The 114,399-nt window shown below is 72.7% G+C and carries 107 protein-coding genes and 1 pseudogene (2 of these 108 only partly in view); 71 read left to right on the top strand and 37 right to left on the bottom strand.

Annotated features, from left to right (window positions below):
- Both K415_RS0103915 and K415_RS0103910 read left to right on the top strand, forming a co-directional pair.
- A protein-coding gene (locus K415_RS0103915; RefSeq protein ID WP_231494815.1) for a SigE family RNA polymerase sigma factor crosses the window boundary here: on the top strand, positions 1-115 show its end. It extends 593 nt beyond the left edge of the window; the window shows 115 of its 708 coding nt (coding positions 594-708); its start codon lies off the left edge, out of view; its stop codon occupies positions 113-115.
- The gene (locus K415_RS0103910; RefSeq protein ID WP_024285800.1) at positions 112-1,554 is read left to right on the top strand and encodes a PQQ-binding-like beta-propeller repeat protein; all 1,443 of its coding nucleotides are present in this window, start codon (positions 112-114) and stop codon (positions 1,552-1,554) included. The genes K415_RS0103915 and K415_RS0103910 overlap by 4 nt, the downstream gene beginning before the upstream one ends.
- A 144-nt stretch (positions 1,555-1,698) precedes the next feature.
- Here the strand turns inward: K415_RS0103910 and K415_RS0103905 are convergent, their stop codons facing one another.
- The 3 genes from K415_RS0103905 to K415_RS23805 all read right to left on the bottom strand — a co-directional run bounded on the left by K415_RS0103905 (position 1,699) and on the right by K415_RS23805 (position 4,567).
- On the bottom strand, positions 1,699-2,862 hold the full coding sequence (locus tag K415_RS0103905; protein ID WP_231494966.1) for an IS30 family transposase: 1,164 nt from the start codon (positions 2,860-2,862) through the stop codon (positions 1,699-1,701).
- A 260-nt stretch (positions 2,863-3,122) separates the two neighbouring features.
- Positions 3,123-4,415, bottom strand: coding sequence for a hypothetical protein (locus tag K415_RS21365; protein ID WP_155859352.1), 1,293 nt, complete (start codon positions 4,413-4,415; stop codon positions 3,123-3,125).
- The gene (locus tag K415_RS23805; protein WP_155859351.1) at positions 4,415-4,567 is read right to left on the bottom strand and encodes a hypothetical protein; all 153 of its coding nucleotides are present in this window, start codon (positions 4,565-4,567) and stop codon (positions 4,415-4,417) included. The genes K415_RS21365 and K415_RS23805 overlap by 1 nt, the downstream gene beginning before the upstream one ends.
- Positions 4,568-4,958: 391 nt before the next feature.
- On the opposite strand from K415_RS23805, the gene K415_RS0103890 reads away from it, so the two are divergent.
- The 4 genes from K415_RS0103890 to K415_RS0103875 all read left to right on the top strand — a co-directional run bounded on the left by K415_RS0103890 (position 4,959) and on the right by K415_RS0103875 (position 8,479).
- The gene (locus tag K415_RS0103890) at positions 4,959-6,611 is read left to right on the top strand and encodes a DUF4153 domain-containing protein (RefSeq protein WP_081785172.1); all 1,653 of its coding nucleotides are present in this window, start codon (positions 4,959-4,961) and stop codon (positions 6,609-6,611) included.
- 172 nt (positions 6,612-6,783) lie between these two features.
- Positions 6,784-6,996 (top strand): hypothetical protein, encoded by a 213-nt coding sequence (locus K415_RS0103885; RefSeq protein ID WP_024285796.1) that lies wholly within the window; start codon positions 6,784-6,786, stop codon positions 6,994-6,996.
- Positions 6,997-7,090: 94 nt separating this feature from the next.
- Entirely contained in the window at positions 7,091-8,161 is a 1,071-nt protein-coding gene (locus K415_RS0103880) for a LacI family DNA-binding transcriptional regulator (protein WP_024285795.1), read from the top strand.
- A gap of 9 nt (positions 8,162-8,170) precedes the next feature.
- Positions 8,171-8,479: a hypothetical protein gene (locus K415_RS0103875; protein ID WP_024285794.1), complete on the top strand. Its 309-nt coding sequence runs from the start codon at positions 8,171-8,173 to the stop codon at positions 8,477-8,479.
- A 39-nt stretch (positions 8,480-8,518) separates the two neighbouring features.
- Here K415_RS0103875 and K415_RS0103870 read toward each other — a convergent pair whose 3' ends face one another.
- Positions 8,519-9,949, bottom strand: a complete 1,431-nt coding sequence (locus K415_RS0103870; RefSeq protein ID WP_081784856.1) for a CotH kinase family protein — start codon at positions 9,947-9,949, stop codon at positions 8,519-8,521.
- A 191-nt stretch (positions 9,950-10,140) separates the two neighbouring features.
- Between K415_RS0103870 and K415_RS0103865 the strand changes: the two genes are divergently transcribed.
- Positions 10,141-10,770: a DUF4956 domain-containing protein gene (locus K415_RS0103865; RefSeq protein WP_024285792.1), complete on the top strand. Its 630-nt coding sequence runs from the start codon at positions 10,141-10,143 to the stop codon at positions 10,768-10,770.
- Entirely contained in the window at positions 10,767-11,576 is an 810-nt protein-coding gene (locus K415_RS0103860) for a polyphosphate polymerase domain-containing protein (protein WP_051480765.1), read from the top strand. Before K415_RS0103865 ends, K415_RS0103860 begins: the two co-directional genes overlap by 4 nt.
- Before the next feature lie 57 nt (positions 11,577-11,633).
- Here the strand turns inward: K415_RS0103860 and ligD are convergent, their stop codons facing one another.
- The 5 genes from ligD to K415_RS0103835 form a co-directional block, all read right to left on the bottom strand.
- The gene (gene ligD / locus K415_RS0103855) at positions 11,634-12,713 is read right to left on the bottom strand and encodes a non-homologous end-joining DNA ligase (protein WP_024285790.1); all 1,080 of its coding nucleotides are present in this window, start codon (positions 12,711-12,713) and stop codon (positions 11,634-11,636) included.
- 146 nt (positions 12,714-12,859) lie between these two features.
- Positions 12,860-15,805, bottom strand: a complete 2,946-nt coding sequence (locus tag K415_RS24985) for a helix-turn-helix transcriptional regulator (RefSeq protein WP_029663098.1) — start codon at positions 15,803-15,805, stop codon at positions 12,860-12,862.
- Positions 15,806-15,896: 91 nt separating this feature from the next.
- Positions 15,897-16,079: a hypothetical protein gene (locus tag K415_RS23800; RefSeq protein ID WP_155859350.1), complete on the bottom strand. Its 183-nt coding sequence runs from the start codon at positions 16,077-16,079 to the stop codon at positions 15,897-15,899.
- Between the two features lie 313 nt (positions 16,080-16,392).
- Positions 16,393-16,629: a hypothetical protein gene (locus tag K415_RS0103840; RefSeq protein WP_024285788.1), complete on the bottom strand. Its 237-nt coding sequence runs from the start codon at positions 16,627-16,629 to the stop codon at positions 16,393-16,395.
- A 79-nt stretch (positions 16,630-16,708) separates the two neighbouring features.
- Positions 16,709-16,981: a DUF2277 domain-containing protein gene (locus K415_RS0103835; protein ID WP_024285787.1), complete on the bottom strand. Its 273-nt coding sequence runs from the start codon at positions 16,979-16,981 to the stop codon at positions 16,709-16,711.
- Between the two features lie 20 nt (positions 16,982-17,001).
- Between K415_RS0103835 and K415_RS0103830 the strand changes: the two genes are divergently transcribed.
- From K415_RS0103830 to K415_RS23790, 4 genes are all read left to right on the top strand, one after another.
- Positions 17,002-17,331: a hypothetical protein gene (locus K415_RS0103830; protein WP_024285786.1), complete on the top strand. Its 330-nt coding sequence runs from the start codon at positions 17,002-17,004 to the stop codon at positions 17,329-17,331.
- An 81-nt stretch (positions 17,332-17,412) separates the two neighbouring features.
- Positions 17,413-18,033, top strand: a complete 621-nt coding sequence (locus K415_RS0103825) for a pentapeptide repeat-containing protein (RefSeq protein ID WP_024285785.1) — start codon at positions 17,413-17,415, stop codon at positions 18,031-18,033.
- An 87-nt stretch (positions 18,034-18,120) separates the two neighbouring features.
- A complete protein-coding gene (locus K415_RS23795) occupies positions 18,121-19,059 on the top strand; it encodes a hypothetical protein (protein WP_024285784.1) in 939 nt (312 codons plus the stop codon).
- Complete coding sequence (locus tag K415_RS23790) at positions 19,056-20,093, top strand: Gfo/Idh/MocA family protein (RefSeq protein ID WP_024285783.1); 1,038 nt, start codon at positions 19,056-19,058, stop codon at positions 20,091-20,093. The genes K415_RS23795 and K415_RS23790 overlap by 4 nt, the downstream gene beginning before the upstream one ends.
- A 43-nt stretch (positions 20,094-20,136) precedes the next feature.
- Here K415_RS23790 and K415_RS0103810 read toward each other — a convergent pair whose 3' ends face one another.
- Positions 20,137-20,847, bottom strand: coding sequence for a GIN domain-containing protein (locus tag K415_RS0103810; protein ID WP_024285782.1), 711 nt, complete (start codon positions 20,845-20,847; stop codon positions 20,137-20,139).
- A 257-nt stretch (positions 20,848-21,104) separates the two neighbouring features.
- On the opposite strand from K415_RS0103810, the gene K415_RS0103805 reads away from it, so the two are divergent.
- From K415_RS0103805 to K415_RS0103790, 4 genes are all read left to right on the top strand, one after another.
- Positions 21,105-21,365 carry a hypothetical protein gene (locus tag K415_RS0103805; RefSeq protein WP_029663095.1) on the top strand — a complete coding sequence of 87 codons (261 nt, stop codon included), beginning with the start codon at positions 21,105-21,107 and terminating at the stop codon, positions 21,363-21,365.
- 109 nt (positions 21,366-21,474) lie between these two features.
- Positions 21,475-22,152, top strand: coding sequence for an HAD-IA family hydrolase (locus K415_RS0103800; protein WP_197024654.1), 678 nt, complete (start codon positions 21,475-21,477; stop codon positions 22,150-22,152).
- 205 nt (positions 22,153-22,357) lie between these two features.
- Entirely contained in the window at positions 22,358-22,897 is a 540-nt protein-coding gene (locus K415_RS0103795) for an ATP-binding protein (protein WP_024285779.1), read from the top strand.
- 92 nt (positions 22,898-22,989) lie between these two features.
- Complete coding sequence (locus K415_RS0103790) at positions 22,990-24,429, top strand: hypothetical protein (RefSeq protein WP_024285778.1); 1,440 nt, start codon at positions 22,990-22,992, stop codon at positions 24,427-24,429.
- Between the two features lie 117 nt (positions 24,430-24,546).
- Here K415_RS0103790 and K415_RS0103785 read toward each other — a convergent pair whose 3' ends face one another.
- The gene (locus K415_RS0103785) at positions 24,547-28,524 is read right to left on the bottom strand and encodes a S8 family serine peptidase (protein WP_024285777.1); all 3,978 of its coding nucleotides are present in this window, start codon (positions 28,522-28,524) and stop codon (positions 24,547-24,549) included.
- Between the two features lie 439 nt (positions 28,525-28,963).
- On the opposite strand from K415_RS0103785, the gene K415_RS0103780 reads away from it, so the two are divergent.
- A complete protein-coding gene (locus K415_RS0103780; protein WP_051480379.1) occupies positions 28,964-29,215 on the top strand; it encodes a PspC domain-containing protein in 252 nt (83 codons plus the stop codon).
- A gap of 49 nt (positions 29,216-29,264) precedes the next feature.
- Here the strand turns inward: K415_RS0103780 and K415_RS0103775 are convergent, their stop codons facing one another.
- Together K415_RS0103775 and K415_RS0103770 are read right to left on the bottom strand one after the other, a co-directional pair.
- A complete protein-coding gene (locus K415_RS0103775) occupies positions 29,265-29,498 on the bottom strand; it encodes a hypothetical protein (RefSeq protein ID WP_024285775.1) in 234 nt (77 codons plus the stop codon).
- Positions 29,499-29,604: 106 nt separating this feature from the next.
- Positions 29,605-31,041 carry an MFS transporter gene (locus K415_RS0103770; RefSeq protein ID WP_029663089.1) on the bottom strand — a complete coding sequence of 479 codons (1,437 nt, stop codon included), beginning with the start codon at positions 31,039-31,041 and terminating at the stop codon, positions 29,605-29,607.
- Positions 31,042-31,216: 175 nt separating this feature from the next.
- Here K415_RS0103770 and K415_RS0103765 point away from each other — a divergent pair, with 175 nt between their 5' ends.
- From K415_RS0103765 to K415_RS0103755, 3 genes are all read left to right on the top strand, one after another.
- Positions 31,217-31,792: a GNAT family N-acetyltransferase gene (locus tag K415_RS0103765; protein WP_029663088.1), complete on the top strand. Its 576-nt coding sequence runs from the start codon at positions 31,217-31,219 to the stop codon at positions 31,790-31,792.
- A gap of 138 nt (positions 31,793-31,930) precedes the next feature.
- Positions 31,931-32,884 carry a hypothetical protein gene (locus K415_RS0103760; RefSeq protein ID WP_024285772.1) on the top strand — a complete coding sequence of 318 codons (954 nt, stop codon included), beginning with the start codon at positions 31,931-31,933 and terminating at the stop codon, positions 32,882-32,884.
- Positions 32,884-33,237 carry a GntR family transcriptional regulator gene (locus K415_RS0103755; RefSeq protein ID WP_155859561.1) on the top strand — a complete coding sequence of 118 codons (354 nt, stop codon included), beginning with the start codon at positions 32,884-32,886 and terminating at the stop codon, positions 33,235-33,237. The genes K415_RS0103760 and K415_RS0103755 overlap by 1 nt, the downstream gene beginning before the upstream one ends.
- Positions 33,238-33,301: 64 nt before the next feature.
- Here K415_RS0103755 and K415_RS0103750 read toward each other — a convergent pair whose 3' ends face one another.
- A complete protein-coding gene (locus K415_RS0103750; protein WP_024285770.1) occupies positions 33,302-34,033 on the bottom strand; it encodes a glutamine amidotransferase in 732 nt (243 codons plus the stop codon).
- A 315-nt stretch (positions 34,034-34,348) separates the two neighbouring features.
- Here K415_RS0103750 and K415_RS0103745 point away from each other — a divergent pair, with 315 nt between their 5' ends.
- The 6 genes from K415_RS0103745 to K415_RS0103715 all read left to right on the top strand — a co-directional run bounded on the left by K415_RS0103745 (position 34,349) and on the right by K415_RS0103715 (position 40,592).
- Positions 34,349-34,552, top strand: coding sequence for a cold-shock protein (locus tag K415_RS0103745; protein WP_024285769.1), 204 nt, complete (start codon positions 34,349-34,351; stop codon positions 34,550-34,552).
- A gap of 210 nt (positions 34,553-34,762) precedes the next feature.
- On the top strand, positions 34,763-35,293 hold the full coding sequence (locus K415_RS0103740; protein WP_024285768.1) for an RNA polymerase sigma factor: 531 nt from the start codon (positions 34,763-34,765) through the stop codon (positions 35,291-35,293).
- Between the two features lie 35 nt (positions 35,294-35,328).
- Positions 35,329-36,813: a hypothetical protein gene (locus K415_RS0103735; protein WP_155859349.1), complete on the top strand. Its 1,485-nt coding sequence runs from the start codon at positions 35,329-35,331 to the stop codon at positions 36,811-36,813.
- A 423-nt stretch (positions 36,814-37,236) separates the two neighbouring features.
- Entirely contained in the window at positions 37,237-38,910 is a 1,674-nt protein-coding gene (locus K415_RS24170) for a chromosome partitioning protein (protein WP_197024652.1), read from the top strand.
- 65 nt (positions 38,911-38,975) lie between these two features.
- Positions 38,976-39,614 carry an N-acetyltransferase gene (locus tag K415_RS0103720; protein ID WP_024285765.1) on the top strand — a complete coding sequence of 213 codons (639 nt, stop codon included), beginning with the start codon at positions 38,976-38,978 and terminating at the stop codon, positions 39,612-39,614.
- 75 nt (positions 39,615-39,689) lie between these two features.
- Positions 39,690-40,592, top strand: coding sequence for an SDR family oxidoreductase (locus K415_RS0103715; RefSeq protein WP_024285764.1), 903 nt, complete (start codon positions 39,690-39,692; stop codon positions 40,590-40,592).
- A gap of 90 nt (positions 40,593-40,682) precedes the next feature.
- Here the strand turns inward: K415_RS0103715 and K415_RS0103710 are convergent, their stop codons facing one another.
- Together K415_RS0103710 and K415_RS0103705 are read right to left on the bottom strand one after the other, a co-directional pair.
- Positions 40,683-41,732 (bottom strand): glycosyltransferase, encoded by a 1,050-nt coding sequence (locus K415_RS0103710; protein WP_024285763.1) that lies wholly within the window; start codon positions 41,730-41,732, stop codon positions 40,683-40,685.
- Positions 41,729-44,353, bottom strand: a complete 2,625-nt coding sequence (locus K415_RS0103705) for a sodium-translocating pyrophosphatase (protein WP_024285762.1) — start codon at positions 44,351-44,353, stop codon at positions 41,729-41,731. Before K415_RS0103705 ends, K415_RS0103710 begins: the two co-directional genes overlap by 4 nt.
- 353 nt (positions 44,354-44,706) lie before the next feature.
- On the opposite strand from K415_RS0103705, the gene ppdK reads away from it, so the two are divergent.
- Positions 44,707-47,424 carry a pyruvate, phosphate dikinase gene (gene ppdK / locus K415_RS0103700; protein WP_024285761.1) on the top strand — a complete coding sequence of 906 codons (2,718 nt, stop codon included), beginning with the start codon at positions 44,707-44,709 and terminating at the stop codon, positions 47,422-47,424.
- Positions 47,425-47,454: 30 nt separating this feature from the next.
- Here the strand turns inward: ppdK and K415_RS0103695 are convergent, their stop codons facing one another.
- On the bottom strand, positions 47,455-48,033 hold the full coding sequence (locus K415_RS0103695) for a protein-L-isoaspartate O-methyltransferase (RefSeq protein ID WP_024285760.1): 579 nt from the start codon (positions 48,031-48,033) through the stop codon (positions 47,455-47,457).
- A 144-nt stretch (positions 48,034-48,177) separates the two neighbouring features.
- Between K415_RS0103695 and K415_RS0103690 the strand changes: the two genes are divergently transcribed.
- The 3 genes from K415_RS0103690 (at position 48,178) to K415_RS0103680 (ending at position 53,244) form a co-directional block, all read left to right on the top strand.
- On the top strand, positions 48,178-48,615 hold the full coding sequence (locus K415_RS0103690) for an OsmC family peroxiredoxin (protein WP_024285759.1): 438 nt from the start codon (positions 48,178-48,180) through the stop codon (positions 48,613-48,615).
- A gap of 195 nt (positions 48,616-48,810) precedes the next feature.
- Complete coding sequence (locus K415_RS0103685; protein WP_024285758.1) at positions 48,811-51,777, top strand: FAD-binding and (Fe-S)-binding domain-containing protein; 2,967 nt, start codon at positions 48,811-48,813, stop codon at positions 51,775-51,777.
- Between the two features lie 150 nt (positions 51,778-51,927).
- Positions 51,928-53,244 (top strand): hypothetical protein, encoded by a 1,317-nt coding sequence (locus K415_RS0103680; RefSeq protein ID WP_155859348.1) that lies wholly within the window; start codon positions 51,928-51,930, stop codon positions 53,242-53,244.
- Positions 53,245-53,275: 31 nt separating this feature from the next.
- Here K415_RS0103680 and K415_RS0103675 read toward each other — a convergent pair whose 3' ends face one another.
- The 5 genes from K415_RS0103675 to K415_RS0103655 all read right to left on the bottom strand — a co-directional run bounded on the left by K415_RS0103675 (position 53,276) and on the right by K415_RS0103655 (position 58,644).
- Entirely contained in the window at positions 53,276-54,250 is a 975-nt protein-coding gene (locus K415_RS0103675; protein WP_024285756.1) for an alpha/beta hydrolase, read from the bottom strand.
- A gap of 17 nt (positions 54,251-54,267) precedes the next feature.
- Entirely contained in the window at positions 54,268-55,236 is a 969-nt protein-coding gene (locus K415_RS0103670) for a quinone oxidoreductase (RefSeq protein ID WP_024285755.1), read from the bottom strand.
- A gap of 27 nt (positions 55,237-55,263) precedes the next feature.
- Positions 55,264-55,989, bottom strand: coding sequence for a maleylpyruvate isomerase N-terminal domain-containing protein (locus tag K415_RS0103665; protein ID WP_024285754.1), 726 nt, complete (start codon positions 55,987-55,989; stop codon positions 55,264-55,266).
- A 37-nt stretch (positions 55,990-56,026) separates the two neighbouring features.
- Positions 56,027-57,253 carry a homoserine O-acetyltransferase gene (locus K415_RS0103660; protein ID WP_369795174.1) on the bottom strand — a complete coding sequence of 409 codons (1,227 nt, stop codon included), beginning with the start codon at positions 57,251-57,253 and terminating at the stop codon, positions 56,027-56,029.
- Between the two features lie 71 nt (positions 57,254-57,324).
- On the bottom strand, positions 57,325-58,644 hold the full coding sequence (locus tag K415_RS0103655) for a bifunctional o-acetylhomoserine/o-acetylserine sulfhydrylase (RefSeq protein WP_024285752.1): 1,320 nt from the start codon (positions 58,642-58,644) through the stop codon (positions 57,325-57,327).
- A 513-nt stretch (positions 58,645-59,157) separates the two neighbouring features.
- Here K415_RS0103655 and K415_RS0103650 point away from each other — a divergent pair.
- Positions 59,158-60,537 (top strand): NlpC/P60 family protein, encoded by a 1,380-nt coding sequence (locus K415_RS0103650; RefSeq protein ID WP_155859347.1) that lies wholly within the window; start codon positions 59,158-59,160, stop codon positions 60,535-60,537.
- Between the two features lie 30 nt (positions 60,538-60,567).
- Here K415_RS0103650 and K415_RS0103645 read toward each other — a convergent pair whose 3' ends face one another.
- Positions 60,568-61,068, bottom strand: coding sequence for an inorganic diphosphatase (locus K415_RS0103645; RefSeq protein WP_024285750.1), 501 nt, complete (start codon positions 61,066-61,068; stop codon positions 60,568-60,570).
- 132 nt (positions 61,069-61,200) lie between these two features.
- On the opposite strand from K415_RS0103645, the gene dacB reads away from it, so the two are divergent.
- The 15 genes from dacB to K415_RS0103570 all read left to right on the top strand — a co-directional run bounded on the left by dacB (position 61,201) and on the right by K415_RS0103570 (position 76,944).
- On the top strand, positions 61,201-62,628 hold the full coding sequence (gene dacB / locus K415_RS0103640; RefSeq protein ID WP_024285749.1) for a D-alanyl-D-alanine carboxypeptidase/D-alanyl-D-alanine-endopeptidase: 1,428 nt from the start codon (positions 61,201-61,203) through the stop codon (positions 62,626-62,628).
- A gap of 4 nt (positions 62,629-62,632) precedes the next feature.
- Positions 62,633-63,760 (top strand): zinc-dependent metalloprotease, encoded by a 1,128-nt coding sequence (locus K415_RS0103635; protein ID WP_024285748.1) that lies wholly within the window; start codon positions 62,633-62,635, stop codon positions 63,758-63,760.
- Positions 63,761-63,800: 40 nt separating this feature from the next.
- Positions 63,801-64,865, top strand: coding sequence for a tRNA lysidine(34) synthetase TilS (tilS, locus tag K415_RS0103630; RefSeq protein WP_024285747.1), 1,065 nt, complete (start codon positions 63,801-63,803; stop codon positions 64,863-64,865).
- Entirely contained in the window at positions 64,843-65,397 is a 555-nt protein-coding gene (hpt, locus tag K415_RS0103625) for a hypoxanthine phosphoribosyltransferase (protein WP_024285746.1), read from the top strand. Before tilS ends, hpt begins: the two co-directional genes overlap by 23 nt.
- A gap of 113 nt (positions 65,398-65,510) precedes the next feature.
- A complete protein-coding gene (gene ftsH / locus K415_RS0103620) occupies positions 65,511-67,541 on the top strand; it encodes an ATP-dependent zinc metalloprotease FtsH (protein WP_024285745.1) in 2,031 nt (676 codons plus the stop codon).
- A gap of 10 nt (positions 67,542-67,551) precedes the next feature.
- The gene (gene folE / locus K415_RS0103615; protein WP_024285744.1) at positions 67,552-68,166 is read left to right on the top strand and encodes a GTP cyclohydrolase I FolE; all 615 of its coding nucleotides are present in this window, start codon (positions 67,552-67,554) and stop codon (positions 68,164-68,166) included.
- A gap of 30 nt (positions 68,167-68,196) precedes the next feature.
- The gene (folP, locus tag K415_RS0103610; protein WP_024285743.1) at positions 68,197-69,150 is read left to right on the top strand and encodes a dihydropteroate synthase; all 954 of its coding nucleotides are present in this window, start codon (positions 68,197-68,199) and stop codon (positions 69,148-69,150) included.
- Entirely contained in the window at positions 69,143-70,363 is a 1,221-nt protein-coding gene (gene folK / locus K415_RS0103605) for a 2-amino-4-hydroxy-6-hydroxymethyldihydropteridine diphosphokinase (RefSeq protein WP_024285742.1), read from the top strand. Before folP ends, folK begins: the two co-directional genes overlap by 8 nt.
- Positions 70,363-70,857 carry a DUF3180 domain-containing protein gene (locus K415_RS0103600; RefSeq protein WP_024285741.1) on the top strand — a complete coding sequence of 165 codons (495 nt, stop codon included), beginning with the start codon at positions 70,363-70,365 and terminating at the stop codon, positions 70,855-70,857. The genes folK and K415_RS0103600 overlap by 1 nt, the downstream gene beginning before the upstream one ends.
- 17 nt (positions 70,858-70,874) lie before the next feature.
- Positions 70,875-71,468, top strand: a complete 594-nt coding sequence (locus K415_RS0103595; RefSeq protein WP_024285740.1) for a PH domain-containing protein — start codon at positions 70,875-70,877, stop codon at positions 71,466-71,468.
- Positions 71,465-72,916, top strand: coding sequence for a PH domain-containing protein (locus K415_RS0103590; RefSeq protein WP_024285739.1), 1,452 nt, complete (start codon positions 71,465-71,467; stop codon positions 72,914-72,916). Before K415_RS0103595 ends, K415_RS0103590 begins: the two co-directional genes overlap by 4 nt.
- On the top strand, positions 72,913-73,911 hold the full coding sequence (locus tag K415_RS0103585; protein ID WP_024285738.1) for a Rossmann-like and DUF2520 domain-containing protein: 999 nt from the start codon (positions 72,913-72,915) through the stop codon (positions 73,909-73,911). The genes K415_RS0103590 and K415_RS0103585 overlap by 4 nt, the downstream gene beginning before the upstream one ends.
- Complete coding sequence (gene panC, locus K415_RS0103580; protein WP_024285737.1) at positions 73,908-74,795, top strand: pantoate--beta-alanine ligase; 888 nt, start codon at positions 73,908-73,910, stop codon at positions 74,793-74,795. Before K415_RS0103585 ends, panC begins: the two co-directional genes overlap by 4 nt.
- On the top strand, positions 74,792-75,226 hold the full coding sequence (gene panD / locus K415_RS0103575; protein ID WP_024285736.1) for an aspartate 1-decarboxylase: 435 nt from the start codon (positions 74,792-74,794) through the stop codon (positions 75,224-75,226). Before panC ends, panD begins: the two co-directional genes overlap by 4 nt.
- Entirely contained in the window at positions 75,223-76,944 is a 1,722-nt protein-coding gene (locus K415_RS0103570; protein WP_024285735.1) for an L-aspartate oxidase, read from the top strand. Before panD ends, K415_RS0103570 begins: the two co-directional genes overlap by 4 nt.
- Positions 76,945-76,961: 17 nt before the next feature.
- Here K415_RS0103570 and K415_RS0103565 read toward each other — a convergent pair whose 3' ends face one another.
- From K415_RS0103565 to K415_RS0103550, 4 genes are all read right to left on the bottom strand, one after another.
- The gene (locus K415_RS0103565; protein ID WP_024285734.1) at positions 76,962-78,650 is read right to left on the bottom strand and encodes an FAD-dependent oxidoreductase; all 1,689 of its coding nucleotides are present in this window, start codon (positions 78,648-78,650) and stop codon (positions 76,962-76,964) included.
- Between the two features lie 105 nt (positions 78,651-78,755).
- Positions 78,756-79,382: a bifunctional 2-polyprenyl-6-hydroxyphenol methylase/3-demethylubiquinol 3-O-methyltransferase UbiG gene (locus tag K415_RS0103560; protein ID WP_024285733.1), complete on the bottom strand. Its 627-nt coding sequence runs from the start codon at positions 79,380-79,382 to the stop codon at positions 78,756-78,758.
- Between the two features lies 1 nt (position 79,383).
- A complete protein-coding gene (locus K415_RS0103555) occupies positions 79,384-79,647 on the bottom strand; it encodes a metal-sensitive transcriptional regulator (RefSeq protein WP_024285732.1) in 264 nt (87 codons plus the stop codon).
- 29 nt (positions 79,648-79,676) lie between these two features.
- Entirely contained in the window at positions 79,677-80,042 is a 366-nt protein-coding gene (locus tag K415_RS0103550; RefSeq protein ID WP_029663072.1) for a rhodanese-like domain-containing protein, read from the bottom strand.
- A 63-nt stretch (positions 80,043-80,105) separates the two neighbouring features.
- Here K415_RS0103550 and nadC point away from each other — a divergent pair, with 63 nt between their 5' ends.
- The 5 genes from nadC (at position 80,106) to K415_RS0103525 (ending at position 84,767) form a co-directional block, all read left to right on the top strand.
- The gene (gene nadC, locus K415_RS0103545) at positions 80,106-81,026 is read left to right on the top strand and encodes a carboxylating nicotinate-nucleotide diphosphorylase (RefSeq protein WP_024285730.1); all 921 of its coding nucleotides are present in this window, start codon (positions 80,106-80,108) and stop codon (positions 81,024-81,026) included.
- A 27-nt stretch (positions 81,027-81,053) separates the two neighbouring features.
- Positions 81,054-82,577 carry a lysine--tRNA ligase gene (gene lysS / locus K415_RS0103540; protein ID WP_024285729.1) on the top strand — a complete coding sequence of 508 codons (1,524 nt, stop codon included), beginning with the start codon at positions 81,054-81,056 and terminating at the stop codon, positions 82,575-82,577.
- Positions 82,578-82,639: 62 nt separating this feature from the next.
- On the top strand, positions 82,640-82,819 hold the full coding sequence (locus K415_RS0103535) for a hypothetical protein (protein ID WP_024285728.1): 180 nt from the start codon (positions 82,640-82,642) through the stop codon (positions 82,817-82,819).
- A 95-nt stretch (positions 82,820-82,914) separates the two neighbouring features.
- A complete protein-coding gene (locus K415_RS0103530; protein WP_024285727.1) occupies positions 82,915-83,244 on the top strand; it encodes an Lsr2 family protein in 330 nt (109 codons plus the stop codon).
- A 344-nt stretch (positions 83,245-83,588) separates the two neighbouring features.
- Positions 83,589-84,767, top strand: a complete 1,179-nt coding sequence (locus tag K415_RS0103525; protein ID WP_155859346.1) for an IS30 family transposase — start codon at positions 83,589-83,591, stop codon at positions 84,765-84,767.
- Between the two features lie 113 nt (positions 84,768-84,880).
- Here the strand turns inward: K415_RS0103525 and xylB are convergent, their stop codons facing one another.
- Positions 84,881-86,338, bottom strand: coding sequence for a xylulokinase (gene xylB / locus K415_RS0103520; RefSeq protein ID WP_024285725.1), 1,458 nt, complete (start codon positions 86,336-86,338; stop codon positions 84,881-84,883).
- Between the two features lie 119 nt (positions 86,339-86,457).
- Positions 86,458-87,645: a xylose isomerase gene (gene xylA, locus K415_RS0103515; protein ID WP_024285724.1), complete on the bottom strand. Its 1,188-nt coding sequence runs from the start codon at positions 87,643-87,645 to the stop codon at positions 86,458-86,460.
- Positions 87,646-87,768: 123 nt separating this feature from the next.
- Between xylA and K415_RS0103510 the strand changes: the two genes are divergently transcribed.
- The 7 genes from K415_RS0103510 to K415_RS0103480 all read left to right on the top strand — a co-directional run bounded on the left by K415_RS0103510 (position 87,769) and on the right by K415_RS0103480 (position 96,906).
- Complete coding sequence (locus tag K415_RS0103510) at positions 87,769-89,070, top strand: ROK family transcriptional regulator (protein ID WP_024285723.1); 1,302 nt, start codon at positions 87,769-87,771, stop codon at positions 89,068-89,070.
- Between the two features lie 254 nt (positions 89,071-89,324).
- Positions 89,325-90,485, top strand: a complete 1,161-nt coding sequence (gene chvE, locus K415_RS0103505) for a multiple monosaccharide ABC transporter substrate-binding protein (protein WP_024285722.1) — start codon at positions 89,325-89,327, stop codon at positions 90,483-90,485.
- Between the two features lie 128 nt (positions 90,486-90,613).
- On the top strand, positions 90,614-92,161 hold the full coding sequence (gene mmsA, locus K415_RS0103500; protein ID WP_024285721.1) for a multiple monosaccharide ABC transporter ATP-binding protein: 1,548 nt from the start codon (positions 90,614-90,616) through the stop codon (positions 92,159-92,161).
- Positions 92,158-93,330 carry a multiple monosaccharide ABC transporter permease gene (gene mmsB, locus K415_RS0103495; protein WP_024285720.1) on the top strand — a complete coding sequence of 391 codons (1,173 nt, stop codon included), beginning with the start codon at positions 92,158-92,160 and terminating at the stop codon, positions 93,328-93,330. Before mmsA ends, mmsB begins: the two co-directional genes overlap by 4 nt.
- A gap of 193 nt (positions 93,331-93,523) precedes the next feature.
- A complete protein-coding gene (locus K415_RS0103490; RefSeq protein ID WP_024285719.1) occupies positions 93,524-94,654 on the top strand; it encodes a lactonase family protein in 1,131 nt (376 codons plus the stop codon).
- Positions 94,655-94,796: 142 nt separating this feature from the next.
- Positions 94,797-96,050, top strand: a complete 1,254-nt coding sequence (gene mshA, locus K415_RS0103485) for a D-inositol-3-phosphate glycosyltransferase (protein WP_024285718.1) — start codon at positions 94,797-94,799, stop codon at positions 96,048-96,050.
- Positions 96,051-96,165: 115 nt separating this feature from the next.
- Positions 96,166-96,906 carry a phosphoglyceromutase gene (locus tag K415_RS0103480; RefSeq protein ID WP_024285717.1) on the top strand — a complete coding sequence of 247 codons (741 nt, stop codon included), beginning with the start codon at positions 96,166-96,168 and terminating at the stop codon, positions 96,904-96,906.
- Positions 96,907-97,008: 102 nt separating this feature from the next.
- On the opposite strand, the gene K415_RS0103475 is transcribed toward K415_RS0103480, so the two are convergent.
- Positions 97,009-97,422, bottom strand: coding sequence for a VOC family protein (locus tag K415_RS0103475; protein ID WP_024285716.1), 414 nt, complete (start codon positions 97,420-97,422; stop codon positions 97,009-97,011).
- Between the two features lie 64 nt (positions 97,423-97,486).
- Positions 97,487-98,149: a phosphate signaling complex protein PhoU gene (phoU, locus tag K415_RS0103470; RefSeq protein WP_024285715.1), complete on the bottom strand. Its 663-nt coding sequence runs from the start codon at positions 98,147-98,149 to the stop codon at positions 97,487-97,489.
- Positions 98,150-98,296: 147 nt separating this feature from the next.
- Between phoU and K415_RS0103465 the strand changes: the two genes are divergently transcribed.
- The 6 genes from K415_RS0103465 (at position 98,297) to pstB (ending at position 104,150) form a co-directional block, all read left to right on the top strand.
- Positions 98,297-99,478: an ATP-binding protein gene (locus tag K415_RS0103465; protein WP_024285714.1), complete on the top strand. Its 1,182-nt coding sequence runs from the start codon at positions 98,297-98,299 to the stop codon at positions 99,476-99,478.
- Positions 99,475-100,161 carry a response regulator transcription factor gene (locus K415_RS0103460; protein WP_024285713.1) on the top strand — a complete coding sequence of 229 codons (687 nt, stop codon included), beginning with the start codon at positions 99,475-99,477 and terminating at the stop codon, positions 100,159-100,161. The genes K415_RS0103465 and K415_RS0103460 overlap by 4 nt, the downstream gene beginning before the upstream one ends.
- A 163-nt stretch (positions 100,162-100,324) precedes the next feature.
- Complete coding sequence (locus K415_RS0103455; protein WP_024285712.1) at positions 100,325-101,302, top strand: PstS family phosphate ABC transporter substrate-binding protein; 978 nt, start codon at positions 100,325-100,327, stop codon at positions 101,300-101,302.
- 58 nt (positions 101,303-101,360) lie between these two features.
- Positions 101,361-102,335, top strand: a complete 975-nt coding sequence (pstC, locus tag K415_RS0103450) for a phosphate ABC transporter permease subunit PstC (protein WP_024285711.1) — start codon at positions 101,361-101,363, stop codon at positions 102,333-102,335.
- Positions 102,335-103,240 carry a phosphate ABC transporter permease PstA gene (pstA, locus tag K415_RS0103445; RefSeq protein WP_024285710.1) on the top strand — a complete coding sequence of 302 codons (906 nt, stop codon included), beginning with the start codon at positions 102,335-102,337 and terminating at the stop codon, positions 103,238-103,240. Before pstC ends, pstA begins: the two co-directional genes overlap by 1 nt.
- 145 nt (positions 103,241-103,385) lie before the next feature.
- The gene (gene pstB / locus K415_RS0103440) at positions 103,386-104,150 is read left to right on the top strand and encodes a phosphate ABC transporter ATP-binding protein PstB (RefSeq protein WP_197024772.1); all 765 of its coding nucleotides are present in this window, start codon (positions 103,386-103,388) and stop codon (positions 104,148-104,150) included.
- 72 nt (positions 104,151-104,222) lie between these two features.
- Here the strand turns inward: pstB and K415_RS0103435 are convergent, their stop codons facing one another.
- Positions 104,223-104,729: a hypothetical protein gene (locus K415_RS0103435; RefSeq protein ID WP_024285708.1), complete on the bottom strand. Its 507-nt coding sequence runs from the start codon at positions 104,727-104,729 to the stop codon at positions 104,223-104,225.
- A 171-nt stretch (positions 104,730-104,900) separates the two neighbouring features.
- Between K415_RS0103435 and K415_RS0103430 the strand changes: the two genes are divergently transcribed.
- The 3 genes from K415_RS0103430 to ispF are packed head-to-tail and all read left to right on the top strand — an operon-like array spanning position 104,901 to position 106,588.
- On the top strand, positions 104,901-105,383 hold the full coding sequence (locus K415_RS0103430) for a CarD family transcriptional regulator (protein ID WP_024285707.1): 483 nt from the start codon (positions 104,901-104,903) through the stop codon (positions 105,381-105,383).
- A 24-nt stretch (positions 105,384-105,407) separates the two neighbouring features.
- Positions 105,408-106,109 (top strand): 2-C-methyl-D-erythritol 4-phosphate cytidylyltransferase, encoded by a 702-nt coding sequence (ispD, locus tag K415_RS0103425; RefSeq protein WP_024285706.1) that lies wholly within the window; start codon positions 105,408-105,410, stop codon positions 106,107-106,109.
- Positions 106,106-106,588 (top strand): 2-C-methyl-D-erythritol 2,4-cyclodiphosphate synthase, encoded by a 483-nt coding sequence (ispF, locus tag K415_RS0103420; protein WP_024285705.1) that lies wholly within the window; start codon positions 106,106-106,108, stop codon positions 106,586-106,588. Before ispD ends, ispF begins: the two co-directional genes overlap by 4 nt.
- Here ispF and K415_RS24510 read toward each other — a convergent pair.
- From K415_RS24510 to K415_RS0103410, 3 genes are all read right to left on the bottom strand, one after another.
- A complete protein-coding gene (locus tag K415_RS24510; RefSeq protein WP_231494813.1) occupies positions 106,526-107,089 on the bottom strand; it encodes an EamA family transporter in 564 nt (187 codons plus the stop codon). The two genes, ispF and K415_RS24510, sit on opposite strands and share 63 nt — an antisense overlap.
- Positions 107,080-107,523 (bottom strand): EamA family transporter, encoded by a 444-nt coding sequence (locus K415_RS24505; RefSeq protein WP_231494812.1) that lies wholly within the window; start codon positions 107,521-107,523, stop codon positions 107,080-107,082. The genes K415_RS24510 and K415_RS24505 overlap by 10 nt, the downstream gene beginning before the upstream one ends.
- Positions 107,524-107,609: 86 nt before the next feature.
- A complete protein-coding gene (locus tag K415_RS0103410) occupies positions 107,610-108,581 on the bottom strand; it encodes an IS481 family transposase (RefSeq protein WP_024285704.1) in 972 nt (323 codons plus the stop codon).
- A gap of 114 nt (positions 108,582-108,695) precedes the next feature.
- Here K415_RS0103410 and K415_RS24880 point away from each other — a divergent pair.
- Positions 108,696-108,842 (top strand): annotated as a pseudogene (locus tag K415_RS24880) (LysR family transcriptional regulator); the annotation flags it as partial.
- Between the two features lie 51 nt (positions 108,843-108,893).
- Complete coding sequence (locus tag K415_RS0103405; protein WP_255347174.1) at positions 108,894-109,586, top strand: LysR substrate-binding domain-containing protein; 693 nt, start codon at positions 108,894-108,896, stop codon at positions 109,584-109,586.
- Between the two features lie 64 nt (positions 109,587-109,650).
- On the opposite strand, the gene K415_RS0103400 is transcribed toward K415_RS0103405, so the two are convergent.
- Positions 109,651-110,700, bottom strand: coding sequence for an NADP-dependent oxidoreductase (locus K415_RS0103400; protein ID WP_024285702.1), 1,050 nt, complete (start codon positions 110,698-110,700; stop codon positions 109,651-109,653).
- Positions 110,701-110,801: 101 nt separating this feature from the next.
- Here K415_RS0103400 and cysS point away from each other — a divergent pair, with 101 nt between their 5' ends.
- A complete protein-coding gene (gene cysS, locus K415_RS0103395) occupies positions 110,802-112,256 on the top strand; it encodes a cysteine--tRNA ligase (protein WP_024285701.1) in 1,455 nt (484 codons plus the stop codon).
- Positions 112,256-113,374 carry a 23S rRNA (guanosine(2251)-2'-O)-methyltransferase RlmB gene (rlmB, locus tag K415_RS0103390; RefSeq protein ID WP_024285700.1) on the top strand — a complete coding sequence of 373 codons (1,119 nt, stop codon included), beginning with the start codon at positions 112,256-112,258 and terminating at the stop codon, positions 113,372-113,374. The genes cysS and rlmB overlap by 1 nt, the downstream gene beginning before the upstream one ends.
- Positions 113,375-113,389: 15 nt before the next feature.
- Here the strand turns inward: rlmB and K415_RS0103385 are convergent, their stop codons facing one another.
- Positions 113,390-114,399 carry the 3' portion of a DUF4032 domain-containing protein gene (locus tag K415_RS0103385; protein WP_024285699.1) on the bottom strand. 235 nt of this gene lie beyond the right edge of the window, so the window shows 1,010 of its 1,245 coding nt (coding positions 236-1,245); the start codon falls outside the window, past its right edge — the gene reads right to left on this strand; it ends in the stop codon at positions 113,390-113,392.

The following is a 114,399-nucleotide window of genomic DNA, read 5'->3' as shown; positions in this document are numbered from 1 at the left end:
AGCAGACGTTGCGGCCGAGCTGGGCCTGCCGGTCGGCACCGTGAAGTCGACCGCCTCGCGGGCACTGGCTCGGCTGAGAGAAACCATGGACACGGCGGGAGGGGAGACACGGTGAGTACTGACACCGATCGGTTCGTCGGAGAACTCCGGCAGCGCCTGAGCCTTGACGACCTGCACTCCGGTCTGAACCCGGAGGTCGTGCTGACCGGCAGCCGGCGCGCACGGCGCCGTCGTACGACCGTCTCCTCGCTCGTGGCTGCGGCGTCTCTCGCGGCAGTGGTGCTCGCGGGTCCGCCCCTGCTGGACCTGGGGCACCGGATGGCCGCGGCCGCGCGTGAGGCCCGCATGGCGCAGGTCGACGGGGTCGTCCACGACCTCGGAGCGCCGTTGCACGTGGCCTGGCAGGCTGACGGGCAACTCGCGGGTGTGTCCACGCCGAGCGGGACGATCCTGCTCGAGGGCGCTGACGGGTACACAGCCCTGGATCCGAAGACCGGCGATGCGCGTTGGACGGTCAGTGTCGATACCGCTCGTTGGTGGTGCAGGCTGTCGGCTCCCGATTCGCGGGTCATGCTCGGCGCCTCGCGGGTCATGCCCGGCGCCGCCAGCGGCGACGGGCCGGAACGGGCCCTGTGCGCTGACACGGCGGCGGGTACGCTGCAGGTGCGCGATATCGCCTCCGGCGACGTGCTGACAACCGTCACCGTGGACTGGCCACAATGGCAGGCTCACATGATCGACGCGGACGTCATCGCGGGCGGGGTCGACGACCAGGGCCGTGTCGTCGCGCGCCGGTGGGACGCCGAGACGGGTGCCGTGGTCTGGAGCTACCGCGGTCACGTGCCGATGCCCGGCGCCGACCAGGGCGTCGGGATGGTGGTCCAGCTCGCGGCAGTGCAGCTCGTCTCGGACTCCGCCTCGGTACGCCTGGACATCGCCAGCGGTGCCGAGGTCTCGCCGGGCACCTCGATGGACCTCTGGTCGGCCGCGCTCGCCGGCGGGGTGACCGTCATCCAGGAGGGCTCCGAACCGCCCGGCACCTACGTCGTGCGAGTCGTGGCAGCTGACGGCACAGCGTTGCTGACGACCCCGGGGATCCTCCGCACGCCCCAGGTCGACGACGGGAGCGTGCCGGGCCTGCTCCTGGTGGAGAACGCCCCGCAAGACAGCACCGTGCGGGCCATCGACGTCCAGACCGGGAACGAACTATGGTCCCGGACCGGAACTCCCGTCGCGATCATCGATGGACGGCTGGTCACATGGAACAACAGCGGCGACCTCAACGTCCTCGACGCGCGTACCGGCGACGTCATCTGGCGCCAGCAGGTTCACGTGCCGGACGGCGGGGCGGTGACACCCCTCACCGACGGCGAGAACATCATCACCATCGAGAGCAACTCCGGACAGACGAACCTGGTCGCGCGCACCCTCACGACCGGGGCGCTTTCCTGGGCCGAACCCTGGGACCCCGCCGACGGGACCAGCCAGTACGCGTTGCCGACCGGGACCGCGCTCGCGGTCGGGTCGAGTCGCCTCACGGGGCTAGCACCGTAGACCTGGCTCCACTCAGAGCGGCAAGCCGGGTCCGTGTCGGGTCCGCGCAGACCCCGGAACCTTCGCATCGGCGGCACTCCTGGCGGGTATTGCCGCAGGGGCCAAAAGCGAAGCGGCGGATTCCAGCGGTCGACGCAACACGGCCTATGTCGAGATGAGCGTAGCGAGGCGGGCGGTGGGGGTGTCCCAGCCGAGTGTCTTGCGTGGTCGGGTGTTGAGCTCGGCGGCCACGAGTTCCAGATGCGAGGCGGGGTGCACGGACAGGTCGGAGCCCTTGGGGAACCAGTCGCGCAGCAGCCCGTTGGTGTTCTCGTTCGTTGGTCTCTGCCACGGGGAGTGCGGGTCAGCGAAGTAGACCGGCAGGTCCAGGACCGTGGTGATCTTCTCGTGCAACGCCATCTCGCTGCCCTGGTCCCACGTCAGGGTCCGGCGCAGGTGCGCCGGCAGCTGGGCGAGTGCCGCGACGACGGCCTCACGCACCGGTTCGGCGCCGTGGAACCGGCCCGGCAGGTGACCCAGGAGCGTGAACCGGGTGGTGCGCTCGACGAGCGTGACGATCGCTGACTTGTTGGCGGACCCGACGATCAGGTCACCTTCCCAATGGCCGGGCTCGACCCGCTCGAGCACCGTCGCGGGCCGATGACTGATCGAGACCATCTGCCCCATCGACCGCGGTCGGCGGGCCTGAGCATGGCGGCGTGCGACACGCTGACGGCGTCGGCGGCGCAGCACCCGCCCGGGCAGCTCACGCGGCAGGCCGCCGAGGTCGGGGCGGTAGACGGCCTGGTAGATCGTCTCGGTGCACACCCACCGCGACGGGTCGTCGGGGAAGACCACGCGCAGCTCGTGCGCGATCTGCTCCGGGCTCCAGTGCGCCTTGAGCTTGCAGGTCACGTACTCGCACAGCTGCTCATCGCCGGCCAGACGCGAGCGGCGCGGGCGAGCCAGTGCCTTGAGCGCCTGCCGGTGCGCCTCGAACGGCCGGTAGGACCCGTCCTCTCGGGCGTGGCGGCGCAGCTCGCGGCTGACCGTCGAAGGCGCCCGACCCAGCCGTGCCGCGACCTGCCGGACCGAGAGCCCCTCGCGGCGCAGGTCGGCGATCCTGATCCGTTCGTCCTGGGACAAGCAGCGGACCGAGGGCTCAGGCCGGGAGCGTGTTGCGATCACCGGCGCATACTCCAGCACCCGCCCGCTGGAAGAGACGACCTTGCGTCCGTTGCGCCACCGCTTGCCCGTGCGCGGGTTGATCCCCACGATCCTCGACGCCTGCGCCGAGGACTCACCCCTGGCAATCAGCGCCGCGAACATCTCCCGCTTCGCCCCGTCCGGCTCCCGACCAGGCTTGCCTCGACCAGCCACTTCGACACCTCAATCACCTCAAGGTGTTGCGTCGTTCGCTGGAATCCGCCAGCGGATGCCTTCAGTCGCGATTGACGGTTCCGTTCCCATGGGACTCCCCTGCATCGGATGGGCTCGCCGGACGTAACTGTGGCACGCCCCGGGGAGGCTGGATCGCTACCCCGCCGGTGTGGTGCCCGCGCGCAGGGGCGAGGCGCGGTCCCCGAGTCTCACGGGCTCTCGGCGTTCCAACTGACCACGGTGGTCAGCGCGGTGCCCTGGAGGTCGGGCAGTGTCCGCCAAGCGATCATGTCTCCGGCGCACTTGACCTCGGAGTAGTTCAGCGGCACATCGACGCGGGCGAGGTCGCTGCTGGGTACGTCCAGGACGTACACAGGTTCGTCCCCGGCGCCCGAGCCGTCCGCGGAGGTCATCACCAGGCGGTCCCCACACAACGCCAGCGCCGGCAGGAAGGCCGAGTCGGGCGTCGCGACAGCGGTGACCGCCCCGGCCACGGGGTCCACGACGTACACCGTGCCCCCGGTCACGCCGGGGCCGATGGCAACGAACGCGATGCGCTCCCGATCGGCCACCAGGGACACGATCGTCACACCCTGGTCACCGGCGACGACCAGGACCGGCAAGCTGCCGCCGGCCCCATCGACGATCTCGACCGTCGCCGTCCCGCCCGCCAATGTCGGGTCGTCCCGCAACGTCCGGGCGACATACAGGCCATGGTCGTTGACTGCCGGCTGAGCCACCCCTTGGGCCTCGACGGTCAGCGAGCCAGAACCGTCAGCGGGCCGGGACATGACCTGCATGTGGAACGAGGCGCCATCTGCTGCGCTCGGTGCAGGCGTTGCCCAATAGACCCGTCCGTCGTGAACCAGCGGTGCCACGTCCCCGGTGAGGATCGGCATCCGCCCGGGGTACACCTCCTCCGATGCGGCGACCAGCACGGGCTCGCCGCCGTCCTCGCGGGCGAAGATCCGCCAGTTCGAGGAGTCCAGTGCGATGCTGGCGGTCTCAGCCCAGGTGACGGTCCCCTCGTCTTCGGTTGCGGCGAAGATCTGGCGTGGGTTGTCGTCAGGAATCAGGTCCGCGGTGCTGGGCCACCGAACGAACTCGCCGTCGTAGGTTCCGAGCTGCGAGGACTTCAGAATGACATCCCCGCCGTCGTACTGGCCTTCGGGGATCATCACGCTGACCAGGTCACCGCCGGGGGTCAATGCCAACGTGAACATGTTCAGCCCAGCGGGCGTCTGCAGCACCGGGTCGTAGTCGACCCCCTCCACAGCAGAACGCGCGGCGGCGACGTCAACGGCGGTCGGGTCGACCGGCGTCCCGTCCGCCCAGGACACGGCGATCGGGCCCGCGTCCGGCTGGTCCAGACGGGTGATGCCCGCGTTCGCCCGGTCGTCCGGAGAAGGCTCGGGACCTGGACCAGCGGAGTCGGTGCACCCCGCGGTGGCCAGCACGACCAAGGTCACGCCGACGACCGCGGCTCCGGAAAGGACTCGCATCAGTACATGATCCCGTTGGTCTGCGGGTACGTGTTGGTGAAGGACGTCGTGTTCGTCGAGAACGTCTCCTGCGCCCCGGAGTAGTACGACGTCGAGGGGTCCGCCCACAGGGTCGTCGCGCCGGCGCTGGCGTAGCTCAGGCGCGCCAGCACGAGTGGCTGATAGGAGGAGGTGGAGGAAGCCCGACCAGCTTCGGCCGGCGTGGCCTGCATATGGCATGCAGAATCGCTGCAGCCCTAGCGCTGAGCACGCCAACCGCGCCCCTTGCACCCCATGCACAGCGCAAACCTCCTGGTCAGCGCGTTGTGCGCGTCACTCGCAACGAGAAGGTCATCAGTTCGATTCTGATAGGCGGCTCCAGCTCGAAGGCTCGACACGAGCGGCCGGTCCGGCGGTTCTGTCCGGTCGGTTCGGTTCGGTCCGGCCCGCGGCGCATCGGCGCGACTCGTGCTCACCGGACCTGCACGCCCCTGCACAGAACCTGCACGGGATCCACCGCTGAAGAGGCGGACACGGTTGCGCGCCGGTCCTAGCGTGACGATCGTGACCGATCATGACGGACCCCCGCCTCCGCTGCCTTCCCCGTCATCGTCCACGTCGTCGTCAGCGTCGACGGCCGCACCGCTGCCGGTCCCTGCGCTCGCCGACGTCCCGCTCGTCGCGCCGTCCGCCTGGCAGGCTCCCGCGCCATCGGCCGCGCTCCCGCGCACGGGGCCGACGACGGCGCTGGCGCCCCGCGAGCGGAGCCCGTTCGCGCGGTCGCTGACGGCGTTCTGGGGTGAGCGTCACCGGACCGTGCCGACCGGGGTGCTCGTCACCGTCGTGGTGGCGGGTGTTGCGGGCGGCGGGCTGGTGGTCGGGCACCGGCTGGGACTCGGCGCCGCGCTCGTCGGTCTGCTGGCCTGGGCCGCCGCCGTGCCGGCGCTGGTCCGCCGGCGTGCGGTCGGGGACCTCGTGACTGCGGCGCTGTCGGTCGCGCTGCTCGGGGTCGTCGCCGTCAGTGACGCCGACTGGGTCGTCGCGCTGTGCCTGGCGACCGCGGCGTGGGCCGGCGCGGTCGCTGCGACGTCGGCGCGCTCGGCGCCCGCCGTGGCACTCAGCGGGATCAGCTGGGCGTTCGGCGTCGTGCGCGCGCTGCCGTGGCTGACCCGGGCTGCCGGGACGCTCGCCGGATCGCGCCGTGGCCAGCTGCTCGTCGCCCTGCGCAGCGTCGCGGTGACCGGCGTCCTGCTGGTGGTCTTCGGACTGCTGTTCGCCAGCGCCGACCGGGTCTTCGCCAGCTACCTGCCACGGCTCGACGCCGATCTGCTCCCCGCCCAGACCGTGATCGGCATCCTGGTCGCCCTCACCGCCGCGACGCTGGCCCACCTGGCGCTAGCCCCGCCGGGATGGTCGAGCCTCACCGTCCGCGCCGGCCGACCCGCTCGCCGTGGGGAGTGGCTGCTGCCGATCCTGGCCCTCGACGCGATGGTGCTGGGCTTCGTCCTCGTGCAGATCGGGGCGCTGCTCGGTGGGCACCGGCACGTGCTCGAGACCGCTGGCCTGAGCTATGCCGAGTACGCGCGGGAGGGTTTCGCGCAGCTGGTGGCAGTGACCGCCCTGACTCTCCTCGTGGTGGCGGTCGCCGTCCGGCGGGCACCTCGCGTGACCGACACCGACCGGGCGATCTCGCGCGCTGCGCTGGTGGTCCTGTGCGTCGGGACGCTCGGTGTCGTCGCCTCGGCGCTGCGCCGGATGGACCTGTACGTCGAGGCGTTCGGGCTGACCCGGTTGCGGCTGTACGTCGTCGCGGTCGAGGTCGTCCTCGCTGCGATCCTCGTCCTGGTGATGGTCGCGGGCGTGCGCTGGCGCGGCAGCTGGCTGCCGCGGGCCGTGGTGCAGGTCGTCGCGGTGGCGATGCTCGGCCTGGCCGTGGTCAACCCGGACGCGCTGATCGTGCGGCACAACACCACGGCCGACCTCGACGTCGCGCTGGACGTCTCCTACCTGCAAGGTCTCTCGGCCGACGCCGTTCCGGCGATGGACGACCTCGAGGAGCCGCTGAGGTCCTGCCTGCTCGCATCCGTCGACGTCGGGCCGTCGGAGGGTCTGGCGGACTGGAACCTCGGCCGGTCCCGTGCCGCAGGCGTGCTGGCCGAGGCATCCGTCGCCGCCGACGTCGCGACGGCCTGCCCGCAGGTCTACCAGGACCGCTGAGCGCTGACCGCTGAGCGCTGCCAGGACCACTGAGCGCTACCGGCGGCCCTGAGCCCCGTCCGCGCGGGTCTGCCGAGACCGGGAACGAACGACCTGCCTCGGACGCTTGACCGGTACAGAGATCCGAGTTACTGTAGCGGTACAGAAGATCGAGACCGACAAGGAGAGCACCATGGATTCCGTCCACCTCGCCCTGCTCCTGTCGCGCGCAGCCGTGACGCAGGAGGCCGACAGCGCCCGGCCCTGGGCGCCCGTCGTGCCGTCACGCCCACGGCACGGACCGTATGCCCGCCGCACCCGTCGCGCCCTCGCCTCGGCCCTGCACCGGGTCGCCGACGCGGTCACACCGACACCGGCACGCGACATCTGCAGCCCGGCTCACTGACCGGCTGCGGGCACTCGCGACGAGGCACGGCGTGACACCGGCACCCGCGCCCACGGCCTACCCTGTCCCGCATGGAGCAGAACAGGGTGGCGTCGTGGCGCGGGTGACCCTGCAGACGATCGCCGACAAGGTCGGCGTCAGCCGCATGACGGTCTCGAACGCGTTCTCCAAGCCCGACCAGCTCTCGGCCGAGCTGCGCCGCACGATCCTCGCGGCAGCCGAGGAGGTCGGCTACGTCGGCCCGGACCCGTCCGCGCGCGCCCTGGCCCGCGGCACCACCGGCGCCGTCGGCGTCCTGCTCACCGACTCCGTCGGGTCGGCGTTCTCCGACCCGATCGCCGCAGGGTTCTTCGGGTCCGTCGCCGAGGAGCTCGCGCCCACCGGGCTGGCCCTGTCGCTGCTGCCGTCGTCGTCGGGCGAGACCATCCCGGCCCGGGACATCCCGATGGACGGCGCCCTGGTCTATGCGTGCGCTGCCGACACGACGGCGATCGACTGGCTGGTCCGGCGGCGCCTCCCGCTGGTCTTCGTCGACCAGCCGCCGGTGCCGGGCAGTGCGAGCGTGCTGCTCGACGACCGCGTCGGATCCCGCGCAGCCGCCAAGCACGTGCTCGACCTCGGACACCGCAGCATCGCGCTGTTAGCGTTCGCAGACGGGCGCCGTGGTGTCGTGGCCGACCCTGCGGACGCCGGCACCGGCTACGTCTCGCGGGAGCGGGTCATGGGCTGGCTCGACGTGCTCGCTGTCGACGGCGTCCGGATCACCGCTGTCGACCTGCCGGTCAACTCCGAGCAGGAGGCCTACGCCGCCGCTCGCCTGGTGCTCGATGCGCCCGAGCACCCGACGGCCGTGCTGTGCTTCTCCGACGTCATCGCCTGGGGCGTGCTGCACGCCGCGCAGGACCTCGGCCTGCAGGTGCCCGACGACGTGTCGGTCGTCGGCTTCGACGACAGTGCACTGGCCGGCAGGGTGCGTCCGGCGCTGACGACCGTGCGGCAGGACCTCGCGGCCAAGGGTCGCGCGGCCGCGCTGGCCCTGACGACGGCGATCGAGCGCGCCCGGACCGGCTCGCTCGCCGAGCCGGAGCACATCGTCGTGCCGACCGAGCTCGTCGTGCGGGAGTCCACCGGCCCGGCACCCGACCGCAGCGCCCTGCGGCCGTAGCGTCGCGCGGTGTCCTCCTACCGGATCAGCCTGACGATCGGGCTCCTGAGGCCCGGCGTCGAACCGGCCGCCGTCCTGCCGGCGGCCGCCGCCGCCGCGCGCGAGCGCACGATCGTCGAGGCGTACGACGTCGCGGTCGTCCGCGGCGAGGCCCGGGTCACGGTGCGCTTCACGGCAGACCACAACGACGACGCCCTCGACATCGCGCGGCGCGTCCGGGCGACAGTCACGACCCTCGCGGACGTCAGCGCGCCGAGCCTCAGCCGTCGCTACGGAGCACGCTGGCACCGCCTCGTCGCATTCGCACCGTCGTACTGACCTCGGGCCCGATCGTGCGTGGGTCCTCGGTCGGTGACGTCACTCCCAGTACGTCGCGATCGCCGCAGCCTCCTGGGTGATCGTCCCGGCATCGACCAGGTCGCTCGCCTGGCTCGTGAGCACCTCGGTCCACGTCGCCAGGACGTCCGCCGCCGTGCCGCTGTCGTACAGGCTCGCGGTCAGCCCGGCGAGCGCCGCGTCGTACAGCGCGGCGAAGCCGTCGTCCGCCATGAAGCGCTCCGCCAGGACGTTGCCGCCGAGGCCGCCGTCCTGACCCATCCGCCCGCCCGGCTCGAAGCCGGCCGGGGGCTCGCCTCCGCCACCGGGGAGGGTCGGGCCGTCGGTCGGGACGATGCCGTCGGTCGGGGCGACGCCGTCGGGCACAGCGGTGGCGTCTGGCGGGTCGAAGCCCTCCGGCGGGGTCGCGCCCTCGGGGAAGGTCATGCCCTCGGGCATCTCCCGACCCGCCCCTGCCTCGCCCGGCATGCCGCCGCCGCCCATCGTGCCGAAGGACAGGTTCTGGTCCCAGCTGACCACTGTGAACACCCCGGTCTCGGCGTCGTAGCGCAGGTACGAGTTGTTGCCCGGCCCGGAGATGTCGTCGAAGTTGTCGACGAGGTCCTGCACCGCGAGGTAGGTGGCGAACGCATCGACGTCGAGGTGGTCGGTGAGCTCGGCGGCGAACGTCGCGTCGTCGGACGTGTCGAGCCACTCCAGGAAGCCGATCAACGGCGTGAGGTCCTCCTCGTCGCCGGTCTCCTGGTCGAAGGACTCCGCGTACGACTCCGGGTCGTCGCCCTGGTAGGCCCAGCTGCCCTCGGCCTCCGACTTGTAGAGCACGCCGTCGGTGTCGAAGACCGCCTCGGCCCAGGTGTCGTCCGGGTTCTCGATCACCAGGCGCAGCACGGCGTCGCCGCCGTTGATGCTGAACCGCGTGGGGGTCGCCCGCTGGGTGGCGAGGCCGCTGAGCCCGATGAGCTCGAGCGCCACTGCCTCGTTCAGCGCCGTGGTCGTGGTGCTCGAGCGCACGACGAAGGACGTCACACCGTCGAGCTCCTGCCCGTCGACGTACTTGTCCAGGCGAACGAGCCACGGCATGGTCGTCGGGTCGGCGTCGGCGCTGACGCCGCGCAGCGAGGAGTTGCCCTTGAGCCGGAGACCGACCTCCTCGAAGACCACGCCGTCGACCGTGACCGTCGCGGAGATCCACGACTTGTCTCCGGTCGACGTGTACGCCTCGATCATCGCGGTGTAGTCGGCCTCGTCGAAGGTCACCGCGACGTCATGCACCTGGGAGCTGTCGAACAGCGAGCCGGCGGTCGTCGTGACGGCCGAGCCGTCCGTCGCGGCGGCGTCTCCTGGGCTCGGGCTCGTGGTGCACGACGTGAGTGCGCCGAGGGACACGGTCGTGGCGAGCACGACTGCTGTCGCACGGGACCAGTGCCGCCGGGGCAGGGGTGTGTGACTCATGGTGGACAGCCAACCGCTACGACCTTGGCCGGTCGTGTGCTCCGGCTGTGAGCCACCTGAGAGGACTCTCTCAGGTGGTGCACAGGCACGGCACAGGCGGTGGCCAGGCGCCCTGCCTAGAACGGTGAATGCAGGCCGAACGGACTGTGAACACCACCGGCACCCCGCGCCGTCGACCACCTGGAGCCCACGTGCCCGACATCCTTCTCCTCGCCACCGACCTCGTGGCGATCACGGTCCTGACCTACGTCTCGTACTTCCGCAAGCACCGTCGTCGCGACATGCTCCTGGCGTACATGGGCCTGAACGTCGGCGTGCTCGCGGTCTCGACGGTCCTGACCGGCTCGGCCGTGGGCCTCGGGCTGGGGCTCGGGCTGTTCGGTGTGCTCTCGATCATCCGGCTGCGCTCCTCGGAGATCAGCCAGGAGGAGGTCGCCTACTACTTCGCCGCACTCGCCCTGGGCCTGATCTTCGGCCTCGCCCCCGAGCCGCGCTGGCTCGCCCTCGTGCTCGGCGCACTGATCGTCGTCGTCGTCCTGGTCGTCGACCATGCGCCCATCCATGCCCGGGCCCGCCGCCAGATCATCGTCCTGGACACCGTCGTGACCGACGAGGCCGAGCTCGCGGCCCACCTGGAACGCCTGCTCGGCGCCACCGTGATGGTCGCGATCGTGCAGTCGACGGACCTCGTCCGCGACTCGATGGTCGTCGACGTCCGGTACCAGCTGCCGGACGCTGCCCCGCGGGTCCAGGCATGGGCGGGCGACGACGCCGCCGGGTCCGTGCGGTCGGTCCGGGCGACGGCGGAGCCGGTCCGATGAGCGGGGCAGCCGTGCAGGACCGGACCGCGCTCGCGCTCGACGGTGCGCACGGGGCGCTCGCGCGCCTCGAACCGGTCTCGCTCGCCGAGGTCCAGGTGCTGGCCGACCTGCAAACGCGGGTGGACCGCAAGTACGTCGTCGGGCCGGAGGTCGTCGAGCGGCTCGTGACCGAGGTCCTGACCGACGCGAGCGTCCTGACGATCGACGGTCGAACGAGCTTCCGCTACGAGTCGGTCTACTTCGACACCCCCGACCTGACCGCGTACCGCGACGCGGCCCACGGTCGTCGTCTGCGGTTCAAGGTCAGGACCCGGGCCTACCTGGACACCGACGCATGCGTGCTCGAGGTCAAGACCAGCGGCGGACGTGACCAGACCGTCAAGCAGCGGATGGACTACGACATCGAGGACCGGATGATCCTCACCCCGGCGGGGCAGGCCTTCGTGCTCGACTGCCTCGCGCGGAGCGGACCGACCCGCTCGGACCGCGCGGTCGATGTCGCGAGCCTCCGTCCGGCTGCGACGACGGCCTACCGGCGCAGCACCGTCGTCGACCTCGTCGCCGGCACCCGGCTGACCGTCGACGCCGACCTCGTCGTCTCGACGCCGGACAGTGCGTCCGTCCGGCTGACCGACCAGGTCGTGCTCGAGACCAAGTCCACCGGACGTGCCTCGGCGGCGGACCACTGGCTGTGGACGGCCGGCCACCGACCCAGCCGGATCAGCAAGTACTGCGTCGGCCTCGCCGCACTCGACGCTGCGCTGCCCGCGAACCGTTGGGCCCAGACGCTGGCCCGCCACTTCTGAGCCGTCGACCGGGCCGTCGATCGGGCGAGGTTCTGGGGGTGGCGCGCCCCAGGAACCTCACTCGATCGGGTCGGGGGCGCGACGGGCGCGGCTCGGCTGGACGCGGGTGGGCTCGCCCGGCATCTTCGGGTACTCCGGTGGGTAGGGCAGGTCCGCCTGCCCGTGGTCCCGCTCGTCCCGGTCGGCGAGCTCGAGCAGGGGCTCGATCGAGTACGCCGCCCCGGCCCCGGCCACCAGCGGTGCGAAGAGGTCACCGACCTCGGCGAACCTGGCCGGCACGGTCGTCACGTCGAAGTCGTCGGGACGGACCTCGCCGACCTCGTCCCAGCGGAGCGGTGCAGAGACGGTCGCGCGGGGGTTGGCGCGCACCGAGTACGCCGAGGCGATGGTCCGGTCGCGGGCCATCTGGTTGTAGTCGACGAAGATCTTGCGCCCACGTTCCTCCTTCCACCACTTCATGGTCACCTGCTCGGGCATCCGTCGCTCGATCTCGCGGCCCAGGGCGATCGTGGCCCGCCTGGCCTGCGTGAACGTCCAGCGGGGCTCGATCGGCACGAAGATGTGCAGCCCCCGTCCGCCGGACGTCTTCGGCCAGCCCTCCATGCCGAGCTCGTGCAGCAGGGCGCGGACCTCGGGCGCGACCCGGGCGGCGTCGCTGAAGTCGGTGCCCGGCTGGGGGTCCAGGTCGATCCGCAGCTGGTCGGGGGAGTCGACGTCGGCGGAGCGCACCGGCCACGGGTGGAACGTGATCGTCCCGAGGTTGGCTGCCCAGGCGACGACCGCGAGCTCGCTCGGGCAGACCTCGTCGGCCGTCCGTCCGCTCGGGAAGCCGATGGTCGCGGTCCGCACGTAGTCGGGGGCACCCTGCGGGACCCGCTTCTGGTAGAAGGCGTCGCCCGAGGAGTCGGCCCGGGTGGCGAGCCTGGCGCCCTCGAAGACGCCCTTGGGCCAGCGCTCGAGCGTCGTCGGCCGGTCGCGCAGCGCCCCAAGGATGCCGTCCCCGACCGACAGGAAGTACTGCACGACGTCGAGCTTGGTCAGCCCGCGCTCGGCGAAGACCACCCGGTCCGGACTTGTCACCCGGACGGTACGGCCCCTGACCTCGAGCTCGACCGCCGGCGTGGTCGCGCGCGCCATGGGGCCACCGTAGACGGCCGGTCGCGACGTGGCGAGGGTTGGCTCACCTCAGGCCTCGTGGCGCCGGGTCAGGCCACGTGGCGCCGGGTCAGACCGTGCGGCGCAGGGCCAGACCGTGGCCCGGGGTCAGGCCGCGCGGCGGGGACTCAGGCCTCGTCCGCGATCAGACCCCGGCGGTGGGCGACGGTCACGGCCTCGGTGCGTCCCGCGACCCCGAGCTTGGCGAGCACGTTCGACACGTGGACGCTGACCGTCTTGCCGCTGATGAACAGCTGCTCGCCGATCTGCCGGTTGCTCAGGCCCTCGGCCACCAGCGCCAAGACCTCCGACTCCCGCTCGGTCAGCAGCCCGACGCCGCTGCTGCGCGATCCGGGGACGTCCAGCCGCCCGCGCCGTGCGAGGGCCTGCACCGCGGCGGTCAGCGGCGCCGCCCCCATCTCGGCGGCTGCGCGCGCCGCTGCTGCCACCTGCGCCTGAGCACCGGGCCGGTCGCCGGCCGCGAGCCGGGCCTGGGCCCAGCGCCACCGGCTCCGGGCCTCCTCGTAGCGATACCCGTAGCCGAAGGTCTCGGTCGCGGTGCGCCAGAGCTCGGGGTCGTTCACGCCGATCAGCCGGCTGTGCTCGGCGTGCGCCCGGGCCAGCCAGGCACGACCCTCGGGCCCGAGCCGCCCACCGCGGGGTCGCCCACGTTCTGCTGTCGCGACGGCGTGCTCGAGGAGCTCGGTGCCGCGCCGCTCCTTGAGCGCAGGGTCGATGCCGACGAGCCGGTCCCGCGCGGCGCCGTCGGCCAGGGCGGCGATGACGAGGGCGGCCAGCCAGATCCCGCCGAGGAAGTAGTCGGACCAGGTGCGGCCGAGGTGCTCGAGCAGGCCGGTGCCCAGCTCGACGGCGGCATCGAGGTCCGCCGCCCAGGTCAGAGCGTCGATCGTGCAGCCACCGGCGATCAGGGCGACCTGCGCGTCGAGGGGCCAGAACGTCTCGAGCGCGCGCCCGCGGTCGATGACGTCCTCGTCCCCGCGTGCGACGGCGGCGTAGAGCCGGACCGCGGCGAAGAGGATCGCCTGCGACTCCGGCAGGCTCTCGATCGACCGCTCCGGGCGGGTCAGGTCGCCCCGCGTGTACCGGACGAGCTCGACGAAGAAGTGGGCCGACAGGCCGAACTCGCTCCAGGCCAGACCCGTCTCCCGGCTGCGCTCGGCCACGGAGTCGAGCGCAGCGGCGCACTCCGCGAGCCTGCCGGCGTAGTAGAGCGTCGTCGCGAGGTTGTACGCGCAGCGCTGCTCGGTGACCGGGTCGCCCGCCTCCCGCGCGCGCAGGCGCGCCGTCGCGAGGAGCTCGGCCGAGTGGTCGGGGTCGTCGACGACCAGCACGGCGAGGGTCGCGAGCGCATCGGCCTCCGCGGCCGCGGCTCCCGCCGCCCGGGCGGTCTCGATCGTCTCGGTGGCCCACGCGCGCGCCTCGTCGTCCCGGTCGGCGACGAGCAGGGCGCGCGCATGCGTGGCGAGCGCCCAGGCACGGTGCGCCGACGGGGCGTCCGGGGCCAGGTCGGCCAGCGCCCGGGTCGACTCGGTCAGCGCGTCCTCGCCCCGGTCGGTACCCAGCAGGTATCGCGCGAGGGCCGTGCGCAGGGTCGCCGCGCGCGCCGGGTCCGCCTCGGCCGCGTGCACGGCGTCGCGCGCCAGAGCGACGGCACGGTCGAGCTCACCGGCCCTGCTCGCTGCTCCTGCGGCGTGGTGCAGGACGGCGGCGCGGTCCTGGCCGAGCAGGTCGGCTGCGCCTGGTACGGCGTCCCACAGGCGCAGGACCGTCTCGAGGTGGCGCAGCTCCTCGGCCGGGGCCAGGACGACTCCGGCCTTGAGCGCTGCGTCGTGCGAGGCGCGCAGCGCAGCCGGGAGCTCGTGTGCTCGCATGGCGTGCACGGCCAGGCTCGAGGCCGGGCCGAGTGCCGGGTCCGCACTCATCGCCGTGAGATAGGCGCGGTGCAGGGCGGTCTGCTCGCCCGGGAGGAGATCGGCGTAGATGACCTCGGCGAGCAGGGCGTGCCGGAAGGCCAGGCGTCCGTCCTCGGCGACCAGGGCGTGGTGGGTGATCGCGTCCCGGAGCGCCGTGTCGAAGGCGGCCGGCCCGTCGAACCAGGGGCTGCCGCCGTCGCCGCCCTCCGCTGCGCGCGCGACGGCGCGCAGCAGCGGCTCGTCGACCTGTCGTCCGGCCACCGCGGCGATCCGCAGCAGGTGCTGCACCTGCGGGTCGAGCTGCTCGATCCGTGCGCGCAGGACATCTGCGAGGGTCCAGGGCAGGGCCTCGCCGTCGCCGCCTCCCTCCAGCAGCTCCTCGGCGAAGTACGCGTTGCCCTCCGACCTCTCGAGCACGCTGCGGTACGACGCCTCGTCCGGCGGTTCGCCCAGGACGGCCGCGGCGAACCGGCGCAGCTCGTCGTCGGTGAACGGCATCAGGTCCATCCGCTCGACCCGGGGGTGGCGCCACAGCTCGGCGAGGACCGGTCGGAGCGGGTGCCGCCGGTGCAGGTCGTCGGTGCGGTAGGTACCGATCAGGAGCAGGTGCTCGTCCCGCAGGCGGGCGACCAGGAAGCGCAGCACGTCGCGGCTCGACGAGTCCGCCCAGTGCAGGTCCTCGATGATCAGGACGAGCGGTGCACCCGGACGGCCGACCGCGGCCAGCAGGGTGGCGATGCCGTCGAAGATCTGCAGGCGGCCGCCGGTGTCCTCACCGGCGACCTGGGCGACCGACGAGCCGGGCAGCAGCCGCGCCAGGGCCGGCCGTGCCTCGACCACCCGCTCGACCACGTCCGCCATCGCGGGCAGCGCGCGGAGCTGGGCGATCGCCTCGGCGAACGGCAGGTAGGGCAGGCCGACCTCGCCCAGGTCGACGCAGTGCACGGTGATCGCCGTCGCACCGGCCGTGGCGGCCCCGGCGGCGGCCTCGGTGACGAGTCGCGTCTTGCCGACGCCGGCGTCCGCCCCGAGCAGGACGGCCGACGGCTGACCGGCCGCTGCGCGCACCAGGGCATCGTCGAAGGCGGCGATCTCGGCTTCTCGGGCGACGAAGGGTGTCGTCATCGGGCTGCGGGCCATGCCCCCGATCCTGACAGCGCCCACTGACGCCCGGAAGGCTCGGTGCGGGTCGGGCCCGCGCCGGCCGGTACCTCGATCGGCGCCTCGCCCGTCACGACGTCCGGGACAGCGTCCGGGACCATGGCCGGCGCCGTCGCGAGGGACGGGACGGTGTGGCGTGCGACCCTGCTCGGGCGCCGGGTCCAGCGGCGGGCCCGGGCACGGCCGCTGCTCTGATCTGCTCGGCCCGGTAGGCCATCTCGGCGTCGAGGGCCGGTCCCCACATGATGCTCATGCTGTGCTCCCTGGTCACACGAGGCGTGCTGCCTGCGTGATCCCTACCGTGCACGTGAGGCACGGGGGAGCGGATCGGTCAGTTGACCGGTTGGTCGGACCGGCGTCGTGCGGACCAGGTCTGAGGTGCCTTAGGCGCCTGCCGGGTCGCTGCCTCTCGACGGTCTCTCGACGGCCCTGTCGACGGCCTCTCGACGTCGAGAGGCGCTCGAGGCGCCGGGAGCGCCGACGCCGAGGACCCGCGAACGCCGGAAGCGTTCGTCGCCCGGAGACCGGAGAGGGTCTCCAGCTCGAAGGTCGCAGAACCCCGAGGGTCAGAGACGCTCGAGGCGAGGGCTGTCGAGAGCGACGCGCAGGATCTCGCCACCGCCGAAGTCGACGATGACTGCCACCTCGCCGTCGAGGGCGACGACCCGGCCGAGGCCGTGGCGGTCGTGCGAGACCCGAGCGCCGACCGGGATCGCCTCGGCCTTGATGTTGGCGCGTTCTCGAGCAGCGTTGAAGGGACTGGTCGCGAGGTACCGGCGCTTGCCGGTTGATGGGGAGGACATTGCTACCAGTGTCCTCCCGTTTCGGCCTGCGCGGAACCGCAACCGGCGACGGATTCCGGAAGCCGCCGAAGAAAGTCGGTCAGGCGGACGCGAAGCGCTGTGCGCTGCGGGCCCGCGCCTTGGCGGCCTCGACCTCGCGATCCTTGGGCGGCGCAGCCGTGACCAGGGACTCGAGCAGGTGCTGCGTCGCGTGGGCGACCTCGTGGACCGCGCGGTCGAACGCCTCGCGGTTGGCCTGGGACGGTCTGGTGGTCCCGCTGACCTTGCGGACGTACTGCAGGGCGGCAGCGTGCACCTCGTCATCGGTCGTGGCGGGCTCGATGTTGTACAGGACGTGGATGTTGCGGCACATGGCTCGAGGCTACGACGGCCGTGCGCACGCCCGACAGGTGCGCGCACGTTCGACGTCGGCGCGCACGCCCGACAGGTGCGCGCACGGCCGACGACGCGCCCCGCGTCGGGCACTCGTGGCTGCTCGGCGAGATCCGCCCGCTGACGATCGTCCTGGCGGTCGCCGCGACGGTGGTCCTGGTGGTCGCAGGCGTCACGCACCTGGCCGGCGTCGGGTGGTGGCCGTGGGCCGTCGTCGTCGGAGCGGGCGTCTCCGCACTCCTCATGGTCCTGACCTTCACGCCGTGGTGGCTGATCGGCCTGGGGATGGACGCGGCGCTCATCGTGTGGGCGCTGCGGGCCATCGACTGAGCTGCCGGCCATGGACTGGGTGCGGCGTGCGGCAGCGATGGGAGGATGAGCCGGTGCGCCCTGTCGACCTCGCCCAGCGCCGTGGCTGAACGCCGGTACGGCCCGCCCGCGCAGCCCACGACCAGCAGGGTGGTCGGCGAGGACTGGTACGGGCGCGACCTCTCCGGCGTGCAGTACCGCCGGGTCGCCTTCGTCGACGTCGACCTGACCGAGGTGACCGACACCGGTGGCCTCTTCGAGGAGTGCACCTTCAGCAACGTGCGCTTCAACGTCTCGGTGCACACCGATGCGGCCTTCACGAACTGCACCTTCACCCGGTGCAGCTTCTTCGACGCGCGGTTCGAGCGGTGCAAGCTCATCGGCTCCGTGTTCGACTCGTGCGCCTTCGACATCACCCGGGTGACCGGCGGCAACTGGTCCTTCGTCGGTCTCGCACGGGCCGACCTGACGTCGGCGACAGTCGTCGGCCCCCGGATGCGCGAGGCCGACCTGGCCGGTCTGCGCTGCCACGACGGGACGCTGCGCGAGGTCGACCTGTCCGGGGCCACCCTCGACGGTGCGGACCTGAGCGGCTGCGACCTGCGTGGCAGCACCCTGGTCGGGATCGACCCGCTCACCGTCGACCTGCGCGGCGCGATCATCACGCTCGCCCAGGCGGTCGAGGTGGTGGAGGGTCTCGGGCTCGACGTGCGGGTCGACTGACCCCCGAGGCCGAGGCCGAGGCCGCGACCATCGGCTCGTCCCCGGGGCCCGCTCGCCGCACGATGGCACCCGGCGTAGCGTCGGAGCATGACCAGCGAGTACGACGCCTTCGGTCCGTGGATCCACGAGGTGCGCACGCCGGAGGACGTCCCGCGGCTCTACCGGGACCATCCCCTCGACCTCGCGTCGGCGACGCTCGTGCTCAAGGTCCCGCGGGACATCCTGCGCCGCGACGCCGACCCCTCGATGGACCTCTACGACCACCTGATCGCGGTCGGCCAGGACGCGCTGACGATCCTGAGCCGCGGCGCCGGGGGACACGCGACGCGGGTGGTCCCGTACGACCAGATCCTCGCGATCCAGTTCAGGCTCGACATGCTCGAGGGCCGACTCGTCCTGCACACGGCGGCGGCGGGCTCCGACGCCGCGGCCCGAGGCCCCCTGACAGTCAGCTACAACGGCTCGTCGCACGACGTCATCGAACAGCTCATCGAGCTGCTCAGGGAGCGCTACCTGCCGCCGGCCGACGAGGCCGTTCGCGGGTCGAGGGCCGCGATGGCACCCCCGCTCGCCCTGCTCGAGCTCGGCGAGTCCGACGTCGCGCTGGTCACGACCCAACGCGGGCTGCTCGCCCACGACCCGGCGGGACAGGTCCTGGCGACCCATCGGCGGCGCGTCGTGGTCCCCGTGGCCGAACCGGGTGTGGCGGGCGTGGCGCTCACGATCATGCACAGGCTCTGGCCGATGACGTTGCAGGCGGCAGTGGTCTGTGGCGACGACCGCGAGATCCAGGTCGTGCACCGCAAGAACGCGCTGGTGCGCGGACGTCGGCCGGTGAGCTCGGTGGCCCGGACGGTCGTCCCGCGGTCCCGGCTCGACGGCGTGACGGCCCGCGACCACGACAGGTACGCCGGAGTGCGGGTGGTCAGCCTGCACCTCGCGGCGGCGTCTGTCGACCTCCTCGTGCCGGCCGGCTCGGACACCGAGGCGGCGTTGCTCGGCGCGACGGTACCGTCGCGCGGGTGACCACGACAGCGCAGCCGACGACGGGCCCACCGACCGCGGACCGTTCGGTGGTGCGGTGGGGGATCGTCGGCGTCGGCGACGTCACCGAGGCCAAGAGCGGACCCGGCTTCCAGCAGGCCGACGGTTCACAGCTTGTCGCGGTCATGCGGCGCGACGGTGCGAAGGCGGCCGACTACGCGCGCCGGCACGGCGTCCCTCGGTGGTACGACGACGCCGACGCCCTGGTGGCCGACCCCGACGTCGACGCGGTGTACGTCGCCACCCCGCCGGACTCCCACCGGGAGCACGCCCTGCGGGCGGCCGCAGCGGGCAAGCCGGTCTATGTCGAGAAGCCGATGGCGCGGACCGCCGTCGAGTGCCAGGACATGATCGACGCGTGCGATGCGGCCGGGGTGCCGCTCTTCGTGGCCTACTACCGGCGCGCGATGCCGCGTTTCGTGACCGTCAAGGACCTGTTGGACGGCGGCGCGATCGGCGAGCTGCGCACGGTCGCCGTCCGCACCCAGAGCCCGCCCGGCAGGTGGCAGCCGGACCACCTGCCGTGGCGGGTGCTGCCCGAGATCTCGGGTGGCGGGCTGTTCGTCGACCTGGGCTCGCACACCCTCGACCTGCTCGACCATCTGCTCGGTCCGGTGACCCAGGTCAGCGGGACGGCCGGCAACCGGGGCGGGCACTACCCGGCCGAGGACGTCGTGACGGCCGCGTTCACCTTCGCCTCCGGCGTGCAGGGCGTCGGCACCTGGTGCTTCGACGCGGCGACCCGTGTCGACGAGGTCGAGGTCGTCGGGACCGGCGGCTCCCTGCTGTTCTCGTCCTTCGGGCAGGAGCCGTTGCGGCTGACCACTGCCGCCGGTGAGCGGCTCGTCGAGGCGCCCTACCCGGCCACCGTGCAGCTCCCGCTGATCCAGACCGTCGTCGATGCCCTGCTGGGCCGCGGCGAGTGCCCGAGCACGGGGACGAGCGCACTGCGCACGGCCCGGGTCGTCGACGAGGTGCTCGCCGACTACCGCGCGGCAGCGGGTCGGGTCGGCTGACGCCGGTTCAGGTGAACCGGCGGCTCCACCGGTCGGACCTGCGTCACGCTCCGCTGATGCTGCCCACCCCGTCGATGCTGCGGGTCACCTCCGGGTCGCCGCGGTAGCCGATCCGGCCCGCACCATCGATCTGGGCGTCGAGCAGCTCCGTCACGTGCACCTCGACCTCGCCGACCCCGGAGAGGGCGACGACGGCCTCGCGGGTCTCGAGGTCGACGGCCGAGTAGCTCCCGGCACCGTCCAGGCGGACGTCCTGGCTGTCGGCGGTCCCGGTCAGGGTGACAGTGCCGGTGCCGTCGATCCGGACCGTGAGATCGTCGACGTCCAGCCCGTCCAGGTCGACGTCGGCCGCACCCTCGATGGTCAGCTCGAACGCATCGGTCGGCGCGACCTCCCCGCGGACGTCCCCGGCGCCGTCCACGGCGATGCGCTCGACCCGCGGCAGGACCAGGTCGTACTCGATCGGGCCGAGGTTGACCCACCGTCCCGGCAGGTCGAGCACCAGGACGCCGTCGCGGACCTCGCTGGTCAGCCGGTCGATCACCTGCTCACCTGCGGTCACGGTCAGGCCCGGCTCGTCGCCGGTGCTCACGGTGAGCCGTCCGGCCGTGGCGAGCGTGACGGCCGTGACGGCCGTGATCTCACGGTCCTGGGTCACCAGGTCGCCGGTGCCGATGGCGACGCCGCCGCAGCCTGCGAGGGCTGCGCTCGCTGCGACAGCGGTCAGGACGAGGGTCGGGGTCCTGCGGAGCATGGTGGTTCCTGTCCGATGGTCGATGCGTGGGCGGGGTGTGCTCGGTGCCGGCTCGATCCCGGCTCGATGCCTTGCGGGCCGGCACTCCGAGCCTCGCGCCGCGGAGCCGTCGGGGGTATCCGGGCTTCCCCTGGGTTGTCCCTGAACCGTGGAGCCGCCGGCTCAGGGGCGGTGTCGTGGTCCGGCGGGCTCGGGCCGGGCTGCCGCGTCACCCCGCGGGAGCACGGCCGGCGGGTGGCGTGGTCCACACTGGTGGCGTGAGCATCGAAGAGCCCGTGAGCGCCGCGCTGCGCGACGCGAAGGCCCGCGCGCGGTCCACCCACTACACGGTCGGGACGCTGCAGTCCGACCCGGACGGCACCGTCTGGCTCGAGTGCTCGTGCGGCACCGTGCTCCGCAACGGCCCGACCTGGACCCTCGACGAGCACGTGCGGCTGCACCGCGCGGAGGCCAAGTACCTCGAGCTGTCCGCCGCGGCGCCGCCCGGCATCCCGCGGCTCATCGACCTGCCGCGCTGAGACCACCCGCCGGTCCGCCCGGTCCGGGCCGGGCGGACCATGCCACGGTTCGACGCCGCCGGCCGCAGCGGGTTCCGGATCCGGGGTCCCGTCGTGGCATCCTGACCGGGTGAGCCTGCACCCGAGCCACCTGCCGCTCGACCGGACGTACGCCGCTGTCCTGTTCGACCTGGACGGCACCCTGATCGCCTCCATCGGGTCCGTCGAGCGGTCCTGGACACGCCTCGCGCAGGAGTACGAGATCCCGGCCGACCGGTTCGGCGACTTCCACGGCGTCCCGGCGCGTCGGCTGCTCGAGATCCTGATGCCGGACCGTTCGCCGGGGGAGCGTGCACGGGCTCTGCTGCGCATCGAGCAGATCGAGGTCGAGGACACCGCCGGGATCGAGGTCCTGCCGGGTGCCCGTGAGGCGCTCGCCACCGCCATGGCGGTCGGCCGGGGTGCGATCGTGACCTCGGGCAGCCGCAGGCTCGCCCGCGCACGCCTCGGCGCGTCCGGTCTCCCGGTCCCGGACGTCCTCGTGACGGCCGACGACGTCGACGCCGGGAAGCCGGACCCGACGCCCTACCTGCTCGGCGCCGCGCGGCTCGGTCACAGCGCCCAGGACTGCCTCGTCGTGGAGGACGCGACGGCGGGTGTCGCATCGGCCCGGGCTGCTGGCGCGACCACGATCGCGCTGGCCACGACGAGTGCGCCGGGCTCGGTGGCCGGGGACCTCATGGTGGCCGATCTCTCCGCCGTACGTCTGGAGATCGCGCCCGACGGTGTCCGCGTCAGGCTCCGCTGAGGTGTCCGCGACGGTCGCCGGTCCGGTCGGGCATGGCCGAACCGGTGCAGACCGGCACAACCTGATGAGTTCGCCCGAGGCTCGGCGCGCCGTGCGCGCCGAGATGCAGGACCCTGGGAGTGTGCTGCAGTGTCGGGAAGATCTTGGCCCGTTGCAGGGGTCAGCGATCTGCACCGGAACGTCGAGCCGGAGGTAGGGAGGGCGCATGAGCAACGACCGGGCCCGCCGTACCCCGACCGGCAGCATGCTGCGCCTGGTCGGGCCCGCCGACGCCGCCGTGGACGCCGTCCCGGGTGGGGGCACCCACCCCCCGGGCGGGGACGATCCTCCGGAGGGGGGCCCCGACGACGCGGGAGCGAACCTGGCGAGCATCGTGCTGCCCGGCCAGCGGCAGTCGGTCGCGGTAGGTCGGCACTGGGTCGTCGCGGAGGCCGTCGAGCGCGGTGTGACGGGGATGGCGAACCAGGTCGTCGAGCTGCTGTCCAGCGAGCTGTTGGCCAACGCCGTGCTGCACGGCACGACCGGCACGGCCATCGGCGTCCAGATCCGGCACGACGACGTCGTCGTGCGGGTCTCGGTCAGCGACGGCGGCACCACGGAGCCCGTCGTGCTGCACAACGAGCCGACGGCGCCGAACGGCCGGGGGATGGCGATCGTCGAGGCGATGTCGACCCGATGGGGTGTCCAGGCGCACAGCGGCGGTGGCAAGACCGTCTGGTTCGAGCTCGACCTCGCCGACTTCTGACCGTTCCGCCGCGGGACGTTGTGCCCACCGGCGTCGTGCGGGAGCCCGATGACAATGGACCGACCACGACGGACGATCCCGGAGGCCACGCCATGAGCAACGGTGCGCGCCTCCGACGACACCCCGTCCCGGCCCCCCTCGCCTGGCTCCTCGGAGCACTCGTCCTGGCCGCGACGCTCCTCGGCGGTGCGGCACCGTCGTCGGCGAGCACCGCGCCGTCCGCGGCCGGCGGTCCGCCGCGAGCGGTCGCCGACACCACGAGCGCCGCGGACGACGACGCGGACGGCTCCGCGAGCCTCGGCGCGACGGCGGACGTCGTCCTGTTCTGGGGCGACGGCTGTCCGCGGTGCGAGACCGAACGCGAGTGGCTGGCCGACGTGGTGGCTGACCACCCCGATCTGACGGTCACCCAGTACGAGGTCTGGTTCGACACCGACAACCGTGAGCTGTTCACGGCGGCCGGCGACGAACTGGGCTTCACCGCGTCCTCGGTGCCCACCACCATCATCGGCGAGCGGGTCTGGATCGGCTGGACCGACCCGATCGCCGAGGACGTCGCCGAGGCCATCGACCTCGTCACGACGGGTCAGACCGTCCCGCCAGGGGTCTACGGGACCCCGGGTGCCGGGACCTGCTCGCAGGACTCCGCCGAGTGCAGCGCGCAGGACGATGCCGTCACGATCGACGTCCCGCTGGTCGGTGAGGTCTCCCTCGGCGGTCGGTCCCTGCTGCTCTCCACCGTGATCATCGGGTTCGTCGACGGCGTCAACCCGTGCTCGCTGTGGGTCATCTCGGTGCTGCTCACCATCGTCGTGCGGACCGCGTCGCGTCGTCGCGTGGTCGTCATCGGCACGACGTTCCTGGTCGTGACGGCCGCGATGTACGCGCTCTACATGGCCGGCATCTACTCGGCGCTGACGGTCGTCGGCTACATCGGCGCGATCCAGGTGATCGTCGCGGTCGCGGCCGGCGTCTTCGGGCTGGTGAGCGTCAAGGACTACTTCGCCTTCAAGAAGGGGCTGTCCTTCACGATCAAGGACTCGGCCAAGCCGGGGATCTACCGGCGGGTCCGGGAGGCCGCCGGGCAGCGGGCACTGATCCCGGCGTTGGCCGCGACGGTCGTGCTGGGGGTGGCGGTGTCCCTGATCGAGACGCCGTGCACCGCCGGGTTCCCGGTGCTCTGGACCGGCCTGCTCCAGGCCAACGGGGTCGGGTTCGCCGAGGCCGCCGGCCTCTTCGTCGTCTACATGGTCCCGTTCCTGCTCGACGAGATGATCGTCTTCGGCATCGCCGTCGTCACGATGCGAGCCACCAAGATGCAGGAGAAGCACGGGGAGCTGCTCAAGCTCGTCGCCGGGGTCACGATGCTGGCCCTGGCGTCCGCGATGGTCCTCGACCCGGCCCTGATGGAGAACCCGCTGACTGCGCTCGCGCTCTTCCTCGGTGCCTTCGTGCTCGCGGGGGCCATCCATGCGGTGACCACCCGGGTGCGGCGCGACCGTGCGGCGGACGCGGCCACGACCGAGACCTGACCGCCCGACCTGGCGGATCTCGCCGAGCACGCACACCCCAGCACAGTCCCGGCCGACCGATCGGGACGTGACGAGGGGCCCGGCGCACACGGCGCCGGGCCCCTCGTCAGCTCGGCCCTAGGAGCGGCCGTGGCCCCGCTGGATCCGCAGATCACGGTCGACGGACGACGGAGCGACCTGCTCGTTGCCCGTGTAGGTGATCGTCAGGTGGTGCTGCCCGACGGCGAGGTTGCGCGGCAGCCGCACGATCGTGGCTCCCGTGCGTCCGTGGACCAGGAGGCGTGCCGACGCCAGGACGGTGCCGCCCTCGCTGATCTCGACCCGGCCGGACGGGCTCGCGCCCTGGGACCGGACGGTGACCGGGACGTCGACCCGCGCGCCGTACTGCGCCGTGCGTGGCACGTGGGTGGTGATCCTCGACGTGTACCGCGCCGTGACGTCGACCGGGACGACCTCGGAGGACGAGCCCGACCAGGCCGGGTCGTCCGGCTCGAAGACCGCCTGCAGGGCGTGCGCACCGACGGCCAGGGTGACGGTCAGTGCTGCGCTGCCGGCAGTGACCGGTGCCGTGCCGAGGTCCGTCGTGCCGTCGAGGAACCGGACGATGCCGGTGGCCTCGGCCGGTGCGACGGTGGCCGTGAGCTCCTGCTCGGAGCCCTCGGTGAGCGCCCCGTCGACGGCGAGCGTCGTCGTCGTGGTGGTGGCCACCGGAGCGGTCACGTCCACGACCTGCGCCCGCGCGCCGTCGGCGTTCTGCGTGTGCAGGAGCAGCAGCTGACCGTCACCGGTCGTGGCCGTCCGCTGGACCGTGAACGGGGTGCCGGCTGCCCCGAGGTACCACAGCGAGTCCTCGCTGCCCGGGCCACCGTCGAACCAGTACGCCGGAGCGTACGGGTCGGCGGTGAACGGCTCGGCCTCGTCGACGATCCCGGTCGCGGACGGTGCGTACGGCGAGTAGGTCGCCACGAGGAACGTCGGCGTGCTCCCCGGCGCGATGCCGACGGCGTCGAGGTTCATCGGCGCCACCACGACGTCGCTGTCGAAGACAGTGGTGTCGAGGCTCGCCCACAGGCCGTTGACCGGCGCGAGGTCGAGCAGGTCGCCGACGGAGTAGCCGTCCGCCGGCGTGTAGTCGAGCGCGTAGGTCTCGACAGTCGTGAAGTCCAGGTCGGGGCTGTACTTCCACACGTAGGTCTCGAGGTCCCAGATGCCGTCCCCGTCGATGTCCGTGTCGATGATCGGGATGACGTTGTTGCCGAGGCTCGCCCACTGGCCTTCGGTCGCGATGCCGATGCCGAGCGTGCCGTGGCCGTCGACGGCAGGGTCCGCGCCGGCTGCGGCGAGCTGCGGGGCGGTCGAGGCGAACCCGACGTACCGCAGGTCACCGGCTTCGACGGAGGACTCCGACGTCCCCGTCCCGGGCGTCGCGTCGAGCTGTGGGCTCGACGCGACCAGCTCGAACGGAGCGACGAGCGAGGTCCAGCCGCCGGAGTCGACGCCGCGTCCGGCGAGGGTCAGTGGCGTCGTCGTCGTCGCGGCGTCCGCGAAGGCGACGGGCTCGGCCGACAGGTCGCTGACCAGCCGGGGTGCTGCCTGAACCGGGACCCGGAGCTCGGGGCCGTCGGCGGGGGTGAGCACGAGACGACCCGAGATGCTCGTGACGTACTCGCGCGGGACCGGGATGCCCAGGTCGTAGCTCGGGACGGACGTCGGGTCCAGGTCACGGGCCAGGGTGGCCGGGTCGGCGGTCAGCGTCACGGTCACCAGACCGGTTCCGCCGGCCGGCACGGTCAGGCTGGACGGCGTCGTCGTGATCGTCGCACCGCCCGCCGTGGTGGCCGCCGAGAACGCGGTCGCGTAGGTCTGCGGGTCGGTCCCGGTGTTGTGCACCGAGACCGTCCGGTGCTCGACGACCGTCTGGTCGCCGACCGGCACGACGCCGAACGTCACCGACACCAGGTCGGGGTCGTCGGTGGCGAAGGCGATCACGTCGGCCTGCGTGGCGTCCAGCGCGTCCACCCGGCCGGAGCCGACCCGCTCGGGGCCGTAGACGGGACCGGTCTGGCCGAGCTCGCTGAAGACGTCGTGGGTCGCGGTGTTCATCACCGCGGCCTTGAGCTCCGTCGCGGTCCAGCCCGGGTGCGCGGCGGCGACCAGGGCGGCGATGCCCGCGACGTGCGGGGTCGCCATCGAGGTGCCCGACTTGGTGCTGGCGGCGTTGCCGGTGCCCGAGGCGGCGGAGGAGATCAGCGTCCCCGGCGCTGCCACGTCGGGCTTGACGATGCCGAGCGAGCCGTGCACGCCCCGTGAGGAGCCCGAGCTGAGGGTGTCACCCACGCTCGGATCGGTCGCGAAGGCCGCGTTGGCCAGGGACGGTCCGACGTGCGCCACGACGGTGCCGGTCTGGATCGCCGGGAGCAGGGCGTCGGTCGAGGCGGCCGTGAGCTGTGCGCCGGGGATCCCGGCGTTGCCCGCGATCCCGGCGTTGAACACCGGGAGCTCGGAGCCGATCAGGACGCCTACTGCGCCTGCGGCCTGGGCGTTGTTCCAGCGGGTGGCGCTGCCGCACGCGCGGGTGGCGTCGTTGTCGTCCCAGTAGAGCCACGCGATCTTGCCGGCCAGCGCACCGGCGTGCTCGGCGAGCGAGGTGCAGCCGCTCACGGTGTCGCCCAGGAACGCGACGGGTGCCGTGACGTCGGCGGTGCCGGTGTAGTTGACGCTGTTCTGCGCCGCGTGCAGGCCGACGAGTGCAGGTTCGGGTGCCGCGGTGATGTCGACGGCGTCGTACGTCTGCGTGCTCGCGACCGAGTTGGCGACGGTCAGCGCGCTGCGGGCGTTGCCCGGGCTGCCGCCGATGTCGGTGACGTCGCCGGCGTTCCCCGAGGCGATCACCGAGAGCACGCCGAGGTCGGTGAGCTGGTCGATGAAGAGATTCTCCGGGTCGTCCGCTGCGCTCGCGTCGGAGCCGAGCGAGAGGTTGACGATGTCGAGGTGGTCGTTGAAGTCGAAGTCGCCGTTCGGGTCGGCGGCCCACTCGAGGGCGTTGATGACGAGGCCGGTGCTGCCGCCGTTGTCACCGAAGACCTTCAGGGCGTAGATCCCGGCCGCCGGGGCGGTGCCCGGACCGATCTGCCAGTCGGCGATGCTCGTCAGGGTCGTGTGGTCCCCGGTGAAGGTCGTGCCGTCGGGGAGCACGCCGTACCCGGCGGCGCTGCCCGCGACGTGCGTGCCGTGGCCGCCGTTGGGGCCGGTGTCCGGTGCGTCGATCGGGTTGTCGTCCTCGGTCGGGGTCGTGGTCGCACCGGGTGTGGTGGAGGCCGGGTCCGCGTCGTAGCTGAGGCCCGCGAAGTCGTGGCCGCCGAGGTACTTCAGCGGGTCGACGACGCCGTCCGGCACGGGGCCGGTCCCGTCGGTGCCGTACGCCGCGGCGAACGCCTCGGGGGTACCCGGTCCGCCGAAGTCGGCGTGGGTGTAGTCCACCCCGGTGTCGATCACGCCGATCGTGACGCCCTCGCCGGTCTGGCCGGTGGCCGTCCACGCGTCGAGCGCACGGGTGAACACGTCGGTGCCCTTGTTCGCAGGCTCCTTGGGCACGATCAGGTGTACGGCGACCACGGCAGGGTCGGTAGCCAGGGCCCGGATCTTCTCTGCGTCACCGGTGACGACGACGCCCGCGACCAGGTTCGTGGTGACGGCGACCGCCTCGGGGGCCGGGGTGGCGGACCGCGCGGTGCTCTGGTCCGGCACGACCTCCTGCGCGATCTGCTCGATCTCCGCGGCCGCGGCGGCGACGTCGGCCGTATCGCCACCCGCCTCGGCGGTCTGCGTGCCGGACGGCGCGTCGAGCTGGACGAAGGCTGTCACGTCGCCGACGGCCTCGACGAGCGAGGGCGCGACGGTTGCCGCGGCGCCGCTCTCGTCGTCGGTTCCGGGCCGGACCAGGTCCCGACCGTCGACGACCGGCAGCGCCGAGCCGTCCGGCGGTGTGGGCGGCGGGTCCGTGCTCACCGGGGTCGCCGCTGAGGCGGCGCCCAACGTCAGTGGCAAGGCCAGCACGGCGCTGGTGAGGGCTGCGAGGACGGTTCGACGGCTCATGGCGCTCTTCCTCTTGTCGCGACTGGTGGAACGTCCGACGCGCCCACGAGGGCCGCGCACAGGACTGGCACGACAGTGCGCCAGGACCCGCGGCCGCACCCTCGCTGGGACGCACCCTATTAGTGGGTGAAGTCCTGGGTGAAGTCCCTCGTCATGATGAGTCTTGACGGACGTGACCTCGAGATCGGTGGTACCGCCGGTTCGGCGGCGCCTCGACGCCGTCGTCCGCCGGGGACGTGCGCCGTCGTCGACCCCGCGACGCGCGTCCCCGGGCCGACCCCGAGGCGCCACAGCGGGTTCTCAGGGGCGGATCAGGGCGGCCCCTGATGGTGCGCCGGCCGGAGCCACGGGACAGTGGACGACAGGAGCCGCAGACGGCTTCCCCGGCCGGTCGGAGAGCCCGGTCGACGCACCGCCTGTCGAAGGGACGATCGTGAGCATGTACGACCACCACCAGCAGCCTGACCTGGTGCGACCGCGTGACGGCCGGGTGCTCGCGGGGGTGTGCGCCGGGCTGGGCCGTCGATTCGGCCTCGACCCCTGGGCCGCGCGAGCGCTGTTCGTCCTGGTCCTCATGGTGCTGCCGGGCAGCCAGCTGCTGGTCTACCCGATCCTGTGGATCGCGATCCCCAACGAGCAGCCACGGGCCACCTGGATCCCGTCGGCGCAGCCGCCGGCCGCAGCACACTGACGGCACCGGCGCCCGACCGGCACGGGCGCCCGCCGGCCCGCGGCGACCGTCAGGACGCGTGGGGCAGCGCGGCGAGGTCGGAGAGCGGCGCGAACTCGGGAGCCGGGCCACCGAAGAAGCAGCGGCAGGGGCCGTCGAGGTGCACGAACCCGGTGGACGGGCGCGCGGCGCACGGCACGGCCGGGTCGGCCGTTGTCGCGTCGATGCCGTCGATGCCGTCGATCGACCGGGCGAGCATGGGCACGGACGCGTAGGGCTCGCGTGCCTGCGTCGTCGTGAACACCCATCCATGCTGCCCCCCGGACACCTACCGACCTGGCAGATCCGGCCCGGCGTGTCGCATGTCAGCCGCAACCTCACCCGGGACCTCGTGCCCCGTGGACCGGGGATCACGGGCGCGGGCTCACCCGTCCGGCGAGGGCCGCTGCCGCGGTGGCGAGGGCGGCGGCGAGCACGAAGCACGCGAGGAACGCCGCCGTCGGGTGCGTCGTGACGAGGGCCGCGAAGAGCGGGCCGCTGACCGCCAGGACGACGGCGACCGTCAGGGACTCGTTGACCTGCAGGGCCGAGGAGTTGCTGCCCTGGTCGGCCCTGGTCGACAGCCGCAGGGTCAGCAACGAGAGGGTCGGGTAGCACAGGCCCATGCCCAGACCGGCGACGCCCCAGCCGACCAGGCTGATCGCGACGGGTACCGCCGACGACACCGCGAGGGCCGCAAGGGCGATCCCCGCAGCGACCGCGACGCTGCCCGCGCGCAGCACGGTGGCGTCGTGCCACCGGCCCTCGTTGCGCCCACGGAGCCAGGACCCGGTCGACCAGCAGATCGCCGCGACCGTCAGGGCCAGGCCGGCCTGGGCGGGACGCAGGCCCCGCTGCGTGATGAACAGCAGCGGCAGGTAGACCTCGGCACCGAAGAACGCCGCCGCGACGAGCCCGCGCAGCACGATCACGGCCGGCAGGCCGCGGGCGACCCGCAGCGTCCCCGGCGGGAACAGGTGCGGCACCGTCGCGCCGAGCAGGACGAGCCCGAGGCCGACGACCGCCAGGCCGACGCCTCCGCCCTGCTCGCCGCCCCAGTGCAGGGCCATCGCGCCGGCGCCTGCGCCGAGCGCCCGGGCGATGCGGCGGTGCTCGCTGATCGCGGGGGTGGCCGGCGCGGCAGTCGTGTCGGCATCGGCGGCATCAGCGTCGGCGTCGTGCGCAGCTGCCTGCGCGAGGGCGGGCCGCAGCGCGAGCAGCGCGGGCACCGTGAGCAGCGGGATCGCCAGGAAGACCCACCGCCAGCCCAGGTGCTCGGCGATCAGTCCGGCGAGCGCCGGGCCGACCACCGACGGCACGACCCAGGCCGCCGCGAAGGCCGCGAACACCCGGGGCTGGACGTGGTCCGGGAAGACCCGGGCCACCAGGACGTAGAGCGCGACCGAGATCAGGCCGGAGCCCAGTCCCTGGACCAGCCGTCCGGTCACGACGGTTCCCATCCCGGTGGCGGTGCCGGCGATGACCAGGCCGACGACGAACAGGCCGACGCCGGTCAGCAGCGGCCGGGCCGGCCCGCGCCGGTCTGCCCAGCCGCCGGCCGCGACCATGCCGACGATCCCGGATGCGACCGGCGCCGCGAAGGCCATCGCGTACAGGCTCAGTCCGCCGAGCGCATCGACGACCGCGGGCATCGTCGTGGTCACGGCGAGCGACTCGAAGGCGTTGAGCGCGATGAGCGTCAGCATCCCGATCATCACCGACCGGTACGCCGGGGCGAACGGCGAGGTCGCCGGCGCGGGCTTCCGGGCACCGGCGGGCGTTCCGCGCGGCGACGATGCGGACGTCATGGGCCTCCGGTCGGTCGGCACGGTGGGAGCGGCGTCGTCGATCGACGGGGCTCCGCGGAGCGCGGCCAGGGGCGCGCTCCGGCGTGCGGACCGAGTGTGCCGCATACCGCACGACCGGCGCCCGCGCCGGACCTTGTGCCCGGACGGGCGGCTCCAGCGTTGGTCAGACTGGAGGGTGACCAAAATCCTCGTCGACCGCCTGGTGCTGCGCCCGTTCGCGGCCACCGACGCCGACGCGATGTACGGCTATCTCGGCGACCCCGAGGTGCTGCGCTACGAGCCGTACCCGCCCTTCGACCAGCGGCAGTGCGAGCACGAGGCGGTGCGCCGGGTCGAGGACGGCGACTTCTGGGCGGTGTGCCTGCGGCGCAACGATCCGTCCGGTCCCGCAGAGGGTGAGCTCATCGGCAACCTCTGGCTGCACCGGACGGACCCGCTGATGGCCCGGACCTGGGAGCTCGGCTACGTCTTCGGCAAGCAGTGGTGGAACAACGGCTATGCGACCGAGGCCTGCCGGGGGCTGCTCGACCGGGTCTTCTTCGAGCTCGGTGCGCACCGCGTGACGGCCTCCTGCGACCCGCGCAACACGGCGTCCTGGGCGCTGCTCGAGCGGCTCGGCATGCGCCGTGAGGCGCACCACGTGCGTGCCGCGACGTTCCGCTCCGACGACGCCGGGATCCCGTTCTGGCACGACGCGTACGTGTATGCCGTGCTCGAGGAGGAGTGGATCGCGCAGGCCCACCGGTCCTGAGCGGGACCGGCACCGTCTGACGGTCTGTCGTAGCACCGTCTGCCGGTCGCACCACCGGCGTCTGTCGCACCTCTGACGTCTGTCGCAACTCTGTAGTGATACATTGCTACAAGTCCGCTACAAACATCGGAGGGCGCCATGCCGGCCACCACAGTCGTCGTCATCCTGCTGACGGTCGTCGCGATCTCGACGTTCGGTCGCTACGGCCGTCCCGGCCCGCGCTCGCGCGCCGCCCATGCCTGTGCCCGGAAGATCGACCTGGCCCTGGACGACCGGACCGAGCTCGCCGTCGCGGCGCGGCTCGCCCTGCGCGAGCGGGTCGGCGCGGTCGGCGCCCTCGTGGGGTGCTGGATCGTCGCCGGCTGGCTCTACCTCGGCACGGACGTGCTGGACCGGAGCCCGTATCTCCCGATGGTCGTGGTCCTCGGCTTCTTCGGCGGTCACGCGGCCGGGTACGGCGGCGTGGCCTGGTACGAGTCGACCCGGCCGGTGTCGTCGGGCGCGGCGCGGATCGCACGTGCCTCGACGCCGACGCACGGTGACTACGTCGCCCGGCACGAGCGCTACGGCGCATGGGTGGTGGCGGGCGGGTCCGTGCTCCTCGGCCTGGTCGTGGTCGTCGTGGACCGCACGGGGCAGGTCGACCTCGATGCGCTGCCGTGGAGCCTGGTCACCCTCTCGATCGTCGGACCGCCGGTCACCGTGGTCGTCTACGAGCTGCTCGCCGGCCGGCTGCTCCGGCAGCGGCAGGTGGCCACGACCCAGCTCGAGCTCGCCTGGGACGACGCGCTGCGTGCGCGCACCCTGCGCGACATGGTGACCGTCTCGTTGGTCGTCGGCTGCTACGCACCCCTCGCACTGATCGGCACGGTCGGCGACCAGCTCGAGGGTGGCTGGCCCGCCAACCCCGCGGTCGGTGTCGCCGCCGCGCTCTTCCCGCTGGTGACCGTCGGGCTCGTCGCCATGGCGACGATCAGCTACGCGCTCAACCCGGCGCGGCACTTCCGCCGGCGGTTGTGGCCGACGGCGTCCGCCGGGGTGGTGGCAGCCGACGGCGCCGGGCAGCCGGCCCGGTGGCAGGCCGGCCGATGATGCTCGTCGTGGACCCGGCATCGCACGTGCCGCCGTACGAACAGGTGCGCAGCCAGATCGAGGCGCTCGTCGCCGGCGGTGCGCTGCCGGCCGGGCACCGGCTGCCGACCGTGCGCCGGCTCGCCGACGATCTCGGCCTCGCGGCCAACACTGTCGCACGCGCCTATCGCGAGCTCGAGCAGGCCGGGGTCGTCGCGACCCGTGGCCGGCACGGGACGTTCGTCGCGGTACGCGGGTCGGACCGTGAGCGCGAGGCGCGCCTGGCCGCCCAGGCGTATGTCCGAAGGGTCCGGGAGCTCGGGGTCGAGGACGAGCAGGCGCTCGTGCTGATCCGCGGAGCGCTCAGCGCGTGAGTGCTGTCCCGCGGCACCGGCCGGGAGACCACGCTGGGCACGAACCTGCCGGGACGGTTGCCGGTCAGCGGGCGTAACGCCGCACGAAGTTGGCGAGGATCCGGGGTGGTTCGTCGACGACCGCCCCGCTGACCTTCGCGATCACGTGGTCCAGGTCCTCCGGCCGGAAGTACCCGGCGTGCTGGTAGATCTGCACCCGCGCCACGATCCCCGGCACGTCCAGCTCGGGGTGGAACTGGGTCGCGTAGAGGTTGTCCCTGATCCGGAAGGCCTGGACCGGGCACGCCGGTGACGTCGCCAGGACGACGGCGCCCGGCGGCGGTGTCTGCACGGCCTCCTTGTGCCCGACGAACGCGTCGAAGACCGCAGGCATGCCTGCGAACAGCGGGTCCCGGCGTCCGGCGTCGGTCAACGTGACCGGGACCGCCCCGACCGGCTCGCCGTAGGTGCGGTCGACCACGCCGCCCTGGTGCACGCCGAGCGTCCCGACGCCGTAGCAGGCGCCGAGGAACGGGACGTCGCGGGCCACGACCTCGTCGAGCAGGGCCGCGAGCTCGGCCTCGACCCGGAGCTGGACGGTGGACTTCTCGGCGACCGGGTCGCTCGCGTTGAACGGGCTCCCGCCGACGATCACGCCCGAGTACGCGTCGAGGTCGATCGCCGGCAGGGGACCGGCCTCGAGGCGGACGCGGTGCAGCTGGTCACGATCGAGACCACCGAACAGCCGCACGGCCTCGTACTCGCCGAGCGCCGCATCGTCGTCGGACCGGGTGGCCAGGAGCAGGAACGGCTTCACGATCGTGACCCTATGCGCCGCGGGCCGGCGGTGTGCACGGCTCCGTGGCGAGGTGGCCGACGGCCCGCGGGAGGGCCCGGCGCGCGGCGCGGTCGCGGGCCCGGCGAGCAACCCGCACGAGCTCGTTGGCACTGCCCCTGGCGTCGCGGGCCGAATTGCCGTACCGTTGCTCGTGAAGTTGCTGTGCTTGCACGTCTCGAGTGCGCCCGGCCCCTCGGCCAGGCGCATTTTCCTTACCAGGAGCGGACGACGAACACCGCGATTGAACGAACCCGACAAGCGGGTTCGTGCGAATACTCCTGAAGGAGACCCGCCATGGCTACTGGCACCGTGAAGTGGTTCAACGCTGAAAAGGGCTTCGGCTTCATCGCCCCCGACGACGGCGGCGCCGACGTCTTCGCCCACTACTCTGCGATCGCGACGAGCGGCTACCGCTCGCTCGAGGAGAACCAGAAGGTCGAGTTCGAGGTCAAGCAGGGCCCCAAGGGCCCCCAGGCCGACAACATCCGCCCGCTCTGATCTCACGATCAACCGGATCTCTCCGGTGAGCTGAAGCTCACCCACGATCCACTCCGAACGCCCCGGTCCTCGGACCGGGGCGTTCGTGCGTCCGGGCCTGACGGGGCCGGTGGCCGTGAACCCGCGAAAGTCCCGCGCGTCGGGGTGCAAGGAAGGGCCGGACCGCGACACAGTTCCGGTAGGTAGCCGTACGAGACCCGGGAGCAGCCCGTGCGTGACGACGCGTGGTTCGACGGGCTCTTCCGCGCGCACTCGACAGCGGTGTACAGGTACTTCGCACGCCGAGCCGCCCTCGACGACGCCCAGGACCTCACCGCCGACGTCCTGGCGACCGCGTGGCGACGCCGCGAGGACGTGCCGGAGGGTGCCGAGCTGCCGTGGCTCTACCGCACCGCCGGGTACGTGCTGGCCAACCATCGGCGCAAGGGCCGGCCCGTCCCGGTCGAGGTCGTGCCCGACGAGCCGGACGACGCCGACCCGGCCGACCTCACGCTCGCCGACGAGGAGGTGCGCGGCGTGCTCGCGGCGCTCTCGCCGCGCGATCGCCGGATCCTGCTCCTGCACGCCTGGGAGGGTCTGGACGGCGACCAGCTCGCCGCTGCGCTCGGCATCAGCCGTGGTGGCGCGGACGCGGCCTTGTCCCGCGCGCGGGCCCGGCTGCGACAGGTGTGGGCCGAGCGGGACGCCGTCGGCGACGTGCCCGGTGCAAGCAACGCGGCCGGTGCGACACAGGCACGGTGAGGACCTGCACCGCAGGTCGGGCCCAGGAGGTCACCGTGAACGAGAACTTCCCCGACGAGCCGACGAGCGACGCCAGGATCCCTGCGACGTCCGACGACGCGCTCGTGGCACGCCTGCGTGCCGCTGACCCCGCCGCGACGGTCGAGCCGGATGCCACGGTGCTCCGCGCGATCGTCGAGGCGCGTCGCGCCCAGCCCGGCGACGCCCCGGCCCTCGCAGCCACCGACGAGCTCGCCGCCGCTCGCGCCCGACGCTGGACCACCTGGCCCGCACGGGTCGCGGCCGTCGCCGCCGCCGCCCTGGTGATCGGCGGTGGCGGTGGCTACGCGATCGGTGCCGCCAGTGGTGACGAGGAGCCCCTCGCGACCGGCGCCGGCCGGGAGATCACGCTCGACTCCGGCACGGGTTCGTCGGCCGTCGCGCCGGACGTCGCCGGGCCGGGCAGCGCGCCCGAGGCGGCGATGGGCGAGTCCAGCCGCGTCGCCAGCGACATGTACTGGCCCGGCTACAGCGGCCGGACGATCTTCACGGCATCGGGCCTGTCCGACGCCGGGGGCACCGCGCAGGCGTGGGCCCTCGACCCGGCGCAGGTGTTCACCGAGCAGTCGGTGACCGCGGCTGCGGCGGCGCTCGGGGTCGCCGGGACACCGACGTTCCAGGACGGCTACTGGCTCGTCGGGCCGACGGACGGCAGCGGGCCGAACATCAGCCTGTACCCGGACGGCGCGGCCTCCCTGAGCTACTACGACCCGGGCAAGGACCCGTGGACCTGCGTCGCCACGCTCGAGGAGAGCGCGACCAAGGGCGACGCGGCGCAGGGCAGCGGGACGGACGACGCGGCGACGACGCTCGAGCAGAGCGCCGACCCGTCGATCGGGATCGTCGCGCCGGAGCCCGACCCGTGCACCCAGCGGGACGTCGGTCCGGCGCCGGCGGCCGATGCCGCCCAGGCCCAGCTGTCCGACGTGCTGACCGCCCTCGGGATCGACGTCGCCGGCTACGAGCTGGTCGCGGAGAACTGGGGTGACGCGAGTTGGGTCTATGTCACGGCGTACCAGGTGATCGACGGGCAGCGCACCGGTGTCACGTGGAGCGGATCCTTCACCGGCGCCGGCCTGCAGTCCCTGTACGGGTCGCTCGCCCCGGCCGTGTCGCTCGGCGAGTACGAGGTCATCAGCCCGGCAGCCGCCGTCGCGCGGTTCGCCGACCCGCGGTTCGGGTCCGGCTGGGGAGGGCCCATCGCCTACGCGGCGGGCGCAGAGCCCGCCGGTGACCTGGCGGCGACGTCGGAGATGCCCGTCGAGCCCACCCTGCCTGCGACGGTGACGCCGGGCAGCGCGATCAGCTGGCCGGTCGACGAGGTCACCATCGTCGAGGCTCGGCTCGGCCTCGCGATGCACACCCAGGCTGACGGCGCGACGCTGCTGCTCCCGACGTACGAGCTCGTCTCCGCGGACGGCGGGATCTGGTCGATGCTCGCCGTGGCCGATGCCCACCTCGACTTCTCCTCGGGGCGCTGAGCCGTGGACCGACCGGTCGCGGAGTCACGAGCCCAGCGCCACGTCCGTCAGCCTGACCGGCTCGACCGTGAGCTGAGAAGGATGGCCCTGCTCCACCGCAGGGCGATCCTCCTGGCCCACCGCAAGGCGCGGGTCGTGCAACCGCGCGGCATCTGACGCACGAGATCCGCGGCATCTGACGCACGAGATATCGGACCCGACAGCAGACAGGTCGGCGCCGGCCCACGGGGCCCGCGCCGACCTGTTTGTGATGATCTGGGTGGGTCGCGGCCGTGTTGAGTGCGGCGCAGGAGCCCCGGGTGCGGCAGGCTGTGACCATGCGGACCCGGGTCGAGCAGCGTAGGTTCGGTGCCGCACGATGGCGTCGCACCGAGCGCAGCCCGTCGGGCGACCGGGTGGGCGCCGTAGCTGGGGAGTGTGCGCGTGGACGAGCGTGATGTGTGGGACGCGACGGTCGCCGGCGAGACCGCAGCGGCCCGGTCCGTCGACGGCGAGGAGCGCCCGCTGACGCGACGCGAGCTCCGCGAACGCCGGACCGGGACCGGCCAGTGGGCCGAGCCGGCCGACCGTCCGGACGAGCACGCTCTGGCTGACGAGCGGGCCCTGGCTGACGAGCGGGCCCTGGCCGACGAGCAGGCGCTGGCCGACGAGCAGGCGCTCGCGGAGGAGCATGCCCTGGCCGACGAGCAGGCGCTCGCGGACGAGCACGTCGAGCCGACCGCCGATGCCTGGGGCCTCGCCGTCGACTGGTCGCTGCACAACGAGCTGCCCCGTCAGCTCCCGCCTGAGCCCGAGGTGGACGACGTCCGGTGGGATCCCGTCGTGGTGGCCGACGGTGCACCCGCGCGGATCCCGGTGGCGGGGCGCTGGCCCGCGGTCGAGGGAGCACCTGCCCCGTCCGGCTGGGGCGAGCCGGTGACGAGAGCGCAGCCCGCCGGCGACGCCGGCCCGGCCGACCACCCGCCGGACACGCCCACGGGGGGGACGACCGAGTGGTTCGACGAGATGTCCGGCGAGCGCACCACGCACGAACCGGCAACGGTGCCGGGCGCGACGACGGACGGATCCGTGCAGCAGCCGTGGTCGGCCGCGCCGGCCGGCCCGCCGGTGTCCTTCCCGCTGGTCATCGGGACCGTCGGCCCGGCGTCCGCCGGCGCAGGGCAGCTGCCGACCCTGAACGATCTGCTCGCCGCCCGGCCCGCGCCACCGGAGGGTCCGGCCGAGCTCGGTTGGCAGAGCACGCTGCGCCGGATGACCGGTGGGCTCCTCGCCCCCGGCCCGGGCCGGGCCGAGCAGCGGCACCGGGTGGCCGTCGGGTCGGTGCAGCGCAGCCTTGCCGGACCCAAGACGATCGTGGTGATCAACCCGAAGGGCGGCGCGCACAAGACGACTGCCACGCTGCTGATCGCGGCGACCTTCGGCCTGCACCGCGGCGGGTACACGCTCGCCTGGGACAACAACGAGACCCGTGGGACGCTGGGCTGGCGGTCGCACCAGTCGCGCCACCACAACACTGCCGTCAACCTGCTGCAGGATCTGGACCGCTTCACGGACCCCGGGTCGGCACGGGTCGGCGACCTGGACAACTACGTGCGCTCGCAGGGCTCCGCACAGTTCGACGTGCTCGCATCGGACGAGGACGCTGCGTCGGCCGCCTCGATCGACGACTTCGCGTTCCGGGCGCTGCACCGGACGCTGTCGCGCTTCTACCGGGTCATGGTCATCGACACCGGCAACAACATGCGCGCCTCGAACTGGCAGGCCGCCATCACGGCCGCCGACCAGGTCGTGATCGTCTCGACGGTTCGCGAGGACACTGCGCAGTCGGCGGCCTGGGCGGTCGACGCCCTGCGCGCAACGGGCCATGAGGACGTCGTCCGGCGTGCGGTGACAGTGCTCTCCGCTCCTGCGCCGAAGCGCGACGACAAGCTCGCGCAGCGGCTGCACGAGCACTTCGGCAGGCTGACCCGGACGGTGCTCGACGTGCCGTACGACCCGTCGCTGGTCGCCGGCAGCCCGCTCGAGTACGAGGCGCTCGCCGACACCACCCGCGAGGCGTGGCTGACGGTCACGGCTGCCGTCGCCGAGGGTCTCTGACCGCTCTGCCCTCACCTGCCCTCACCTGCCCTCACCCGCCCTCCGTGGTCGGGCATGATGGGCCCGTGCCGGACCTCACCCGCAGCCAGCCGGTCGTGGCCGTCCGGGCGGCGACCGTCGATGACGCCGCGGCCGTCGCGGCGCTCGTCCACTCGGCCTACCGGGCCGAGGAGAGCCGCTCGGGCTGGACGACGGAGGCTGATCTGCTCGGCGGCCAGCGCGTCGACGCCGCCATGGTCCGCGACCTCCTCGGTCGGTCGGGGAGTGTCGTCCTGCTCGCCCGGCACGCCGAGACCCCCGGCCTGCAGGGTCGGGCCGTCGACGGTCCGGACGGTGCCGTGGCCGACGAGCCCGACGGTGCGCCGAGCGCGCCGATCCTCGCCTGCTGCCACCTCGAGCGGCGGGAGTCGGGCGCGTACCTCGGCATGCTCGCGGTCCGCCCCGGTCTGCAGGGCCGCGGGATCGGTCGGACGGTCCTCGATGCGGCCCAGTCGTGGGCGGACGTGACCTGGGGAGGGTCCGAGCTCGAGATCACCGTCCTGGCCCAGCGCCCCGAGCTGATCGCCTGGTACGAGCGACGGGGTTTCGTGCTCACCGGTGAGCGGTACGACTTCCCCTACGGCGACGAGCGCTACGGCGTCCCGCACCGGGCCGACCTGGTCCTGCTCGCCATGCGCCGATCGACGGTGCCTCCGACGACCTGACCCCCGGCGCCACCGGCTCAGTTCTCCAGGACTCTCCGGCTGGTTCCGCGGGACCAGAGGCTCCAGGATGGAGCCATGAGCGACGCCGACCGTGAGCCACCCGTCAACCCCGTCCCGAGCCAGCATGCAGGTCCGTTCGTCGAGGCACCGCGAACCGCTGTCGTCACCGGAGCCGGCCGGGGCATCGGCCGGGGCCTGGCCATCGGGTTGGCCGCGAACGGCTATCAGCTCGCCCTGGTGGGGCGCACCCGGAGCCACCTGGACGCGGTCGCCGCGGAGATCGCCGCCCGCGCCCGCGACGCGGCCGGGCCGACGCCCAGGACGCTGGTGGTGGCCGTCGACGTCACGGACGGCCCGGGTGTGCGGGCGGCGGTCGAGGAGATCGAGTCGGGACTCGAGCCGGCCGGCGGTGTCGGTCTGCTGGTGAACAACGCCGGCGTGGTCGAGCAGCGCGAGGTGCCGTTCGCGCAGGACGACGTCGAGGACTCCTGGCGGGTGATCGAGACCAACGTGCGGGGTCCGATGCTGGTCAGCCGCGCCCTGCTGCCCGGGATGCTCGCCCGTGGCGGAGGGCGGATCGTGAACATCAACTCCGGCGCCGGCCATCGGGGGATGCCCGGCTACACGGGGTACGCGATCAGCAAGGGCGCCCTGTTCCGCCTGACGACCCTGCTCGACACCCAGTACCGCGACGAGGGTCTGCGGGTGTTCGACCTCGCACCCGGCGTCGTCGCCACCGACATGACCGCCACCATGCCCACGCACGGCGACCGGACCGAGTGGACCCCGGCCGAGGCGAGCCTCGAGCTGCTCCTGGCCATCGGCGACGGCACCCTGGACGCACTGTCGGGGCGGTACCTGCGGGCGGGCAGCGACACCGTCGCCGAGCTCGCCGCCCGTGCGTACGACATCATCGTCAACGACGCCCGGACCCTGCGCATGGTGCCCTACGGCCCCACGGACCCGCTGCACGCCTGACCGGCGCGGTCCCCCCAGCGCCTGCACCGGGCGGAGACACGGACGCGCCCGGCCGCAGGGCGATCTGCGACCGGGCGCGACGTCGGTGGGTCAGCGGCCGAACCAGGCACTGACCTGGTCGGCGATGGCCTTCTCGAACAGGTCGTCGTCATGCCGGGTGCGCAGCCACTCGGCGAAGCTGCCACCGGCAGCAGCGTCGAGCTCGCGGCGGCACGCGGCGGTGTCGGTGACCGCGCGGTAGAGCATCTCCTCGGCCTCCGCGGGCGTCCGGAAGATGAACGGGTACCCCGCAGGCAGGATCGCGTGCACCCACGGGCGGTCCGGGAAGATGCCGACGGCGCCGGCGACCAGGGCCTCGATGTACTCCAGGCCGTAGGACTCCTCGGTGGCGGTCGCGAGGAACGCCGTCGTGCGCGCGAGCGCCTCCCAGTAGCTGTCCCGGCTCGCCGTCAGCGGACCGACCCAGGACCAGTCGTGCCGGGAGAGGCCCATCGCCTTCTCGGAGATCAGGTGCGACTCGTGCAGCCTGGCCTCCACCTTGATCGGCGTGCGCCTGACCACGCGCTCGACCACGTCGAGGAACAGCTGTGGCTGCTTGCGCTCCGACAGGTAGATCGCCGGGTAGAGCACCACGGGGACGGACGGCTCCTGACGGGGCTGCACGTGCTCGAGGCGGATGCCGAGGTTCACCCAGGCGATCTGGGCCTTCTCGGCGAGCGACTGGATGGTCCACGCCGAGACGATCTCGCGGACCTCGCTCGCGGTGCGCGCCGAGTTCGCGAAGGTCGGGAACAGGGCACAGGACAGCGCGAGGGCGGTCCGCTGCACCGTGTGGGTGAACTGCGAGGTGTTCCACCACACGAAGTTCATCAGGTGCGGCTCGTCGCAGCCGGCCTTGAGCGTCTGCCAGACGCCGACCGAGTCGATGACGTCCATGTTGATCACGACCGTCGTCGCACCGTCGACGAACTCGAGCGGGATCATCTCGAACCCGGCGCACTGCCGGGCGCCGGGCCCGATCAGCAGCGCGCCCGGGAAGACCCGGAGCAGCCGCCGGACCAGGGTGGCGCCGGCGTCGTGCTCCGTGACATGACCATCGGCATCAACGTGTGCTGCCGCGTACCGCACTGCGACCTTCATCGCTCGTCACCTGCTCCCGTCTCGACAAGCTCGGATGTGCGGTTCCTGGCTCGGGTCGCGGCGGCTCCCGCCGTCGCGCCGGATGCGGCCGGGTGCTCGGCATCGGTCTGCCGGGCACTGTCCGGTCGGCTGAGACCGGCGCGTCCGCTGTCGGCGTCGTCCGGGCCGTGGCCCTCGTCCGCCGGCTCGTCGTCGTCGGTGAGCGTCGTCTTGATCCGCATCCCGTAGAACGACCGGTGCACGAAGTACGTCATGACCAGGAAGAACACGGCCGCGAGGCACAGGACCAGGACGTGCTGGCCCTGGGCGTTGAGGCTGACCGCGAGCTCGACGGCGAGCAGGCCGAAGAGCGTCGTGAACTTGATCACCGGGTTGAGCGCGACGGACGAGGTGTCCTTGTACGGGTCACCGACGGTGTCGCCGACGATGGTCGCCTCGTGCAGCGCGGTGCCCTTGGCGTTCAGGTCGACCTCGACGATCTTCTTGGCGTTGTCCCAGGCGCCGCCCGCGTTGGCCATGAAGTTCGCCTGGTAGAGGCCGAACACCGCGATCGAGATCAGGTAGCCGATGAAGAAGTACGGCTCGACGAACGCGAAGGCGAGGGTTGCGAAGAACACCCCGAGGAACATGTTGATCATGCCCTGCTGGGCGTACTGGGTGCAGATCTCGACGACCCGGCGCGAGTCGGCCTCGCTGGCCTTCGTCGCACCGTCGAGGCGGATCGTGTTCTTGATGAACTCCACGGCGCGGTAGGCACCCGTGGTGACGGCCTGGATCGAGGCGCCGGTGAACCAGTAGATGATCGCGCCGCCGGTGATCAGGCCGAGCAGGAAGGGCGGGTGCAGCAGGGAGAGGTTCTCCAGCCCCGTGGTCAGGCCCTCGGTGAGGCTCATGATGATCGAGAAGATCATCGTGGTGGCACCGACGACGGCAGTCCCGATGAGCACCGGCTTGGCGGTCGCCTTGAAGGTGTTGCCGGCGCCGTCGTTCTCCTCGAGCATCGTCTTGGCCTTGTCCCACTGGACGTCGATGCCGTGCTCGCGCCTGAGCTCCTCGTCGATGCCGTCGACGTCTTCGATCAACGACAGCTCGTAGATGCTCTGGGCGTTGTCGGTGACCGGGCCGTAGGAGTCGACGGCGATGGTCACCGGGCCCATGCCGAGGAAGCCGAAGGCGACCAGGCCGAAGGCGAACACGGCGGGGGCGATCATGAGGGAGTCGAGGCCCTGCTCGCTGAGCAGGAAAGCGCCGCCCATGAGGCTGACGATCGCGATGCCGAGCCAGAAGGCCGCGAAGTTGCCCGCGACCAGGCCGGACAGGATGTTGAGCGAGGCCCCGCCCTGCCGCGAGCTCTTGACGACCTCACGGACGTGCTTGCTCTTGGTCGACGTGAACGCCTTGACCAGCTCGGGGATCAGGGCGCCGGCGATCGTGCCGAAGGAGATGATCGTGGAGAGCTTCCACCAGATGCCGTCGGTGGTGGACTCGCCGAGGACGAAGTACGTCGTGACGAAGGTCGCCGCGATGCAGACGGCCGAGGTGATCCACACCAGCGAGCTGAGCGGCGCCTCGAAGTCGAACCGCTCGGCCTTGGCGTAGCGGGCGCGCGCCCAGGCGTCGTTGACGAGGTAGGACACCCCCGAGGCGATGACCATGACGGACCGGACGACGAAGAGCCACACGAGCAGGTTCGCCTGCATCGTCGCGTCGTTGACGCCGAGCAGGATGAACGTGATGAGCGCGACGCCGGTGACGCCGTAGGTCTCGAAGCCGTCGGCGCTGGGGCCGACCGAGTCGCCGGCGTTGTCACCGGTGCAGTCCGCGATGACACCGGGGTTGCGGGCGTCGTCCTCCTTGATCTTGAACGCGATCTTCATGAGGTCGGCGCCGATGTCGGCGATCTTGGTGAAGATGCCGCCGGCGATCCGCAGTGCGGCGGCGCCGAGGGACTCGCCGATGGCGAAGCCGATGAAGCACGCACCGGCGATGTCCCGCGGCAGGAACAGCAGGATGACGAGCATCATGACCAGCTCGAGGCTGATCAGGACCATGCCGATCGACATGCCGGACTTCATCGGGATGCGGTGCATCGGCAGCGGACGCCCGGCCAGCGAGGCGAACGCGACGCGCGAGTTGGCGAAGGTGTTGACCCGGATGCCGAACCAGGCGACCGAGTACGAGCCGGCCATGCCGATGAGGCTGAACGCGATGACGATCGCGACCTTGCCCCACGGGAAGCCGACGAGGACGCCGTAGTAGACGACGATGATCGTCGCGATGAACACCCACAGCACGAGCAGGAAGCGGCCCTGCTGGATGAGGTACGCCTTGCAGGTCGAGTAGATGAGCTCGGAGACCTCGCGCATCGACGGGTGCACCGGCATCCGGCGGAGCTGGACGTAGGTGATCAGGCCGAAGCCGAGCCCGAGCGCGCACACCAGGAGGCCGATGAGCAGCAGGCTACGGCCGGAGCCGCCGCCCACGACGGTCACCGTGCCGAGGTCGGGCAGGGCGAGGTTCGCCTCACCGCCACCGACGGTGCTCTCACCGTTCTCCGACGATGCGGAGCAGCCGGCGAGCGCGAGCACCGCAGCACCCACGAGACCGGTCGCGCGCAGCACGGCGGACGTCCGCCGTCGGCGTCCCGGGGGCTGCGGACCGTCGCCGGCGCTGAGGCCGGGAGCGTGCCGACGAAGGTCGGAGGTGGCTTCGGACGCGGTGGTGATGCCGCGCCCCTCGGTCGGAACAATGCTCACGGTTGCCTCGGGCGTGGGTGAGAAGCGACACTGCTGTCTCCTCAGACGCTAGGACTGCCAGGGGTCCCGAACCTGTGACTTTCGGCTCAGGCTGACCAGGCCGTGACCATCTGATGACTCAGGGGCCCAAGGTCCCCCAAGCCAATTGCGGTCTTGGCGCACCCTAAGGGGACGTGACGCCGGCAACGGGGCAGGCGTCCCGCGTAGAGAGGCGCATCGTGGCCAAGTACGTCTACGACTTCAGCGAGGGCAACAAGGACCAGAAGGATCTGCTCGGTGGCAAGGGGGCCAACCTCGCCGAGATGACCCGCCTGGGTCTTCCGGTTCCGCCCGGGTTCATCATCACGACCGAGGCGTGCCGTGAGTACATGACGAGCGGTGCGCTGCCGGCCGAGGTCCGGGTCGAGGTCACGATGGCCCTGCGGCGCCTCGAGGACGCCGTCGGCCGCTCGCTCGGCGACTTCCACGACCCGCTGCTCGTCTCCGTGCGCTCGGGTGCCAAGTTCTCCATGCCGGGCATGATGGACACGGTCCTGAACATCGGCCTCAACGACGCATCGGTGCAGGGTCTGGCCAAGTTCTCCGACGACGAGCGCTTCGCGTGGGACTCCTACCGCCGGCTCATCCAGATGTTCGGCAAGACGGTCCTGGACATCGACGGCGACAAGTTCGCCCACGCGCTCGACGCGATGAAGCACGTGCGGGGCGCGGCCGCCGACACCGACCTGAACGCGAAGGACCTCGAAGAGCTGGTCGAGCAGTTCAAGACGATCGTCCGTGACGAGACCGGTCGCGAGTTCCCGCAGCACCCGCGCGAGCAGCTCGACCTCGCGATCACCGCGGTGTTCAACTCCTGGAACACCGACCGGGCCCGCCTCTACCGCCGCCGCGAGCGCATCCCCAACGACCTGGGCACCGCGGTCAACGTGGTCACCATGGTGTTCGGCAACCTGGGCTCCGACTCGGGCACCGGCGTCTGCTTCACGCGTGACCCCTCGACCGGCATGACCGGCGACTACGGCGACTACCTGCCGAACGCCCAGGGCGAGGACGTCGTCGCGGGCATCCGCAACACCCTGAGCCTCGCGGACTTCGAGAAGCTCGACCCGACGTCCTTCGCGGACCTGCGGCAGGCCATGCGCCGGCTCGAGACGCACTACCGCGACCTGTGCGACATCGAGTTCACCGTCGAGCGCGGCAAGCTGTGGATGCTGCAGACCCGGGTCGGCAAGCGGACCGCCGCGGCAGCGTTCCGGATCGCGACGCAGCTCGTCGACGAGCACCTGATCACGCTCGACGAGGCGCTCGAGCGGGTCACCGGTGCCCAGCTCAGCAAGCTGATGTTCCCGCAGTTCGACAGCGAGGCGAAGCGCACCCTGCTCGCGACGGGCATGGCCGCGTCGCCGGGGGCCGCCGTCGGGCAGGTCGTGTTCGACTCGGTCACCGCGCAGGCGTGGGCCGCCGAGGGCAAGGCAGTCATCCTGGTGCGCCGCGAGACGAACCCCGACGACCTCGGCGGCATGATCGCCGCGGTCGGCGTGCTCACCTCGCGCGGTGGCAAGACGTCGCACGCCGCCGTCGTGGCCCGCGGGATGGGCACCACGTGCGTCGTCGGCGCCGAGAAGCTCGACGTCAACGTCAAGGCCAAGGAGATCAAGGTCGGCAAGCGGGTCATCGGCGAGGGTGAGGTCATCGCGATCGACGGGTCGACCGGCGACATCTTCCTCGGGGACGTCCCCGTGGTGCCGTCGCCCGTCGTGGAGTACCTCGAGGAGGGTCTCGAGGTCGCGCTCGCGCACGCCGCGGACGAGGACACCCGCGACCTGGTGGAGGCCGTGGACCGCATCCTGACCCACGCGGACGGCGTCCGCCGGCTGCGCGTGCACGCCAACGCCGACACCGCGGAGGACGCGCACCGGGCACGGATCTGGGGCGCCCAGGGCATCGGTCTGTGCCGCACCGAGCACATGTTCCTCGGCGAGCGCCGGGTGCTCATCGAGCGGCTGATCCTCGCCAACGAGGACGCGGAGCGAGAGGCCGCGCTCGCGGCGCTCCTGCCGCTGCAGCGTGCCGACTTCATCGACATCCTCGAGCAGATGGACGGGCTGCCGACCACCATCCGGCTGATCGACCCGCCGCTGCACGAGTTCCTGCCCGACCTCACGGAGATGTCGGTCAAGGTCGCGCTCGCGGCCGAGCGGGGCGAGACGGGTGCCGACGTCGAGCGGGACAAGGTGATGCTCGCCGCGGTGCAGCGCATGCACGAGGCCAACCCGATGCTCGGTCTGCGTGGCGTGCGTCTGGGCATCGTGGTGCCGGGCCTGTTCGCCCTGCAGATCCGGGCCGTCGCCGAGGCGGCAGCCCAGCGCCTGCGGGACGGCGGCAAGCCGCACGCGGAGATCATGATCCCGCTGGCTGCGTCGGTCATGGAGCTGCACCTGATCCGGGACGAGGCGGAGGAGATCCTCGCCGAGGTCTCGGCCGCCGAGGGCGTCGAGCTGCACATCCCGATCGGCGCGATGATCGAGCTGCCCAGGGCGGCCCTGACGGCCGACCGGATGGCAGGGGTCGCGGAGTTCTTCTCCTTCGGGACCAACGACCTGACGCAGACCACGTGGGGCTTCTCGCGGGACGACGTCGAGAGCGCCTTCTTCCCCGAGTACACCGAGCGCGGCGTGATCTCGGTGTCGCCGTTCGAGACGGTCGACCGCAGCGGCGTCGGCCGCCTGGTGCGGATCGCCGTCGAGGAGGGTCGGGCAGCGCGCCCCGACATCGTCCTCGGCGTGTGCGGGGAGCACGGTGGCGACCCGGAGTCGATCCACTTCTTCCACGAGGTGGGCCTCGACTACGTGTCCTGCTCGCCGTTCCGCGTCCCGGTCGCCCGGCTCGAGGCGGGTCGTGCGTCGGTCAGCGGGTTGGGGAGCGACACCCGCTGAGACCCGGCGGACGAGGTCGGCGGACGTGGCTCACCGGAGCGGTACGAACTGGTAGCCCTCGAACCGCGTCACGGTGACGCGGTCCGGACCCCGCTGGACCACTGACAGGCCACCGGCGACGGGCGCGACCATGCGCCCGTCGCCGGTGAGCTGTCCGACGAGCTCGGCGGGCACCTCCCGGGCCTCGGCCGAGACCAGGACCCGGTCGAACGGGGCAGCCTGCGGTGCGCCGAGGACACCGGGCGGCACCGGCTCGATGCTCGCCCATGGCTGGTCGGTCGCCGCGAGGTTGGCCTCCCCCCAGGAAGCGAGCTCGGGCTCGAGCTCGACGCCGAGCACCGTGCCCGTGGGCCCGACCAGGTGCGCGAGGAGCGCCGTCGTCCACCCCGACCCGGCACCGACGTCGAGCACCTTCGCCCCGCGGTGCACGTCGAGCAGCCGGAGCATCGTGGCGACGGTGCTCGGCTGGGAGCTCGTCTGGCCGTGCCCGATGACGATCGGCCGGTCCTCGTGCGCGTGGGCACGCTCACGGGCCGGCAGGAACAGCCGCCGCGGCAGGGCGTCGAACGCCTCGTCGACGCGGTCCCTGGGCGGCAGCGTCCGGCTCATCGTGACCGGCCGCCGTCCGCCAGGCCGCCGTCCGCCCGGCCGCAGCGCACCCGGATGCCGTCCGCTGACCATCGGGATACCGTCGGGACGTCCGCCGCGGCGCCTGCCGCGGTCCCGGACGAGCCGCCCACCTGGAGGTCCACCATGGCAACACGCTCAGCTCGCACCGCCTGGAACGGCACGCTCGCCGACGGCGGCGGCCAGGTCGAGCTGTCGAGCTCGAGGCTCGGCACCTTCGACGTGTCCTGGCCCAAGCGGGTCTCCCAGGACGCCGACGCCAGCACGAGCCCCGAGGAGCTCATCGCGGCCGCGCACTCGTCCTGCTTCGCGATGCAGCTGTCCGCCCTGATCGGTGAGGCGGGCGGTACGCCGCACAGCCTCGAGATCACCGCTGACGTGTCGTTCGGCCCGGACCCGGCAGGCGGGTTCCACCTGAGCGGGATCCTGCTCACGGTGCGCGCCGAGGTCGAGGGTCTCGACGCGGCCGGCTTCGCCGCGGCGGCCCAGTCGGCCAAGGAGACCTGCCCGGTGAGCAAGGCCCTGACCGGCGTGGCGATCTCCCTGGACGCCGCGCTCGTCTGACCCGGCTGCCGGCTGGCCCTGCACACACCGGTCTCCTCCCGGTTGCTGCCTCCAGGCTGGACCCGGTACCGGCCGTCCGCACGCCGGGGCAGAGGTCCGTACGCCGGGGCGCGGGTCCGCACACCGGGGCAGGCTTCCGCACGCCGGGGCGGACGTCCCGGTCGCTGCGGGGGTCCCGCGTGGCAGGATCGGGCCGTGTCGACTGCGATCTCAGACTCCCACGGCGCCGCTGCGCCCGGTGCGCCCGCCGCACCCGGCGGGACGACCGCGACGAAGGACCTCGTCCACCTGCTGAGAGCCGCCGTCTCGGGGGAGGTCGACCACACCTCGCGGCGCCGGGCCGAGTACACGACCGACGCGTCGAACTACCGCGTCGTGCCGCAGGTCGTGGTGTTCCCGCGGGACGTGGACGACGTGCTCGCGGTCGTCGAGGTCGCGCGGACCACCGGCACGCCGCTGACCATGCGCGGCGGCGGCACGTCGGTCGCCGGCAACGCCGTCGGCCCGGGCATCGTCGTGGACACCTCCAAGCACCTGCGCGGGATCGGCGTGATCGACCCGCAGGCCCGCACCGCCGTCGTCCAGCCCGGCGTGATCATGAGCGACCTGCAGTCCGCCGCGCGCCCGCACGGGCTCCGCTTCGGTCCGGACCCCTCGACGCAGAACCGGGCGACCCTCGGCGGGATGATCGGCAACAACGCGTGCGGACCGCACGCCGTCGCCTACGGCCGGACCGCCGACAACGTCGTGAGCCTCGACGTGGTCGACGGTCAGGGCCGCCGGTTCACCGCGAGCCGCGGCGCCGGGTCGCTCGACGCGGTGCCGGGGCTCGGGGCGCTCGTCGCGGCGAACCTGACCACGCTGCGCACCGACCTCGGTCGGTTCAGTCGCCAGGTCTCGGGCTACTCCCTCGAGCACCTGCTGCCCGAGCGGGACGGCGACCTCGCCAAGATGCTGGTCGGCACCGAGGGCACCCTCGTGACGGTCCTCGGGGCGACCGTCACCCTGGTGCCGATCGCCGACGCCGCCGTGCTGGTCGTCCTCGGCTACCCGGACATGCCCAGTGCCGCCGACGCCGTGCCTGCTCTGCTGACCCACTCCCCGCTGGCCGTCGAGGGCCTCGACGCCCGCCTGGTCGACGTCGTGCGCCGGCACCGCGGCGCGGCGCACGTCCCGGAGCTGCCGCCTGGTGCGGGCTGGCTGATGGTCGAGATGGGTGGCGACACCCGGGACCAGGCCCTGGAGCGCGCCCGCGCGATGGTCGAGGACTCGGGGACGACGGCTGCGCTCGTCGTGCCGCCCGGGCCGGAGGCCGCCTCGATGTGGCAGATCAGGGCCGACGGCGCGGGGCTGGCCGGGCGGACCCCCGACGGGTCGCAGGCCTGGCCCGGCTGGGAGGATGCCGCGGTGCCGCCCGCGCGGCTGGGTGCCTACCTGCGCGACTTCGAGGCCCTGATGGCCGAGCACGGTGTCGACGGGCTGCCCTACGGGCACTTCGGCGACGGGTGCGTGCACGTGCGGATCGGCATCCCGCTCGAGCGCGCGTCCGACGTCCCGGCCTTCCGGGCGTTCATGACGGCATCGGCCCACCTGGTCGCGGCGCACGGCGGCTCGCTGTCCGGCGAGCACGGTGACGGTCGGGCTCGCTCCGAGCTGCTCCCGATCATGTACTCGCCCGAGGTGATGGGCTTGTTCGGGGCGGTCAAGCACCTCTTCGACCCGGCCGACATCCTCAACCCCGGCGTGCTCGTCGAGCCCCGTCCGCTCGACGCGGACCTGCGCCGGCCGCACGCCCGCCCGCTCGGCCGGTCGTCCGGTTTCGCGTTCGAGCACGACGGCGGCGACGTCACGAGGGCCGCGCACCGGTGCGTCGGCGTGGGCAAGTGCCGCTCCGACTCCTCGGAGTCCGGCGGGTTCATGTGCCCGTCGTACCTCGCGACGCGCGACGAGAAGGACTCGACCCGCGGACGTTCGCGGGTGCTCCAGGAGATGGCCAACGGCACGCTCGTCACCGGCGGCTGGCGGGCGCCGGAGGTCCGCGAGGTCCTCGACCTGTGCCTGAGCTGCAAGGCCTGCTCGAGCGACTGCCCGGCCGGCGTCGACATGGCCCAGCTCAAGGCCGAGGTCCTGCACCGCGCGTACCGGGGCCGCCTGCGCCCGATGAACCACTACGCGCTGGGCTGGCTGCCGCGCTGGACCCGGCTGGTCACGGCCCTGCACCTGCCGAGGCTCGCCAACGCGGCTCTCGGCTTCCGCCCGCTGGGCAAGCTCGTGCTGCGGATCGGCGGCATGGACACCCGCCGCTCGATCCCGTCGTTCGCCACGACGTCCTTCCGGTCCTGGTGGGCGCACCAGGGTGCGAACGTGTCGATGCACAGCACCGAGGGTGTCGGGGAGGCCATGTCGGCCGGTTCGCACCCCACCGGCCACACGGATCCGGTACGCCGGGTGGTCCTCTGGACGGACTCCTTCAGCGACGCCTTCGACCCCGACGTCCCGCGCGCGATGATCCAGGTGCTGCAGGCCGCCGGCTACGAGGTGATCGTCCCCGACGAGGACGCCTGCTGCGGTCTGACCTGGATCAGCACCGGCCAGCTCGACGGCGCGCGCACGCGGTTGACCGCCCTGCTGGGCGTCCTGGGCCCGTACGCCGTGAACGGCATCCCGATCATCGGGGTCGAGCCGTCCTGCACGGCGGTGCTGCGCTCGGACCTGCTCGACCTGGTCCCGGACGACCCGCGTGCGGTCGCGGTCGCCAACGAGACCCGCACGCTCGCCGAGCTGCTCACGGCACCGATGCCGCTCGGACCGGACGGGTGGACGCCGCCGAGCCTCGACGGGGTGACGGTCGTGGCCCAGCCGCACTGCCACCAGCACTCGGTGATGGGCTACGAGGCCGATCTCGCCCTCCTGGAGCAGGCTGGGGCGCACGTGACGCTCCTGGCCGGGTGCTGCGGGCTGGCCGGCAACTTCGGGATGGAGAAGGGCCACTACGAGGTGTCCGTCGCCGTCGCCGAGCACGCGTTGCTCCCGGCGCTGCGCGACGCCGCGCCCGGGACGGTCTTCCTCGCGGACGGGTTCTCCTGCCGGACCCAGGCCGACCAGCTCGCCGGTGAGCAGGGCACCCACCTCGCCCAGCTGCTCGCTGCGAGGCTCGGCTGACCCGCTGCGCGGCTCGGCTGACCGTGGATACGGGCCGGGGTACATTTTTCCACCGAACGGGTCATACCGGGCAGGACCCTGACCCCCTAGGCTCGGCGTGTCCACGGTTGATGGCGATTGATGGCGATGCAGAGCGCGTTGGGAAGAACCATGCCTATGTTCCAGGCCGACGAAGCACGATCGGTTGCTGTGCACCCGCCCGACCCTGACCGCACACCGTTCGGCGGTGAGACGTCGGGCATGGTCGCCGACCACCTCGACACCCTGCTCGGTGAGCACCTCCTGCCGCTGCGGATCCGCCACGGCAACGAGGACGAGCCGTACCTGCTCGCCGTCGACGCCTCCGGCCAGCCCGTGGTCGTCGAGGTCGTGGCGCTGCTGGACGAGGTCGCTGTGCTGCGCGCGCTGCGGTACGCGGGCCGAGCCGCCCGGCTCAGCACGCAGGCCCTCGCCAGCGCGTACCAGGGCGGTCCGGACCGTTTCGCGTCCCACCTCGCGGCCTTCCGGGAGACCGTGCCGGCGACCTCGCTGCTGTCCACCACGGTGCGCGGAGGTTCGCGCCTGCTCCTGGTGTGCTCCGGGATCGACGAGGGGATGGACGACGTCGTCGAGTTCCTGCTGCAGCCGGCCTGGCAGGTCGAGGTGCTCCAGGTCGGTGTCAGCTCCGGAGCCGACGGATCCCGGATCGTCGACGTCTCACCGCTGACCAGGACGCCGCCCCCGCGACGGGCGATGGAACCGACGTCACTGCGCCTGGTCCGCTCGTCCGACGTCCCCGGTGCGCCGCCGACCCCACCGCACGGGACGCCGGGCCGGCTGACCCCTCCGGGCGGCTCCCCGACGCCCCTGTTCTCGTCCGCGCGCACGATGCCCCTGATGTCCGCGGCCGGCGCCCGCCCGGTCGGCGGCGCCGCACCCCTGCGGACGTCGGCGCTGCATCGTGACCTCACCGGGCAGCGCGCGTCGGACGACGCCGACGCGACCCGCCGGATGCCCGCCATCACGCCGCCGCCGTTCGCCGTCCGGTTCGGGACGCCTCCCGCTCAGGACCCCCCGCGCGCCCGGCCGGTTGACGAGCAGGACGACGAGCAGGTCGGCCGGCCCGACGACGCGCACCAGGTCGTGTGGTCCCTCGAGCCGACCGATCGACCGGCACCGGGCCTCCCGTACGCGTTCACCGGCGTCCCCCCGAGCGACCAGGCCGTCCCGGACCCGCTCCTGGTCGTCCTGGCCGGCAAGCTCGGCGCGACGACCGTCCTGGTGTGGCACCGGCAGCGCAGCGGTGAGTTCTACGAGGCCCTGCTGCACCTGGACGGGTTCATCGAGCTGCCGGACGGTTCCCGGCACACCCACCCCGACCTCGCGGCCGAGGCGGCGTGCGGCGCCGAGGTGCCGGTCGACGGCTGGCAGGTCTGGCGCCTCGACACGCCGACCGGACCGACGCTGGCCGAGGTCTGCACCTGGTGAGCCGGGGTCTGCACCTGGTGGGGCCGGCTGGTCAGCCCCAGCCGTAGGCCGCCGTCCAGCGGGTGACCTCGGCGTAGAAGTGCTCCCGCACCGGTGCGGGGGACAGGGTCAGGTCGTGCAGCCCGCCCTCGATCCGGACGACTGTCACGACCGGGCCGAGGAGAACGGCCCGCCGGGCCAGCAGGTCGACGTCGAGCACGGTGTCCGCCTCCAGCATCGCGGCGCGCCAGCGCGGGGCGATCACGCTGCGCGCCGAGGCCGCCATCAGGATCGGCATCGGCAGGTTCATGCCCCGGGCGACGTGGGCGTGCCCGACGAGGACCGCCCGCAGCCAGCCCGGCCGGATCGGGAAGTACGGCGTCGGCCGCCACGCGGTGTCGTACTCCCACTCGCCGCCCTGGCCGGCCAGGATCGTCCGGGTGTAGAAGCCCGGGTCGATCGTGATCATCGGGTTCTTCGGCTGGACCGCCGCGAGCCGCTGGACGACCGGTGTGCTCAAGGTCCGCATCACCGAGGAGCCGGTGAGCTCGAGCCACGGGCTGTTGAGCACCAGGGCGGACACCTCGTCCGGTCGGCGCTCGGCCCACAGCACCCCGATCAGACCGCCCGTGGAGTGGCCCATCACCATGATCCGTGCGCGCTGGCCGAGGTCGCGCCGGATCAGGGCGACCGCAGCATCGAGCTCCTCGTCGTAGGTCGCCAGGTCGTCGATGTAGTTCGGGGTCTGGTGCGGGCGCAGGCTGCGACCGTACTTGCGCAGGTCGAGCGCGTAGAAGGCGGCGCCCTGGGCATGCCAGTACCGGGCGAGGCCGGTCTGGAAGAAGTAGTCGTTCCAGCCGTGCACGTAGAGCACGGCGCGCGCCGGCCGTACGGGTTCGTCGGACGGCGGGCGGAGCCGGACGAGGGTCGCGACGACCTGGCCCTCGTCGTCGTCGGCCAGGTCGACCGTCCGGGCCTGGAAGTCGGGACCGAGGACGTCGGTCTGCCACGCCGGCTTGGCTCCCATGCGTGCGCGGACCCGCGTCAGACCGTGACGACGATCTTGCCGAAGTGCTCTCCGGTGAGCATCCTGGCGACGGCGTCCGCAGCATGCCGCAGCGGGTAGGCCCGGTCGATCACCGGACGCACCCCGCTGCGTGCCAGGAACCGGAGCAGCGCCACGAGATCCTCCTTCGAGCCCATCGTCGCGCCCACCACCGACAGCTCGGTGAAGAACATCCGGGTCAGGTCCGCACCGGGCTGGTCCCCGCTGGTCGCACCGGCCACGACGACGGTGCCGCCCGGGCGCAGCGAGCGGATCGAGTGCGCCCAGGTGGCCGCGCCGACGGTCTCCAGGACGGCGTCGACCCGGAACGGCAGCCGGGTGCCGGGCTCGACCGCGAGGGCCGCGCCGAGGGCGACGGCCCGTTCGCGCTTGGCCTCGTCACGGCTCGTGACGACGACCTCGAGGCCGGTCGCGGCACCGAGCAGCACGGCCGCGGTCGCCACGCCACCGCTCGCGCCCTGGACGAGGACCCGGTCGCCGGGTCGCAGCCTCGCCGTGGTGAAGAGCATCCGATAGGCGGTGAGCCACGCGGTGGGCACGCAGGCCGCCGCCTCGAAGGACAGCTCGGCCGGCTTGGGCACCAGGTTCCAGGTGGGTACGGCGACCTGCTCGGCGAGGGTGCCCTGGTACCGCTCGGAGAGCAGCGAGCGACCCTCGTCGGGCCCGACGCCGTGACCGGTGGCCCCGACCACCGAGTGCAGGACGACCGCGGTGCCGTCGGCGGTGACGCCGGCGCCGTCGGTGCCGAGGATCATCGGCAGCCGCTCGGCCGACAGGCCGACGCCGCGCAGCGACCACAGGTCGTGGTGGTTGAGGCTCGCGGCCCGCACGTCGACGACGGACCAGTCCGGGCGTCCGTCGGGAGCCCGGGCCGCGGGCCGCTGACCGACCTCGAGGGCCGCGAGCGGATGGTCGGGGTCCGTCCGGGCGGCGTAGGCGGCGAGCATGGGACCAACCTAGGCCGCGCCGATCGGTCAGAGCAGCGGAAGCACCGTACCGAGGTCGGGCAGCGAGTCGGAGGCGTACGTCGGCTGCAGCGCGGCGGCGAGGGCGTCGACGGTCAGCGGGACGCGGCCGCAGGCGAGCCGGACCCAGGCGATCGGGTCGACGATCTCGAGGTTCCAGCCGCCGCGGTCGACGGCGATCTCGAGCAGGGCGTCGGCGACGAGGGCCAGCGCCTCGGGCAGCACCGGTCCCGGGCCGTCGCGGTGGGTGGAACGGGCGAGGTCGTCGGCGTGCACGACGAGCTCGATGAGCCGCGACAGGACCATCTCCGAGAGCAGGATGGGCCCGCGCCGAGCCTGGACCACGGGGTCCGGGCCGAGGTCGCGCAGCACCGCGAGCTGCGCCAGGGCGGCCTCGACCCTCCGGTCGACCGCCGGGAGCGGGTCGTCGCGGATCTCGGCCGCCAGCTCGCGGGTGGTCGCAGCGATCTCGACCGCGCGCTCGGGGTAGCTGCCCACGTACTCGCCGAGGGTCAGCGGAACGGTCCCCGGGGCGCTCGGTCGGGCATGGGTCAGCGCGTCCATGGCCCGGCCGAGGTGCGCGACGAGATCCTCGACGGTCCAGCCACCCAGCACGCTCGGCAGCTCGCGGGCGTCCTCCTCGAGCCCGTGCACCCAGGGGCGCAGGCGCAGCCACTGCGCGCGCAGCACGTCCTCGATCCGGCCCAGCTCGGTCGCGCTCTGCGCTCCACCCATGGGCCCACCCTAGGTAGCGGCAGGGGACGGCCGTCGGTCAGGCCAGGAAGTCCCGGACCATGGTGCCGACCTGGTCGGACTCGATCAGGAAGCCGTCGTGCCCGAAGTCGGACCGCACCAGGTGCACGCCGTCGGCGCCGGGGAGCCCCGCGGCGAGCTCCGCCGACTGGGCCGGCAGGTAGAGCCGGTCGCTGTCCACGGCGATCACCAGGGCGCGACCGGGGATCGTGGCCAGGGCAGCCTGGACCCCGCCGCGACCGCGCCCGATGTCGTGGGAGAGGATCGAGTCGGTCAGCACGAGGTAGGAGTTGGCGTCGAAGCGCCGTGCGAGCTTGCCGGCGTGGTGGTCGAGGTAGGACTGCACGGCGAAGCGGCCGCCGCCACCGAGGGGCTCCTCGTCGACCTGCGGCGCACGGCCGAAGCGTTCGTCGAGCTCGATCGCGCTGCGGTAGGTCGTGTGCGCGATCTGCCGGGCGACGCCGAGCCCGACGTGCGGGCCCTGACCGTCGCCGACGTCGTAGTAGTCGCCGCCGCGCCAGGCGGCGTCACCCCGGATGGCAGCGAGCTGCGCGTGCGCCCAGGCGATCTGGTCGCCCGTGGTGCGTGCGGTGGTGGCGATCGGCGCGAGGCCGCGGACCCGGGCCGGGGCGATCGCGCCCCACTCGAGCACGCGCATCCCGCCCATCGACGCCCCGATGACCAGGGCCCAGCTCTGCACACCGATCGCGTCGGTCAGCGCCAGCTCGGCGCGGACCTGGTCCCGGATGGTGACGTAGGGGAAGCGGCCGCCCCACGGTCGACCGTCCGGCGCGGTGGACGACGGGCCGGTGCTGCCCTGACAGCCGCCGAGCACGTTGGGCGCCACCACGAAGAAGCGGTCGGTGTCGATCGGACGCCCGGTGCCGACCAGGGAGTCCCACCAGCCGGCCGTCGGGTGCCCCGGGCCGGCCGGACCGGTCACGTGCGAGTCGCCGGTCAGGGCGTGCAGCACCAGGACGGCGTTGTCGCCGCTCGGCGACAGCGTGCCCCAGGTCTCGTAGGCGATGCGGACCCGGGGGAGCGAACCCCCCACCTCGAGATCGAGCGGGCCGATGTCGCAGAACTGCCGGCGACCGACGGGGTCGCCCTCCCGCCAGGCAGCGCTCGCGGGCACCGGGGTGCCTGCGGTCGCCCAGGCCGGACCCGGTGCGGACGGGGACGTCCGAGGGCCCGCGCCCGGTGGCACGCCGGGGCGCGCTGCCGGGTCGTTCTCGTCGGTCTGCACGATGTGCAAACCTACGGCCCCGGTGCGTGCGTGTCCCGACATGTCCACGTCCAGGCGGGAGGGCGTCGGCATCACACGGCCTTGGCCGCGCGGAAGCCGGCGTCCAGGTCGGCCAGGATGTCGTCGATGTGCTCGATCCCGACCGACAGGCGCACCAGCCCGGGCGTGATCCCGGACAGCAGCTGCTCCTCGGGCGTGAGCTGGCTGTGGGTGGTCGAGGCCGGGTGGATGACCAGGGACCGGACGTCGCCGATGTTCGCGACGTTCGAGTGCAGCTCGAGCGCGTCGACGAACGCCTTGCCGGCCTCCGCGCCGCCCTCGATCTCGAACGCCACGATGGCACCCGGCCCGCGCGGGGCGTACTTCTGGGCGTTGGCGTACCAGCGGCTCGACGGGAGACCCGCGTAGTGCACCGTGGTGACGTCCTCGCGCGCCTCGAGCCACGCGGCGACGGTCTGCGCGTTCGCCACGTGCCGCTCGACCCGCAGCGACAGCGTCTCGATGCCCTGCGCGATGAGGAACGCGTTGAACGGGGAGATGGCCGATCCGAGGTCGCGCAGCAGCTGGACGCGCGCCTTGAGGATGAACGACAGGTTGACCCCGAAGAGCCCGCCGACGCCCAGGTCGCGGGCGTAGACCAGGCCGTTGTAGCTCGGGTCGGGGGTGTTGTAGTTCGGGAAGCGCTCCGGGTACTTGGCGTAGTCGAAGGTGCCGGCGTCCACGATCACGCCGCCGATCGCCGTGCCGTGCCCACCGAGGTACTTCGTCGCCGAGTGCACGACGATGTCCGCGCCGAACTCGATCGGGCGGATCAGGTACGGCGTGGCCACCGTGTTGTCGACGACGAGCGGGACCCCGACCTCGTGCGCGACGGCGGCCACGGCCTCGATGTCGAGGATGTCCGCCTGCGGGTTGGGGATGGTCTCGCCGAAGAACAGCTTGGTGTTGGGCTGCACGGCGTCCCGCCAGGACTGCGGGTCGTGCGGGTCGGTGACGAAGGTCGTGGTGATGCCGAGCTTCGGCAGCGTGTAGTGCAGCAGGTTGTAGGTGCCGCCGTACAGGCTCGGGCTCGCGACGATGTGGTCGCCCGCCTCGGCGATGTTGAGGAAGGCGAAGGTCTCGGCGGCCTGGCCGGAGGACAGCAGGAGGGCGCCGACCCCGCCCTCGAGCGAGGCGATGCGGTCCTCGACGGCCTGCTGGGTCGGGTTGCCGATCCGGGTGTAGATCGGGCCCAGGTCCTGCAGGGCGAAGCGGGCGCCGGCGGTGGCGGCGTCGGGGAAGACGAAGGACGTGGTCTGGTAGATCGGCAGCGCCCGGGCGCCGGTCGTCGGGTCGGGGCTCTGGCCGGCGTGGATCTGGCGGGTCTCGAAGGACCAGTTCTCGTTGCTCATGGCGGACTCCTCTGGGGGTGCCGCGGATCGACCATTGCCAGCGCACTGACCCTGGCCGGCCCGCGAGGGACTGGGGACAGGTGTGCACGGAGGGTTCGGTGCCGCAGCGGTAGCCAGGGTCAGCGCCGCGAGGGCGAGACGGTCCTACCGGTCAGTGGGCACACCACCGAACGTGCTCGGGTCAGCGGCACATTCGGCAGGTCATGGCAGGAGCGTACGGCCGGCCGTCCCCATGGCGATACGACGGTCTTGCGATGTGAGACAGCGTGCTGACCCGGCACGCCATCCGCATCCTCAAGGCGGCCGCCCCGGGTGTCGATGCGAGGGGTGCGAGGGCGCAGGCTGTGATTCGTGTGACCTCTGTGACTCATGTGACGTGAGTGAACAGTGGTGCGTGTGTTCCCTTTTGATGCTGGAGTGAGTACGGTCGGGCCAGGACCGAGCAGCCTGCCGGCCCAGGACGTGTCGCCGCCTCAGGGCCGGTGCGCGCCGGTGAGCAAGGAGAGGACGACGGTGACCGCACGGCGAGCTGGACGTCGGCGTTGCTCGGCGGTCGTCGTGCTCGCCCTCGTGGGGGCGATGGCGACGTCAACCGCCTCGTATGCCGAGCCGGATGTCACGGACGACGACGTGCGCGCCGCCCAGGCGGCAGTGCGCGGCACGGCATCCGAGGTCGCCGCGATCGAGCTGGAGCTGGCGGCCCAGTCGGCAACCCTCGACACCGCATGGGGTGCCGTGGCGGCGGCCGCCGAGGACTACGCCCAGGCGACGGTCACCAGGGACGCCGCCGCGCTCGAGGCGGCCGATGCAGCGGAGCGGGAGGCATCGGCGGCAGAGGCGGTCGAGGCGGCTCGGTCCGAGCTCGGCGCCATCGCGATGCAGGCCTACCGTTCCGGCGGATCGATGGACGGCCTCGGCGCGATGCTCTCGGCGGACGGGTTCGAGGACCTCGTCGACCGCACCGACGCCATGGACCGCCTCGGCTCGCAGGCCGAACGCCTCGTCCAGCAGTTCGAGGCGGCCGACCTGGTCGCCTCGACGATGGGCCGCCGGGCCGACGAGGCAGCGCAGACCGCGGCGACCACCGCCGAGGCTGCCGAGGGTGCCCTCGCCGACGCCGAGGCCCTCCAGGCGCAGGCCGAGGCGAAGGTCGCCCAGATCGCACGCGAGCGCGAGCAGCTGATCAGCCGGCTCGCCGAGTACCGCCAGACCTCGATCGAGGTCGAGCGGGCCCGCCAGGCGACCCTCGAGGCCGAGCGGACGGCACGCGCCGAGGCCGCGGCCGCAGCCGAGGCCGGCGTGACGACCACCGGGCCGTCGCCCACTGTGCCGCCCGATGTGCCACCCGCGACGACGCCCGTGACACCACCGACCACCCCGGTGACGGCCGACCCGCCTGCGACGACCCCGCCTGCGGCCGACCCGCCGCCCGCGCCCACGACGCCCACGGCCGTCCAGGCGACGCCGGCACCGCCCGCGTCCCCCGACCGGTACGGCCTCGGGACGGGGTCCCAGCGTGGCTCGGCCGCGCAGGGTGATGCGGCCGTCGCGTGGGCCGTGCAGCAGGTCGGCAAGGCCTATGCGCTCGGTGCCACCGGACCGGACAGCTTCGACTGCTCGGGTCTGACGTCGCAGGCATGGAAGGCCGCCGGCGTGGGCATCAACCGCACCTCACGCGACCAGTACCGCCAGGTCCTCAAGATCACCTATGCCGAGATGCGCCCCGGCGACCTGATCTTCTACGGCAGCGTCGGCACGGACCCGGGCAGCATCACGCACGTCGCGATGTTCGTCGGGAACGGTCAGATGGTCGAGGCGCCGCGGCCGGACGTCGCCGTGCGTGTGACGTCGATCCGGTGGTCGGGCACGATGCCGTTCGCCGGTCGGCCCTGACGCCTCGCCCGGCGCCCGGTGACCGATGACTCAGTGCTTGTCGTAGTAGCCGGTGTCGATCGCGCGCTGGCGTGACGTCTGGATCTCGGTCTCGGCGGCGACCCGGTCGACCCAGTGGGCGCCCTCGACGGACTTGCCGGGCTCGAGGTCCTTGTAGACCTCGAAGAAGTGCTGGATCTCCAGGCGGTGGAACTCGCTGACGTCGTCGATGTCCTGGCGCCAGGAGGCTCGCTGGTCGCCGGTCGGCACGCACAGCACCTTGTCGTCGCCGCCGGCCTCGTCGCGCATGCGGAACATGCCGAGCGCCCGGCAGCGGATCAGGCACCCGGGGAAGGTCGGCTCCTCGAGCAGGACGAGCGCGTCGAGCGGGTCGCCGTCCTCGCCGAGGGTGCCCTCGATGAAGCCGTAGTCGTCGGGGTAGCGGGTCGAGGTGAAGAGCATGCGGTCCAGGCGGATGCGCCCGGACGCGTGGTCGACCTCGTACTTGTTGCGCTGCCCCTTGGGGATCTCGATCGTGACGTCGAACTCCACAGCTCTCCCTTGGCCGGTCGGCGGCATTCCGCGCGGGACTGTGACTAGTGTGACGCACCGGCGGCCCACCCGGAGCCGACGACGTCATCCGGCTTCCGCGTCGAGGCCGGCGGCAACGGCGAAAGAGGACCGATGGGCAGGCGCAGCAGGGCGGGTCGATTCGTCGGCGTCCTCGTGACGACCCTCCTGCTCGGAGCCGGCGGGTACGTCGCCGCGGACGCGTACGACCTGGCGCCCGGCATCCTGACGCTCGAGCCCGAACCCGCGCCGCCCAGCCCGTTCCCCAGTGCCCCCGGTGCGGTCGCGGCACCGTCGGTGGCCCCTGCGGTCGCCGAGGCCGACCCGGCTGCGCCCGTGCCTGCACCGGAGGTGATCGCGGCCGCGGCGTCGGCCCTCGTCGCCGACCCGCGGATGGGTGGGTCGACCGGCGTCGTCGTCGCCGACGTCCTGACCGGCGAGGTCCTGGCCGACGTCGACGGCGCGCGCGCCCGGGTGCCGGCGTCGACCGCCAAGCTGATCACAGCGCTCGCCGCGGTCACGGCCCTCGGCCTCGACCGGACCCTGCCGACCGTCGTGGTCCAGCCGGTGCCCGGCGAGATCGTGCTCGTCGGTGGCGGGGACATGATGCTCGCGGCCGGCGCCGGCCGGCCGGACGCGGTCAACGGGCGTGCGGGCCTCGCCGACCTCGCGGTCGCGACGGGCCGGGAGCTGCGTCTGGCGGGGACGAACGAGGTGCGCCTCGGCCTGGACGACACCCTGTTCTCCGGCCCCGGCCTGCACCCGGGCTGGAAGCCGAGCGACATCGGAGCGGGCTACGTCGCCGCCGTCGCACCGCTCGCCGTGAACGTCGCCAAGACCGCTGACGAGCCCTACCCGCCCCGGTTCGGCGACCCGGCCATGAACGCGGCGCAGACCTTCGCCGCGCTGCTCGTCGAGCAGGGCGTCGTGGTGACGGGCAGCCCGGTGCGGGTGGCCGCGCCGGCCGGGGCGCTCGAGCTCGCGCGGGTCGAGTCGGCGCCGGTCCAGGAGATCGTCCGGTACGCGGTGCACACCTCCGACAACACGATCACCGAGGTGCTCGGCCGGCTCGTCGCGATCGAGCGAGGCCTGCCCGGCAGCTTCCAGGGCGCGGCGTCGGCAGTGCTCGCCGAGGTCGCCACCCAGGGCGCCACCACCACGGGCGCGACGCTCGCCGACTGCAGCGGCCTGGCATCGGGGTCGGCGCTGCCCGCCGCGCTGCTGGTGGACCTGCTCCTGATGGCGACCGACCCGGCGCACGTCGATCTCCTCCCGGTGGTCACCGACCTGCCGATCGGCGGCTGGCAGGGCACCCTCGCGGACCGCTACCTGAGCGAGCCCGCCCGCGGTCTGGTGCGCGCGAAGACCGGCAGCCTGCCGGGGGTGACCTCGCTCGCAGGGACCGTGCTGACCCAGGACGGTCGCCAGCTCGTCTTCGCCGTGCTGGCCGACGCCACGCCGGCCGGGGGCCAGCTCGGACCGCGAGCCGCGATCGACGAGTTCGTCCAGGGTCTCGCCGGGTGCGGCTGCCAAGTACCGTGAGGCGATGACCTCCACCGACCTTCGGGCAACCCTCCTGCGCCATCGGCGCACGACGACGACGTCCGCTGCATCGATCGACGTGGACTGGGACGCCGCGGGGCGCTGGGGTGGGCGGCTGGCCTCACCCGGACCGGCCGGGTCGCGCGCGGAGCTGGATCACCTCGTCGCCGACCTGCACGACGCCGCGCGACGGGCCGTGCCGCTCGCGCTCCGGGCAGCCCGGCTCGGTACCGCCGTCGAGGCGGCCGGGACGGCGGGGGCGACCGCCCAGGTCCTGGTCGTCGACCGCGCCGGCTGGGCCCGGGCCGCGGCGCAGTCCTTCGCCGGGATGACGGGACTGCCGACCGACGGCCGATCCGGCACCGGCCCGGCGACGGCGACGGCGCAGGTGGCAGGGCTGCTGGGACTGCTCGCGGGGCGGATCCTGGGCCAGTTCGACCCGTTCGCCGCGCAGGCCCCACCCGCCGGGCGCCTGCTGGTCGTCGCGCCGAACGTGCTCAAGGTCGAACGGGCGCTCGGGGCCGAGCCGTCGGACTTCCGGCTCTGGGTGTGCGTGCACGAGCAGACCCATGCGCTGCAGTTCGCGGCCGCCCCGTGGCTCGCCGACCACCTGCGTGCCGAGGTGGCCGCGCTGGTCGGTGACCTGGCCGGCGAGCTGACGGGCGGCGAGCTCACCGGTGCGCTCACCCGGCTGTTGCGCGCGCGGGGCGCCGGCGACGACGCGAACCTGGACGCGGACGACGACGCGGCCCTCGGGCTGCTCGAGCTGTTCCTCGATCCCGGGCAGCGCGACCGCGTCGAGCGGATCACCGCTGTGATGTCGGTGCTCGAGGGCCATGCGGACGTCTCGATGGACGCGGTGGGGCCGTCGGTGATCCCGTCGGTCAAGCGGCTCCGCTCGCGGTTCGAGGCCCGTCGGCGCACCGCCACCGGCATCGACCGGGTGCTGCGCAGGCTGCTCGGCATGGACGCGAAGATGGCCCAGTACCGCCGGGGTGCGGCGTTCGTGCGGACCGTGCGCCGGGTCGGCGGCCGGAACGCGCTCGATGCCGTGTGGTCGGGGCCCGCGGCCCTGCCGACGCCGCGCGAGATCGCCGATCCCCGGGCCTGGGTGCGCCGGGTGCACGGATGAGCCGGGTGCACGGATGAGCCGGGTGCACGGATGAGCCGGGATGAGCGGCCCTGACCCCGCGGTCGCCGCGCAGCGCAGCGCCGTGCGCGCCGAGCTGGCCGACCTCCCGCCGGGCGTCGTCGTGCTCGTGGCCTGCTCCGGCGGAGCCGACTCCCTGGCGCTCGCTGCGGCCACGGCCTTCGTCGCCGCGCGGGCCGGGCTGCTGGCCGGCGCCGTCGTCGTGGACCACGGTCTGCAGCCGGGCAGCGCCGGGGTGGCGCGTCGGGCCGCCGAGCAGTGCCGTGGCCTGGGCCTCGACCCGGTCGAGGTGATCACGGTCGAGGTCGGGCCGGCGGGGCCCGGTGGTGGACCCGAGGCGGCCGCCCGCACCGCCCGCTACGACGCCCTGCGCGAGGCGGCGACCCGGCACGGTGACGCCGTCGTCCTGCTCGGGCACACGCTCGACGACCAGGCCGAGTCGGTGCTGCTCGGCCTGGCACGCGGCTCGGGCGCACGCTCCCTGTCCGGGATGGCGCGCCGGCGCGGGCGGCTGCGTCGCCCGTTCCTCGCGGTGCGCCGGGACCAGACCGAGCGGGCCTGCCGGGTGCTGGGCCTCGAACCGTGGCACGACCCGACCAACCTGGTGTCGGACGCGGCCGGGCCGCTGCGCAGCCAGGTCCGCCACGAGGTGCTGCCGGTGCTCGAGCGGGTGCTCGGTCCGGGTGTGGCCGAGGCCCTCGCACGCACCGCCGAGCAGCTGCGCCAGGACGGTGACCTGCTCGACGAGCTCGCCGGGCAGGTGCTCCTCGCCGCACGCAGCGCCGGCCCGGCGGGTGACTCGGGCGCGGATCCGGCCGACGGTCTCGACGTCGTCGTGCTGGCCGCCGCACCGCCCGCGCTGCGGCACCGGGTGCTGCGGGCCGCCCTGCTGGCGGCGGGTGTGCCCGCCGGAGCGCTGCACCGGGTGCACATCGAGGCGGTCGACGCCTTGGTGACCGATTGGCACGGTCAGGCCGGGGTGGCCGTCCCGGGCGGCGGCCAGGTGCAGCGCCGGTATGGCAGGCTGACGGTCATCAACGACCGAGAACGAGGAGCAGGCAGCGGTGGATCCTTCGGACATGGGTGACGACCTGGAGCGCGTCCTGCTCACGGAGAAGCAGCTCCAGGGCCGGCTCGACGAGCTCGCGACCAGGATCGACGCCGACTATGCCGGCCGTGACCTGCTCATGGTCGGCGTGCTCAAGGGCGCTGTGATGGTCATGGCCGACCTGGCGCGACGCCTGCACACGCCGGTCGAGATGGACTGGATGGCGGTGTCCTCCTACGGGGCCGGCACGACGTCGTCCGGCGTGGTGCGGATCCTCAAGGACCTCGACGCCGATCTGACCGGCCGCCACGTGCTCATCGTCGAGGACATCATCGACTCGGGCCTGACCCTGTCCTGGCTGCTGTCCAACCTGCGCAGCCGCGGACCGGCCACCGTCGAGATCGCGACCATGCTCCGCAAGCCCGAGGCGGCGAAGGTCGACGTCGACGTGCGCTACGTCGGCTTCGACATCCCGACCGACTTCGTCGTCGGCTACGGGCTCGACTACGCCGAGAAGTACCGCAACCTGCCGTTCGTCGGGACGCTGGCCCCGCACGTCTACGGCGACTGACGGTCGCTTCGCGCCCTGGGCGAACACCGGACGGAACATCGAGGTCCAGCGGGTACCGTGCACGTCAGACCCGCCACAACGACCAGGAGGGACGGGGCACGCGCCCTGCGCCGATGAACCTCAAACGCCTCACCCGTGGACCTGCCATCTGGATCGCCGTGGCAGTGATGATCCTGTGGCTCGGTGCGTCATCGTTCATGACCTCCGGCGTCCAGCGCGTCGACACGTCCGACGGCCTCGAGCTGCTCAAGGGTGACACCGTCGAGCAGGTCCGGATCTCGGACGGCGCACAGCGGGTGGACCTGACCCTGACCGAGGACTTCGACGACAAGGGCCGGAACGTCCAGTTCTTCTACTCCGTGCCGCAGGGCGAGGCCGTCGTCGCGGCGATCGTCGCCGCCGACCCGGACGGTGGCTACAACTCCGAGGTCGTGCGCACGTCGTGGTGGGCCAGCCTGCTCGGCCTGCTGCTGCCGTTCGTCATCATCCTCGGCCTGTTCTGGTTCCTGATGTCGCGCATGCAGGGTGGCGGCTCGCGCGTCATGCAGTTCGGCAAGTCCAAGGCCAAGCTCGTGACCAAGGAGACCCCGCAGGTCAGCTTCGCCGACGTCGCAGGTGTCGACGAGGCGGTCGAGGAGCTCGAGGAGATCAAGGACTTCCTCGCTGACCCGGCCAAGTTCCAGGCCGTCGGCGCGAAGATCCCCAAGGGCGTCCTGCTCTACGGCCAGCCCGGCACCGGCAAGACGCTGCTCGCCCGGGCCGTGGCCGGCGAGGCCGGGGTGCCCTTCTACTCGATCTCCGGCTCCGACTTCGTCGAGATGTTCGTCGGCGTCGGCGCCTCGCGCGTGCGTGACCTGTTCGACCAGGCCAAGCAGAACGCGCCGGCGATCATCTTCATCGACGAGATCGACGCGGTCGGTCGGCACCGTGGCGCCGGCCTCGGCGGCGGGCACGACGAGCGCGAGCAGACCCTCAACCAGATGCTCGTCGAGATGGACGGCTTCGACGTCAACGCCAACGTCATCCTGATCGCGGCGACCAACCGGCCGGACATCCTCGACCCCGCCCTGCTGCGTCCCGGCCGGTTCGACCGGCAGGTCTCGGTCGACGCCCCAGACCTGCGTGGCCGGGAACGGATCCTGCAGGTGCATGCCAAGGGCAAGCCGATGGCGCCCGACGTCGACCTGCACGCGGTCGCCAAGCGCACGCCCGGCTTCACCGGTGCCGACCTGGCGAACGTGCTCAACGAGGCCGCGCTGCTGACCGCCCGCACCGGCGGTCAGGTGGTCGGCAACCACGAGCTCGACGAGGCGATCGACCGCGTCATCGCGGGCCCGCAGAAGCGGACCCGGCTGATGAACGACAAGGAGAAGAAGATCACCGCGTACCACGAGGGTGGTCACGCGCTGGTCGCGACGGCACTGCGGTACACCGACCCGGTGACCAAGGTGACGATCCTGCCGCGCGGCCGGGCCCTCGGCTACACGATGGTCATGCCGGCCGAGGACCGGTACTCCACGACCCGCAACGAGCTGCTCGACCAGCTCGCGTACGCGATGGGCGGCCGGGTCGCCGAGGAGGTCGTCTTCCACGACCCGACGACGGGTGCGTCCAACGACATCGAGAAGGCCACCGCGGTGGCCCGCAAGATGGTCACGCAGTACGGGATGAGCGAGCGCATCGGCGCGGTCAAGCTCGGCCAGGACAGCGGCGAGGTCTTCCTCGGGCGTGACGTCGGGCACGGGCGGGACTACTCCGAGGAGGTCGCGCACCTCGTCGACGTCGAGGTCCGACGGCTGGTCGATGCCGGGCACGACGAGGCGTGGGACATCCTCAACACCTACCGCGACGTGCTCGACACCCTGGTCGGCGAGCTCCTCGAGCGCGAGACGCTCAACCAGGCCGAGCTCGCGGAGATCTTCGCGCCGATCGTCAAGCGCGAGCCGCGCGACGTCTGGCTGTCCAGCCCCGACCGCGGTGTCTCGGACATCCCGCCGGTGCAGACGCTGCGCGAGAAGGCAGCGTCCAACGGCGAGCCGGTCGTCCCGCAGGACGAGGTCGCGGCGGCCAAGGGCGAGCACCCGGTGGCGCCCGTCGGCGAGGTGCCGCCGGGCGGCCGCGTCGACCCGGGCCAGAAGGGCTGAGATGACCCACATGGCCGACGACGTCCCGTTCGTGGACGAGGACCTCGTGGTGCCCGCGGTGGCCTACGACCACGCGCGGGCCGAGCGTGCCGTGCGGGAGCTGCTCATCGCCGTGGGGGAGGACCCGGACCGGGAGGGTCTGCGGGAGACGCCGGCGCGGGTCGCGCGGGCCTATGCCGAGACCTTCGCAGGCCTCCACCAGGACCCTCGCGAGGTGCTGTCGACGACCTTCGACGAGGGCCACGAGGAGATGATCCTGGTCAAGGACATCGCCGTGTACTCCACCTGCGAGCACCACCTCGTGCCCTTCCACGGCGTCGCGCACGTCGGGTACATCCCGGGCGCCGACGGGCGGATCACCGGGTTGTCCAAGATCGCCCGGCTGGTCGACCTGTTCGCCCGGCGCCCCCAGGTCCAGGAGCGGCTCACCTCGCAGGTCGCCGATGCCCTCGTGGAGATCCTGGCACCCCGTGGCGTCCTGGTCGTGATCGAGTGCGAGCACCTGTGCATGTCGATGCGCGGGGTGCGCAAGCCCGGCTCCCGGACGGTCACCTCTGCGGTGCGCGGTCAGATGCGTGACGGGACGACCCGCGCCGAGGCGATGAGCCTCATCCTCGGCCGCTGACCGGCACCGGCACCGGCCTAGGCTGACCGCGTGAGCCCGCAGCGTCACCCCGAGCCGCTTCCTGCTGCGCTGACCGCCCTCGACCGCACGTTGGTGATGGGCGTGGTCAACGTGACCCCTGACTCCTTCAGCGACGGCGGCCGATGGTTCGAGCCCCGGTCCGCGGTCGCGCACGGCCTCGAGCTCGTCGCCCAGGGCGCGGACATCCTCGACGTCGGCGGGGAGTCCACCCGACCCGGCGCGCGGCGGGTGCCGGTCGACGAGGAACGCCGCAGGGTCCTGCCGGTCATCCGTGAGCTCGCAGCGACCGGTGCGGTCGTGAGCGTCGACACGACCCGTGCCGTGGTCGCCGCCGAGGCGGTCGAGGCCGGTGCACACATCGTCAACGACGTCTCGGGTGGGCTGGCCGACCCGGCGATGTACGACGTCGTGGCAGGTACCGGCGCGGTCTACGTGGCGATGCACTGGCGGGGCCACGCCGACGTGATGGACTCCCTCGCCGTCTACGACGACGTCGTGACGGACGTCCGGGACGAGCTGGCGCAGCGGCTGGCCGGTGTGCTGGCCGCCGGCGGCCGGCCCGAGCAGGTCGTGCTGGACCCCGGGCTGGGCTTCGCGAAGCCGGGCTCGGACAACTGGCCGCTGCTCGCCCACCTCGAGGTGCTGCAGGGCCTCGGTCGGCCGGTCCTGGTCGGGGCCTCGCGCAAGCGCTTCCTCGGTCGCCTGCTCGCCCCGCCGGGTGCCGAGCCGGTCCCGCCTGCAGGGCGGGACCTGGCGACCGCCGCGGTCAGCGCCCTGTGCGCGGCCGCGGGGGTCTGGTGCGTGCGGGTCCACGACGTGACAGGCTCGGCGGACGCGGTCCGGGTCGCGGCAGCGTGGGCCGCTGCGCGCGCCGAGCACCGACCCGAGGATCGCCCGCACGTGATCGGCCGGGACGCCAGGAGCAGCACGAGCACAACGCAGGACGGAGAGCCAGGTGTCTGAGGCACGCGCGACGGAACGGGCCACCGATCGGATCCGGGTCACCGGCATCACGGCGACAGGTCACCACGGGGTGTTCGAGCACGAGCGACGCGACGGGCAGACCTTCGTGGCCGACGTCGTGCTGCACGTCGACACCCGGCCGGCGGCCGCGGCCGACCGCCTCGACCTCACGGCGGACTACGGCGTCCTGGCCGAGCAGGTCGCCGGTGTGCTCTCCGGGACCCCCGCGGACCTCATCGAGACGGTCGCCGAGCGCATCGCCGCCGTCGCGCTGACCCACCACGGTGTGCTGGCCGTCGATGTCACGGTGCACAAGCCGCAGGCGCCGGTCACCGTGCCGGTGGGTGACGTCACCGTCGAGATCCACCGGGACCTCGTGCGGATGCCGGTCGTCACCGCACCGGTCGTCGCACCGGCCGCCGCAGCACCGGTCGTCGCAGGACCGGGTCGGCTCGTGGCCGACGGCCGACCGGCGACCGTCGAGAACCTGCTGCCCGCGATGGCAGCCAGCGTCCTCGCCGCTCCGTCGCTCCCCGTGCCCGCCCCGGGGGAGCCGGCGGTACCGGCCCTCGTCACCGCTCCCGGGCCCGCCGGGTCCGCGAGCACCGGCACGGTCGCCGCCGCAGCCGGACCGTCGACCGCCCCGACGGTCACCGAACCGCGCGACCGGCTCGACCTCCGACCCGACCAGCCGGTCGACGTCGTCCTGGCCATCGGCTCCAACGTCGGTGCGAGCCACGAGACCTTGCGGCAGACAGTGCTCGACCTCGGGGCCGTGCTCGGGCTGGAGGTGACCGCTGTCGCCCCGCTGGCCCGCACCGGCGCCGTCGGCGGCCCCGAGCAGCCCGACTACCTCAACACGATCGTGCTGGCGCGCACCTCGCTCAGCCCGCGGGCGCTGCTGCACGCCTGCCAGCGGATCGAGCTCGACCACGGCCGTGAGCGCGAGGTGCGCTGGGGTCCGCGCACCGTCGACATCGACCTGATCACGTACGGCACGCTGCAGGCGGTGGCCGACGACCTCGAGCTGCCGCACCCGCGCGCCCATCAGCGGGCCTTCGTGCTCGAGCCGTGGGCGCAGGTCGACCCGCTGGCCGAGCTCCCGGGTCTGGGCGGTGGCCCGGTCGCCGCGCTGGCGCAGACCGCGCCCGACCGTGAAGGGATCCGGTGGATGGCGCTCGACTGGTGGGGCCCGACGGGGGCCGGAGCCTGATGCGCCGGACGCCGTGGACCCGTCTGCTGCTGATCGCCGTCCTGAGCACGGGGTTCTCGTTCGGCGCCTTCCGGATCGCGGAGAGCCGAGGTGCTGCACTCCTGCCGGTCCCGCTCCTGTCGTCGCTCGTGGTGCTGCTGATCGCCGCCGTCGTGCTGACCCTCGGGTGGGCCGTCCGTCAGTACACGAAGGGCAAGCGGCCGGGGCTGGACCCGCTGCTCGCGGCCCGGAGCGTCGTGCTGGCGACCGCGTCGGCCTACACCGGCGCACTGCTCTCCGGCTGGTACGCCGGCCAGGTCCTGCTGGTGCTCGGTGACCTCGGCATCGAGGCCCGCCGGGGCCTGGCGGTGTCCGCCGGAGCAGCCCTCGTCGGCACGGTCCTGCTCGCGGTCGTCGGCCTGGTGGTCGAGCGCTGGTGCGAGGTGCGCCCCGGCGACGACGATGACGACGTCGGCCCGCCGGGCGCCTCGGCGGCAACGGGCACCTCGCCCTGAGTGGAAGGATGGGCGCCATGAGTGAGCTCAGCCCGTCCGCCACCCCGCCCGGCGCAGACCTGTCCCGACCCGACCTGCCCCGACCCGACCTGGCAGGCGCCGGCCCCTCTGCCGCAGCCGTGACGGCCGCCGGCCCGTTCGACCCGGCCGGTGTGCGCTGGCAGCCGGTCTCGCCGAGGTTGACGACGGTGCGGCTGATCTCCGTCGGCCTCTGGCTCCTGCCCCCGCTCGCCGGTGGCGTGGTCGCCGCTGTGCTCAGCGGCGAGGCCGGGCTCTGGGTGATCCCGGCCGTCGTCGCGGCGTTCGGCGTGTGGGTCGCGATCGTCATCCCGCGGCAGGTCCGGGCCATCGGCTATGCGGAGCGTGACGACGACCTGCTCATCCGCAAGGGCGTCATGATGCGCTCGCTCGTCGTCGTGCCCTACGGGCGGATGCAGTTCGTCGACGTCGGGGCAGGTCCGCTCGACCGGTGGGGCGGGATAGCCCGCGTCCAGCTGCACACCGCATCGCCGGGCACCGATGCCGCCATCCCCGGGCTCGTGCCGACCGAGGCCGCCAGGCTGCGGGACCGCCTCGCGGCGCGCGGCGAGGCCCAGCTGGCGGGGTTGTGAGCACCGGGGTCGTGGACACCGGTCTGCGCTGGAACCGGGTCCACCCGGTCACCCCGGCGGTCAAGGGCTGGAAGGTGCTCGCCGTGCTGCTCGCGATCGCGGCGCAGCAGGTCGGGACCTCCCTGAGCAGCGCCCAGGACATGGTCGGGAAGGTCGGCTGGGGTCCGGTGGTCGCGGTGGCGGCCGCCGCCCTGGTCATCGGCTTCGCGTACGCCGCGATCGCCTGGCGGATGACGCGCTACGCGATCGACGCCGAGGCGGTGTACCTGCAGACCGGTGTGCTGTTCCGTCAGCAGCGCACCGCGCGTCTCGACCGTGTGCAGGCGATCGACCTCGTCCAGCCCCTGCTGGCCCGGATCCTCGGCCTGGCCGAGCTGAAGATCGAGGTGGCCGGCGGCACCGACTCCGCAGTACGGCTCTCCTACCTCAAGGAGGACGCTGCGCAGCGGCTGCGCAACGAGCTGCTCGCCCGCGCCGCAGGTGTGGAGTTCGGCACGCAGGAGCAGCCCGAGGCCCCGGTCGCTCCCGAGCGCGAGCTCATCTCGGTGAGCCCGGGCCGGCTGATCGGCTCGCTGGTGCGCTCGGTCACTGTCGTCGTCCTGCTCCTCGGGCTGGTCGCCGTCGTGGTGGTCGTCGTCGTGTCGCGCGAGTTCGGGGCGGTCTTCGGCCTGCTGCCGGCCGTCCTGGGGGCCGGCGGGTACCTCTGGCAGCGGTTCGCCGGGGAGTTCGGCTTCCGCGCCGCGCAGTCCCCGGACGGCATCCGGCTCCGTCACGGCCTGCTCGAGGCCCGCTCGCAGACCCTTCCGCCCGGTCGGGTGCAGGCCGTCCGGATCAGCCAGGCGGTGCTGTGGCGTGGCAAGGACTGGTGGCGTGTCCAGATCAACGTCGCAGGCTACGGTCAGGCCGACCAGCAGCAGACCGAGAGCGTCCTGCTGCCGGTGGGGGACCGCGACGAGGCGCTCCTGGCCCTGTGGCTCGTCCTGCCCGACCTCGGCTCGGCCGACCCGCGCGCCCTGCTCGACGACGCCCTGTCCGGCGCCGGCGACTCCGGCAGCTTCGTGACGAGCCCACGGCGGGCACGCTGGCTGGACCCGCTGGCCTGGCGACGCAACGGCTATGCCCTGACCGGCCGGGCGCTCCTGGTGCGTCGTGGCCGCTTCCTGCGTGAGCTGGTCGTCGTCCCGCACGAGCGCACCCAGTCCATCGGTCTGCGGCAGGGCCCGCTGCAGCGCCGCCTCGGCCTGGCGTCCGTCGTGCTGCACTCGACCCCGGGACCCGTCAGGCCGACGGTGGTCCACCTGGACGCGGCGGCCGCGGGAGCCCTCCTCGGCGAGCAGGCGGCACGGGCCCGGACCGCCCGCGCGAGCGCCGGGCCCGAGCGGTGGATGCAGGAGCTCCGTACCGGACCGGGCCGGGTCGCGACCGGCAGCCAGGCAGCGTCCTCGTGAGCGGTCCGGCACAGCCGGGGCGGCTCGGGGTCGGGGTGGTCGGCGCCGGCCGGGTCGGCGCGGCGCTCGGCAGCGCGCTCCGGGCGGCCGGCCACGCGGTCGTCGGTGCGAGCGGGATCTCCGAGCAGAGCCGCGAGCGCATCGCCACGATGCTGCCGGGCGTCCCGGCGCTCGAGGTCGAGCAGGTCGTCGAGCGCGCGGAGCTCGTGCTCCTGACGGTGCCGGACGACGCGCTCGCGGACCTGGTGGCGGGCCTCGCGCAGATCGGCGCCTGGCACGCCGGGCAGATCGTCGTGCACACCGCCGGGGCCTTCGGCACCGACGTCCTGGCCCCGGCGCGGGCCGCCGGGGCGATCCCGTTGGCGATCCACCCGGCGATGACCTTCACCGGCACCTCCATGGACGTCGCGCGGCTGGTCGGCTGCTCGTTCGCGGTGACCGGTCCGACGCCGGTGCTGCCGATCGGTCAGGCGCTGGTCGTCGAGATCGGTGGCGAGCCGGTCGTCGTCGAGGAGGCTGCCCGTCCGCTCTACCACGCGGCGCTGGCCCATGGCGCGAACCACCTGGTCGTGCTCGTCGCCCAGGCCGCGCAGGCGCTCGCCGCCGCCGGTGTGCCGAGCCCGGACAAGGTGCTCGGGCCGCTGCTCTCGGCTGCTCTCGACGGTGCGGTGAGCAGGGCCTCGTCGGCGGGCTCCCCAGCGGGTGCGAGCGGTGTCGCCGGGTTGACCGGGCCGGTGGTCCGCGGGGACGCCGGGACGGTCGCGACGCACCTGGCCGAGCTGGCCCGGCTCGCCGCGCGTGACGCCGGGACCGTCGACCTGCCGGAGTCCTACCGGGTCCTGTCCCGGGCCGCGACGACGCGCGCGCTGGCCGGTGGCCGGATCAGCGCGGCCCAGGCCCAGGACCTGCTCGACGTGCTCGATGCCGCGCGCCCCGCCACCGGCCGGCGTGACGGTCCCGGTGCCGGTCCGGCTCTCGGCGAGGAGTCGCGATGACGGCCGGCCCCCAGGTGCTGCGCACGCGGGTCGAGCTGGCCGCCGCGCTCGGACCGCACGGCACCACGACGGTTCGTCGCGCTGTCGTGATGACCATGGGCGCGCTGCACGAGGGCCACCTGGCGCTCGTCCGGACCGCCCGGGACCACGCGGACCAGGTGGTCGTCACGATCTTCGTGAACCCGCTGCAGTTCGGTGCGGGTGAGGACCTCGACCGGTACCCGCGCGACCTCGGGCGCGACGTGGACCTGCTCGCCGCTGCCGGCGCCGACATCGTCTTCGCGCCCGAGGTCGGCGAGGTGTACCCGGGCGGTCCGCCGGTGGTCCGGGTCAGCGCCGGCGTCCTGGGCGAGCGGCTCGAGGGTGCCGTCCGACCCGGCCACTTCGACGGCGTCCTGACGGTCGTGCTCAAGCTCCTGCACCTGGTGCACCCCGACGTCGCGCTGTTCGGGCAGAAGGACGCCCAGCAGCTGATGGCCGTGCGGCAGATGGTCCACGACCTCGACCTCGACGTCGAGATCGTCGCCGTGCCGACCGTCCGTGACCACGACGGTGTCGCGCTCTCGTCGCGCAACGCCTATCTCGACCCGGAACAACGCGCTGCCGCGCGCGCGTTGAGCAGAGCACTGGCGGCAGGGCGGGCGGCCGCCGGTGCCGGGCTCGCAGCCCCCCGGATCCGCTCCGCGGCGATGGACGTCCTGGCGGCCGAGCCGGCGGTCGTGGTGGACTACCTCGCGCTGGTCGACGCCTCGACGGCGGACGAGGTCGCCGACGACCACCAGGGCCCGGCTGTCCTGGCAGTGGCCGCGCGGCTCGGTGCGACGCGGTTGATCGACAACGTGGTGCTGGATCTTCGCGGACCGGCTCCCGAGGAGGACCGATGAGCACGAGCAGCTGGCTTCGTCCGATGATGGTCGGCAAGATCCACCGGGCGACGGTGACCGCCGCGGACCTCGACTACGTCGGGTCGATCACGATCGACCAGGAGCTGCTGGCAGCGGCCGACCTGCTGCCCGGGCAGCAGGTGGACGTCGTGGACGTGACCAACGGGGCCCGACTGACGACCTACGCGATCGCCGGCGAGGCGGGTTCGGGCGTCGTGTGCGTCAACGGTGCGGCGGCCCACCTCGTGCACGCGGGTGACGTCGTGATCGTGATCGCCTACGGCCTGCTGCCCGACGCGGACGCCAGGACGTACCGCCCCAGGGTCGTGCACGTCGACGGGGCCAACCGGATCACCAGGACGATCGAGGACCCCGGTGCGGCGCCGGACGGCCTGCGCACCGCTGCCATCGGCTGGGCGACGGCCCGATGAGGCTCGCGCCGCGCCTGGCGGCACCGGTGCCGGGCTGGACCGTGCAGGCGGACGTCGTGGTCGTCGGCTCGGGCATCGCTGGGCTGACCGCCGCCCTGCAGCTGCGCAGCCGTGTCCCACGGGTCCTGCTCGTGACCAAGGGGGTGCTCGCCTCCGGCTCGACCGTCTGGGCCCAGGGCGGGATCGCGGCAGCGCTCGACCCGCAGGACTCCCCGGGTGCCCACCTCGCGGACACGCTGACCGCCGGGGCGGGTCTGTGCGACCCGGCCGCGGTCCAGGTCCTGGTCACGCAGGGCCCGGGACGGGTCCGCGAGCTGGTGGCGCACGGCGCCCGGTTCGACACCGACCCGGACGGCCGGCTGTCGCTGACCCGCGAGGGCGGCCACGGCGCGGACCGGGTCGCGCACGCCGGCGGGGACGCCACCGGTGCGGAGATCTCCCGCGCCCTGGTCGCGCAGCTCGAGGCGGTGCGCGCCGACCCCGGTATCGAGGTCATCGAGCACGCCCTCGTGCTCGACCTGCTGACCGCGGCCCCCGGGCCGGACGGACGCCCGGGACCGGTCTGCGGCGTGACCCTGCACGTGATCGGCGAGGGCTCGCGGGACGGGGTCGGCGCTGCGCTCGGCCGGGCGGTCGTGCTCGCCACCGGCGGCATCGGGCAGGTGTACCAGTCGTCGACCAACCCGGCGCAGGCGACCGGCGACGGGCTCGCCGCCGCGCTGCGGGCAGGTGCCGACGTCGGGGACGTGGAGTTCGTGCAGTTCCACCCGACGGTGCTGTGGCTCGGTTCCGGGGTCAAGGGCCAGCTGCCGCTGGTGTCGGAGGCGGTGCGCGGCGAGGGCGCCATGCTGCTGGACACCGACGGCGTGCGGTTCATGCCCGACGTGCACCCGCTGGCCGAGCTCGCGCCGCGGGACGTGGTCGCGCACGCGATCGTCCGCCGGATGGCCGCGACCGGCTCGGACCACGTGTACCTGGACGCGCGTCACCTGGACGCGGCCTTCCTGCGTCGCCGCTTCCCGACGATCCACGAGCGGCTGATGGGCGAGGGGATCGACCTGACGACCGACCTGGTGCCGGTCGCGCCCGCGCAGCACTACCACTCGGGGGGCGTGGTCACCGACCTGGCCGGCCGGGCGAGCGTCGATGGTCTCTACGCGATCGGCGAGGTCGCCTGCACGGGTGTGCACGGCGCCAACCGGCTGGCCTCGAACTCGTTGCTCGAGGGTCTCGTCTTCGCGCACCTCGCGGCCGACGACCTGGCGGCGCGGGTCGCAGCCGGCGCCCTGCCGCACCGGGACCCCGTCGAGCGGCCCGGCGAGCAGGCCCTGGTCGCCGCCGCGGTGCGCACCCGGCTGCAGCGGATCGCCCAGCGAGGCCCGGGTGTGATCCGCAACGCGGACGGGCTCGCCGATGCCGCGGTCGCGCTGGCAGCCGTGTCGACGCGCGCCCACCTGGTGCCGGGCGTCGTGGCCGCCCCGCAGGCCGCGGAGTGGGAGACCACGAACCTGCACCAGGTGGCGACCCTGCTCACGGCCGTCGCGCAGCTGCGCGCCGAGAGCCGCGGTGGGCACTTCCGCGAGGACTTCCCCGAGCAGGACGAGGCCTGGCGCGAGCGTCTGGTGGTCCGGCTCGACCCCGACGGCCGGCTCGAGCCGGAACGCACACCGGTCGGCGCGAGCCGTCCGGGGAGCCGGCCGACGACGCCGGTGGCGTAGGCCGCGCGGCCGGTGACCTAGGCGCGCCCGGTCGCCAGGACGATGTCCCGACGGGCCGCGGCGAGCGTGAGCATGCCGCCCGACAGGTGGGCCGAGTCCAGGCCGGCCTGGTCGAGCACCCGGTGCGCCAGGTAGGAGCGGAACCCGCTCGCGCAGTGCACCCGGACGGGCCGGTCGCCGGCGGCGGCACGAACCTCGTCGAGCCGGGCACGCAGCTCGGTGTGCGGGACGTTGAGCGCACCCGGGAGGTGACCGCGCGCGTACTCGGACGCCGAGCGCACGTCGAGCACAAGACAGGTGTCCAGGACCTTCTCGACGTCCTCGGCGTGCCACAGGCGCAGGGTGCCGTCCAGGACGTTCTGGGCGATGAACCCGGCCATGTTGACCGGGTCCTTGGCCGATCCGTACGGCGGGGCGTAGGCGAGCTCGAGCTCGGCGACGTCGTCCATGGTGAGCCCGGCGGACAGGGCGGTCGCGAGCACGTCGATGCGCTTGTCGGCACCGGCGCAACCCACCGCCTGGGCGCCCAGCAGCCGGCCGTCGGGGGAGAAGGAGACGGTCAGGTGCAGCTGTTCGGCACCGGGGAAGTAGCCCGCGTGGTGGCCGGGGTGCAGGTGCACGGTGTGGTGCTCGATGCCGGCCTGCTGGAGCGTGCGCCGGCTCGCTCCGGTGACGGCTGCCGTCAGGCCGAAGACCCGGACGACCGCCGTGCCGAGCACGGGCCGGGCTGCGCGGGGGGAGCCGGTGTCGAGGTGGCCCAGGATCGCGTCGGCGGCACGGCGGCCCTGCCGGTTGGCCGGTCCCGCCAGGGGGACCGGGGCGACGGCCCCGGTCACGGCCTGGCGGACGGCTGTCGCGTCCCCGACGGCCCAGATGTGCGGGTCGGAGGTCTGCTGCGTGCCGTCCACCATGATCGAGCCGCCCGGGCCGAGGTCGAGCCCGGCGGTGGTGGCCAGGTGGCTGTCGGGGCGCACCCCGACGGAGAGCACGACGATGTCGCCCGGCAGGCGGGTGCCGTCGGAGAGGGTCACCTCGACGGCGTGCCCCACACCTGGTGTCGGCTCGATGGTCGTGGCGGCCACGCCGACGTAGGTCCGGACACCGGCGGCGACCAGCTCGTCGTCGAGCAGCTGGGCGAGCTCGGCGTCCAGCGGCGGCAGGACGTGCGGGGCGAGGTCGACGAGGTCGACCGCCAGGCCACGCAGGCGCAGCGCCTCGGCGGCCTCGAGACCGATGAAGCCGGCGCCGAGCACGACGGCTCGACGGGCCCCGTCCGTCACCAGTGCGCGGAGCGCGTCGACGTCAGGGATCGTCCGCAGGGTGTGCACCTGGGGCAGGTCGAGGCCCGTGATCGGCGGCCGGATCGCCGTCGCGCCGGGGGCCAGGACGAGGGCGTCGTAGGAGATGACCTCGGTCCCGCCGGCCGAGCGGACGGTCACCGTGCGGGCCACGCGATCGATCGACGTCACCTCGTGGCCCGTCCGCACGTCGAGGGCGAGGGCCGCGGCGAGCGACTCGGGGGTCTGCACGAGGAGCGCCGAGCGGTCCGTGATCTCCTCGCCGAGGTGGTACGGCAGGCCGCAGTTGGCGAACGAGACGAACTCGCCGCGCTCGAGGACGACGATCTGCGCGTCCTCGGCGAGACGGCGCGCGCGGGCCGCGGCGCTCATCCCGCCGGCGACCCCGCCGACGATGACGATCTTCATGGATGCGTTCCTCACAGGTTGTGACCGTATCCGAGCTGGACCCGGTCCGTGTGGGGCGACTCCGTCGGCACCCGTCCGTCGTCGGAATGATACCCCCGGGGGTATCTATTCCAGGCCGGACGAAGGTCCCCGCCGGGCCACGACGACCGCGTCGAGCGCCGGGCGCGCGGAGCCGTCGACGGGTCGTCGTGCGACCTCGGCGAGCCGCACCTCGAGGCCGGACCGGACCAGGACCGCCTCGACCGCCGCCAGGTCGGTGAGCACGTCGGGGTCCCGGGGGCCGCCGACGCCGTCGTGCAGGTTGGTCCGGTCGTGCCCGACGAGCACGAACGTGCCGCCCGGTGCCAGGGCCGTCGCCGACAGGGTCAGCGCACGCGCCAGCTGCGGCGTGGGGAGCTGGAGGTAGGCGACGACCACCAGGTCGGCACCGCCCGGTCGTGGCTCGAACGTCGTGGCGTCGGCGACGTGCCAGTCGACCGCCCCGCTGCCGGCGGGCAGCCGGGTGCCCGCCTCGCGTCCGTGCTCGACGGCGACGGCCGAGAAGTCGACCGCGTCGACCTGCCAGCCGCGGGCGGCCAGCCACAGGGCGTGCCGGCCGTCACCCGCCGCGACGTCGAGCGCGCGGCCAGGTGTCAGGCTCTCGGTGTGCTCACGGATCCAGCGGTTCGGCTCGCTGCCCCACGGGTCCGACCCGGCGTAGCGCGCGTCCCACTCACGGGCGTCGGACGCCATCTCAGGCCAGGGACAGGAAGAGCTTCTGCAGCTTCGCGCGGTCGATCCCGGCCGCGTCCTCGCCCTGCGTGATGCACTGCTCGAGGCCGGTGGCGATGATCGCGAAGCCGGCCCGGTCGAGCGCCTTGGACGCGGCGGAGAGCTGGGTCACGACGTCGGCGCAGTCGGCACCTGCCTCGAGCATCTTGAGCACGCCGCCGATCTGTCCCTGGGCGCGCCGCAGCCGGTTGATGACGGCCGTCATCTCCTGGGGGTCGAGCTGCATGGCGGGCCTCCTGCCGTCCGTCGGCGTGCTCATCGGGTCACGTCCCCGCCGGCCGATCGCCATGAGGCTAGCCCACCGGACAGGCTGGTGGCACGGAATCCCTGCGCACGCAGCTGCGCGGCGGCGCCACGTGACCGCATGCCCGAGGCGCACATGACCACGACCGTCGCGTCCTTGGGCAGGCGCCGGGCCTCGTTCTCGAGGCGGCCGAGGGGGATGTGCTTCGCGCGGCGGGCGTGACCGGTGCGCCACTCGGCGGGCTCCCGGACGTCGACCAGCACGGCGCCGCCCTCGAGCAGGCTCAGCGCGCGGTCGACGCGCACCGACTTGGGCAGGGCGTCCGGATCGCGGTGCAGGAGGCGGTCGATCACGGCGCGGAGCGAAGCGGTGGGCATGGTGGTCCTCTCGTCGACCCTCAGGATACCCCAGGGGGTATCACTCCGACTACCGTTGGGCAGATGGACGCCTCAGCTCTGCCCTTGCCGGCCACTGTCACCGGACCTGACCGGGACGCCGTCCGGCGCGTCGTGGCGACAGCGCTCGACGAGGACCTGGGCCGCGCACCGGGGCGGGACGTCACCACGCAGGCCACGATCCCGGTCGACGCCACCGGACGGGCCGACCTGGTCGCGCGGCAGGACGGCGTGGTGGCCGGGCTCGTCGTGGTCGGCGAGGTCCTCGACCAGGTCGCCGAGCGCACCGGACTCGGGCACGTGGCGATCGAGCAGCGCGTGACCGACGGGGCAGCAGTGACGCGGGGCCAGGTGCTCGCGGTGCTCGCCGGCCCGCTTCAGGTCATCCTGATGGCCGAACGGACCCTGCTCAACCTGACCGGTCGCGCCTCGGGGGTCGCCACGCACACCCGTCGCTGGGCCGATGCCCTGGCCGGCACCGGTGCGACGGTGCTCGACACCCGCAAGACGACCCCCGGTCTGCGGGACCTGGAGAAGTACGCGGTCCGCTGCGGCGGCGGGACCAACAAGCGGATGGGTCTGTACGACGTCGCGATGGTCAAGGACAACCACGTGGTTGCCGCGGGCTCGGTGACGGCGGCCGTGCACGCGGTCATGAGCCGCTTCCCGGAGGTCCCGATCCAGGTCGAGGCGGACACCGCGGAGCAGGCGCTCGAGGCGGTCGACGCCGGCGCGCGCTTCCTGCTCCTGGACAACATGGCCCCGACGGTGCTGCGCGAGGTGGTGCGCGCGGTGCGGGCCCGGGAGCCGGTCAGCGGCAGGGTCGAGCTCGAGGCGACCGGCAACCTGACCCTCGAGCGGGCCGCGGAGGTGGCGGCCACCGGGGTGGACTACCTGTCGGTCGGAGCGCTGACGCACTCCTCGCCGGTGCTCGACCTCGCCCTCGACCTCGTCGAGCGCGGCTGACCCGCACGGCCTCGGTAGGATCGCGCGGTGAGCTCCCCGCAGACCCCCGCCGCTGACCAGGTGACCGATGACCTGCCCGAGCAGATCCGGGTCCGCCGGGAGAAGCGCGACCGGCTGATCGCCGACGGCCGCGGGGCCTACCCCGTCGGGGTTCCGGTGACGCATGCGATCGCCCAGGTCCGCGCCGACCACGCCGATCTGGTCGCCGGGCAGGAGACCGAGGTCGTGGTCGGGATCGCCGGCCGGGTCATCCACCTGCGCAACACCGGCAAGCTCTGCTTCGTGACCCTGCAGGACGGCGAGGGCCACCGGCTCCAGGTGATGCTCAGCCTGGCGGCGGTCGGCGAGGAGTCGCTGAGCAGCTTCAAGGCCGACGTCGACCTGGGCGACCACCTCTTCGCGCACGGCACCGTGATCAGCTCGCGCCGCGGCGAGCTGAGCGTGCTCGCCGACGAGTGGCGGATGGCAGCCAAGGCCCTGCGACCGCTGCCGAACATCTTCGAGGGCAGCGAGCTCTCCGAGGAGGCGCGTGTCCGCCAGCGGTACGTCGACCTGATCGTGCGCCCGGCGGCCCGGGACGCGGTGCGGCTGCGGGCCGCCGTCGTGCGCTCGTTGCGGGACAACTTCCACCGGCGCGGCTACCTCGAGGTCGAGACGCCGATGCTGCAGACCCAGCACGGCGGTGCGACGGCGCGCCCCTTCACGACCCACATGAACGCCTTCGACCTCGAGCTGTACCTGCGGATCGCGCCGGAGCTGTTCCTCAAGCGGGCGGTGGTCGGCGGTGTCGAGCGGGTCTTCGAGATCAACCGGAGCTTCCGCAACGAGGGGGTCGACTCCACGCACTCACCGGAGTTCGCGACGCTCGAGGCCTATGAGGCCTACGGCGACTACGACACCATGGCGGCCCTGACCCAGGATCTCGTGCAGACCGCCGCTGTCGAGGCGCTCGGCTCGACCACGGTGACCCTGGTGGACGGCTCCCGGTACGACGTGGGCGGGCAGTGGACCTCGCTCAGCCTGTACGGGTCGCTCTCCGAGGCGCTCGGCGAGGAGATCACCCCGCAGACGCCGTTCGAGCGGCTCATGGCGCTCGTCGAGCGGTTCGACCTCACGGTCGACGCGAAGAAGCAGAACCACGGCAAGCTCGTCGAGGAGCTGTGGGAGCACCACGTCGGTGACCACCTGGTCGCCCCGACATTCGTGCGGGACTTCCCGGTCGACACGAGCCCGCTGACCCGCGACCACCGCACGGTTCCCGGCGTGGTCGAGAAGTGGGACCTCTACATCCGGGGCCTCGAGCTCGGCACCGCCTATTCGGAGCTCGTCGACCCGGTGATCCAGCGGCAGCGGTTCGAGGCACAGGCCGCGCTCATTGCGGCCGGCGACGACGAGGCCATGCATGTGGACGAGGACTTTCTCGTGGCGATGGAGCACGCCATGCCGCCGGCCGGTGGCATGGGAATGGGCATCGACCGGCTGCTCATGGCGCTCACCGGCCTCGGTATTCGCGAGACCATTCTCTTCCCGCTGGTCAAGCCGCTCTCCTGAGCCGTGCGACGTCCGTCGTCCGGCGCCACGGAGCACCCGGGCGGCGGACGTAGGATCGGGCTGTGCATCCTCTCGTCCAGGCCCTGGCCGCCCTCGTGCCGTCCGTCGGCGTCGGGCTGCTGTTCTGGCTCGCCCTGCGATCGATCATCCAGGCGGACCGGCGCGAGCGCATTGCCCTTGCGCGGCTCGATGCGCAGGATTCGGTACGCGCCGGTCCGGCGACGTCCACGGAATCCCCGTAATCCCCAGGAATCGCATTGCGGTGCGCACCGGGCCGAATCCGGCTGTACTCTTGTGCCTTGTCCAGCCCCGGCTCTCCGGCTGAAAGAAGAATGCAATGGCTCAGAAGGTCCAGGTCGTCCTGGTGGATGATCTTGATGGTGGCAAGGCCGACGAGACGATCACGTTCGCCGTCGACGGCGTCTCGTACGAGATCGATCTCAGCACAGCGAATGCCGCGCAGCTGCGTGAGGCCTTTGCGGCCTGGGTGGGACACGCCCGTCGCGTCGGCGGCCGCACCCGGACGGTCCGTCGCGGCACCGGCACGGCTCGTGCCGCCGGCGGCCAGAGCGCGACGATCCGCGAGTGGGCCCGGGCGAACGGCTTCACGGTCAACGAGCGCGGTCGCATCCCGGCCGAGGTCAAGGCTGCGTTCGACGCTCGCTGACGCGCAGCACCCGCGCGCGGTCCGACGCGCGCACCAGAGCACGCTCACGACAGCACGCTCACGACGAAGGGCCCTGCACCTGGGCGGGTTCACGCGGTCGGTGCAACACCTCGATCTGAGGAGTTGCAGCGACCGTGGTCGTTTCTGGGCATCTGCGGGATCTGTTCTTCGTCGAGCTGGATCGTGTGGGTTCGGTGACGTTGGCCGCGCGTGCGGTCGGGGTGAACCCGAACACGGCGTTCGGCTGGGCGCGGGCGGCGGGGCGACGTTCGGTTGTGCCGGCTCGCCCGGGCCGGGCGCCGCACCCGGGTCGGGCGGAGTACGACAGGCTGCGAGCAGAGGGCGTGTCGCGTGGTCGTGCGTCCGAGATCGTCGGGGTGAGCGGGCGCACCGCGAGGGACTGGGACCGCGGGGTGCGCAAGAGCAATGGTCGACGCCTGTATCCCGATGGTCGGTTGGTCGACTATGCACGGGGCGTGACCACGATCATCGATGTTGCGACGCCGCTGAACCTCGTACACGTCGAGCGGGTGCTCGACGCTCGGTTCGTGTCGCTGAGCGAGCGTGAGCAGATCGCGGACCTGCGTCGATCGGGGCTGTCGGTGCGGGCGGTCGCGGCCCGGCTGGGTCGGGCGCCCTCGACCGTCAGCCGGGAGATCCGCCGCAACGCCTGCGCTGATGGACGCTATGCGCCGTTCGCTGCGCACCGGGCTGCGGCGGCTCGTCGACCCCGCCCCAAGACCGCCAAGTTGACCGTTGACGGGCCGTTGCGCGCCTACCTGCGCGGCAAGCTCGCGTTGCGGTGGTCACCGGAGCAGATCTGCCACGCTCTGGTGACCGACTTCCCTGACGATCTCGAGATGCGCGTGAGTCACGAAACGATCTACCAGGCGCTCTACCTGCAGGCCCGCGGCGGGTTGCGCCGCGAGGTCGCGGCCGCGCTGCGCACCGGGCGGGCGCGTCGGCGCCCCCGACGTGACCCGAACACGCGCACCAGCCGGTTCGTTGACCCGATGGTCATGATCTCCGAGCGCCCGTCCGAGGTCGCCGACCGGGCGGTCCCTGGGCACTGGGAAGGTGACCTGATCATCGGCGCGGACGGCGGCTCGGCGATCGGGACCCTGGTCGAGCGGACCACCCGCTACGTGATGCTGGTCCACCTGCCCCATGGGCGCACCGCCGAGCAGGTCCGCGACGGGCTGGTCACGACCATGGCGACCCTGCCCGCGCACCTGCGCGGTTCGCTGACCTGGGACCAGGGTGCCGAGATGGCCGCCCACCGCTCGTTCTCCCTAGCCACCGACATCCAGGTCTACTTCTGCGACCCGGCCAGCCCCTGGCAGCGCGGCTCGAACGAGAACACCAACGGCCTGCTGCGCCAGTACTTCCCCAAAGGCACCGACCTGTCGGTCTTCGGGCCCGAGGACCTCGAGCACGTCGCCCAGGAGCTCAACGGCCGCCCACGCAAGACGCTCGGCTGGAAGAACCCAGCCGAGCGCCTCGGTGAACTACTGTCCGCCTAACCAACCAGCGGTGTTGCAGCGACCCCTGGAACCCGCCCAGGTGCAGGGCCCTTCGTCGTGCGGTGGTCGGGTCGGGTCAGGAGGCTCAGGCGGGCGGCCCGGTCCCGTACGTCTCAGGCCGGCGGCCGGGTCCCGGTGAGCTCGCGGACCGCTGCGTACTGCTCGCGCACCGCGGGAGCCGCCGCGGCGGAGTAGGTCCGGGTCGAGGATGCCGCCCATGCCGGCGGCGTCTCGCCGTCGCCGGTGCTGCGGGCGAGCACCCAGGCCGCCTGGCGCGCGGCGCCGTCCGCCACGTACTCGCCCGGCTCGGGGACGCTCACGTCCAGACCCAGGACCACCGGCGCGATCCGGCGGACCGCCTCGGACTGCGCGCCGCCGCCGATGAGCTGGACCCGCTCGACCGGGACCCCCTGGGCCCGCAGCGCGTCGAGGCCGTCGGCCAGGGCGCAGAGCATGCCCTCGACAGCGGCCCGTGCCAGGTGGGCGGGGGTGGTGTTGGCCAGCCGGAGCCCGTGCAGCGCACCGGTGGCATCGGGCTTGTTGGGGGTCCGCTCACCCTCGAGATAGGGCACGAGCACCAGTCCGTCCGCGCCCGCCGGTGCGGCCAGCGCGAGCTCCGAAAGGCCGGCATGGTCGACGCCGAGCATGCGGGCGGCGGCGTCCAGGACGCGCGACGCGTTCAGGGTGCAGGCCAGCGGCAGGAAGGCACCGGTCGCGTCGGCGAAGCCGGTGACCAGGCCTGACGCGTCGGCCGTCGGTGCCGCGGAGATGGCCGAGACGACACCCGAGGTGCCGATCGAGATCGCGACGTCACCGGTCCGCATGCCGAGGCCGAGGGCGGCAGCCGCGTTGTCGCCCGCGCCCGGGCCCAGCAGCAGGGGCGTGCCCCCGGGTCGCTCGACCGTGTGCGCGATGTCGGCCGGGCCGAGGACGCGGGGGAGCGCGACCTCGCGCCCCAGTGCCATCCGGAGCAGGTCGAGGCGGTAGTCCTCGGTCTCCGGCGACCAGTAGCCGGTGCCCGAGACGTCGGACCGGTCGGTCGTCAGCCGGTCGAGGCCGCCCCGGCCGGGGCCGTAGCCGGCCAGGCGCCAGGTCAGCCAGTCGTGCGGCAGGCACACGGCCGCCACCCGGGCCGCAGCGGCGGGCTCGGCGTCGCGCAGCCAGCGCAGCTTGGTGACCGTGAGCGAGGCGACCGGCACGGAGCCGATCGCGCGGGCCCAGGCCGCCGCACCCGCCGCCACGTCACCGTCGCCGAGCTCGGCGACCAGGGCCCTGGCGGCGTCGGCCGAGCGGGTGTCGTTCCACAGCAGGGCGTCCCGCACGATCTCGCCGGCAGCGTCGAGGGTCACCATGCCGTGCTGCTGACCACCGACAGCGAGGGCTGCGACGTCGTCGAGCCCGCCGGCGTCGGCGATGGCCGTCTGCAGCGCGTCCCACCAGTGCCGGGGCGCGACCTCGGTGCCGTCCGGGTGCGCGGCCCGCCCTGAGCGGACCAGCGCACCCGTCGCGGCATCGCGGATGACGACCTTGCAGGACTGGGTGGAGGAGTCCACCCCTGCGACCAGTGTCATCGCTTCTCCTTGTCTGCCGTGCTCACGACGTGCCTGTGCGTGCTGTGCGTGCTGTCCGCGTGCTCACCGTGGTTCGCCCCGCCCGGGGCGAGCCGGGCGGGGCGGGCGGTCGACCTGGGTCAGCGGGCGCCCAGGGCGTGCTCGAGCGCGAGCTGGTTGAGCCGCACGAAGTGGAAGCCTCGCTGGGCGACCGCCTCGATGTCGAGCTCCTCGTAGGCCGACGGGTCGGCGAGCAGGTCGGTGAGCGTCTCGCCCTCGCCGAGGGTCGGCGTCGCCAGCTCGTAGACGCCGGACGCCTCGAGGGCTGCCTGCACCTCGGGGTCGGCGCGGAACGCCTTCGCGCGCTCGGCGAGCAGGATGTACGTCGACATGTTCGCCGCGGCTGAGGCCCACACGCCCTCGAAGTCCTCGGTGCGCGACGGCTTGTAGTCGAAGTGCACCGGGCCGTCGTACCGCGGGCCGCCGCTCGGGAAGCCGTTGACCAGCAGGTCGACGGTGCCGAAGGCGGAGAACAGGTCACCGTGGCCGAACACGAGGTCCTGGTCGTACTTGATGGACTTCTGTCCGTTGAGGTCGATGTGGAACAGCTTCTCGGCCCACAGCGCCTGGGCGATGCCGCCGGTGTAGTTCAGGCCGGCCATCTGCTCGTGGCCGGTCTCCGGGTTGAGGCCGACGATGTCGCCGTGCTCGAGCTGGGCGATGAAGGCGAGCGCGTGGCCGACCGTCGGGAGCAGGATGTCGCCGCGCGGCTCGTTCGGCTTGGGCTCGATGGCGATCCGCAGGTCGTAGCCCTTGTCCTTGATGTAGCCCGCGACCGTGTCGATGCCCTCGCGGTACCTGTCGTGGGCTGCCTTGAGGTCCTTGGCCGAGTCGTACTCGGCGCCCTCGCGCCCGCCCCACATGACGAAGGTCTGCGCGCCGAGCTCAGCGGCCAGGTCGACGTTCCGGATGACCTTGCGCAGCCCGTAGCGACGCACCCGGCGGTCGTTGGACGTGAAGGCGCCGTCCTTGAAGATGGGGTGCGAGAACGTGTTGGTCGTGACCATCTCGACCTTGATCCCGGTCTCGTCGAGCGCGGCCTTGAACCCGCCGAGGATGCGGTCGCGGGTCGCGGCGTCGGAGCCGGACGGGACGACGTCGTCGTCGTGGAAGGTCACGAAGGATGCGCCGAGCTCGGCGAGGCGGTGCACGGACTCGACCGGGTCGAGCCAGGGGCGGCTCGCCGCCCCGAACTGGTCCTGGGCGTTCCAGCCGACGGTCCACAGACCGAACGAGAACTTGTCCTGCGGGGTGGGCTTGCGGACCATGACGGGATCTCCTCGGTGAGAGCGGCGTGCACCTGCGCGCAGCGCGGCCCGGGGCCGGACTGCGCGGCTGAGGTCATTTGTTGTATGGATGAACTTATGCCACGACGCGGGTAGGGTCAAGGCATGAGCGACCGGGAGCCTGCCGACGAGGGCGCCTCATGGGCGGTCCGGCCGTCCGGGCCGAGGGTCCGCACCGCGGGTCGTGACAGCGGCCGGGTCGGGCCGCGCAGCGGGGATCGGGCCGCCCGCCAGGAGAACCTGCGCCACCACAACCTCGGACTGGCCCTGCGTCACGTGCTGGACGCGCCGGGTCCGATCTCGCGCGCGGACATCGCCATCGCGACGGGTCTGACCAGGGCGACCGTCTCGGCGCTCGTCGACCACCTCGTCGGGGCCGGTCTGGTCACCGAGCTCGAACCGGTCGCGGCCCAGCGAGCCGGCCGACCGGCCGTCCCCCTCGTCCCCGCGCGGGGCACCGTCGCCGCGGTGGGCATGGAGGTCAACGTCGACTACCTCGGCGTGCGGGCGATCGACCTGTCCGGCCAGGTGCTCAGCGAGCGGGTCGAGCTCGGCGACTTCCGCGGCAGCGACCCGGGCTCCGTCCTCGATCGCATCGCCGCGCTCGCCGGCGCCGTCGTCGCGCTGCTCTCCGCGGACGGTGTGCTGCTCGCCGGCACGGCCCTGGCCCTGCCCGGGCTGGTCGACAGCGTGACGGGCCCGCTGCGGATCGCCCCCAACCTCGGCTGGCGCGACGTCGACGTCGTGGGCCTGCTCACGGCCCATCCCGTGCTCGCCGGCCTGCCGCCGCGCCTGGCGAACGAGGCCAACCTGGCCGCGCGGGCGGAGGCGCACGTCCGGCGCCGGACCGGCCCGTCGAGCTTCGTGTACGTCTCCGGCGAGGTGGGCGTCGGTGGGGCGATCGTCCTGGACGGGCAGATCTTCGCCGGCCGGCACGGCTGGAGCGGAGAGATCGGGCACACCGTCCTGGGCACCAGCGGCTCCTTCGCCGAGGGCGGCACCCTGGAGTCCTACGCGGGCCAGGACGCGATCCTCGACCACGCGGGCCTGCCGCGCACGACGCCGGTCCGCCGCCTCGTCGCGGCCGCCGACGCCGGTGACGTCCGAGCGCGGTCCGCCCTGGTCAGGGCCGGTGCCGCGCTCGGGGTCACGTTGGCCAACGTGGTCAACGTCGTGGACGTGGAGCACGTGGTCCTCGGCGGGATCTATGCCGAGCTCGCCGGGGCGCTGCGTGGTCCGGTGCTCGAGCAGCTGCAGCGCAGGGTGATCACGGCGCCCTGGGCCAGCGTCGAGCTCAGCGTCTCGCTCGCGGGGCGGTACCCGGCCATGACCGGCGCCGCGCTCGAGGTTCTCGAGACCCTCGTCGAGGACCCTGCGGGATGGACCGGCGTCGTCACCCGGCCGTGACGACCCGGCTGTCACCACCGTGCCGTGACCGCTGGGCCACGATCACCGTGCCGTGACCACATCGTGACCTTCCGGGCGGTTCGAACCCTTGCGCTGCGATCTGTCTGATCAATATGTTCAATGAACCAACAAACGCCTGACCGTCGACGCCGCCGGTCTGCCGGCTCGTGGGACCCGGTGCACGGCGGCCGATGCAGGTACGTGGGTGCGGGCCGGACTGACCGGCCGCGAACCGGACTGTGAAGGGGACAACGATGTCGTTGCGGACAATGAAGGTGGTAGCTGCGTTTGCCGGTGCAGCGGTCCTGCTCGGCGGGCTCGGGGCCTGCAGCTCCGAGCGGACCGAGGAGCCGATGGCGGAACCGACTGTCGACGCCGGGGAGACGGCGGCGCCGGAGGAGGTCGCCGCGGGTGGCCTGATCGGCATCGCGATGCCGACCAAGAGCCTCGAGCGGTGGAACCGGGACGGCTCGCACCTCGAGGGCCTGCTCCAGGAAGCCGGTTACGAGACGACGCTGCAGTACGCGGACAACAAGGTCGACCAGCAGATCACGCAGCTGCAGAACATGATCAACCAGGACGTCGACATCCTGGTCGTGGCATCGATCGACGGCACGGCGCTCGGCCCGGTGCTCGCCGACGCGGCGAGCAAGGACATCAAGGTCATCGCCTACGACCGTCTGATCAACGGCACCGAGGACGTCGACTACTACGCGACCTTCGACAACTACGAGGTCGGACAGCTCCAGGGCACGTTCATCGAGGAGCAGCTCGGCCTCGCCGACGGCGCGGGCCCGTTCAACCTCGAGCCGTTCGCGGGCTCCCCGGACGACAACAACGCCAAGTTCTTCTTCAGCGGCGCCTGGGACATCCTGCTGCCGTACGTCGAGTCCGGCCAGCTCGTCGTGCCGTCGGGCAAGTCCCCGGCCAGCAACGAGGACTGGGCGAGCATCGGCATCCAGGGCTGGACGTCAGAGACCGCCCAGTCGGAGATGCAGAACCGTCTCAACTCCTTCTACAGCGGTGAGGCGAAGGTCGACGTCGTGCTCTCGCCGAACGACTCGCTCGCGCTGGGCATCGCCCAGGCGCTCGAGGGCTCGGGCTACGTCGTCGGCGAGGACTGGCCGCTGCTGACCGGTCAGGACGGCGACCAGGCCAACGTCAACAACATGATCGCGGGCAAGCAGTCGATGACCGTGTGGAAGGACACCCGCACCCTGGCTGCCCAGGTCGCGACGATGGTGGACCAGATCGTCAAGGGCGAGCCGGTCGAGGTCAACGACGAGGAGACCTACGACAACGGCATCAAGGTCGTCCCGACCTACCTGATCCCGCCGAAGGTGGTCACGCCCGACACGATCGTGGTCGACCTCATCGACTCCGGCTTCTACGCCGAGGGCGACCTCGACCTCTGAGCCGGCCTGACGCGGTACCCGGCCTGCTCGGCGAGCCCCCCAGCCGCCGAGCAGGCCGTCCGCCGGACGCGGGGCGCAGCCGTCGCCCGGCCGGCCGAACCATCCCACCCACAGGACTGTGAGCAGACATGTCGAGCGAGAGCCCGATCCTCGAGATGCGAGGCATCACCAAGACCTTCCCCGGGGTGATGGCGCTCCAGGACGTCACCCTGCGCGTCGAGCGCGGCGCCGTGCACGCGATCTGCGGCGAGAACGGGGCCGGCAAGTCGACCCTGATGAACGTGCTCTCGGGGATCTACCCGCACGGGACGTACACCGGCGACATCCTCTTCGAGGGTGAGCCGTGCGCCTTCCGGACGATCCGGGACAGCGAGAAGCACGGGATCGTGATCATCCATCAGGAGCTCGCCCTGAGCCCCTACCTCTCGATCGCCGAGAACATCTTCCTCGGCAACGAGCGGCAGACCCGCGGCGTCATCGACTGGACCAAGACCAACGTCGACGCGGCCGCGCTGCTCGCCCGCGTCGGCCTGTCCGAGCGACCGGACACCAAGATCATCGACATCGGCGTCGGCAAGCAGCAGCTCGTCGAGATCGCCAAGGCCCTGTCCAAGGAGGTCAAGCTCCTCATCCTGGACGAGCCCACCGCCGCCCTCAACGACGAGGACAGCGCGCACCTGCTCGACCTGATCCGCACCCTGCGCGACCAGGGCATCACGGCGATCATCATCAGTCACAAGCTCAACGAGCTCGCGGCGATCGCGGACTCGACGACGGTGCTGCGGGACGGCCAGACCATCGAGACGCTCGACATGCGTGGTACCGAGAAGGTCACCGAGGAACGGCTGATCCGCGGGATGGTCGGACGCTCGCTCGACCACCGCTTCCCCGACCGCGACGCGACGATCGGCGAGGAGGCGCTGCGGATCGAGAACTGGACGGTGCACCACCCCGTCCAGCACGAGCGCGTCGTCGTGCACGAGGCCAACCTGCACGTGCGCCGCGGCGAGGTCGTCGGCCTGGCCGGGCTGATGGGTGCCGGGCGCACCGAGCTGGCGATGAGCGTGTTCGGCCGCTCGTACGGGAGCAACATCTCGGGGCGGGTCCTCAAGGACGGGGTCGAGGTGCACCTGCACAGCGTGCGCGACGCCATCCGGGCCGGGATCGCCTACACGACCGAGGACCGCAAGCGGTTCGGGCTCAACCTCATCAACGACATCAAGCGGAACATCACGGCGTCCGCCCTGGGCAAGGTCTCCCGCTGGGGGGTCATGGACGCGAACGGGGAGACGAAGATCGCCGGGCGCTTCCGGACGGATCTGAACATCAAGGCGCCGTCCGTCGACGTCGTGGTGGGCAACCTGTCCGGGGGCAACCAGCAGAAGGTCGTCCTGAGCAAGTGGATCTTCGCCGATCCGGACGTGCTCATCCTCGACGAGCCCACCCGGGGCATCGACGTCGGCGCCAAGTTCGAGATCTACACGATCATCAACCGCCTCGCCGAGTCCGGGAAGGCAGTGATCGTCATCTCGTCCGAGCTGCCGGAGCTGCTCGGGCTGTGCGACCGGATCTACGCACTGAGCCAAGGGCGGGTGACGGGCGAGGTCGCCCGCGCCGACGCCACCCAGGAGTCGCTCATGCGCTACATGACCATGGAGAGGGAAGCATCACGATGAGCACTCTGAAGGAGCGGCTGGGCGGCGACGTCCGCCAGTACGGGATCATCTTCGCCCTCGTCATGATCGTCCTGCTCTTCCAGGTCCTGACCGACGGCAAGCTGCTGCTGTCCAACAACGTGGCGAGCCTGGTCCAGCAGAACGCCTACGTGATGATCCTGGCGATCGGCATGGTCATCGTCATCGTGGCCGGTCACATCGACCTGTCGGTCGGCTCGGTGGTCGCGTTCGTCGGTGGCGTGGTGGCCCTGTCCATGAAGGACGCGGGCCTGCCCTGGCTCGTCGCGATCCTCATCGGCCTGGCTCTGGGCGCGGTCGTCGGGGCGTGGCAGGGCTTCTGGGTGGCCTACGTCGGCATACCGGCCTTCATCGTGACCCTCGGCGGCATGCTCATCTTCCGCGGCCTGGCGATCGTGATCGTCGGCCAGACGGTGGCCGGCCTGCCTGCTCCGTTCGTCGCCATCTCGAACGGCTACCTGCCGAACAAGCTCGGCTATCTGGCCAACCACGACATGGTGACGCTGCTGATCGGCGCCGTGACCATCGCGGCCCTGGTCGTCAGTCGCATACGGGCGCGACGCTCACTGACCCAGAACGACCTGCGGCGGGACCCGGTCGGGGCGTACATCGGCAAGATCGTCGTCTCGGCCGCGCTGATCGGCGGGCTGGCCTGGATCCTGGCCGGCAGCCGTGGCGGGTCGCCGATCGTCCTGGTGATCGTGGGGGTGCTCATCGTCGCCTACAGCTTCCTGATGGGCCGGACGGTCTTCGGTCGGCACGTGTACGCGATGGGTGGCAACCTGCACGCGGCGATCCTCTCCGGGGTCAACACGCGGCGGGTGAACTTCTGGATCTTCGTCAACATCGGCATGCTCGCCGGGGTGGCGGCGCTGGTGACCACGTCCAAGGCCGGTGCCGCGGTGGCGGCCGCGGGTCAGAACTACGAGCTCGACGCGATCGCCGCGTGCTTCATCGGCGGCACCGCCGTCACGGGCGGCATCGGGCGGGTCTCCGGGGCGATCGTCGGCGCGCTCATCATGGGTGTGCTGAACATGGGCCTGTCGATCATGGCGGTGGATGCTGCCTGGCAGCAGGCGATCAAGGGCCTGGTTCTCCTGCTCGCGGTCGCCTTCGACCTGGTCAACAAGCGGCGGGCCGGTACCCAATGAGCTTCATGAGTCACCCGAGAGGGTGAGTCATGGGGGACACGCGGTGGACGCAGCGCAGGTGAACGAATATGTTCATCGCAGCAACAAATCGCTGCGCACCGCGTGAGTGTTGCTCGACGCCGGCACCCGCTGAACCGGACCACCGCTCGGACACGGGCTTCGGGTGCCGGCGTCTCCCGTAGAGTCGCCTGCCGTGAGCGTCGCACCGGGAGCCGTGCCCCCGAGCAGTCAGCCGGCAGACCGGACCCGGCTGTGGCTCGGCACCTACCCGCCGGACGGACCCGACGGAGCCGCCGACCGCGGCGAGGGCATCTGGCGCCTCGACCTCGACCCGGCGACCGGCACCCTGAGCGGGGTCCTGGCTGCGGCCTGCGCGGCGCCGTCGTTCCTCGCTCTGAGCGCCGACGGCGCGACCCTCTACGCCGTGGGGGAGACGACACCGGGCACCGTCTCGTGCTTCGCCGTCGGGCCGGACGGCGCCCTCGCGCTGCGGCAGCGCGTCGCCGGCGGCGGCGACGCACCGTGCCACCTGCTCCTCGACCCGGCCGGGCGGGCGCTGTACGTGACCAACTACGGCGACGGGTCGGTCGGCGTGCTGACGCTGGCGCCGGACGGCGGCTTCGGCGCCGACGTCCTCGCAGCCGGCGGCCCCGTGCAGGTGCTTCCCGGCCGGGGCAGCGGTCCGGTTGCCCGCCGCCAGGACGGACCGCACGCGCACTCCTCGATCCTCACCCCCGACGGGGCGCACCTCCTGGTCGCCGACCTCGGCAGCGACGAGCTGCGCCTGTTCGGGGTGCTCGCCGACGGTCTGCTCGTCGACGAGGGCGTCGGGTTCAGGTTCGCGCCGGGCACCGGGCCACGACACCTCGCGGTCGGCCCCGGCGGTCACCTCTACGCCGTGGGGGAGCTGAGCGTGACGGTGCACGTCCTGGCCTGGGACCCGGGGACCGGCACCGCCCGTCAGGTGCAGGTGCTCCCGGCCTGCCGGAGCCCGCGGGTCTCGGGTGACGTCGTCTACCCGGCGCACATCGTCGTGCACGACCGTCACGTCCTGGTCAGCGTCCGCGGTGCGGACGTGCTCGCCCGGTTCGCGGTGCACGACGGCGGCGCCCGGCTCGAGCACCTGGGTGACGTCCCGGTCGGTGGCGCGTGGCCGCGGCACTTCGCGGTCGTCGACGGCGGCCCCGGCCGTGCCGACGGCCCCGGCGCCCTGACCGTCGTCGCGGCGCAGGAGTCCGGGGTCGTGACAGTGCTCGGCGCGGCCGGCAGCGCGGTGGGCCCGGGCCTGCGCGTCCCGTTCCCGGCCTGCGTCGTGCAGGGCTGAGCGACGCCCGACAGGGTCCGACCGGCGGCCGACCCGGCCCGGCCAGACCCGGCCCGACCGGCCGACCGGCGGCCGACCATGGACCCCGAGCGCACCATCGGCCGGGCCGACGGATAATGGTCGGCCGAGGAGAGGAGCGCTGATGGCCGACGACACCCTGCGCATCGCCATGCTCTCGGTGCACACCTCGCCGCTGGACCAGCCGGGGACCGGTGACGCCGGCGGGCTGAACGTCTACGTCACCGAGCTCGCCCAAGGGCTTGCCGACCGCGGCGCCCAGGTCGAGATCTTCACGCGCGCGACGGCGTCCTCCCAGGCCGACGTGGTCGAGGTCTCGGACGGCGTGCTCGTGCGGCACATCCCGGCCGGACCCTACGAGGGCCTCGACAAGAACGACCTGCCCGGTCAGCTGTGCGCCTTCACGGCCGGGGTCCTGCGGACCGAGGCGGCGCGTGCGACGGGCTGGTACGACGTCGTGCACTCGCACTACTGGCTCTCGGGGCAGGTCGGCTGGCTGACCGCAGACCGCTGGGACGTCCCGCTCGTGCACACCATGCACACCATGGCGAAGGTCAAGAACGCGGCCCTCGCCCCCGGCGACGCGCCCGAGCCGATGGGCCGGGTGATCGGCGAGGAGCAGGTCGTCGCCGAGGCGGACGCCATGGTCGCCAGCACGGCGGAGGAGCGTTGCGACCTCATCTCGCTGTACGACGCCGACCCGGCGCGCGTGCACGTCGTGGCACCGGGCGTCGACCTGGGCCTGTTCTCCCCACCGGACCCGGCGGCCCGTGCCGCGGCGCGAGCCGGCCTCGGGCTGCCGCCGGACCGCGCCGTCGTCCTGTTCGCGGGCCGCGTCCAGCCGCTCAAGGGACCCGACGTCCTGGTCGGGGCGCTCGCCGAGATCGCCGCCCGTGGTCTGCCGGTGCCGCTCCTGGTCATCCTCGGCGGCCCGAGCGGGCGGCCGACCGCGCTGCGCGAGCTCCAGGCGATCGCCGAGGTCAGCGGCGTCGGGCAGCACGTGCTGTACCGGCCGGCCGTCCCGCGCGCCGAGCTGGCGCAGTGGTACCGGGCTGTCGACGTGGTCGCGATGCCCTCGAGGTCGGAGTCCTTCGGGCTCGTCGCGCTCGAGGCGCAGGCGTCCGGGACCCCGGTCGTGGCCAGTGCCGTGGGCGGGCTGCGCCGGGCGGTCTCCCCGGGTCACTCCGGCGTCCTGGTCGCCGGCCACGAGCCGCAGGACTGGGCCGACGGGCTGCTCTCGGTGCTGACCGACGAGCCGTTCCGGCTGCGCCTGGCCGGCGGTGCCCGGCGGTTCGCCGAGGGGTTCAGCTGGGCGGCGGCAGCGGACCAGGTGCTCAAGGTCTACGACGTCGCCGCGACGCACCGACGCCGGCACTGACACCGGAACTGACCCCGGCACCGACCCCACCGGCGGGCCGCCCCGGGCGGCTCACGCGCCCTGCGGGGTCCGAAGTCCCTGCGGTCACCCGCTCGAGATGGGGCAGGATGGGCGCATGACCTACACCCTTGTGCTGCTCCGCCATGGCGAGAGCGAGTGGAACGCGAAGAACCTGTTCACCGGCTGGGTCGACGTCCCGCTGTCCGAGAAGGGGGTCGCCGAGGCGACCCGTGGCGGCACCCTGCTCACCGACGCCGGCGTGCTCCCCGACGTCGTGCACACCTCCCTGCTGCGCCGCGCGATCACGACGGCGAACCTGGCGCTCGACGTCGCGGACCGGCACTGGATCCCCGTCAAGCGCAGCTGGCGCCTGAACGAGCGCCACTACGGCGCCCTCCAGGGCAAGGACAAGAAGCAGACGCTCGCGGAGTTCGGCGAGGAGCAGTTCATGCTCTGGCGCCGGTCCTACGACGTCCCGCCGCCGGACATCGCGCTGGGCTCGGAGTTCTCGCAGGACGCCGACCCGCGCTACGCCGGCGAGCCGGTCGTCCGGGCCGAGTGCCTCAAGGATGTGCTCGTGCGTGCGCTGCCCTACTGGATCAGCGACATCGTCCCCGACCTCCAGGCGCGCAAGACCGTCCTGGTCGCCGCGCACGGGAACTCGATCCGCGCGATCGTCAAGTACCTGGACGACATCGACGACGACACGATCGCCGGGATCAACATCCCGACCGGCATCCCGCTGCTCTACGAGCTGGACGAGGAGACCCTCAAGCCCGTGACCCGTGGCGGCACCTACCTCGACCCCGAGGCCGCCGCCGAGGCGATCAAGGCTGTGGCGAACCAGGGTCGCTGACCGACCCGCCCGAGACGCCCGCCCGGCCCGTCACCCTTCGGGGCGACGGGCCGCGCGTCGTCCGCGGCGACGGCGGGTCGGAGCCCGGGCACCCGGCCAGGGTCAGTCCCCGAGCTCCTCGAAGAGCGTGAGCTGAAGGCCCGCCGGTGCCTCGAGCCGCGCGTTGAGCGAGTCCCACGGTGTGCGGGTCGGCTCGGCGAGCACGCGGGCACCGCCGGCCCGCAGCCGGTCCGTCGCCGTCTGCGCATCGGGCACCTCGAAGGCGACCCGCAGGTGCCCGGCGACGCGTCTGCCGACCTCGACCCGGTCGATGAAGTCGGCCTGAGCCGGGTCGGCGATCTCGAGCGTCGCCCGACCGGCCTCGAGGATCGTCACCCGACCGTCGGTGCTCTCGTACGCCGCCCGCTCGGGCAGCCCGAGAGCGTCCCGGTAGAAGGCCACCGCTGCGTCGTAGTCCTGCGCCGTCACCACGAGCCGGAGCTCGCGGACGTCGGCAGCCTGCGTCTGGTCCGTCATGCCGGTGCAACGCCGGGAGCACCGTGACGATTCCGGCGCCGGACGCCATGCCGCGCGCCGGTGGTCAGAGCGGGTGGCCGCGCTCGTCCGCGAAGTCCCCGGTCACCAGGTACACCACGCGGCGCGCGATGGACACGCCGTGGTCGCCGAAGCGCTCGAAGTAACGCGCGGCGAGGGTCACGTCGACGGTCTCCTGGGCGGTGAGCCGATGGGTCCCGCCGAGAGTCGCGCCGAAGGTCTCGGAGTGCAGCCGATCGAGCAGGTCGTCGTCGCGCTCGATCGCCTCGGCGAGCTCGAGGTCGTGGGACTCGAGCACCGAGGTGACCTGCTGGGCGACCCGGATGGCGCCCTGGTGCATGTCGGTGAAGGTCCCGACGAGCTCGGCCGGGACCGCCGTCGCCGGGTACCGCAGGCGTGCGATGGCGGCGATGTGCCGCGCAAGGTCACCCATCCGCTCGAGCGACGAGCTCATCCGCAGGGCCGAGACGACCACGCGCAGGTCCCGGGCGACGGGCTGCTGCTGGGCGATCAGCAGCACGCACCGCTCGTCCAGGTCGCGCTCGACCGCGTCGATGGTGTGGTCGTCGGCGATCACGGTCTCGGCCAGCGCCAGGTCTGCCGTCAGCAGCGCCGTCCCGGCGGAGGCGATCGCCGCCTCGACCAGCCGGCTCATGGCCGTGAGGTCCTCACCGAGCGCAGTGAGCTCGGCGGTGAAGATGTCCCGCATCAGGTGCCTTCCGTTCGTCCGACAGGTCACGGTCGCAGCGCGAGGTGAACGACGGCACTCGCGCAGGTGAACATCTGCCTGACGCCGACCGTACGATCACTCCAGCCCGGCACCGGCCGTTCATGTCGACCGTACTCTGAGAACGTGATCGACGGACTCGTCGCCCTGACCGCAGGGCTCCTCGGCCTGGTGGTGGGCCTCGCTGCCGCCATCGCCTTCCGGGCGAGCGAGCGGGAGCAGCTGGCCGCGCCGCCGGAACCCGAGCCCGAGCTCGAGGAGGGCGTCCTCGAGGTGCTCGCCGTCCTGCGCTCGGCCACGGTCGTCACGTCGACCGACGGCCGGGTGGTCCGGGCCAGCGCGTCGGCCCACGCGTACGGCCTGGTGCGCGACGACCGGGTGGTCCATGAGGCGGTCCGATCGGTCCTGGCCGGTGTCGCGCGCGACGGCGAGATCCGCGACGCGGAGCTCGACCTCCCTCGAGGCCCGCTGGGAGCCGGCACGATGCCGCTGCAGATCCGGGTCGCCCCGCTCGGCATCCGCCACCTGCTCCTGCTGGCCGACGACCGCACCGAGTCGCGGCGCATCGAGGCGATCCGCCGCGACTTCGTCGTCAACGTCTCGCACGAGCTCAAGACACCCGTGGGTGCTCTCTCGTTGCTGGCCGAGACGGTCGAGCAGGCCGCCGACGACCCGGAGGCGGTCCGACGGTTCGCCGGCCGGATCCAGACCGAGGCGACCCGGTTGTCCCGTCTGGTCCAGGAGATCATCGAGCTGTCCCGCCTCCAGGTCACCGACCCGCTCGGGATGGCCCGGCCGGTGGACGTCGACGGCGTGGTCGCCGAGGCTGTCGACCGCGCCCGGACGTCCGCGGTCGGCAAGGAGATCACGATCGAGGCCGGTGGCGCACACGGCGCGACGGTGTGGGGGAACCACGACCTGCTCGTGACAGCCGTGCGCAACCTGCTCGACAACGCCGTCGCGTACTCCGACGCCGGGACGCGGGTCGCGGTGGGGGTCGAGGTGCGTGGCGAGGCCGGGCTCGTCGAGATCGCCGTCGTCGACCAGGGCATCGGCATCCCCGCCCACCTGCAGCCGCGGCTGTTCGAGCGGTTCTACCGGGTGGACCCGGCGCGGTCGCGCGACACGGGTGGCACCGGCCTCGGTCTGAGCATCGTCAAGCATGTCGCGGCCGACCACGGCGGCGACGTCGTCGTGTGGTCGGAGCCGGGACGCGGCTCGACCTTCACCATCCGTCTTCCCCTGGCCCATGTGGCCAACCGTGCCGCGGCACCGGCGAGTCGCCACACCCCAGAAGGAGTCGAGTCATGACGCGCATCCTCGTGGTCGAGGACGAGGAGTCGTACCGCGACCCGTTGTCCTACCTGCTGCGCAAGGAGGGGTACGAGGTGTCCCTCGCGGCCACCGGCCCCGAGGCGCTCGCGGAGTTCGACCGCGGGGGAGCGGACCTGGTGCTGCTCGACCTGATGCTGCCGGGGATCAGCGGGACGGAGGTCTGCCGCCAGCTCCGCCAGCGCGGGAACGTTCCGGTGATCATGCTCACGGCGAAGGACAGCGAGATCGACAAGGTGGTGGGCCTCGAGCTCGGCGCCGACGACTACGTGACCAAGCCCTACTCCTCGCGCGAGCTCCTCGCACGGATCCGGGCGATCCTGCGCCGGCGGACCGAGCCCGAGCCGGCGGACGACGAGGCCCTCCAGGTCGGCGGCATCGCGCTGGACGCGGACCGGCACACGGTCGAGATCGACGGCGAGCTGACGGCGTTCCCGCTCAAGGAGTTCGAGCTGCTCGAGCTGCTCCTGCGCAACGCCGGCCGGGTGCTGACCCGTGGTCAGCTGATCGACCGGGTGTGGGGGTCCGACTACGTGGGCGACACCAAGACCCTCGACGTCCACGTGAAGCGGATCCGCGCGAAGATCGAGGCGGACCCGGCCAACCCCGTCCGCCTGCTGACGGTCCGGGGCCTGGGCTACAAGCTGGCCGACGCCGAGTGACGGCGGTCCGGGCAGCCCGCCGGGCGACGGCCGCCACAAGCCGTCCGCGGTTGTTCATCCGGCGTTCACCAACGGGCGGGAACGGGTTCACACCGGCTCTCTAGCGTTCGAGACGACAACGAACGGAACGAGCCCCGACGGGCCCTGAGAGAGGCACGAACACGTGAACCGCACTCTGTATCGCGCTGCCGCCCCCGCAGCGCTCCTGCTTCTTGCCCTGACCGCCTGTGGCGGGGCCAACGAGGACGCGGCCACCCCGGACGGCGAGACGACCACCGACGGGGCCTCGGGCCTCTCGGGCGAGGTCCTGATCGACGGCTCCTCGACGGTCCAGCCCCTGACCGCCGCCGCCGGTGAGCTGTTCAAGCAGATCGAGCCCGGTGTCAACGTCTCGGTGGCCACCTCGGGCACCGGTGGTGGCTTCGAGGTCTTCTGCCAGGGCAGCACCGACATCTCCGACGCCTCACGGCCGATCAAGGACGAGGAGGCGCAGGCCTGCGCCGACGCCGGGATCGAGTACACCGAGCTCCGCGTCGCGACGGACGCGCTGACGGTCGTCGTCTCGGCCGACAACGACTTCCTCACCTGCCTGACCACTGACGAGCTGGCGACCCTGTGGAAGCCCGAGGCGGAGGGCACCGTCATGACCTGGGACCAGGTCAACCCGGAGTTCGCGGCCGAGCCGATCGAGCTGTACGGGCCCGGGACGGACTCGGGCACGTTCGACTACTTCACCGAGGAGATCGGCGGGGAGACCGGCGCGAGCCGCACCGACTACAACGCCTCCGAGGACGACAACGTCATCGTGCAGGGCGTCCAGGGCTCGCCCAACGCCCTCGGCTACTTCGGCTACACCTACTACGAGGAGAACGCCGACAGCCTCAAGGCGGTCGAGATCGACTCGGGTGCCGGCTGCGTCGCTCCGAGCGCCGAGACGGCTGCCGACGGCTCGTACAGCCCGCTGGCCCGACCGCTGTTCATCTACGTGAACAACGCCTCCTTCGCCGACAAGCCGTACGTCGCCGAGTTCGTCAAGTACTACGCCGAGAACGACGGCACGATCGCCGAGGCGGCCCAGTTCATCCCGCTCAACGAGGAGATGGCGGGCGAGCTCGTCGCCGCCGTCGACGCGCTGGGCTGATCGGGCTCCTCCCGATCCAGCACTGGCCCCAGGGCCGACGGAAGGCAGAAGCAACGTCGTGAGCACCACAGACCAGCGCGAGGTCCCGACCTTCGGGTCGGGACCTCGCGCCGGCCGCGTCCAGCGGCCCACGTCCCTCAAGAAGCAGTCCTCCCGCAACGGCGAACGCGTCGTGATGGGAGGACTCTTCGGTGCCGCCATGCTCTCGGTGCTCATCACCCTCGGCATCGTGGTCGCCCTGGTGAGCCCGGCGCTGGAGTTCTTCCGCGAGGTCAGCGTCGTCGACTTCCTCACCGGGACGCGCTGGGCGCCGCGGTTCGCCGGGCAGGAGTCCTACGGCGTGCTGCCGCTCGTGACGGGCACGGCGTGGACGACAGCGATCGCCCTGCTCATCGCGATCCCGTTCGGGCTCGGCGCCGCGGTCTACCTCTCCGAGTACGCACCCGCGCGGGTGCGCAAGGTCCTCAAGCCGGTGCTCGAGCTCCTCGCGGGGATCCCCTCGGTCGTCTACGGCTTCTTCGCGCTGACCTTCATCACGCCGACGGTCCTCAAGGGTCTGCTCCACCTGGAGGTCGGGACGTTCAGCGTGCTCGCCGCGGGCATCGCGCTCGGCATCATGATCATCCCCACTGTCGCCTCGCTGTCCGAGGACGCGATGAGCGCCGTGCCCGACTCGCTGCGGCAGGGGTCGCTCGCCCTGGGGGCGAACCGGATGCGCACGACGCTGCGGGTCGTCGTCCCCGCGGCGATCTCCGGGATCGCGGCATCGGTCGTCCTGGGCCTGTCCCGGGCGGTCGGCGAGACGATGATCGTCGCGCTCGCCGCCGGGACCCAGCCGCGCATGGTCACCGGGGCCACCGAGCTCGGGCAGACGATGACCGGCTTCATCGCCCAGACCGCGACCGGCGAGAGCACCCCCGGGACGCTGGGCTTCGACTCGTTGTACGCGGTGGGCCTGCTCCTCTTCGTCATGACGCTGATCATCAACGTGATCAGCATCCGACTCGTCCGACGATTCCGGGAGGCCTACTGATGGCGACCATCGGAGCCCTGGTGGCCGTCGACACGCCGCGGCTGCGGGCCGCGCGGCACGGTGACCGCAGCGCGCCGTCGATCCTCTTCCTCGTCTCGCTGTGGGCGGTCGTGGCGTTCGCGATCCTCGCTCTCCTCGCGCTGCTCGTCACGGCCGTCGTCGACGGCATCTCGCGCGTCGACGGCAACCTCTTCACCCACTACTCCTCGCAGATCTTCCCGGAGACGGGTGGCGCGCGGGCGGCGATCCTCGGCTCGTTCTGGGTCATCGGCACGACAGCCGTGATGGCGATCCCGCTCGGCCTGGCGGCGGCCGTGTACCTCGAGGAGTTCGCCAACCCGCTGCGCTGGTACAACCGGCTGATCGAGGTCAACCTGCAGAACCTGGCAGCCGTGCCGGCCATCATCTACGGCATGCTCACGGCGGGCTTCGCCCTGGCGATCGGGATGCGCAGGGGCGTGGTGCTCGCGGGCGGCATCGCCCTGGCGCTGCTGATCCTGCCGGTCGTCATCATCTCGGCGCGCGAGGCGCTGCGTGCGGTGCCGGCGGAGATCCGGCAGGGATCGCTCGCCCTGGGTGCGACGCCGCTGAAGACGGTCTGGTACCAGACCCTGCCCTCGGCGATCCCGGGGATCGCCACCGGGACGATCCTGGCCCTGTCCCGTGCGCTCGGCGAGGCCGCGCCCCTCCTCCTGCTCGGCGGGCTGGTGTTCGTGACCTACGACCCGGACGGCCTGTTCTCCGGCTTCACGACCATGCCGATCCAGATCTACGACTGGGCCGGTCGTTCGCAGGTCGAGTTCAAGACGCTCGCCTCGGCAGCGATCATCGTGCTGCTCGGGATGCTGCTGCTGATGAACGCCATCGCGATCGTCATCCGAAACCGCTACCAGAAGCGCTGGTGACACCATGAACCCCACCACGACCGCTGCCACCACCCCAGGAGCGCCGATGACGAGCGACAGCCGGCCGACGCCGACCCCGGTGCACTTCTCCGCCGCCTCGCACGCCGAGCGGCACGCGAAGCCGGACATCCTGCCGGTGATCGAGATGTCCGGGGTCGACCTCTTCTATGGGTCGTTCCGGGCCGTGCACGACGTCTCGCTGCCGATCGCCCGCAACGAGATCACGGCCCTCATCGGACCGTCCGGCTGCGGCAAGTCGACGGTGCTGCGCAGTCTCAACCGGATGAACGACCTCATCGTCGGCGCCCGGGTCGAGGGGTCGATCACGTACCACGGCCAGGACATCTACGCCAAGGACGTCGACCCGATCGAGGTGCGGCGCCGGATCGGCATGGTCTTCCAGAAGCCCAACCCGTTCCCCAAGTCGATCTACGAGAACGTCGCCTACGGCCCGAAGGTCACCGGGATGAAGGTCGACTCGATGGACGACCTCGTCGAGCAGTCGCTGCGCAGCGCGGCGCTGTGGGACGAGGTCAAGGACAAGCTCAAGCAGTCCGCCTTCGGCCTGTCCGGCGGTCAGCAGCAACGGCTGTGCATCGCGCGGACGATCGCGGTCAGCCCCGAGGTGATCCTGATGGACGAGCCGTGCTCGGCCCTCGACCCGATCGCCACGGGCCGGATCGAGGACCTGATGATCGAGCTGCGTGAGGACTACACGATCGTCATCGTGACCCACAACATGCAGCAGGCCGCGCGGGTCGCCGATCGCACGGCGTTCTTCACGGCGCAGGCTGCCGAGGGCACCGGGGACCGCACCGGCCTGCTGGTCGAGTTCGACCTGACGAGCACGATCTTCTCGACCCCGTCGGACCAGCGCACGGAGGACTACATCTCCGGTCGCTTCGGCTGAGCCCACGCTGCCCCGCGGCCTACACGGCCCCGTTGCTGCGCGCCCCTGCGGGCGTGTCCCGTCCCGAGCGGCCTACGGCACCAGCTCGGCGTACTCGGGCTGCGAACCGTCCAGCACGGGCGCGCGTCGGGTGGCCGTCCCGCCCTGGTCCGACGTGATCGTGAGGTCGACGAGAGCGCCGGGCGCTACGGGCACCGCGTCCAGGTCGACGGTCGCCGCGGCGTCGGGCCCGACCAGGACGGTCTGACCGGCCGGCACGTCGATGGGCGAGCCGGCGACACCGTCGGCGAGGCCGATGGTCACCACGATGTCGGCGGTCCCGTCGTTGGACAGTGCCGCCAGCACGGTGCCGGCGCCGCCCTCCGCGGCGCTGAGCACGAGCAGGTTGCCGATCCGCAGGTCGCCCAGCTCGACGGCGACGCCGTCGGACGCGGCGTAGCTCCGGGTCGTGCTCATCGGGTTGGTCGTCGAGCACCCGCCGACGGCCAGGGCGATGCCGATCGTGATCGACCCGACGACGGCGCGTCGGACGCGGGCTGACGGGTGCGGTGCGTGGCGAAGGCGGATCGAGCTGGCCACTGAGAGCTCCAGGGTCGCGACGAGGAGGGCACAAAGCGTGGCCCCACCATATCGGCCGGTGGGCGCCCGGTCGCAGCCTGCGCCCCTGACCTGGGCAAACGTGCGTCGACGGCCGTCGGGCGCGCCAAATGCCGTGGTAAGATGGGCATCCGCGAAAGGGGACACCTCCACATGACCTTCACCGTAGGCGAGACAGTTGTCTATCCGCACCACGGCGCAGCACTGATCGAGGAGATCAAGACCCGGACCATCCGCGGCGAGGACAAGCTGTACCTCAAGCTCAAGGTCGCCCAGGGTGATCTGACCATCGAGGTCCCCGCCGAGAATGTCGACCTGGTCGGAGTGCGTGACGTCGTCGGGCAGGAGGGTCTCGAGAAGGTCTTCGACGTCCTGCGTGCGCCGTACACCGAAGAGCCGACCAACTGGTCCCGCCGGTACAAGGCCAACCTCGAGAAGCTCGCCTCCGGCGACGTCATCAAGGTGGCCGAGGTCGTGCGCGACCTGTCGCGTCGCGACGCCGACCGCGGGCTGTCCGCCGGCGAGAAGCGCATGCTGGCCAAGGCTCGTCAGATCCTCGTCTCGGAGCTGGCCCTGGCCGAGCACACCGAGGAGGAGAAGGCCGAGGCCATCCTCGACGAGGTCCTCGCGTCCTGACCTCCGCTGCAGCATCCTGAGCAGGTGCGTGTCGCCGCGATCCTGACCGCCGCCGGAAGCGGCCGACGGCTCGGGCACGCCCTGCCCAAGGCCCTGGTCCCCGTGGCCGGCGTGACCCTCGTGGTCCACGCCGCCCGGGGACTTGCTGCGTCCGGGGCTGTCGACGAGATCGTCGTCACCGTCCCGGCCGATCACCGGCCCGCCTTCGCCGACGCGCTGGGCACGGCCGACCTGTCCGGGGTCACGGTCACCCTCGTCGTCGGCGGTGCGACCCGGCAGGCCTCGGTCGCCGCTGCACTGGCCGGTCTCGGCCCGGACGTCGACGTCGTCCTGGTGCACGACGCCGCGCGTGCCCTGACCCCGCCGTCGCTGGTCGGACAGGTCGTCGACGCCGTGCGTGGCGGCGGACGTGCGGTCGTGCCGTGCCTGCCGGTGACCGACTCGCTGGTCGACGTGGCCGACCACGAGGTCCGACCGGTCGACCGGTCGACGTTGCGCGTCGTGCAGACGCCTCAGGGCTTCGACCGGGCGCTGCTCGACCGTGCGCACGCCGCCGCAGGCCACCGTGCCGGTGACGAACGCGCCGCCGCGACCGACGACGCATCCCTGTGCGCGGCCCTGGGCGAACCCCTGACGGTCGTCCCCGGTGCCGCGGCCGCGTTCAAGATCACGACCGCGCTGGACCTGGCGGTCGCCGAGGTGCTGCTCGGCCAGGAGGCGTCATGACAGGTCTGCCACGCACCGGCATCGGCGTCGACGTGCACGCCTTCGCGGACCCGGCGGTCGGACGTGAGCTCTGGCTGGCCGGGCTGCACTGGCCGGGACAGGTGGGCCTCGCCGGGCACTCCGACGCCGACGTGGCCGCGCATGCGGCAGCCGACGCGCTGCTCTCCGCGGCCGGGCTCGGGGATCTCGGCGCGACCTTCGGCACCGCCGATCCGCGGTGGGCCGGCGCATCGGGAACCGCCCTGCTGGCCGAGGCCGCGCGTCTGGTGCGTGCGGCGGGCTTCGAGATCGGAAACGTGGCGGTCCAGGTGATCGGCAACCGGCCGGCGGTGGGGCCGCGTCGCGCGGAGGCGCAGGAGGCCCTGTCACAGGCCTGCGGGGCGCCGGTGTCGGTCTCCGCGACCACGACGGACGGCCTAGGCCTGACCGGCCGGGGCGAGGGCGTCGCGGCGATCGCGACGGCGCTGATCGTCGGCTGATCGTCGGTCGCGCGGTCTGAGCCCGACTCGATCCCGTCGCCCGGGCCCGGGTCCGTCGGCGGTTCGCGGCCGCGTGCTGCCGACCAGCACCCCGCCGACGACCAGGCCACCCAGGGCCAGCTCGAGCGCTGACGGCTGCTCGTGCAGCAGCAGCCATGAGCTGGCGAAGCCGACCACGGGCACCAGCATCGAGAACGGGGCGACGGTGCTGGACGGGTGGCGCGCCATGAGGGTGGTCCAGGTGCCTGAGCCGAGCAGGGTTGCCACGACGACCGTGTAGGCCAGCCCACCGACGGCCAGGAGCGCCGTCGGGGTGCCGAGGGTCGACAGGGACGTCGTGATCGCCGCGGGCCCGTCCAGGGCGAACGAGAGCGCGAGCATCGGTATCGGCGGGACGACGGACATCCAGAGCGTCAGCCGGAGCGGGCTGTCGGCCGCTGCCTTGCGCGAGGCCAGGTTGCCGAGCGCCCAGCCGAGGCCGCCACACAGGGTCAGGACCACGGGCAGTGCGGTGGCGCCCCGGCGAGGCCGGCGCGGTGCGTGGCGATGCCGGCCAGCCCCACGACCGCCGCGGCGGAGCCGGCCATCTGGCGGCCGGTCAGCCGTTCTCCGAGCAGCGCGGCGCCCAGGACCACGGTGAACGGTGCCGAGGACTGCAGGACGAGCGAGCTGAGCCCGGCGGGCATGCCGGCGTCCATCGCGGCGTACAGGAACGTGAACTGCAGGACGCCGAAGCCGAGCCCGTACCCGATGAGCCACCGGAGCTGCACCCGGGGGCGGGGCACCAGCAGCAGGGTCGGTACGGCGATGACGGCGAAGCGCAGCGCCACGAGGAAGAACGGCGGGAAGTGTGCCAGCGAGACGTGGATGGCGGGGAAGTTCAGCCCCCAGCACACCGCGACGAGGATGGCGAGGGCTCGATCACGGCGATCCATCTGCCGAGTCTCGCGGTGACCACGCTGTAGCACCAGCGAATGTTCGTGAACTATCCCTTTAGCATTGCTGAATGGACCATCGACACCTAGCTGTAGTTCCCCGTGAGGTTGTGAACGCGGTCTGAGGGGACGGCGCCGCCGATGCCGGTGTGGGGTCGGTGGTGGTTGTAGTGGTGCAGCCAGGCATCGTAGGTCGCGGCGCGGGCCGCCTCGGAGGTGTAGGTGGCGGCGTAGGCCCACTCGGTGGCCAGGGTGCGGTTGAACCTCTCGACCTTGCCGTTGGTCTGGGGCCGGTAGGGGCGGGTGCGCCGGTGCTTGACACCCTCGCCGAGGGCCGCGGCGAACGCTCGAGACCGGTAGCAGGAGCCGTTGTCGGTCATCACCGCGGTCACCGTGACCCCGATCCCGGCGAAGAACGCGTTGGCCCTGCTCCAGAACCCCGCCGCGGTCTCCTTGCGTTCGTCGGCCAGGATCTCGGAATAGGCCAGACGGGAGTGATCGTCGACGGCGTGGTGCAGAAACGCATAGCCCGGACCGCGGCCGTGGCCCGGGCTGTTCTTCTTGCCGGCCAGGCGGCCCAGCACGCGGTGTCCGCCGCCGTCGGGGATCCGGCCGAGCTTCTTGATGTCCACGTGCACCAGATCCCCGGGCGCGCTGGCCTCGTAGCGGACCGCGGCGGCCTTGCGCACCGGGAGCCCGGTGGCCTGGTCCAGGTGGGCCAGCAAGGGCATCTGGTAGCGGGCCAGGACCCTGCCGACCGTCGAGCGCGGGACGTGCAGGTGGTAGGCGATGCGGTGCGGGCCCCACCGGCGGGTGAACCGCAACGCCACGATCCGCCGTTCCGTGCGGCGCGGGCACCGGCTCGGGGACCGGCGCGGCCGGCAGGACCGGTCCGTCAGCGGCTGCCCAGCTCGATACCGCCTGGCCCACTTGCTCGCTGTTGCCGGGGAGCACTGGAACCGTTCGGCTGCGCGGCGCACCGCCCACCCGTCCTCGACGATCACCTTGGCCAACCGCAACCTGCCGGTCGGGGTCAACGGGGCGTTAGCGTGAGTCACGAGGACCTCCGGGTGTTCGAAGACGGTCTGGTAACCCCTTCGATACCGGAGGTCCTCGCCTCCCCGCTCACGCCACGCTGATCACAACGTCCCGAGGAACTACACCTAGCCACCCTCCGCGCCGTCCAGGAGCGCGGCGGGGTGAGCGCGGCGGCCCGCGCGCTGCACTGCACGCCGTCCGCGGTCTCCCAGCAGCTCAAGGCCCTGCAGCACGAGGTCGGGCTCCCGCTGACCGAGCGGGTCGGTCGTGGGCTCAGGCTCACACCGGTCGGCGCCGAGCTCGCGGAGCGCGCGGTCGACGTCGCGGTGGCGATGCGCCGGGCCGAGGCGGCGTGCGACGTGTTCCGTGCGCGGCCGACGGGCACCGTGAGCGTCGCCGCGTTCCAGAGCGCAGCGCAGATGCTCTTCCCTGGTGTGCTCCGCCGCCTCGCGGCCGAGCCCGCGATCGTCGTCGAGGTGCACGACCAGGACGTCGCCCAGGAGGACTTCCCCGCGCTGGCAGCGGATCACGACATCGTCGTGGCGCACCGGCCGGACCTGACCCACGGGTGGGCAGCCTCGGTGCTCGTCCTCCCCCTGCTCCGTGAGCCCCTCGACGTCGCGTTGCCGGTCGGTCACCGGCTCGCCGATCGCGTGCGCCTGCGGCCGGCCGACCTCCTGGACGAGTCGTGGATCGCCGTGCGCGTGGGCTTCCCGCTGGCGGCCGTCCTCGACGCGATCGGTCGGAGCGCCGGGGCCGCGCCCAGGGTGGTGCAGCGGATCAACGACTTCCACGTGGTCGAGGCGCTCGTGGCCGCCGGGCACGGCATCTCGCTGCTGCCGCGTTTCACCGCGGACCACCGCGACGGGAGCCGCTTCCGCCTCGTCCCGCTCGACGGCGTCCCGGCGTCCCGGGAGATCGATGCCCTCGTCCGGCCGGACCGGGCCGAGCGGCTGGTCGTCGGGCGGGTGCTGGACGCCCTGCGGGCTGAGGCGGCGCTGGTGGGCGGCGCCGCGACCGGCTGAGGCCGTGCAGCGTCCTCGACGTCGACCGGCTCGGGCGTGCAGCGTCCTCGACGGGTCGGGTCGGTCAGTGGCGAGTGATGCGTCGCCGCCGTCCCGGCCGACCGCGACCGTCGGTCTTGGGCTCCGAGTCGGCGGCGACCGCCTTGCCCGCGCTCCCGTGCTCGTGGCCGCGCGCGGCCACGCTGTCCGGCACCAGGATGATCTTCCCGGGGGTCCGGCCGCCCATGCCGAGCCGGTGCGCCTTGGCGGCGTCGGACAGGTGGTACTTCGCGGCGATGCGGACGTCCAGCCGCCCTGCGGCCGCGAGCTCGACGAGCCGGTGCCGTGCCTGCGCGCGGATGGCGATCTCCTTGGCGGTCACCCCACCGAGCACCTGGATACCGAGCTGGGTCCCGCGGGCGAAGCCGGCCAGCGTCGCGACCCGGCGCAGGTCGGAGACCACCGCGATCGAGGTCTCGAGGGCCTCGTCCGTGCCGGCGGTGTCGACCACGGCGTGGACGCCGGCCGGCGCGGCCTCACGCACGCGGCGCTCGAGGCCGGGCCCGTAGGCGATCGGGGTGGCCCCGAGGTCGAGCACGTACTCGTGGTTGGCGGGGCTCGCGGTCCCGATCACGCGCGCGCCCTTGAGGTGGGCGAGGCGCACCGCCATCGCACCGACGCCGCCACTCGCACCGTGCACCAGGACGGTGTCGCCGGCGCCGACCGCGGTGGCCTTGAGCGCATGTGCCGCGGTCGCGCCGGCCAGCAGCAGACCGGCCGCCTTCTCCCACGACAGCAGGGGTGGCTTCGGAACGAGCGAGGTCGCCGGCACCAGGACCTGCTCGGCGTATGCGCCGTCCACGGGGTAGGCGATGACCTCGTCGCCGACCGAGACGTCCGCGACACCGGGACCGACCGCGCGCACCACGCCGGAAGCCTCGAAGCCGAGCCGCATCGGCAGCTTCGCCGGGTCCGTGCCCCACGCGCCCGAGTACCGCTTCCAGTCCGCCGGGTTGACGCCGGCAGCCCGGACCTCGAGGAGCACCTGGCCAGGACCGGGTGGGCCCGGGTCGACGTCGATCAGGTGCAGGACCTCAGGTCCGCCGTACGCCGTTGCCACCACTACCCGAGCCATACCCCGATCATGTCCCGCGCCGTGCCGAAGGTCCAGGGCCCGCACCGATCGGCCGACGGCGGCCGACAGCAGCGGTGCGGCCGCGCCGGTACCCTTGCGCGGTGAGCCTGCACCTGTTCGACACTGCGACGCGCCGTGCGCGCGAGTTCGTCCCGCTGCGTGCAGGCGAGGTCGGCATCTACGTGTGCGGTGCGACGGTGCAGGCGCCCCCGCACATCGGGCACATGCGGATGGCCCTGGCCTTCGACATCCTGGTCCGCTGGCTGCGGCGCAGCGGGTACCGGGTCACGCTGATCCGTAACGTCACCGACATCGACGACAAGATCCTGACCAGGTCGGCCGCGGCCGGCGTGCCGTGGTGGGCCTGGGCGCAGCGGCACGAGCGGGACTTCACCGCGGCGTACGACGTGCTCGGCGTGCTGCCGCCGACCTACGAGCCCCGCGCGACCGCGCACGTCCCCGACATGGTCCAGCTCATGGAGCGGTTGGTCGAGCGTGGTCACGCCTACGCCACCGGTGAGGGGGACGTGTGGTTCGACGTCCGCTCGTTCGCCGAGTACGGCGCGCTGACCAACCAGCGGCCGGACGACCTCCCCCCGGCAGCCGACGAGGCCGAGGAGGAGGACTCCGGGACGGCCGTGGTCAAGCGCGATCTCCGGGACTTCGCCCTGTGGAAGGCGCCCCGGGCCACCGATCCCGACACGGCGTCCTGGCCCACGCCGTTCGGTCGGGGGCGGCCCGGCTGGCACCTGGAGTGCTCGGCGATGGCCGAGCGCTACCTCGGTGACACCTTCGACATCCACGGCGGCGGTCTCGACCTGCGCTTCCCGCACCACGAGAACGAGCAGGCCCAGTCCCGCGCGGCCGGCAGCGGCTTCGCCCAGCTCTGGATGCACAGCGCCTGGGTCACCCAGAGCGGCGCGAAGATGAGCAAGTCGCTCGGCAACTCGCTCATGGTGGCGACGATCCTCGAGAGCACCCGGCCGGTCGTGCTGCGCTATGCGCTCACGGCCGTGCACTACCGCTCGATGCTCGAGTACGCGGCCGACACCCTGCAGGAGGCGGAGGCGACCTGGACCAGGCTTGCGGGCTTCGTCCGCCGGGCGACCGAGCGGGTCGCGGCGAGCGGCGACCCGATCGACCTCGGCGAGGTGGCCGCCGCGCCGCTGCCGGCGCAGTTCACCGCCGCGATGGACGACGACCTGAACGTGCCGGCGGCACTCGCCGTCGTGCACGAGCGCCTGCACGTGGGCAACATCGCCCTGGCCGAGGGGACGCAGGCCGACGTCCGGACCGAGCTCCTCGCGGTGCGCGCGATGCTCGACGTGCTCGGCCTCGACCCCGAACGGTGGCAGACCCAGGCGGGCGGCTCACGGGCCGAGAGCGCACTGGACGCACTCGTGCGGGCGGAGCTCGACGCCCGGGCGACGGCGCGCGCGGCCAAGGACTGGGCGACCGCGGACGCAGTACGTGACAGGCTTACGGCGGCGGGCGTCGTCGTGGAGGACTCACCGACGGGTGCCCGCTGGTCGCTCGCCCAGGACCAGGAGGACTGATGGCAGGCAACTCGCAGCGCCGCGGCGCCACGCGCAAGGCCGGATCGAAGAAGACCGCGACGGCGGGCACCGGGGGCAAGGGACGACGCGCCCTCGAGGGCCGGGGACCGACGCCCAAGGCCGAGGACCGGCCGTACCACGTGGCCGCCAAGCGCAAGGTGGCCCAGGAGAAGCTCGAGAAGGCTGAGGGCAAGCCCCGGGCGGCCTACGCGAAGACCCCCGGCGGCTCGACCGACGGTCCGCGACGGGCCGGCGGCTTCTCCGACGGTCCGCGACGGACCGGTCGTCCGACCGGCGGCTCCCGTCCGAGCGCCGGCGGCCGGACACCCGGGGGTGGCAGGGCGCCGGGCGGTCGCGGCGCGAAGGCCGCCGCCGGTGGCCCCGAGATCGTGTCGGGGCGCAACTCCGTCGTCGAGGCGCTGCGCGCGGGTGTCCCCTGCTCGGCGGTCTGGGTCGGTCACCGGATGGACTCCGACGAGCGGGTCCGGGAGATCCTCAAGCTCGCGACGGACCGTCGCCTGCCGCTGCTCGAGGTGACCAAGCCCGAGCTGGACCGGCTCACCGACGGCATGGTCCACCAGGGCGTCGCGATCCAGGTCCCCGCGTATGCGTACGTCGACCTCGAGGCGATCCTCGCGCAGGCCGAGCGGACAGGTCGGCCGGCGCTGATCGTCGCCCTCGACGGTGTGACGGACCCCCGCAACCTCGGTGCGGTGCTGCGCTCGGCCGGTGCCTTCGGCGCCCACGGCGTCGTGCTCCCGGAGCGGCGCTCGGCCGGCGTCACGGCCTCGGCCTGGAAGGTCTCGGCCGGTGCGGCTGCCCGGGTGCCGGTCGCCCGCGTCACGAACCTGGTGCGCGCCCTCGGCGAGCTGCGCGAGGCGGGCTGCTTCGTCGTCGGCCTCGACGCCGACGGCACCACGAGCGTGGCCGACCTGCAGCTCGCCACCGAGCCGGTCGTGCTGGTCGTCGGGTCGGAGGGCAAGGGGCTCGGTCGGCTGGTCCGGGAGACGTGCGACGTCGTGGCGTCGATCCCGATCAGCGCGACTGTCGAGTCGCTCAACGCCGGCGTCGCGGCCGGGATCAGCCTCTACGAGGTGGCGCGCCTGCGCGGGCGGTGACTGCGCTGAGCCGGCCTACGTGCTGATGCGCGGGATGATGGCCGTGTCGATGCCGAGGACTGCCTTCTCGTCCGGGCGGTGTCGCAGGACGGTGTCGACGTAGCTCGTCACGGCCTCGCTCATCGGCACGTCGCGTCGCTGCTCGCTGGAGATGAACCAGCGGTGGTCGAGCATCTCGTGGAACATCTGGGCCGGTTCGAGCTTGCCGCGGAGGTCCCGGGGAACGGCACGCACCGCCGGCTCGAACACCGTCGTCAGCCAGTCGTGGGCCGCGAACTCCTCGTCCTCGCCCTGGCGGTCGGCCGCCGCGCGGTAGGCGTCGAGGTCGTTGAGCATGCGGCGGGCCTGGTTCTCCTCGACGTCGAGACCGGTCAGGCGCATCAGGCGCCGCGAGTGGTGCCCGGCGTCGACGACCTTGGGCTTGATCCGCACGGTCGTGCCGTCCACATCGGTCGTGATGTCGAGCTCGCCGACGTCGAAGCCGAGCTCGTTGAGGCGTTCGATGCGCGCCGCGACCCGCCACCGCTCGCCGGTGCCGAAGGACTCGGCGTCGGTCAGCGTCGCCCACAGCTCCTCGTACCGCGTGACCAGACGCGCACCGACCTCGACCGTGTCGACGCCGGTCTCGAGCAGCTCACCGGCCTCGAGGTCCATCAGCTCGCCGATGATGTTGACCCGGGCGATCTCCAGGTCGTAGCTGCGCTGCCCGTTGCTGAGCCGGTCGTGCAGGTCGCCGGTCTCGGCGTCGACGAGGTAGGCCGCGAAGGTCTCGGCGTCCCGGCGGAACAGGGTGTTGGACAGCGAGACGTCACCCCAGTAGAAGCCGGTCAGGTGCAGCCGCACCAGGAGCACGGCGAGCGCGTCGATCAGGCGCCCGGTGGTGTCCGGCTGCAGCACCTGGCTGAACAGCGCGCGGTACGGCAGCGAGAACTGCAGGTGCTGGGTGATCAGCACCGCCTCGAGCCGCTCGCCGTCGGGGCTGCGGCGGCCGGTGATCACACCGACCGGCACGACGCTCGGCACGT

The sequence above is a fragment of the Cellulomonas sp. KRMCY2 genome, assembly GCF_000526515.1.
Taxonomy (GTDB): domain Bacteria; phylum Actinomycetota; class Actinomycetes; order Actinomycetales; family Cellulomonadaceae; genus Actinotalea.
This window is presented reverse-complemented; position numbering and strand designations above follow the sequence as displayed.

Bases quoted from the DNA above. Each gene is read 5' to 3' on its own strand.
- K415_RS0103745 (WP_024285769.1), top strand. From the start codon at position 34,349: ATGGCTACTGGCACCGTGAAGTGGTTCAACGCTGAAAAGGGCTTCGGC.
- K415_RS0103840 (WP_024285788.1), bottom strand. From the start codon at position 16,629: ATGTCCTCCCCATCAACCGGCAAGCGCCGGTACCTCGCGACCAGTCCC.
- K415_RS0103770 (WP_029663089.1), bottom strand. From the start codon at position 31,041: ATGACGTCCGCATCGTCGCCGCGCGGAACGCCCGCCGGTGCCCGGAAG.
- K415_RS0103570 (WP_024285735.1), top strand. From the start codon at position 75,223: ATGAGGCTCGCGCCGCGCCTGGCGGCACCGGTGCCGGGCTGGACCGTG.
- K415_RS0103430 (WP_024285707.1), top strand. From the start codon at position 104,901: ATGACCTTCACCGTAGGCGAGACAGTTGTCTATCCGCACCACGGCGCA.
- K415_RS0103755 (WP_155859561.1), top strand. From the start codon at position 32,884: ATGCTCGTCGTGGACCCGGCATCGCACGTGCCGCCGTACGAACAGGTG.
- K415_RS0103560 (WP_024285733.1), bottom strand. From the start codon at position 79,382: ATGGCGTCCGACGCCCGTGAGTGGGACGCGCGCTACGCCGGGTCGGAC.
- K415_RS0103550 (WP_029663072.1), bottom strand. From the start codon at position 80,042: ATGCCCACCGCTTCGCTCCGCGCCGTGATCGACCGCCTCCTGCACCGC.
- K415_RS23800 (WP_155859350.1), bottom strand. From the start codon at position 16,079: ATGAGCATCATGTGGGGACCGGCCCTCGACGCCGAGATGGCCTACCGG.
- phoU (WP_024285715.1), bottom strand. From the start codon at position 98,149: ATGCGGGACATCTTCACCGCCGAGCTCACTGCGCTCGGTGAGGACCTC.
- K415_RS0103795 (WP_024285779.1), top strand. From the start codon at position 22,358: ATGAGCAACGACCGGGCCCGCCGTACCCCGACCGGCAGCATGCTGCGC.
- mmsB (WP_024285720.1), top strand. From the start codon at position 92,158: ATGAGCACTCTGAAGGAGCGGCTGGGCGGCGACGTCCGCCAGTACGGG.
- K415_RS0103695 (WP_024285760.1), bottom strand. From the start codon at position 48,033: ATGAGCCGGACGCTGCCGCCCAGGGACCGCGTCGACGAGGCGTTCGAC.
- ftsH (WP_024285745.1), top strand. From the start codon at position 65,511: ATGAACCTCAAACGCCTCACCCGTGGACCTGCCATCTGGATCGCCGTG.
- K415_RS0103510 (WP_024285723.1), top strand. From the start codon at position 87,769: ATGAGCGACCGGGAGCCTGCCGACGAGGGCGCCTCATGGGCGGTCCGG.
- mmsA (WP_024285721.1), top strand. From the start codon at position 90,614: ATGTCGAGCGAGAGCCCGATCCTCGAGATGCGAGGCATCACCAAGACC.
- mshA (WP_024285718.1), top strand. From the start codon at position 94,797: ATGGCCGACGACACCCTGCGCATCGCCATGCTCTCGGTGCACACCTCG.
- K415_RS0103715 (WP_024285764.1), top strand. From the start codon at position 39,690: ATGAGCGACGCCGACCGTGAGCCACCCGTCAACCCCGTCCCGAGCCAG.
- panC (WP_024285737.1), top strand. From the start codon at position 73,908: ATGACGGCCGGCCCCCAGGTGCTGCGCACGCGGGTCGAGCTGGCCGCC.
- K415_RS0103655 (WP_024285752.1), bottom strand. From the start codon at position 58,644: ATGAGCAACGAGAACTGGTCCTTCGAGACCCGCCAGATCCACGCCGGC.
- K415_RS0103475 (WP_024285716.1), bottom strand. From the start codon at position 97,422: ATGACGGACCAGACGCAGGCTGCCGACGTCCGCGAGCTCCGGCTCGTG.
- K415_RS21365 (WP_155859352.1), bottom strand. From the start codon at position 4,415: ATGCGAGTCCTTTCCGGAGCCGCGGTCGTCGGCGTGACCTTGGTCGTG.
- K415_RS0103810 (WP_024285782.1), bottom strand. From the start codon at position 20,847: ATGCTCCGCAGGACCCCGACCCTCGTCCTGACCGCTGTCGCAGCGAGC.
- tilS (WP_024285747.1), top strand. From the start codon at position 63,801: ATGAGCGGCCCTGACCCCGCGGTCGCCGCGCAGCGCAGCGCCGTGCGC.
- K415_RS0103675 (WP_024285756.1), bottom strand. From the start codon at position 54,250: ATGGGAGCCAAGCCGGCGTGGCAGACCGACGTCCTCGGTCCCGACTTC.
- folE (WP_024285744.1), top strand. From the start codon at position 67,552: ATGGCCGACGACGTCCCGTTCGTGGACGAGGACCTCGTGGTGCCCGCG.
- K415_RS0103835 (WP_024285787.1), bottom strand. From the start codon at position 16,981: ATGTGCCGCAACATCCACGTCCTGTACAACATCGAGCCCGCCACGACC.
- K415_RS0103460 (WP_024285713.1), top strand. From the start codon at position 99,475: ATGACGCGCATCCTCGTGGTCGAGGACGAGGAGTCGTACCGCGACCCG.
- K415_RS0103870 (WP_081784856.1), bottom strand. From the start codon at position 9,949: ATGAGTCACACACCCCTGCCCCGGCGGCACTGGTCCCGTGCGACAGCA.
- chvE (WP_024285722.1), top strand. From the start codon at position 89,325: ATGTCGTTGCGGACAATGAAGGTGGTAGCTGCGTTTGCCGGTGCAGCG.
- K415_RS0103885 (WP_024285796.1), top strand. From the start codon at position 6,784: ATGGATTCCGTCCACCTCGCCCTGCTCCTGTCGCGCGCAGCCGTGACG.
- ligD (WP_024285790.1), bottom strand. From the start codon at position 12,713: ATGGCGCGCGCGACCACGCCGGCGGTCGAGCTCGAGGTCAGGGGCCGT.
- rlmB (WP_024285700.1), top strand. From the start codon at position 112,256: ATGGCAGGCAACTCGCAGCGCCGCGGCGCCACGCGCAAGGCCGGATCG.
- xylA (WP_024285724.1), bottom strand. From the start codon at position 87,645: ATGGTCCGCAAGCCCACCCCGCAGGACAAGTTCTCGTTCGGTCTGTGG.
- K415_RS0103670 (WP_024285755.1), bottom strand. From the start codon at position 55,236: ATGCTCGCCGCCTACGCCGCCCGGACGGACCCCGACCATCCGCTCGCG.
- K415_RS0103905 (WP_231494966.1), bottom strand. From the start codon at position 2,862: ATGTTCGCGGCGCTGATTGCCAGGGGTGAGTCCTCGGCGCAGGCGTCG.
- K415_RS23795 (WP_024285784.1), top strand. From the start codon at position 18,121: ATGACCAGCGAGTACGACGCCTTCGGTCCGTGGATCCACGAGGTGCGC.
- ispF (WP_024285705.1), top strand. From the start codon at position 106,106: ATGACAGGTCTGCCACGCACCGGCATCGGCGTCGACGTGCACGCCTTC.
- K415_RS0103760 (WP_024285772.1), top strand. From the start codon at position 31,931: ATGCCGGCCACCACAGTCGTCGTCATCCTGCTGACGGTCGTCGCGATC.
- pstA (WP_024285710.1), top strand. From the start codon at position 102,335: ATGGCGACCATCGGAGCCCTGGTGGCCGTCGACACGCCGCGGCTGCGG.
- K415_RS0103565 (WP_024285734.1), bottom strand. From the start codon at position 78,650: ATGAAGATCGTCATCGTCGGCGGGGTCGCCGGCGGGATGAGCGCCGCG.
- K415_RS0103860 (WP_051480765.1), top strand. From the start codon at position 10,767: ATGAGCGGGGCAGCCGTGCAGGACCGGACCGCGCTCGCGCTCGACGGT.
- K415_RS0103400 (WP_024285702.1), bottom strand. From the start codon at position 110,700: ATGGCTCGGGTAGTGGTGGCAACGGCGTACGGCGGACCTGAGGTCCTG.
- K415_RS0103665 (WP_024285754.1), bottom strand. From the start codon at position 55,989: ATGGGTGGAGCGCAGAGCGCGACCGAGCTGGGCCGGATCGAGGACGTG.
- K415_RS0103635 (WP_024285748.1), top strand. From the start codon at position 62,633: ATGACCTCCACCGACCTTCGGGCAACCCTCCTGCGCCATCGGCGCACG.
- K415_RS0103480 (WP_024285717.1), top strand. From the start codon at position 96,166: ATGACCTACACCCTTGTGCTGCTCCGCCATGGCGAGAGCGAGTGGAAC.
- nadC (WP_024285730.1), top strand. From the start codon at position 80,106: ATGGACGCCTCAGCTCTGCCCTTGCCGGCCACTGTCACCGGACCTGAC.
- K415_RS24505 (WP_231494812.1), bottom strand. From the start codon at position 107,523: ATGGATCGCCGTGATCGAGCCCTCGCCATCCTCGTCGCGGTGTGCTGG.
- K415_RS24985 (WP_029663098.1), bottom strand. From the start codon at position 15,805: ATGGCCCGCAGCCCGATGACGACACCCTTCGTCGCCCGAGAAGCCGAG.
- K415_RS0103690 (WP_024285759.1), top strand. From the start codon at position 48,178: ATGGCAACACGCTCAGCTCGCACCGCCTGGAACGGCACGCTCGCCGAC.
- K415_RS0103790 (WP_024285778.1), top strand. From the start codon at position 22,990: ATGAGCAACGGTGCGCGCCTCCGACGACACCCCGTCCCGGCCCCCCTC.
- K415_RS0103405 (WP_255347174.1), top strand. From the start codon at position 108,894: ATGCGCCGGGCCGAGGCGGCGTGCGACGTGTTCCGTGCGCGGCCGACG.
- K415_RS0103680 (WP_155859348.1), top strand. From the start codon at position 51,928: ATGCCTATGTTCCAGGCCGACGAAGCACGATCGGTTGCTGTGCACCCG.
- K415_RS0103530 (WP_024285727.1), top strand. From the start codon at position 82,915: ATGGCTCAGAAGGTCCAGGTCGTCCTGGTGGATGATCTTGATGGTGGC.
- K415_RS0103600 (WP_024285741.1), top strand. From the start codon at position 70,363: ATGCGCCGGACGCCGTGGACCCGTCTGCTGCTGATCGCCGTCCTGAGC.
- K415_RS0103710 (WP_024285763.1), bottom strand. From the start codon at position 41,732: ATGAAGGTCGCAGTGCGGTACGCGGCAGCACACGTTGATGCCGATGGT.
- pstB (WP_197024772.1), top strand. From the start codon at position 103,386: ATGTCCGGGGTCGACCTCTTCTATGGGTCGTTCCGGGCCGTGCACGAC.
- K415_RS0103780 (WP_051480379.1), top strand. From the start codon at position 28,964: ATGTACGACCACCACCAGCAGCCTGACCTGGTGCGACCGCGTGACGGC.
- K415_RS0103785 (WP_024285777.1), bottom strand. From the start codon at position 28,524: ATGAGCCGTCGAACCGTCCTCGCAGCCCTCACCAGCGCCGTGCTGGCC.
- K415_RS0103595 (WP_024285740.1), top strand. From the start codon at position 70,875: ATGAGTGAGCTCAGCCCGTCCGCCACCCCGCCCGGCGCAGACCTGTCC.
- K415_RS0103555 (WP_024285732.1), bottom strand. From the start codon at position 79,647: ATGCAGCTCGACCCCCAGGAGATGACGGCCGTCATCAACCGGCTGCGG.
- panD (WP_024285736.1), top strand. From the start codon at position 74,792: ATGAGCACGAGCAGCTGGCTTCGTCCGATGATGGTCGGCAAGATCCAC.
- xylB (WP_024285725.1), bottom strand. From the start codon at position 86,338: ATGACACTGGTCGCAGGGGTGGACTCCTCCACCCAGTCCTGCAAGGTC.
- dacB (WP_024285749.1), top strand. From the start codon at position 61,201: ATGGGCAGGCGCAGCAGGGCGGGTCGATTCGTCGGCGTCCTCGTGACG.